The sequence below is a fragment of the Escherichia sp. 93.0816 genome, assembly GCF_013368855.2.
Lineage (GTDB): Bacteria > Pseudomonadota > Gammaproteobacteria > Enterobacterales > Enterobacteriaceae > Escherichia > Escherichia ruysiae.
On sequence record NZ_JABWNC020000010.1, the window covers coordinates 1 to 115,343 of the forward strand.

97 protein-coding genes (1 of these 97 running past the window's edge) are annotated in these 115,343 nt (G+C 51.4%); 66 read left to right on the forward strand and 31 right to left on the reverse strand.

Annotation, left to right across the window (positions count from 1 at the left end; translation table 11 throughout):
• Nucleotides 1-408 precede the first annotated feature (408 nt).
• Nucleotides 409-1,707 (forward strand): alpha-ketoglutarate permease, encoded by a 1,299-nt coding sequence (gene kgtP, locus HEM79_RS12325; RefSeq protein ID WP_176241447.1) that lies wholly within the window; start codon nt 409-411, stop codon nt 1,705-1,707.
• Here kgtP and HEM79_RS12330 read toward each other — a convergent pair.
• The 5 genes from HEM79_RS12330 to trxC form a co-directional block, all read right to left on the reverse strand.
• Nucleotides 1,704-2,027 (reverse strand): YfiM family lipoprotein, encoded by a 324-nt coding sequence (locus HEM79_RS12330; protein ID WP_176241446.1) that lies wholly within the window; start codon nt 2,025-2,027, stop codon nt 1,704-1,706. The genes kgtP and HEM79_RS12330 overlap by 4 nt on opposite strands.
• A 45-nt stretch (nt 2,028-2,072) precedes the next feature.
• Nucleotides 2,073-3,428 carry a CDP-diacylglycerol--serine O-phosphatidyltransferase gene (gene pssA / locus HEM79_RS12335; RefSeq protein WP_021551249.1) on the reverse strand — a complete coding sequence of 452 codons (1,356 nt, stop codon included), beginning with the start codon at nt 3,426-3,428 and terminating at the stop codon, nt 2,073-2,075.
• Nucleotides 3,429-3,541: 113 nt separating this feature from the next.
• On the reverse strand, nt 3,542-6,202 hold the full coding sequence (gene patZ / locus HEM79_RS12340; RefSeq protein ID WP_176241445.1) for a peptidyl-lysine N-acetyltransferase PatZ: 2,661 nt from the start codon (nt 6,200-6,202) through the stop codon (nt 3,542-3,544).
• A 31-nt stretch (nt 6,203-6,233) separates the two neighbouring features.
• A complete protein-coding gene (gene tapT / locus HEM79_RS12345; protein WP_176241444.1) occupies nt 6,234-6,932 on the reverse strand; it encodes a tRNA-uridine aminocarboxypropyltransferase in 699 nt (232 codons plus the stop codon).
• Between the two features lie 70 nt (nt 6,933-7,002).
• The gene (trxC, locus tag HEM79_RS12350; RefSeq protein WP_001098726.1) at nt 7,003-7,422 is read right to left on the reverse strand and encodes a thioredoxin TrxC; all 420 of its coding nucleotides are present in this window, start codon (nt 7,420-7,422) and stop codon (nt 7,003-7,005) included.
• Between the two features lie 206 nt (nt 7,423-7,628).
• Here trxC and HEM79_RS12355 point away from each other — a divergent pair, with 206 nt between their 5' ends.
• Nucleotides 7,629-8,666 carry a tRNA/rRNA methyltransferase gene (locus tag HEM79_RS12355; protein WP_000997406.1) on the forward strand — a complete coding sequence of 346 codons (1,038 nt, stop codon included), beginning with the start codon at nt 7,629-7,631 and terminating at the stop codon, nt 8,664-8,666.
• A gap of 47 nt (nt 8,667-8,713) precedes the next feature.
• Here the strand turns inward: HEM79_RS12355 and ung are convergent, their stop codons facing one another.
• The gene (gene ung / locus HEM79_RS12360) at nt 8,714-9,403 is read right to left on the reverse strand and encodes a uracil-DNA glycosylase (RefSeq protein ID WP_176241443.1); all 690 of its coding nucleotides are present in this window, start codon (nt 9,401-9,403) and stop codon (nt 8,714-8,716) included.
• A gap of 303 nt (nt 9,404-9,706) precedes the next feature.
• Between ung and grcA the strand changes: the two genes are divergently transcribed.
• Nucleotides 9,707-10,090 carry an autonomous glycyl radical cofactor GrcA gene (gene grcA, locus HEM79_RS12365; protein WP_000627804.1) on the forward strand — a complete coding sequence of 128 codons (384 nt, stop codon included), beginning with the start codon at nt 9,707-9,709 and terminating at the stop codon, nt 10,088-10,090.
• A gap of 60 nt (nt 10,091-10,150) precedes the next feature.
• On the opposite strand, the gene eamB is transcribed toward grcA, so the two are convergent.
• Nucleotides 10,151-10,738 carry a cysteine/O-acetylserine transporter gene (gene eamB / locus HEM79_RS12370; protein WP_176241442.1) on the reverse strand — a complete coding sequence of 196 codons (588 nt, stop codon included), beginning with the start codon at nt 10,736-10,738 and terminating at the stop codon, nt 10,151-10,153.
• Between the two features lie 102 nt (nt 10,739-10,840).
• On the opposite strand from eamB, the gene HEM79_RS12375 reads away from it, so the two are divergent.
• On the forward strand, nt 10,841-11,722 hold the full coding sequence (locus HEM79_RS12375; RefSeq protein WP_176241441.1) for a LysR family transcriptional regulator: 882 nt from the start codon (nt 10,841-10,843) through the stop codon (nt 11,720-11,722).
• Between the two features lie 30 nt (nt 11,723-11,752).
• On the opposite strand, the gene srmB is transcribed toward HEM79_RS12375, so the two are convergent.
• Nucleotides 11,753-13,087 carry an ATP-dependent RNA helicase SrmB gene (gene srmB, locus HEM79_RS12380; RefSeq protein ID WP_000219187.1) on the reverse strand — a complete coding sequence of 445 codons (1,335 nt, stop codon included), beginning with the start codon at nt 13,085-13,087 and terminating at the stop codon, nt 11,753-11,755.
• 131 nt (nt 13,088-13,218) lie between these two features.
• Between srmB and trmN the strand changes: the two genes are divergently transcribed.
• Nucleotides 13,219-13,956, forward strand: coding sequence for a tRNA(1)(Val) (adenine(37)-N(6))-methyltransferase TrmN (gene trmN / locus HEM79_RS12385; protein WP_176241440.1), 738 nt, complete (start codon nt 13,219-13,221; stop codon nt 13,954-13,956).
• On the opposite strand, the gene nadB is transcribed toward trmN, so the two are convergent.
• Nucleotides 13,941-15,563 (reverse strand): L-aspartate oxidase, encoded by a 1,623-nt coding sequence (nadB, locus tag HEM79_RS12390; protein ID WP_176241439.1) that lies wholly within the window; start codon nt 15,561-15,563, stop codon nt 13,941-13,943. The two genes, trmN and nadB, sit on opposite strands and share 16 nt — an antisense overlap.
• 255 nt (nt 15,564-15,818) lie before the next feature.
• On the opposite strand from nadB, the gene rseD reads away from it, so the two are divergent.
• The 13 genes from rseD (at nt 15,819) to shoB (ending at nt 26,006) form a co-directional block, all read left to right on the forward strand.
• The gene (gene rseD / locus HEM79_RS12395; RefSeq protein ID WP_032147913.1) at nt 15,819-15,974 is read left to right on the forward strand and encodes a rpoE leader peptide RseD; all 156 of its coding nucleotides are present in this window, start codon (nt 15,819-15,821) and stop codon (nt 15,972-15,974) included.
• Complete coding sequence (rpoE, locus tag HEM79_RS12400; protein WP_001295364.1) at nt 15,971-16,546, forward strand: RNA polymerase sigma factor RpoE; 576 nt, start codon at nt 15,971-15,973, stop codon at nt 16,544-16,546. The genes rseD and rpoE overlap by 4 nt, the downstream gene beginning before the upstream one ends.
• Nucleotides 16,547-16,578: 32 nt before the next feature.
• The gene (rseA, locus tag HEM79_RS12405) at nt 16,579-17,229 is read left to right on the forward strand and encodes an anti-sigma-E factor RseA (protein ID WP_001168448.1); all 651 of its coding nucleotides are present in this window, start codon (nt 16,579-16,581) and stop codon (nt 17,227-17,229) included.
• A complete protein-coding gene (rseB, locus tag HEM79_RS12410) occupies nt 17,229-18,185 on the forward strand; it encodes a sigma-E factor regulatory protein RseB (protein ID WP_000812043.1) in 957 nt (318 codons plus the stop codon). Before rseA ends, rseB begins: the two co-directional genes overlap by 1 nt.
• Nucleotides 18,182-18,661: a SoxR-reducing system protein RseC gene (rseC, locus tag HEM79_RS12415; protein WP_000589062.1), complete on the forward strand. Its 480-nt coding sequence runs from the start codon at nt 18,182-18,184 to the stop codon at nt 18,659-18,661. The genes rseB and rseC overlap by 4 nt, the downstream gene beginning before the upstream one ends.
• Before the next feature lie 197 nt (nt 18,662-18,858).
• A complete protein-coding gene (gene lepA, locus HEM79_RS12420; RefSeq protein ID WP_000790174.1) occupies nt 18,859-20,658 on the forward strand; it encodes a translation elongation factor 4 in 1,800 nt (599 codons plus the stop codon).
• Nucleotides 20,659-20,673: 15 nt separating this feature from the next.
• Nucleotides 20,674-21,648, forward strand: coding sequence for a signal peptidase I (gene lepB, locus HEM79_RS12425; protein WP_176241438.1), 975 nt, complete (start codon nt 20,674-20,676; stop codon nt 21,646-21,648).
• A gap of 272 nt (nt 21,649-21,920) precedes the next feature.
• Nucleotides 21,921-22,601 (forward strand): ribonuclease III, encoded by a 681-nt coding sequence (gene rnc / locus HEM79_RS12430; RefSeq protein WP_001068343.1) that lies wholly within the window; start codon nt 21,921-21,923, stop codon nt 22,599-22,601.
• On the forward strand, nt 22,598-23,503 hold the full coding sequence (gene era, locus HEM79_RS12435) for a GTPase Era (RefSeq protein ID WP_000020738.1): 906 nt from the start codon (nt 22,598-22,600) through the stop codon (nt 23,501-23,503). Before rnc ends, era begins: the two co-directional genes overlap by 4 nt.
• Nucleotides 23,504-23,634: 131 nt before the next feature.
• On the forward strand, nt 23,635-24,363 hold the full coding sequence (gene recO, locus HEM79_RS12440; protein ID WP_024191157.1) for a DNA repair protein RecO: 729 nt from the start codon (nt 23,635-23,637) through the stop codon (nt 24,361-24,363).
• Nucleotides 24,364-24,374: 11 nt separating this feature from the next.
• Complete coding sequence (gene pdxJ / locus HEM79_RS12445; RefSeq protein WP_002431672.1) at nt 24,375-25,106, forward strand: pyridoxine 5'-phosphate synthase; 732 nt, start codon at nt 24,375-24,377, stop codon at nt 25,104-25,106.
• Complete coding sequence (acpS, locus tag HEM79_RS12450) at nt 25,106-25,486, forward strand: holo-ACP synthase (RefSeq protein WP_176241437.1); 381 nt, start codon at nt 25,106-25,108, stop codon at nt 25,484-25,486. The genes pdxJ and acpS overlap by 1 nt, the downstream gene beginning before the upstream one ends.
• Before the next feature lie 439 nt (nt 25,487-25,925).
• Nucleotides 25,926-26,006 carry a type I toxin-antitoxin system toxin ShoB gene (shoB, locus tag HEM79_RS12455; RefSeq protein ID WP_000128779.1) on the forward strand — a complete coding sequence of 27 codons (81 nt, stop codon included), beginning with the start codon at nt 25,926-25,928 and terminating at the stop codon, nt 26,004-26,006.
• Between the two features lie 190 nt (nt 26,007-26,196).
• Here shoB and yfhL read toward each other — a convergent pair whose 3' ends face one another.
• On the reverse strand, nt 26,197-26,457 hold the full coding sequence (yfhL, locus tag HEM79_RS12460; RefSeq protein WP_001196294.1) for a 4Fe-4S dicluster ferredoxin YfhL: 261 nt from the start codon (nt 26,455-26,457) through the stop codon (nt 26,197-26,199).
• 55 nt (nt 26,458-26,512) lie between these two features.
• Nucleotides 26,513-27,361: a MurR/RpiR family transcriptional regulator gene (locus tag HEM79_RS12465; RefSeq protein ID WP_001013777.1), complete on the reverse strand. Its 849-nt coding sequence runs from the start codon at nt 27,359-27,361 to the stop codon at nt 26,513-26,515.
• A 208-nt stretch (nt 27,362-27,569) separates the two neighbouring features.
• On the opposite strand from HEM79_RS12465, the gene yfhb reads away from it, so the two are divergent.
• A complete protein-coding gene (gene yfhb / locus HEM79_RS12470) occupies nt 27,570-28,205 on the forward strand; it encodes a phosphatidylglycerophosphatase C (protein WP_176241436.1) in 636 nt (211 codons plus the stop codon).
• Between the two features lie 57 nt (nt 28,206-28,262).
• Nucleotides 28,263-28,766 (forward strand): tRNA adenosine(34) deaminase TadA, encoded by a 504-nt coding sequence (gene tadA / locus HEM79_RS12475; protein WP_016158802.1) that lies wholly within the window; start codon nt 28,263-28,265, stop codon nt 28,764-28,766.
• On the opposite strand, the gene mltF is transcribed toward tadA, so the two are convergent.
• Nucleotides 28,763-30,319 carry a membrane-bound lytic murein transglycosylase MltF gene (mltF, locus tag HEM79_RS12480; RefSeq protein WP_000734182.1) on the reverse strand — a complete coding sequence of 519 codons (1,557 nt, stop codon included), beginning with the start codon at nt 30,317-30,319 and terminating at the stop codon, nt 28,763-28,765. The two genes, tadA and mltF, sit on opposite strands and share 4 nt — an antisense overlap.
• Nucleotides 30,320-30,576: 257 nt before the next feature.
• Between mltF and purL the strand changes: the two genes are divergently transcribed.
• The 5 genes from purL to glnB all read left to right on the forward strand — a co-directional run bounded on the left by purL (nt 30,577) and on the right by glnB (nt 39,127).
• Entirely contained in the window at nt 30,577-34,464 is a 3,888-nt protein-coding gene (purL, locus tag HEM79_RS12485; RefSeq protein WP_176241435.1) for a phosphoribosylformylglycinamidine synthase, read from the forward strand.
• 634 nt (nt 34,465-35,098) lie between these two features.
• Complete coding sequence (qseE, locus tag HEM79_RS12490; protein WP_176241434.1) at nt 35,099-36,526, forward strand: two component system sensor histidine kinase QseE/GlrK; 1,428 nt, start codon at nt 35,099-35,101, stop codon at nt 36,524-36,526.
• Nucleotides 36,527-36,690: 164 nt separating this feature from the next.
• A complete protein-coding gene (qseG, locus tag HEM79_RS12495; RefSeq protein WP_176241433.1) occupies nt 36,691-37,404 on the forward strand; it encodes a two-component system QseEF-associated lipoprotein QseG in 714 nt (237 codons plus the stop codon).
• Nucleotides 37,394-38,728, forward strand: a complete 1,335-nt coding sequence (glrR, locus tag HEM79_RS12500) for a two-component system response regulator GlrR (protein WP_000018523.1) — start codon at nt 37,394-37,396, stop codon at nt 38,726-38,728. The genes qseG and glrR overlap by 11 nt, the downstream gene beginning before the upstream one ends.
• A gap of 60 nt (nt 38,729-38,788) precedes the next feature.
• The gene (gene glnB, locus HEM79_RS12505) at nt 38,789-39,127 is read left to right on the forward strand and encodes a nitrogen regulatory protein P-II (protein WP_000717694.1); all 339 of its coding nucleotides are present in this window, start codon (nt 38,789-38,791) and stop codon (nt 39,125-39,127) included.
• Nucleotides 39,128-39,170: 43 nt separating this feature from the next.
• On the opposite strand, the gene hmpA is transcribed toward glnB, so the two are convergent.
• Complete coding sequence (gene hmpA, locus HEM79_RS12510; RefSeq protein ID WP_176241432.1) at nt 39,171-40,361, reverse strand: NO-inducible flavohemoprotein; 1,191 nt, start codon at nt 40,359-40,361, stop codon at nt 39,171-39,173.
• A 327-nt stretch (nt 40,362-40,688) separates the two neighbouring features.
• Between hmpA and glyA the strand changes: the two genes are divergently transcribed.
• Nucleotides 40,689-41,942 carry a serine hydroxymethyltransferase gene (glyA, locus tag HEM79_RS12515; RefSeq protein ID WP_000919151.1) on the forward strand — a complete coding sequence of 418 codons (1,254 nt, stop codon included), beginning with the start codon at nt 40,689-40,691 and terminating at the stop codon, nt 41,940-41,942.
• Between the two features lie 63 nt (nt 41,943-42,005).
• Here glyA and HEM79_RS12520 read toward each other — a convergent pair whose 3' ends face one another.
• Complete coding sequence (locus HEM79_RS12520; protein ID WP_176241431.1) at nt 42,006-43,199, reverse strand: ROK family protein; 1,194 nt, start codon at nt 43,197-43,199, stop codon at nt 42,006-42,008.
• A gap of 117 nt (nt 43,200-43,316) precedes the next feature.
• Between HEM79_RS12520 and HEM79_RS12525 the strand changes: the two genes are divergently transcribed.
• From HEM79_RS12525 to HEM79_RS12550, 6 genes are all read left to right on the forward strand, one after another.
• Nucleotides 43,317-46,598: a tetratricopeptide repeat protein gene (locus tag HEM79_RS12525; protein ID WP_176241430.1), complete on the forward strand. Its 3,282-nt coding sequence runs from the start codon at nt 43,317-43,319 to the stop codon at nt 46,596-46,598.
• Nucleotides 46,599-46,694: 96 nt separating this feature from the next.
• Nucleotides 46,695-47,678 (forward strand): substrate-binding domain-containing protein, encoded by a 984-nt coding sequence (locus tag HEM79_RS12530; protein WP_176241429.1) that lies wholly within the window; start codon nt 46,695-46,697, stop codon nt 47,676-47,678.
• Between the two features lie 22 nt (nt 47,679-47,700).
• Nucleotides 47,701-49,212, forward strand: coding sequence for a sugar ABC transporter ATP-binding protein (locus HEM79_RS12535; protein WP_000493498.1), 1,512 nt, complete (start codon nt 47,701-47,703; stop codon nt 49,210-49,212).
• A 24-nt stretch (nt 49,213-49,236) separates the two neighbouring features.
• Nucleotides 49,237-50,235: an ABC transporter permease gene (locus HEM79_RS12540; protein ID WP_001276673.1), complete on the forward strand. Its 999-nt coding sequence runs from the start codon at nt 49,237-49,239 to the stop codon at nt 50,233-50,235.
• Between the two features lie 32 nt (nt 50,236-50,267).
• The gene (locus HEM79_RS12545; RefSeq protein WP_176241428.1) at nt 50,268-51,362 is read left to right on the forward strand and encodes a zinc-dependent alcohol dehydrogenase family protein; all 1,095 of its coding nucleotides are present in this window, start codon (nt 50,268-50,270) and stop codon (nt 51,360-51,362) included.
• A gap of 11 nt (nt 51,363-51,373) precedes the next feature.
• Complete coding sequence (locus tag HEM79_RS12550; protein WP_176241427.1) at nt 51,374-52,246, forward strand: aldose 1-epimerase; 873 nt, start codon at nt 51,374-51,376, stop codon at nt 52,244-52,246.
• 115 nt (nt 52,247-52,361) lie between these two features.
• On the opposite strand, the gene HEM79_RS12555 is transcribed toward HEM79_RS12550, so the two are convergent.
• A complete protein-coding gene (locus HEM79_RS12555; RefSeq protein WP_021551228.1) occupies nt 52,362-52,784 on the reverse strand; it encodes a DoxX family protein in 423 nt (140 codons plus the stop codon).
• Between the two features lie 256 nt (nt 52,785-53,040).
• On the opposite strand from HEM79_RS12555, the gene HEM79_RS12560 reads away from it, so the two are divergent.
• Entirely contained in the window at nt 53,041-54,180 is a 1,140-nt protein-coding gene (locus HEM79_RS12560; protein WP_176241426.1) for a 3-phenylpropionate MFS transporter, read from the forward strand.
• On the opposite strand, the gene csiE is transcribed toward HEM79_RS12560, so the two are convergent.
• The 3 genes from csiE to suhB form a co-directional block, all read right to left on the reverse strand.
• Entirely contained in the window at nt 54,181-55,455 is a 1,275-nt protein-coding gene (gene csiE / locus HEM79_RS12565) for a stationary phase inducible protein CsiE (protein WP_176241425.1), read from the reverse strand. It abuts the gene before it with no gap.
• Nucleotides 55,456-55,629: 174 nt separating this feature from the next.
• The gene (locus tag HEM79_RS12570) at nt 55,630-56,490 is read right to left on the reverse strand and encodes an alpha/beta hydrolase (RefSeq protein WP_176241424.1); all 861 of its coding nucleotides are present in this window, start codon (nt 56,488-56,490) and stop codon (nt 55,630-55,632) included.
• A gap of 144 nt (nt 56,491-56,634) precedes the next feature.
• Nucleotides 56,635-57,438, reverse strand: a complete 804-nt coding sequence (gene suhB / locus HEM79_RS12575; protein WP_000553455.1) for an inositol-1-monophosphatase — start codon at nt 57,436-57,438, stop codon at nt 56,635-56,637.
• Nucleotides 57,439-57,556: 118 nt separating this feature from the next.
• Between suhB and trmJ the strand changes: the two genes are divergently transcribed.
• From trmJ to sseB, 11 genes are all read left to right on the forward strand, one after another.
• Nucleotides 57,557-58,297 (forward strand): tRNA (cytosine(32)/uridine(32)-2'-O)-methyltransferase TrmJ, encoded by a 741-nt coding sequence (trmJ, locus tag HEM79_RS12580; RefSeq protein WP_000940019.1) that lies wholly within the window; start codon nt 57,557-57,559, stop codon nt 58,295-58,297.
• Between the two features lie 268 nt (nt 58,298-58,565).
• The gene (gene iscR, locus HEM79_RS12585) at nt 58,566-59,054 is read left to right on the forward strand and encodes a Fe-S cluster assembly transcriptional regulator IscR (protein WP_001241355.1); all 489 of its coding nucleotides are present in this window, start codon (nt 58,566-58,568) and stop codon (nt 59,052-59,054) included.
• Between the two features lie 115 nt (nt 59,055-59,169).
• Nucleotides 59,170-60,384, forward strand: coding sequence for a cysteine desulfurase (gene iscS, locus HEM79_RS12590; protein WP_001316526.1), 1,215 nt, complete (start codon nt 59,170-59,172; stop codon nt 60,382-60,384).
• A gap of 27 nt (nt 60,385-60,411) precedes the next feature.
• A complete protein-coding gene (iscU, locus tag HEM79_RS12595) occupies nt 60,412-60,798 on the forward strand; it encodes a Fe-S cluster assembly scaffold IscU (RefSeq protein WP_000331707.1) in 387 nt (128 codons plus the stop codon).
• A 16-nt stretch (nt 60,799-60,814) separates the two neighbouring features.
• Nucleotides 60,815-61,138: an iron-sulfur cluster assembly protein IscA gene (gene iscA, locus HEM79_RS12600; protein ID WP_000028953.1), complete on the forward strand. Its 324-nt coding sequence runs from the start codon at nt 60,815-60,817 to the stop codon at nt 61,136-61,138.
• Nucleotides 61,139-61,233: 95 nt separating this feature from the next.
• Nucleotides 61,234-61,749: a co-chaperone HscB gene (gene hscB, locus HEM79_RS12605; RefSeq protein ID WP_000384413.1), complete on the forward strand. Its 516-nt coding sequence runs from the start codon at nt 61,234-61,236 to the stop codon at nt 61,747-61,749.
• A gap of 16 nt (nt 61,750-61,765) precedes the next feature.
• Nucleotides 61,766-63,616, forward strand: coding sequence for a Fe-S protein assembly chaperone HscA (gene hscA, locus HEM79_RS12610; protein WP_001196619.1), 1,851 nt, complete (start codon nt 61,766-61,768; stop codon nt 63,614-63,616).
• A 1-nt stretch (nt 63,617) separates the two neighbouring features.
• Nucleotides 63,618-63,953, forward strand: a complete 336-nt coding sequence (fdx, locus tag HEM79_RS12615) for an ISC system 2Fe-2S type ferredoxin (RefSeq protein ID WP_001124469.1) — start codon at nt 63,618-63,620, stop codon at nt 63,951-63,953.
• 11 nt (nt 63,954-63,964) lie between these two features.
• On the forward strand, nt 63,965-64,165 hold the full coding sequence (gene iscX / locus HEM79_RS12620) for a Fe-S cluster assembly protein IscX (protein WP_000523616.1): 201 nt from the start codon (nt 63,965-63,967) through the stop codon (nt 64,163-64,165).
• Nucleotides 64,166-64,223: 58 nt separating this feature from the next.
• The gene (gene pepB, locus HEM79_RS12625; RefSeq protein ID WP_021551224.1) at nt 64,224-65,507 is read left to right on the forward strand and encodes an aminopeptidase PepB; all 1,284 of its coding nucleotides are present in this window, start codon (nt 64,224-64,226) and stop codon (nt 65,505-65,507) included.
• Nucleotides 65,508-65,649: 142 nt separating this feature from the next.
• Entirely contained in the window at nt 65,650-66,426 is a 777-nt protein-coding gene (sseB, locus tag HEM79_RS12630; RefSeq protein ID WP_176241423.1) for an enhanced serine sensitivity protein SseB, read from the forward strand.
• A 31-nt stretch (nt 66,427-66,457) separates the two neighbouring features.
• On the opposite strand, the gene timP is transcribed toward sseB, so the two are convergent.
• Together timP and sseA are read right to left on the reverse strand one after the other, a co-directional pair.
• Nucleotides 66,458-66,583 carry a small toxic inner membrane protein TimP gene (gene timP, locus HEM79_RS22645; RefSeq protein WP_286178580.1) on the reverse strand — a complete coding sequence of 42 codons (126 nt, stop codon included), beginning with the start codon at nt 66,581-66,583 and terminating at the stop codon, nt 66,458-66,460.
• A 342-nt stretch (nt 66,584-66,925) separates the two neighbouring features.
• Entirely contained in the window at nt 66,926-67,771 is an 846-nt protein-coding gene (gene sseA / locus HEM79_RS12635) for a 3-mercaptopyruvate sulfurtransferase (RefSeq protein WP_000108603.1), read from the reverse strand.
• Between the two features lie 205 nt (nt 67,772-67,976).
• On the opposite strand from sseA, the gene yfhM reads away from it, so the two are divergent.
• From yfhM to HEM79_RS12705, 14 genes are all read left to right on the forward strand, one after another.
• Nucleotides 67,977-72,938 carry an alpha2-macroglobulin gene (yfhM, locus tag HEM79_RS12640; RefSeq protein ID WP_176241422.1) on the forward strand — a complete coding sequence of 1,654 codons (4,962 nt, stop codon included), beginning with the start codon at nt 67,977-67,979 and terminating at the stop codon, nt 72,936-72,938.
• Nucleotides 72,939-75,251 carry a peptidoglycan glycosyltransferase PbpC gene (gene pbpC / locus HEM79_RS12645; RefSeq protein WP_176241421.1) on the forward strand — a complete coding sequence of 771 codons (2,313 nt, stop codon included), beginning with the start codon at nt 72,939-72,941 and terminating at the stop codon, nt 75,249-75,251.
• Nucleotides 75,252-75,399: 148 nt separating this feature from the next.
• Nucleotides 75,400-75,831, forward strand: coding sequence for a nucleoside-diphosphate kinase (ndk, locus tag HEM79_RS12650; protein ID WP_000963837.1), 432 nt, complete (start codon nt 75,400-75,402; stop codon nt 75,829-75,831).
• A gap of 149 nt (nt 75,832-75,980) precedes the next feature.
• Nucleotides 75,981-77,135: a bifunctional tRNA (adenosine(37)-C2)-methyltransferase TrmG/ribosomal RNA large subunit methyltransferase RlmN gene (locus HEM79_RS12655; RefSeq protein ID WP_000003311.1), complete on the forward strand. Its 1,155-nt coding sequence runs from the start codon at nt 75,981-75,983 to the stop codon at nt 77,133-77,135.
• A gap of 284 nt (nt 77,136-77,419) precedes the next feature.
• On the forward strand, nt 77,420-78,430 hold the full coding sequence (gene rodZ, locus HEM79_RS12660) for a cytoskeleton protein RodZ (RefSeq protein WP_021551220.1): 1,011 nt from the start codon (nt 77,420-77,422) through the stop codon (nt 78,428-78,430).
• Between the two features lie 26 nt (nt 78,431-78,456).
• A complete protein-coding gene (gene ispG, locus HEM79_RS12665; RefSeq protein ID WP_000551807.1) occupies nt 78,457-79,575 on the forward strand; it encodes a flavodoxin-dependent (E)-4-hydroxy-3-methylbut-2-enyl-diphosphate synthase in 1,119 nt (372 codons plus the stop codon).
• Nucleotides 79,576-79,685: 110 nt separating this feature from the next.
• Complete coding sequence (gene hisS, locus HEM79_RS12670) at nt 79,686-80,960, forward strand: histidine--tRNA ligase (RefSeq protein ID WP_176241420.1); 1,275 nt, start codon at nt 79,686-79,688, stop codon at nt 80,958-80,960.
• Nucleotides 80,961-80,977: 17 nt separating this feature from the next.
• Nucleotides 80,978-81,598, forward strand: a complete 621-nt coding sequence (gene yfgM / locus HEM79_RS12675; RefSeq protein WP_000409213.1) for an ancillary SecYEG translocon subunit YfgM — start codon at nt 80,978-80,980, stop codon at nt 81,596-81,598.
• Between the two features lie 10 nt (nt 81,599-81,608).
• Nucleotides 81,609-82,787: an outer membrane protein assembly factor BamB gene (gene bamB, locus HEM79_RS12680; RefSeq protein WP_001177079.1), complete on the forward strand. Its 1,179-nt coding sequence runs from the start codon at nt 81,609-81,611 to the stop codon at nt 82,785-82,787.
• 117 nt (nt 82,788-82,904) lie between these two features.
• A complete protein-coding gene (gene der / locus HEM79_RS12685; protein ID WP_064526988.1) occupies nt 82,905-84,380 on the forward strand; it encodes a ribosome biogenesis GTPase Der in 1,476 nt (491 codons plus the stop codon).
• Between the two features lie 62 nt (nt 84,381-84,442).
• Nucleotides 84,443-84,658, forward strand: coding sequence for a zinc ribbon domain-containing protein (locus tag HEM79_RS12690; RefSeq protein ID WP_000422360.1), 216 nt, complete (start codon nt 84,443-84,445; stop codon nt 84,656-84,658).
• A 211-nt stretch (nt 84,659-84,869) separates the two neighbouring features.
• Entirely contained in the window at nt 84,870-87,050 is a 2,181-nt protein-coding gene (sinH, locus tag HEM79_RS12695) for an intimin-like inverse autotransporter SinH (RefSeq protein WP_176241419.1), read from the forward strand.
• Nucleotides 87,051-87,105: 55 nt separating this feature from the next.
• Nucleotides 87,106-88,071 (forward strand): SinI family autotransporter-associated protein, encoded by a 966-nt coding sequence (locus HEM79_RS12700; RefSeq protein WP_000683615.1) that lies wholly within the window; start codon nt 87,106-87,108, stop codon nt 88,069-88,071.
• 115 nt (nt 88,072-88,186) lie between these two features.
• Complete coding sequence (locus tag HEM79_RS12705) at nt 88,187-94,627, forward strand: adhesion domain-containing protein (protein WP_176241418.1); 6,441 nt, start codon at nt 88,187-88,189, stop codon at nt 94,625-94,627.
• Nucleotides 94,628-94,686: 59 nt separating this feature from the next.
• Here the strand turns inward: HEM79_RS12705 and xseA are convergent, their stop codons facing one another.
• Entirely contained in the window at nt 94,687-96,054 is a 1,368-nt protein-coding gene (xseA, locus tag HEM79_RS12710) for an exodeoxyribonuclease VII large subunit (RefSeq protein WP_176241417.1), read from the reverse strand.
• Nucleotides 96,055-96,215: 161 nt separating this feature from the next.
• On the opposite strand from xseA, the gene guaB reads away from it, so the two are divergent.
• Together guaB and guaA are read left to right on the forward strand one after the other, a co-directional pair.
• Entirely contained in the window at nt 96,216-97,682 is a 1,467-nt protein-coding gene (gene guaB / locus HEM79_RS12715) for an IMP dehydrogenase (RefSeq protein ID WP_001299507.1), read from the forward strand.
• A 68-nt stretch (nt 97,683-97,750) separates the two neighbouring features.
• Complete coding sequence (gene guaA / locus HEM79_RS12720) at nt 97,751-99,328, forward strand: glutamine-hydrolyzing GMP synthase (protein ID WP_000138265.1); 1,578 nt, start codon at nt 97,751-97,753, stop codon at nt 99,326-99,328.
• An 88-nt stretch (nt 99,329-99,416) separates the two neighbouring features.
• On the opposite strand, the gene HEM79_RS12725 is transcribed toward guaA, so the two are convergent.
• The 4 genes from HEM79_RS12725 to HEM79_RS12740 all read right to left on the reverse strand — a co-directional run bounded on the left by HEM79_RS12725 (nt 99,417) and on the right by HEM79_RS12740 (nt 101,716).
• Nucleotides 99,417-100,043, reverse strand: a complete 627-nt coding sequence (locus tag HEM79_RS12725; protein ID WP_176241416.1) for an SMI1/KNR4 family protein — start codon at nt 100,041-100,043, stop codon at nt 99,417-99,419.
• A gap of 99 nt (nt 100,044-100,142) precedes the next feature.
• Nucleotides 100,143-100,682 (reverse strand): DUF5384 family protein, encoded by a 540-nt coding sequence (locus HEM79_RS12730; protein ID WP_000756784.1) that lies wholly within the window; start codon nt 100,680-100,682, stop codon nt 100,143-100,145.
• Between the two features lie 15 nt (nt 100,683-100,697).
• Nucleotides 100,698-101,216, reverse strand: coding sequence for an outer membrane lipoprotein (locus tag HEM79_RS12735; RefSeq protein ID WP_010344568.1), 519 nt, complete (start codon nt 101,214-101,216; stop codon nt 100,698-100,700).
• Nucleotides 101,217-101,524: 308 nt separating this feature from the next.
• The gene (locus HEM79_RS12740; RefSeq protein WP_000075999.1) at nt 101,525-101,716 is read right to left on the reverse strand and encodes a YfgG family protein; all 192 of its coding nucleotides are present in this window, start codon (nt 101,714-101,716) and stop codon (nt 101,525-101,527) included.
• A gap of 17 nt (nt 101,717-101,733) precedes the next feature.
• Between HEM79_RS12740 and HEM79_RS12745 the strand changes: the two genes are divergently transcribed.
• Nucleotides 101,734-101,886, forward strand: coding sequence for a hypothetical protein (locus tag HEM79_RS12745; RefSeq protein ID WP_176242444.1), 153 nt, complete (start codon nt 101,734-101,736; stop codon nt 101,884-101,886).
• Between the two features lie 181 nt (nt 101,887-102,067).
• Nucleotides 102,068-104,311: a bifunctional diguanylate cyclase/phosphodiesterase gene (locus HEM79_RS12750; RefSeq protein ID WP_176242442.1), complete on the forward strand. Its 2,244-nt coding sequence runs from the start codon at nt 102,068-102,070 to the stop codon at nt 104,309-104,311.
• A 44-nt stretch (nt 104,312-104,355) separates the two neighbouring features.
• Here the strand turns inward: HEM79_RS12750 and ppx are convergent, their stop codons facing one another.
• The 4 genes from ppx to purM all read right to left on the reverse strand — a co-directional run bounded on the left by ppx (nt 104,356) and on the right by purM (nt 109,815).
• A complete protein-coding gene (gene ppx, locus HEM79_RS12755; protein WP_021551212.1) occupies nt 104,356-105,897 on the reverse strand; it encodes an exopolyphosphatase in 1,542 nt (513 codons plus the stop codon).
• A 4-nt stretch (nt 105,898-105,901) separates the two neighbouring features.
• The gene (ppk1, locus tag HEM79_RS12760; RefSeq protein ID WP_010344570.1) at nt 105,902-107,968 is read right to left on the reverse strand and encodes a polyphosphate kinase 1; all 2,067 of its coding nucleotides are present in this window, start codon (nt 107,966-107,968) and stop codon (nt 105,902-105,904) included.
• A 171-nt stretch (nt 107,969-108,139) separates the two neighbouring features.
• Nucleotides 108,140-108,778, reverse strand: coding sequence for a phosphoribosylglycinamide formyltransferase (gene purN, locus HEM79_RS12765; protein ID WP_001028604.1), 639 nt, complete (start codon nt 108,776-108,778; stop codon nt 108,140-108,142).
• Nucleotides 108,778-109,815 carry a phosphoribosylformylglycinamidine cyclo-ligase gene (gene purM / locus HEM79_RS12770; RefSeq protein ID WP_021551211.1) on the reverse strand — a complete coding sequence of 346 codons (1,038 nt, stop codon included), beginning with the start codon at nt 109,813-109,815 and terminating at the stop codon, nt 108,778-108,780. The genes purN and purM overlap by 1 nt, the downstream gene beginning before the upstream one ends.
• 325 nt (nt 109,816-110,140) lie before the next feature.
• Here purM and upp point away from each other — a divergent pair, with 325 nt between their 5' ends.
• The 3 genes from upp to HEM79_RS12785 all read left to right on the forward strand — a co-directional run bounded on the left by upp (nt 110,141) and on the right by HEM79_RS12785 (nt 112,938).
• A complete protein-coding gene (upp, locus tag HEM79_RS12775) occupies nt 110,141-110,767 on the forward strand; it encodes a uracil phosphoribosyltransferase (protein WP_001295473.1) in 627 nt (208 codons plus the stop codon).
• Nucleotides 110,768-110,852: 85 nt separating this feature from the next.
• The gene (uraA, locus tag HEM79_RS12780) at nt 110,853-112,142 is read left to right on the forward strand and encodes a uracil permease (RefSeq protein ID WP_176242440.1); all 1,290 of its coding nucleotides are present in this window, start codon (nt 110,853-110,855) and stop codon (nt 112,140-112,142) included.
• A gap of 94 nt (nt 112,143-112,236) precedes the next feature.
• Complete coding sequence (locus HEM79_RS12785) at nt 112,237-112,938, forward strand: DnaA inactivator Hda (protein ID WP_071599018.1); 702 nt, start codon at nt 112,237-112,239, stop codon at nt 112,936-112,938.
• Nucleotides 112,939-113,075: 137 nt separating this feature from the next.
• Here the strand turns inward: HEM79_RS12785 and arsC are convergent, their stop codons facing one another.
• Both arsC and bepA read right to left on the reverse strand, forming a co-directional pair.
• The gene (gene arsC, locus HEM79_RS12790; RefSeq protein ID WP_000166460.1) at nt 113,076-113,435 is read right to left on the reverse strand and encodes an arsenate reductase (glutaredoxin); all 360 of its coding nucleotides are present in this window, start codon (nt 113,433-113,435) and stop codon (nt 113,076-113,078) included.
• Between the two features lie 20 nt (nt 113,436-113,455).
• Nucleotides 113,456-114,919 carry a beta-barrel assembly-enhancing protease gene (bepA, locus tag HEM79_RS12795; RefSeq protein ID WP_176242438.1) on the reverse strand — a complete coding sequence of 488 codons (1,464 nt, stop codon included), beginning with the start codon at nt 114,917-114,919 and terminating at the stop codon, nt 113,456-113,458.
• A gap of 212 nt (nt 114,920-115,131) precedes the next feature.
• Here bepA and HEM79_RS12800 point away from each other — a divergent pair, with 212 nt between their 5' ends.
• Nucleotides 115,132-115,343, forward strand: the 5' end (the start) of a protein-coding gene (locus tag HEM79_RS12800; protein ID WP_176242436.1) for an AI-2E family transporter. The gene runs 850 nt beyond the window's last position; 212 of the gene's 1,062 nt are visible here — the first part of the coding sequence; the start codon lies at nt 115,132-115,134; its stop codon lies beyond the right edge, outside the window.

Sequence of the window (115,343 nt, forward strand, 5' to 3'; positions counted from 1 at the left end):
CCGTAGCGCCGATGGTAGTGTGGGGTCTCCCCATGCGAGAGTAGGGAACTGCCAGGCATCAGATAAAGCGAAAGGCCATCCGGAAGGATGGCCTTTTTGCGTTACTGCAGAAAGAATGCCGGATGCGACGCTGGCGCGTCTTATCCTTCCTACGAAAGATCACGTGGCGTAGGGAAGAGCCGTGTATGCCAGATTCAGCAACGAATACAGTTGCATCAATTTACCCACTTCCATACGTTCTCCTTACCAGAAATCTTTTCTGAAGCTCCTCAATAACCGTTCCCCTGCTAACTAAATTAACTGTTAAGGTTGCATAATCATATGCAACAAATGTATAACATTTGCATTACTAAAAAATAAACAACAGCAACCGACAAAGCATCGGATTATGGCAGGAGAAATAGTGGCATGGCAGAAAGCACTGTAACAGCAGATGGCAAACTGACAAGTAGTGATACTCGTCGCCGCATCTGGGCAATTGTAGGGGCCTCTTCAGGCAACCTGGTCGAATGGTTTGATTTCTACGTCTACTCGTTTTGTTCCCTCTACTTCGCCCACATCTTCTTCCCTTCTGGTAACACGACCACTCAACTACTGCAAACAGCCGGTGTTTTTGCAGCAGGATTCTTGATGCGCCCAATAGGCGGCTGGTTATTTGGTCGAATTGCCGATAAGCATGGTCGCAAAAAATCGATGCTGTTATCGGTGTGTATGATGTGTTTCGGCTCACTGGTTATCGCCTGTTTGCCTGGTTATGAAACAATCGGTACGTGGGCTCCGGCATTATTGCTTCTCGCGCGTTTATTCCAGGGATTATCTGTAGGTGGAGAATATGGCACCAGCGCCACCTATATGAGTGAAGTCGCAGTAGAAGGTCGTAAAGGTTTTTATGCCTCATTTCAGTATGTCACGTTGATCGGCGGACAACTGTTGGCACTACTTGTTGTAGTGGTTTTACAACACACCATGGAAGACGCTGCACTCAGAGAGTGGGGATGGCGCATTCCCTTTGCGTTAGGAGCGGTGTTAGCCGTTGTGGCGTTGTGGTTACGCCGTCAATTGGATGAAGCTTCACAACAAGAAACACGAGCTTTAAAAGAAGCTGGATCTCTGAAAGGATTATGGCGCAATCGCCGTGCATTCATCATGGTTCTCGGTTTTACCGCTGCGGGCTCCCTTTGTTTCTATACCTTCACCACTTACATGCAGAAGTATCTGGTGAATACTGCGGGAATGCACGCCAACGTAGCAAGCGGCATTATGACAGCCGCACTGTTTGTATTTATGCTCATCCAGCCGCTCATTGGTGCACTGTCGGATAAGATTGGCCGTCGAACTTCAATGCTATGTTTCGGTTCTCTGGCAGCCATTTTTACCGTTCCCATTCTCTCAGCATTGCAGAACGTTTCCTCTCCTTATACCGCTTTTGGTCTGGTGATGTGTGCCCTGCTGATCGTGAGTTTTTATACTTCAATCAGCGGGATACTGAAGGCAGAGATGTTCCCGGCACAGGTTCGCGCATTAGGCGTTGGTCTGTCATATGCGGTCGCCAATGCTATATTTGGTGGTTCGGCGGAGTACGTAGCGTTGTCGCTGAAATCAATAGGAATGGAAACAGCCTTCTTCTGGTATGTGACATTGATGGCCGTGGTGGCGTTTCTGGTTTCTTTGATGCTGCATCGCAAAGGGAAGGGAATGCGTCTTTAGTGATGCGTCAGTTGCCAGATGGTATAGCCGGTAGTTGCACCTGCGACATCCCAGGCCAAATCCTTCCAGCTCCAGCCGCTCCCTTCGGGGCGGCTGTCCCAAAGCTCTTTTGACGCGCCCAGCCCAACAGAGAACATCAGCCCGAAAGTGGCACTGCGATCGCGACTCATCCCCTGATGCTGTGCATATTCATTTCCGGCTGCGGAAAGCATCGCCGAGGCGATAAAGTGTTGAGCTTTATCCTGCCCGCTCCAGCTATCGTTAGCCATATGGCTGCATCCAGAAAGTAACAATAGCGAACAGACAAAAAGAATACGCAAAACGTGGCCTCCAAAAAACAAACCCCGTACAGGACGGGGTTATGATTACAGGATGCGGCTAATTAATCGGTCGATGCGGATACGGCGCAAACGGCGGATAAGTTTGCGAACCTTCACCGGATAATCGGCAATACTTTGCAGATCGCGGTAGTGCTTAACGATGGTAGTATGCTCGCGGATCAGCTCTAGTTCTTTCTCACGCTGTGGCGCAAGTTCCAGTTGCGGATCGTGGATCAAAATGGCATTTTCCAGATCCAGACGCCAGGCGCGTGGGTTCAGGTTATTACCGGTTACCAGCATCCACTTATCATCAACCCACATACCTTTCAGATGATAGGTGTTGTCGTCATCTTTCCATAACCGAACCACTAACTGGTCAGTATTGACGTAATACTGCAAACGGCTCAGGAAGCGACGCAGATTGATCTCATAGAGATAAGGCAGTGCGCCAATTATCTTGAAAGGTTCATCTTCCGGAATGTAGAAGTCATTCGCGGTTTTATCACCAACAATAATTTCGACCTTTTTCCCTTCGCGCAGCAACTGGATGATATTGCGCACAAGGATTGCTGGCAGGTTGAAGTATGGCGTACAGATGGTTAGTTTCTGCTCGGCACAAGGCATAAGATGGAAAATGGTCTTGTTCAACAGACTCGATTTCCCCAGACCAACCAACGGCGTTACGGAAAGCTGATCGTTATCGGCATCGCCCTGGAAATGATAAGCGGCATCACGCAGCTCCTGGCGGAACAGGCGAATGTCGTTCTTGATTTCCGGACTTTTTGGGCGATTAACATCATCCAGACGGTTAACGCCGCGACCATTCATAATATTCTGTGTAACCCATTCAAACATAATGTCTGACATCTTACGGTTACGGATCAGATGATAACGGTCGTAGCGATATTTATCGTGCTGATGCAGGTAAACATCGTTCAGGCTGGCACCGCTATAAAGTACACTATCGTCGATGATAAAGCCTTTAAAGTGCAGAACGCCCAGAGCTTCACGGGTATTGATCGGAACACCATAAACCGGAACATCTATGCCCGGATTTTCCTGCGCCATGCGGCAGTACCAGTCAGCGTTAGTGTTAGATGCCGCAGCGCCAATGCGTCCACGTTGTGCACGATGCCAGTCGACCAGCACCCGCACATCCAGTTCCGGACGTTGCCGTTTAGCCTCATACAACGCGTTCAGAATGCCTTTGCCACCGTCATCCTGTTCGAGATACAGGGCAACAATGCAAATGCGCTGCTTCGCGCTGGCTATTTTTTCCAGCAGCGTCTCCCGGAAGTCGGCGGGAGCGTAAAAGAAATCGACATCATCAACTGATTGAGAAATCTTGGGTAGTTGGGCAAGGTGTTGTTGATGTTTATTACGCTTAAATTTTGACAACATCACAGTGCATTTCTTCTCTGTTCATTGAAGGGTCCTCTGTGCAATGCAGACGACATAAGCGGGCAATAATAACACCAGTCCCGATTAAGTGGTCAACATTTCCAGTACCTTACTCATGATTCCTCGCGCTGGGCAAGATTTAGCGTAAGCCCAACGATCCCCTCTTCGAGCTGGATATCAACGTTAAACCCGAGCTTGCGGGCCAGCGCCACCATGCCACGATTGTTTGGCATCGTAATACCATTCAGACGTTGCAGTCCGTGATCTCGCGTATAGGTAATCAACTTTTCCATTAAGCGGCGGCCTAAGCCTAATCCTTTGAGATCCGATCTAACCAGTACGGCAAATTCGGCATCGATGTTATCAGGGTCAGAGATCGCTCGTGTGACGCCAAGGATCTCTTCTGTTTGATCAATACGTCGTACCGCCACAAAAGCCATTTCTCGATCGTAGTCGATCTGCGTCATGTTGGCTAAATCTTCATGGGTAAATTCGTTGATCTCGCTAAAGTAGCGGTAATAAAGATCTTCTTTGGTGACTCGCGAAATGAATTGCTGAAGCTGTGGCTCATCTTCCGGCAAAATCGGGCGGAACAAGCAGCGTTCGCTATTTTTCAATTCTACCCACTCTTCCAGCTGATGCGGATACGGACGCACAGCAAGGCGACTCTCGTTATCGCCTTCAAACGGCGCGATATCCAGCGTGACATCCAGCGCGGTAAATTCATTGCCGGAAGCCAGCAAAGGATGAATATCTAACCGCTGAATCTCAGGGCAATCGACAATCAGGTTGGAAACCTGCACCAGGAGCTGACTCAAGCCTGCAACATCCAATGGGCGTAGCGCACTGCGCGCACGAATCTTTTTACTTTTGATCCCCTGAATAACCAGATAGCGGGCCAGGTTCATGTTCAGCGGTGGCAACGCCACGACGGCTTGGTCTTCAGGACGCCATTCCACACCGCCTTCACCAAGCATGATCAACGGCCCGAAAACCGGATCGTGCTCGACGACTACGCGCAACTCCTGAGCGCCTGCACGGTTAGCCATACTTTGCACCAGCAGACCGTGGATCCGCGCCTGCGGCCAGGCCATTTTTACCCGATCGAAAATAGCGTTCGCGGCTTGCTGGACTTCACTAGCCGTACGCAAATAGAGCATCACGCCCTGAACTTCTGATTTATGCGGAATGTCCGGCGAACGCAATTTTAGCGCCACCGGATAACCAATCTGTTCGGCAATATGTACAGCTTCGGTGCTGTCAGTGGCAATCCAGGTGGGAAGCGTGTTCATCCCGTACGCTTGCAGGATGGGCTGAACTTCATGGGTATCGAGCGATGTTGCCCCTTCGGCAATGGCTTGCTGTAGCAGAATATGCGCTTCTGCGGTATTAGAGGTCAGATTGCTGGGCAGCGCCGGCGTTTCGCGTAGTTGCTTCTGATTACGCCGGTACTCCACCATATGCATAAAAGCAGTGATGGTTCCTTCCGGCGTTCGATAGGTCGGCAGCCCGGCTTCGCTGAATAAACGTCGTGCCTCTTGCGAGGAGTGCTCGCCACACCAGTTCGTCAGCAGAGACACATACTTGCTGCGGGGATGATGTTTTACCGCTTCAATTAATGCATGCGCACTTTCTGTTGCGGGCGCTGCGGCGCTGGGCGAATGAATAACCATTAGTGCATCAAAATCCTGGCTGTGGAGCAGAATATCCAGCGTTTTAACATAATGCTCGCTGCTGGCGTCATCGCGCAGATCGAGCGGGTTAGAGATAGCGACATGTTCTGGCAGCGTATCGCGCAGTTTCTGGCAGATCTCTTCACTGAGCGTTGCCAGTTTGCCATTGCGCGACCATAAGGCATCCAGCGCCAGCGCGGCAGGTGCGGCACCGTTGCTGATTATCATCAGCCGGTCGCCACGTAGCGGGCGCATATGGCTAAGGGTTTCTACCGCCGAAAATAGTTCGTGAGTGTCCTGCACTCGTAATAAACCTGCGCGCTGAATAGCCGCATCCCACGCCGGGTCCATTCCTGCCGTGGTGTTCAACAGACGTTGGGCCGCCGGGCTACGTCCGCTTTTAATCACCAGAATCGGTTTATTGCGAGAGGCGCTACGGGCAGCCGAAACAAAGCGTCGTGCATCGCTTAACTGTTCGAGGTAGAGCAGGATGGCACTGGTTTTACTGTCGCGCGCCAGATAATCGAGCAATTCGTCAACGTCGATATCCAGGCTGTCGCCGAGAGCAATAAAATACGAAAAGCCCATCTCACGCTGTTGCGCCCAGTCGAGGATGGTGTTGGAGACGGCAGCCGACTGCGAAATAAACGCCAGCTTGCCGCGTTTAATCGGCACGGGCGAAAAGCTGGCATTTAAACCTTGCCAGGGAGCCAGTAATCCCAGACTGTTTGGCCCGAGCAGACGCATGTTATGGCGCAGGGCGCAGGCGCGGAGATCTTCGTGTTGCGATGCTGGTGCAGAAAGAATAATGCAGGTTTTACAGCCTTTCTCGCCGAGCTCTTCCAGAAGAGCAAGATTGCGGCTGGCATTGGTACACAAAACCGCAAGGTCGGGTGTAAAGGGCAAGCTGGCAATATCCGGCCAGGCCAACACACCCAACACCGCTTTCCAGGCTGGCGTCACCGGGAGTACCGGCCCGTTAAAGCCTCCCGCCAGCAGGTTACGCATCATCAGGTAACCTGCGCGATTGGGTTTCATTGATGCGCCAATTACCGCTATCGATTTTGGTCGCAGTAGTGCTTCCAGTCCTCGCTGACTCATACCGGTCTCCCGCAGAAGTGACCGAATGATTTTAAACGCTTTCTAACTGTTCTGCTGTGATGCTACCCAGATGTTGCGTTTTTCCTGCCAGATAGCGCGTTTTAAAACGAGTGAAATGCTCGCCTAAGCCCGTTGCTGCTTCGGTATCGCCCGCCATATCTAAAAGTGCGATGGCTACTTCGGCAGTACAATATTGGCCTTCGGCCTGGGCTTCACGCAGGCGATAGGCAGAAAGCCGGGAAAGATCGACGGAAATAACCGGGAAATTATCCAGATACGGACTTTTACGAAACATCTTGCGAGCTTCCGGCCAGGTGCCATCGAGCATGATAAACAGCGGCGGCTTACCGGAAGGCGGCGAGAAGATGACTTCCCGTTGCTCGCCGGCATACGAGGCGGGAAAAACCACCATTGGTTGGTAATCCGGGTTTTGTACCAGCTCCAGCAAATCTTGCGATGGTTCAGTGCGCGACCATTGAAACGCGACAGTATCCGGCAAGATATCAGCAATTAAACGTCCGGTATTGCTGGGCTTCATTGGCTCGGTATCGAACATCAGCAAACAAAAACGGCTTTTTGCTTCAGTTGGGGTGATTGTCGAACAGAGGCAAAGTTTCTCTGGCAAAAGGCAGCGTTGGCAACGACGAACGCGATTACCACGGGCAAGAAAAGGACGCGTTGCGCGTGCAATACGTTCGGCGCGTAACTGGAGAACAGCGTTTTCGGTCATGAGAGAGGGCGTCGAAAAACCGCCATTGTCGCAGAGGAGAAAACGGGGCACAAGATGCGCCCCGGTAAGATTAAAGAGATTCGTTCAACCAGCTATCGAACGGTGCTTTCGGCACTGCGCCGTTAAGCATGTCAACAACCTGACCATTTTTGAAAATCATAATCGTCGGAATGCTACGAATACCAAAGCGGCTGCTTAATTCACGTTCAGCTTCGGTATTCACTTTTACAAAACGCACTTTACCGCTACGCTCTTGCGCAACATCTTCAAAAATCGGCGCGAAGTTACGGCAGGGGCCGCACCACGGTGCCCAGAAGTCGATCACTACAGGCAGATCGTCTTTCAGCAATTTGTCGAGTGTTTCACCGGTCGCATTAATCACCTCTCCGTCAAACAGGTCGTGACCGCAGCGTCCGCATTTTGCCGCATCTTCGATCCGATCGTCGGGAATGCGATTGATGGCCTGACAATGGGTACAAACGGTATTCATAACTAACCTCGGGATGAGTAAGGAGACTTATCGGCAATGACGCCGGTATGTTTCTAATATGTTACATATTATCAAAGGCAATGTTCCAGACAACAATCTGTTTTATTCAATAGATATGATAGTCGCAGGCTTTGGTACGAAATCATGGCGAACCGCGCGCACTTCGGGTAATCTGCGCGCTTCGCGCAGCGCTGGTGGAGAAAAGCATGAACGATGAAATGAAAGGTAAAAGCGGCAAGGTCAAAGTGATGTATGTCCGCAGTGATGATGATTCTGATAAACGTACCCACAACCCGCGTACCGGGAAAGGGGGCGGGCGTCCAGGAAAATCTCGTGCTGACGGTGGCCGTCGCCCCGCCCGCGATGACAAACAGAGTCAGCCCCGTGACCGCAAGTGGGAAGATTCGCCGTGGCGCACGGTTTCCCGCGCGCCGGGTGATGAGACGCCGGAAAAGGCCGATCACGGTGGCATCAGTGGTAAAAGTTTTATTGATCCGGAAGTGTTGCGTCGTCAGCGTGCGGAAGAAACCCGTGTCTACGGCGAAAATGCATGTCAGGCACTGTTCCAGAGCCGTCCGGAAGCGATTGTTCGCGCCTGGTTTATCCAGAGCGTAACGCCACGTTTTAAAGAAGCATTGCGCTGGATGGCGGCAAACCGCAAAGCGTACCATGTGGTGGATGAAGCGGAACTGACAAAAGCATCAGGCACGGAACATCACGGTGGCGTTTGCTTCCTGATCAAAAAGCGTAACGGTACAACCGTGCAGCAGTGGGTAAGCCAGGCTGGCGCGCAGGATTGCGTTCTGGCACTGGAAAACGAATCTAACCCGCATAACCTGGGTGGCATGATGCGTAGCTGCGCGCACTTTGGCGTGAAAGGCGTTGTGGTGCAGGATGCGGCGTTGCTGGAATCGGGTGCGGCAATCCGTACCGCAGAAGGCGGCGCAGAGCACGTTCAGCCGATTACCGGCGACAACATTGTTAATGTGCTGGATGATTTCCGTCAGGCGGGTTACACCGTAGTGACCACTTCCAGCGAGCAGGGGAAACCGCTGTTCAAAACCAGTCTGCCAGAGAAAATGGTGCTGGTGCTGGGTCAGGAATATGAAGGGTTACCGGATGCCGCACGCGATCCGAACGATTTGCGCGTGAAGATTGATGGTACTGGCAACGTTGCCGGGCTGAATATCTCTGTCGCAACTGGCGTGCTGCTTGGCGAATGGTGGCGTCAGAACAAAGCCTGATAAATCAGCCGGATGGCAACGATGTCATCCGGCATTTTCCCGCAAATTTACTCACTCTCTGCCGGTAACACTGGCATCCAGTCAATCGGTTTTTCGCCACGTTGTTCCAGCCACTGATTTGCCAGCACAAAATGGTTGCAGCCAAAGAATCCACGATGCGCCGAAAGCGGCGACGGATGCGGCGCTTTCAGCACGTGATGGCGTTGCTTATCTATTATCGCCCCTTTCTTTTGCGCATGTGATCCCCACAACAAAAACACCACGCCTTCACGATGCTGATTAATCAGGCTGATGACTTTATCAGTAAACGTTTCCCAGCCGAGGCTGGCGTGGGAATGTGCCTGGCCTGCGCGTACCGTCAATACGGTGTTGAGCAGGAGAACCCCCTGACGTGCCCAGCTTTCAAGATAGCCATGTGTCGGGCGAGTAAAGCCTGGAAGGGTATTTTCCAGCTCTTTGTACATATTCAGTAGAGAAGGCGGTATAGAAATGCCTGGGCGAACGGAAAATGCCAGACCGTGCGCTTGTCCGGGGCCGTGGTAAGGATCCTGACCGAGGATCACCACTTTGACATCGCCCAGTTCAGTAAAGCGAAAGGCGTTAAAAACATCTTTTTGTGGTGGGTAGATGGTTATCCCGGACTGCCGCTCGCTGGCAACGGTCTGGAGGGTGTTAAGAAAATAGGGTTGCTGCTTTTCTTCAGCCAGCACGTCATGCCAGGTTAATTGGTTAGTCATCTCGCTCTCCTGCGGATCTTCAATCCGCCTAGCTTAACTGCTTCTTTCTACAGAACAAAATCAAGCTCATTTTTTAGCCATAAACGAGTGCAAAAAAGTGTAAATTGGTAAAATTTCACGCTCGCATAAGTTGATGTAAAACAATAAAATCCATTTCCGACCACATTTGATGTGTGGTTTTTATTGATTTAAATCAAAGAATCAAGGGTGTTTGAGGAGTATATATACACTCAAGCAACAATGGTTTTACCAATTGGCCGCGACAGGCTAATCAAATCAAATAATTTGCCGGGGAGGCATCACATGATTACAGGTATCCAGATTACTAAAGCCGCTAATGACGATCTGCTGAACTCTTTCTGGCTGCTGGACAGCGAAAAAGGCGAAGCGCGTTGCATCGTTGCGAAAGCAGGTTTTGCAGAAGACGAAGTGGTTGCAGTAAGCAAACTGGGTGACATTGAATACCGTGAAGTTCCTGTAGAAGTTAAACCAGAAGTTCGCGTTGAAGGTGGTCAGCACCTGAACGTAAACGTTCTGCGTCGTGAAACTCTGGAAGATGCAGTTAAGCATCCGGAAAAATATCCGCAGTTGACTATCCGTGTATCCGGTTATGCAGTTCGCTTCAACTCTCTGACTCCGGAACAGCAGCGCGACGTTATCGCTCGTACCTTTACTGAAAGCCTGTAAGGCTTAAGTAGCAAGTTATTAAGCGGAAGAGGGTAATCTCTTCCGCTTTTCTTTTGTCTTTCAATAGAAAATACGTACCGCACAATAGACCAGCAACAGCGCCAGAACGATATTCAACTGGCGACCATAGTGGCGAAACAATCGCTGAAACAGATGCCCCGCCAGCGCCCAACAGACATTGCCGAACGTCCCAATCATCGCCAGCAAAACGCTGACGCCAACTACCCAGCTTAACGCCTGCGTTTGCGGCAGGACAAACGTCGACAGTGCCGTAATGCCGTACAAAATGATTTTGACGTTCACAAACTGTAGCGCAAAGCTCGCCCAAAAGCTGATCGGTTTTGCCTGAAGTCCGTCTTCTTTTGTTGGACTGGTAGCGATTTTCCACGCCAGCCAGACAATATATGCCGCCCCCGCCCAACTCAACAGATGCACTGCTGCCGGGTCGATAACAGCCAATGAAAATGAAATTCCCGCACACAGCAGCATGACAATCAAAAATCCCAGACTCATCCCCGCCAGTACGCGGGTACTCTGACGAAACCCATGCGACGTGGCTGAACTCAGAGCAAGAATATTGTTCGGTCCAGGCGTGAGGGCAGTAATCAGGGTGTAGGTCCAGAAAGCACTTAATGGGGTCGGTGTCACTTGTTATCTCCTTTGTTTTGATAGACAGTACCCGACATGAAACATTTAAAAAAATGAATGTTTTTACATTCTAAATTCGACAATATCGATAGGTTTGGGTTTATGGATCTGCGCCGTTTTATTACGCTTAAAACCGTGGTGGAAGAGGGTTCCTTTTTGCGAGCTTCGCAAAAATTGTGCTGCACACAATCGACGGTTACTTTTCATATTCAGCAGCTTGAACAGGAGTTCTCGGTACAGTTGTTTGAGAAAATTGGTCGACGGATGTGCCTTACCCGCGAAGGAAAAAAGCTGCTGCCGCACATTTATGAACTCACCAGAGTGATGGATACGCTACGCGAGGCTGCCAAAAAAGAGTCGGATCCGGATGGGGAGCTGCGCGTTGTTTCGGGCGAAACGTTGCTCTCTTACCGAATGCCGCAGGTGTTGCAGCGTTTTCGGCAACGCGCACCAAAAGTGCGTTTATCGTTGCAGTCGCTGAACTGTTACGTGATCCGTGATGCGCTACTGAATGATGAGGCCGATGTCGGGGTTTTTTATCGCGTAGGGAATGATGATGCTCTGAACCGACGAGAGTTGGGTGAACAATCACTGGTGTTGGTGGCTTCACCGCAAATTACAGATGTCGATTTTACTGAGCCGGGAAGACATAACGCCTGTAGCTTTATTATTAACGAACCGCAATGCGTCTTCCGCCAGATATTTGAAAGCACGCTGCGTCAGCGACGGATTACGGTGGAACACACCATTGAGCTTATAAGCATTGAAAGTATCAAGCGATGTGTTGCGGCAAACATTGGAGTCAGCTACTTACCGCGATTTGCGGTAGCAAAAGAGCTGGAGTGCGGAGAATTAATTGAATTGCCCTTCGGCGAACCGTCGCAGACCATTACGGCAATGTGCGCTCACCATGCCGGAAAAGCGGTTAGCCCGGCGATGCACACTTTTATTCAGTGTGTTGAAGAGTGTTTTTTGCCGGAATAAAAAAAGCCGGGCTTAAACCCGGCATTATGATTACTCTTCTGTCGTTTGCGGCGGCACGCCCGTTCCGCTTGGTTTGCGGCGCTTACCAATATTTTTGGTATCGCGATGGCGTTTTTTCACCCGTGGCTTCTCTTTCTCTTTAGCCTTTTTCTTCTCGGCGCGTTTTGCCAACACTTTTTTCGATGGCTTGCCGGTCTGTTTCTCGCTTGGTGCACGGGTCTTCGGTCGTAACTCATCAATTACGCGTGCTTTAATCGGCTCTTCAATATAACGACCGACCTTACCCAGCAGCAGATGGTCATGAGCTTCAACCAGCGAGATAGCGATACCTTTACGACCAGCGCGAGCGGTACGCCCGATACGGTGCAAATAAGTATCGCCACTGCGCGGCATATCGAAGTTAAAGACGTGGCTGACATCCGGAATGTCGATACCGCGTGCGGCAACATCGGTTGCAACCAGCACGTTAACACGACCTTCGGTCAGGCGTTTGATCGCTTCGTTACGCTTGCCTTGTACCATCTCACCTTCGAGATAGCAGTTGTTGATGCCCGCTTCGCGCAGCCAGTTTGCCAGCTCATGCACACGCTCACGCTTACGCACAAACACAATTGAGCGGGTCGCTTCTGGTTGTTTTAACAGATGCACCAGCAACGCGGTTTTATGCTCAAGGTCATCGGCACGGTAATACCACTGATGAATTTTTTTGCGCTCACGAGTGGACGGATTCGCAGAAACCTCCACTGGATCTTCCAGCAGACGCTCGGCAAAGTCCTGAATGGCATCGCCTTCCAGCGTTGCTGAGAAGAGCAGGGTTTGTTTACGCCAGCGAGTTTCGCCAGCAATATGTTCGATATCCTGGGCGAAGCCCATATCCAGCATACGGTCTGCTTCGTCGAGGATCAGTGTTTCAACCGCGCGGCAATCGAAGTTCTCTTCTTTTATATACTGCAGCAGACGTCCGGTCGTGGCGACCACGATGTCCTGATTTTCGCTGAACACTTCTGCGTGGTTCATATAGGCTACGCCGCCGGTGATGGTGGCGATATCCAGATGCGTATGTTTCGCCAGTTCGCGGGCATGATCGGCCACCTGCATCGCCAGCTCGCGAGTTGGGGTGAGGATCAAAATACGTGGCGGACCGGATTTCTTACGCGGGAAATCGAGCAGGTGCTGCAACGCTGGCAGCAGATACGCCGCCGTTTTACCGGTGCCTGTCGGCGCAGAACCGAGTACATCACGGCCATCGAGCGCAGGCGGAATGGCGGCAGCCTGAATGGCGGTCGGGCGAGTGAAACCTTTATCCTGGAGGGCTTCCAGCAGGCTTTCGTCGAGTTCAAGTTCGGAAAAAGTCGTTACAGTCATGTTCTACCTCTGTGTGGGGCGCTGATTATAGACGTTACGGCTGCAATCTTCATCTGTTTGTATGGATATCGCTTCTCAGGTATTGTTCTTACCCGGTGCTATCGCCGTTTTTCCAGCAAGGTTTTATTTTCATGTCACAGTCTACATCCGTGCTTCGTCGTAATGGATTTACTTTTAAACAGTTTTTTGTCGCACACGATCGCTGTGCAATGAAAGTGGGAACGGATGGAATTTTGCTGGGCGCATGGGCTCCTGTGGCTGGGGTAAAACGCTGCCTTGATATCGGCAGCGGTAGCGGCTTATTGGCTTTGATGCTGGCGCAGCGCACCGATGACGGCGTGATAATCGATGCGGTTGAAATTGAAAACGAAGCGGCTGCCCAGGCGCAGGAAAATATCGCGCAGTCCCCGTGGGCAGAGCGGATTAACGTCCATACGGCAGATATTCAGCAGTGGATTACCCAGCAGACTGCGCGTTTTGACTTAATTATCAGTAACCCGCCCTATTATGAGCAGGGAGTAGAGTGCGCAACACCACAGCGGGAGCAGGCGCGCTATACCACTACGCTTGATCACCAGGCGTTGCTCACTTGTGCGGCAGAATGCATTACCGAAGAGGGATTTTTCTGCGTGGTGCTGCCAGAACAGATCGGTAATGGTTTTACTGAACTGGCGTTAAATATGGGCTGGCATTTACGTTTACGGACGGATGTGGCGGAAAACGAAGCGCGACTGCCGCATCGGGTGCTGCTGGCATTCTCCCCACAGGCGGGGGAGTGTTTTAGCGATCGCTTAGTGATTCGTGGGCCAGACCAGAACTATTCCGAAGCGTATACGGCGCTGACCCAGGCTTTTTATCTATTTATGTAATGATTGCCGGGGGTGAGAATCGACGGACCGGAATGCGTGAGTAGCTCCGGGTAATCCAGCGTGTAATGCAAGCCCCGACTCTCTTTGCGCATTATCGCGCAGCGAACAATCAACTCGGCAACCTGCACCAGATTACGCAGCTCCAGTAAATTATTCGACACACGGAAGTGAGCATAATATTCATCTATCTCCTGCTGCAGCATATTGATCCGCCGCAGGGCGCGCTCCAGGCGCTTTGTTGTGCGTACAATGCCCACGTAATCCCACATAAACAGGCGTAACTCATGCCAGTTATGTTGAATCACCACCAGTTCATCAGGATTCTCAACGCGGCTTTCATCCCACGGTGGTAACGTACTGACGCCGTGGGCGTAAGGCATACGTCTGGTGATATCTTCTGCCGCCGACCAGCCATAGACCAGACACTCCAGCAATGAATTCGAGGCCATGCGGTTAGCGCCGTGTAAGCCGGTATAACTCACCTCGCCAATGGCATACAAGCCCTCGACGTCCGTACGCCCATGATCATCAACCATTACACCACCGCAGGTATAGTGTGCAGCAGGCACAATCGGTACCGGTTCTTGTGTGAGATCAATCCCCAGCCCGAGCAGCTTTTCATAAATCATCGGGAAATGCTGACGAATAAAATCCGCAGGTTTATGGCTGATATCGAGGAACATACAATCCGCGCCGAGGCGTTTCATTTCATGGTCAATGGCGCGGGCGACAATATCGCGCGGGGCCAGTTCGCCGCGCTCATCAAAATCGGGCATAAATCGTGTACCGTCCGGGCGTTTCAAATAAGCGCCTTCGCCACGTAAGGCTTCCGTTAACAGGAAGTTTCGAGCCTGTGGATGATACAGTGCGGTAGGGTGGAACTGATTAAATTCAAGATTAGCAACCCGGCAACCCGCGCGCCAGGCCATGGCAATACCATCACCAGAGGAAATATCCGGATTGGTGGTATACTGATAAACTTTCGATGCGCCTCCGGTTGCCAGCACTACCGCTTTTGCGTGGCAGGTTTCTACCGCTTCTTTATTGCGATTCCACACCCATGCGCCAACAACCCGTCGCGTACCCGGCAGACCAATTTTGTCAGAAATAATCAGATCGACGGCGTTGCTGCGTTCCAGCACGCGAATATTCGGATGATTCTGCGCCTTGCTCACCAGTGTGGTTTCTACTTCTTTACCAGTGGCGTCGGCAGCATGAAGAATACGACGGTGACTATGTCCACCTTCACGGGTCAGATGGTAGCTCTCTTCGCCATTTGGCCGAACGTGGGTATCAAACAACACCCCCTGGTCGATCAACCATTGCACGCAAGAACGCGCATTGCTGGCAACAAATTCAACTGCATGGCGATCGCAAATTCCGGCACCAGCAATTAAGGTATCTTCCACATGTGAATCGATGCTGTCAGTTTCATCAAACACGGCGGCAATTCCGCCCTGGGCGTAAAACGTCGAGCCTTCTGTAACTGGACCTTTACTTAGAACGATGACTTGATGCTTATCCGCCAGACGTAGCGCCAGTGAAAGCCCGGCGGCACCGCTACCAATAATCAACACATCACAAGAATGTTCAGGGAAAATATTCATTTTGATTGTTTAATTTACTAAACACTGTTCGGCCAGCATAGCATCATGTTGTACAATTAAACACCTGTTATTTTGATGTTTGTTGCATGGGCTAAACATGTTGATTCAGGGAGACGGGAAAAAGAGAAGTTGATCGTCGGCGGAGGATTAGGTGGTGAAATAAAAAGGCCGTTGGGTTACTCTTCAGGCAGTTAAATGGGCATTTCTACACAGATAATGCGTTATTCAGATTCTGTAGACTTATAATGATAGATAATGATCCGTCTACAGCATGACAAACAAAAACAGATGCGTTACGGAACTTTACAAAAACGAGACACTCTAACCCTTTGCTTGCTCAAATTGCAGCTAATGGAGTGGCGTTTCGATAGCGCGTGGAAATTTGGTTTGGGGAGATTTTACCTCGGATGAGCGAGCAGTTAACGGACCAGGTCCTGGTTGAGCGGGTCCAGAAGGGAGATCAGAAAGCCTTTAACTTACTGGTAGTGCGCTATCAGCATAAGGTGGCGAGTCTGGTTTCCCGCTATGTGCCGTCGGGTGATGTTCCCGATGTGGTACAAGAAGCTTTTATTAAAGCCTATCGTGCGCTGGATTCGTTCCGGGGAGATAGTGCTTTTTATACATGGCTGTATCGGATTGCTGTTAATACGGCAAAAAATTACCTGGTTGCTCAGGGGCGTCGTCCACCTTCCAGTGATGTGGATGCCATTGAAGCTGAAAACTTCGAAAGTGGCGGCGCGCTAAAAGAAATTTCGAACCCTGAGAACTTAATGTTGTCAGAAGAACTGAGACAGATAGTTTTCCGAACTATTGAGTCCCTCCCGGAAGATTTACGCATGGCAATAACCTTGCGGGAGCTGGATGGCCTGAGCTATGAAGAGATAGCCGCTATCATGGATTGTCCGGTGGGTACGGTGCGTTCACGTATCTTCCGAGCGAGGGAAGCTATTGATAATAAAGTTCAACCGCTTATCAGGCGTTGACGATAGCGGGATACTGGATAAGGGTATTAGGCATGCAGAAAGAACAACTTTCCGCTTTAATGGATGGCGAAACGCTGGATAGTGAGCTGCTTAACGAACTGGCTCACAACCCGGAAATGCAGAAAACCTGGGAAAACTATCACTTAATCCGTGACTCTATGCGGGGTGATACTCCCGAGGTGCTTCATTTCGATATCTCTTCCCGCGTGATGGCTGCCATTGAAGAAGAGCCAGTACGTCAACCGACGACATTGATCCCAGAGGCTCAGCCTGCACCGCATCAATGGCAGAAAATGCCATTTTGGCAGAAAGTACGTCCATGGGCGGCACAGCTTACCCAAATGGGCGTAGCGGCGTGTGTATCGCTTGCAGTTATCGTTGGCGTCCAGCACTATAATGGACAATCTGAAACGTCCCAGCAGCCCGAAACTCCGGTATTTAATACTCTGCCGATGATGGGTAAAGCCAGTCCGGTAAGTCTGGGAGTGCCTTCTGAAGCGACCGCGAATAATGGTCAACAGCAGCAGGTACAGGAGCAGCGTCGTCGCATTAATGCCATGTTGCAGGATTACGAACTGCAACGTCGACTTCACTCCGAACAGCTTCAGTTTGAGCAGGCACAAACACAGCAAGCCGCTGTACAGGTGCCAGGAATTCAAACTTTAGGAACGCAATCGCAGTAATGAAGCAACTTTGGTTTGCCATGTCATTAGTGACAGGTAGCCTGTTATTCTCTGCTAACGCCTCGGCCACCCCTGCGTCCGGGGCGTTATTACAGCAGATGAACCTGGCTAGTCAGTCACTGAATTACGAGCTGTCATTCATCAGCATCAATAAACAAGGTGTTGAGTCCCTGCGTTATCGACATGCACGCCTCGATAACCGTCCTCTTGCACAGTTGTTGCAAATGGATGGGCCGCGTCGGGAAGTGGTACAGCGCGGCAATGAAATCAGCTATTTTGAACCGGGCCTTGAACCGTTCACACTTAATGGCGATTACATTGTTGATTCTCTGCCATCGCTCATCTATACCGATTTCAAACGCCTTTCTCCTTACTACGACTTTATCTCCGTGGGGCGCACGCGTATTGCCGACCGCTTATGTGAGGTAATCCGCGTAGTCGCCCGTGATGGCACACGCTACAGCTACATCGTATGGATGGATACCGAATCGAAATTACCGATGCGGGTAGATCTCCTTGATCGCGATGGTGAAACGCTGGAACAATTTCGCGTGATTGCTTTCAACGTCAATCAGGATATCAGCAGCAGTATGCAGACGCTGGCGAAGGCGAACTTGCCACCGCTGCTTTCTGTACCAGTGGGGGAAAAAGCCAAATTTAACTGGGCTCCAACCTGGTTGCCACAGGGGTTTAGCGAAGTTTCCAGCAGTCGGCGTCCGCTACCGACGATGGACAACATGCCTATCGAATCACGTCTCTATTCCGACGGATTATTCAGCTTTTCGGTAAACGTTAACCGTGCTACGCCATCGAGCACCGACCAGATGTTGCGTACCGGACGCAGAACCGTCAGTACCAGCGTACGTGATAACGCCGAAATCACCATTGTTGGTGAACTGCCACCGCAAACGGCGAAGCGCATTGCCGAGAATATTAAGTTTGGGGCAGGGCAATGATTAAAGAGTGGGCTACTGTAGTCTCCTGGAAAAACGGGCAGGCGCTGGTCAGTTGTGATGTCAAAGCCTCATGCAGCAGCTGCGCTTCCCGTGCTGGTTGCGGTAGCCGCGTGTTGAATAAACTTGGCCCGCAAACCACACATACCATCGTCGTACCCTGTGATGAACCGTTAGTGCCGGGGCAAAAAGTGGAATTAGGAATCGCCGAAGGCAGCCTGCTCAGCTCCGCATTACTGGTTTATATGTCGCCGCTAGTGGGATTATTCCTCATCGCTTCGTTATTTCAGCTACTCTTTGCTTCAGATATTGCAGCATTATGCGGTGCGATTCTCGGCGGCGTTGGCGGATTCCTCATTGCGCGTGGATACTCACGTAAGTTTGCTGCCCGGGCAGAATGGCAACCTGTCATCTTAAGCGTGGCATTGCCACCTGGCCTTGTGCGATTTGAAACATCTTCGGAAGACGCGAGCCAGTGATTTCACTGGCTTTGTTGTATTTTGCATAACAAATGCGAGGACGTTTCCAGATACCACAATCCATACGGTATGAACATTTCCTCGCCTCAATGTTGTAGTGTAGAATGCGGCGTTTCTATTAATACAGACGTTAAGCTCAGAACAGCGACTTCTAAAAGCCTGGTTAACCGGGCATTAAGGCACAATAATCATACTTTATGAAGAATATACGTAACTTTTCGATCATAGCTCACATTGACCACGGTAAATCGACGCTGTCTGACCGTATTATCCAGATCTGCGGTGGCCTGTCTGACCGTGAAATGGAGGCACAGGTTCTCGATTCCATGGATCTTGAGCGTGAGCGTGGCATAACTATCAAAGCGCAGAGCGTGACGCTGGACTATAAAGCGTCCGATGGCGAAACCTATCAACTTAACTTTATCGACACCCCGGGTCACGTAGACTTCTCCTATGAAGTATCGCGTTCGCTGGCCGCTTGTGAAGGTGCATTGCTGGTGGTTGACGCCGGGCAGGGCGTAGAAGCGCAAACCCTGGCAAACTGCTACACCGCAATGGAAATGGATCTCGAGGTAGTGCCGGTACTGAACAAGATTGACCTGCCGGCAGCCGATCCTGAACGAGTTGCGGAAGAAATTGAAGATATCGTTGGTATCGACGCCACCGACGCAGTGCGTTGCTCGGCGAAAACCGGCGTTGGTGTGCAGGATGTTCTTGAACGTCTGGTGCGCGACATCCCACCGCCGGAAGGCGATCCGGAAGGCCCGTTGCAGGCTCTGATTATCGACTCCTGGTTCGACAACTACCTGGGCGTTGTTTCTCTTATCCGTATTAAAAACGGCACCCTGCGTAAGGGCGACAAAGTGAAAGTCATGAGTACCGGGCAGACTTATAACGCCGACCGTCTGGGTATTTTCACGCCGAAGCAAGTTGACCGTACAGAGCTGAAATGTGGCGAAGTAGGCTGGTTGGTATGTGCGATTAAAGATATCCACGGCGCACCAGTCGGTGACACCTTAACTTTAGCTCGTAATCCGGCAGAAAAGGCGCTGCCAGGATTTAAGAAAGTTAAACCGCAGGTTTACGCCGGTCTGTTCCCGGTAAGTTCCGACGACTATGAAGCCTTCCGCGATGCGCTGGGTAAATTGAGTCTCAACGATGCCTCTTTGTTCTACGAGCCGGAAAGTTCTACAGCACTGGGCTTTGGTTTCCGCTGCGGCTTCCTCGGCCTGCTGCACATGGAGATTATTCAGGAACGTCTGGAACGTGAGTACGATCTTGACCTGATTACTACCGCTCCGACAGTAGTGTATGAAGTAGAAACTACGGGGAAAGAAGTTATCTACGTCGACAGCCCGTCTAAGCTGCCAGCGGTGAATAATATCTATGAACTGCGCGAGCCGATAGCAGAGTGTCACATGCTGCTGCCGCAGGCGTATCTTGGTAACGTCATTACGTTGTGCGTAGAAAAACGCGGCGTACAGACCAACATGGTTTATCACGGGAACCAGGTGGCACTGACGTATGAGATCCCGATGGCGGAAGTGGTACTCGACTTCTTCGATCGCCTGAAATCTACCTCGCGTGGTTATGCGTCTTTGGATTACAACTTCAAACGCTTCCAGGCGTCCGACATGGTGCGTGTTGACGTTTTAATCAACGGTGAACGTGTTGATGCGCTGGCGTTGATCACCCACCGTGATAATTCGCAAAACCGTGGTCGCGAGCTGGTGGAGAAGATGAAAGATCTGATCCCCCGCCAGCAGTTTGATATCGCTATTCAGGCTGCGATTGGAACGCACATCATTGCGCGTTCCACCGTGAAACAGCTGCGTAAAAACGTACTGGCTAAATGTTATGGCGGTGATATCAGCCGTAAGAAAAAGCTGCTGCAGAAGCAGAAAGAAGGTAAGAAACGCATGAAGCAGATCGGTAACGTCGAACTGCCGCAGGAAGCGTTCCTCGCCATTCTGCACGTCGGCAAAGACAACAAATAACCATTAGGAGTTGGCATGGCGAATATGTTTGCCCTGATTCTGGTGATTGCCACACTGGTGACGGGCATTTTGTGGTGCGTGGATAAATTCTTTTTCGCACCTAAACGGCGGGAACGTCAGGCAGTGGCGCAAGCGGCTGCCGGGGACTCACTGGATAAAGCAACGCTGAAAAAAGTTGCGCCGAAGCCTGGTTGGCTGGAAACCGGCGCTTCTGTATTTCCGGTGCTGGCTATCGTATTGATTGTGCGTTCGTTTATTTATGAACCGTTCCAGATCCCGTCAGGTTCGATGATGCCGACTCTGTTAATCGGTGACTTTATTCTGGTAGAGAAGTTTGCTTACGGCATTAAAGACCCTATCTACCAGAAAACGCTGATCGAAACCGGTCATCCGAAACGTGGCGATATTGTGGTCTTTAAATACCCGGAAGATCCAAAGCTTGATTACATCAAGCGTGCGGTGGGATTACCGGGCGATAAAGTCACTTACGATCCGGTAGCGAAAGAGGTGACTATTCAACCGGGATGCAGTTCCGGTCAGGCGTGCGAAAACGCGTTGCCGGTCACCTATTCCAACGTGGAGCCGAGCGATTTCGTACAGACCTTCTCACGTCGTAACGGCGGGGAAGCAACCAGCGGATTCTTTGAGGTGCCGAAAAACGAAACTAAAGAAAACGGTATTCGTCTTTCTGAACGTAAAGAGACACTGGGCGATGTAACGCATCGTATCCTGACCGTGCCGATTGCGCAGGATCAGGTGGGGATGTATTACCAACAACCAGGACAACAACTGGCAACCTGGATTGTTCCGCCAGGGCAATACTTCATGATGGGTGATAACCGCGATAACAGCGCGGACAGCCGTTACTGGGGCTTTGTGCCGGAAGCGAATCTGGTCGGTCGGGCAACGGCTATCTGGATGAGTTTCGATAAGCAAGAAGGTGAATGGCCGACAGGCGTGCGCTTAAGTCGCATTGGTGGCATTCACTAATTGCTGTTATCCGTTCACGTTGTCGCCGTTATGGCGACAACGTGAATTATTTATGAGATAAATCTCCCGTGGCTAACGACATCCCCCGTCGTTGTGTATAGAATATTCCCCCGAAGTTTAAGGTTGGCACCTCCAGGTCGCCACGGCACACGAAACAGCGTTGGTCCCCATATACAGGTCAACTGAAACTGCTGCAAAGCTGTTAGCAGAACCCTGCATATCAGGTCTGTTTCGTGTGCTGAATTGTTGACGCATTTATTTATTGGTATCGCATGAACCCCATCGTAATTAATCGGCTTCAACGGAAGCTGGGCTACACTTTTAATCATCAGGAGCTGTTGCAGCAGGCATTAACCCATCGTAGTGCCAGCAGCAAACATAACGAGCGTTTAGAATTTTTAGGCGACTCTATTTTGAGCTACGTTATCGCCAATGCGCTGTATCACCGTTTCCCTCGTGTGGATGAAGGGGATATGAGCCGGATGCGCGCCACGCTGGTCCGTGGCAATACGCTGGCAGAACTGGCACGTGAATTTGAGTTAGGTGAGTGCTTACGTTTAGGGCCGGGTGAACTTAAAAGCGGTGGATTTCGTCGCGAGTCGATTCTTGCTGACACCGTCGAAGCATTAATTGGCGGCGTATTCCTCGACAGCGATATTCAGACCGTCGAGAAATTAATCCTTAACTGGTATCAAACCCGTCTGGACGAAATTAGCCCAGGCGATAAACAAAAAGATCCGAAAACGCGCTTGCAAGAATATTTGCAGGGGCGCCATCTGCCTCTGCCAACTTATCTGGTAGTTCAGGTACGTGGCGAAGCGCACGATCAGGAATTTACTATCCACTGCCAGGTTAGCGGCCTGAGCGAACCGGTGGTTGGCACAGGTTCAAGCCGCCGTAAGGCTGAACAGGCTGCCGCCGAACAGGCGTTGAAAAAACTGGAGCTGGAATGAGCATCGATAAAAGTTACTGCGGATTTATTGCCATCGTCGGACGCCCGAACGTTGGCAAATCCACACTGCTGAACAAACTGTTGGGGCAGAAAATCTCCATCACTTCCCGCAAAGCGCAGACAACCCGTCACCGCATTGTGGGTATCCATACTGAAGGCGCGTATCAGGCGATCTACGTCGATACCCCAGGTCTGCATATGGAAGAAAAACGCGCCATTAACCGCCTGATGAACAAAGCGGCGAGCAGCTCCATTGGCGACGTTGAGCTGGTGATTTTTGTCGTTGAAGGCACCCGTTGGACGCCGGACGATGAAATGGTGCTCAACAAGCTGCGTGATGGCAAAGCTCCGGTGATCCTCGCGGTGAACAAAGTGGACAACGTGCAGGAAAAAGCCGATCTTCTGCCGCATCTGCAGTTCCTGGCAAGCCAGATGAATTTCCTCGATATTGTGCCGATTTCTGCCGAAACCGGGCTGAATGTGGACACTATTGCGGCAATCGTGCGTAAACATCTGCCGGAAGCGACGCATCACTTCCCGGAAGATTACATTACCGATCGCTCGCAGCGATTTATGGCCTCTGAAATCATCCGTGAAAAGCTGATGCGTTTCCTCGGTGCAGAACTGCCGTACTCCGTGACCGTGGAGATCGAACGTTTTGTCACCAATGAGCGCGGCGGCTATGACATCAACGGTTTGATTCTCGTTGAGCGCGAAGGGCAGAAGAAGATGGTGATTGGCAACAAAGGGGCCAAGATCAAAACCATCGGGATTGAAGCGCGTAAAGACATGCAGGAAATGTTCGAAGCGCCTGTCCACCTTGAGCTGTGGGTGAAAGTGAAATCCGGCTGGGCCGACGACGAACGTGCGCTGCGTAGTCTCGGTTACGTTGACGATCTCTAATTAGCACACTCTATGACTTTCGAGGTGCAGGAAGGCGGCAAGACCGTGAATCCCTGGTCACTTACTAAAGTAAGTGATCAGGGGGGACAGTTGCAGCCAGGGCACCTGCAACTTGAAAGGCGACGAGTATGATGGAAGGCTGGCAGCGCGCATTTGTCCTGCATAGTCGCCCGTGGAGCGAAACCAGCCTGATGCTGGACGTCTTTACGGAGGAATCGGGACGCGTGCGTCTGGTTGCCAAAGGCGCACGCTCTAAACGCTCTACTCTGAAAGGTGCACTACAGCCTTTCACGCCTCTCTTACTACGCTTCGGCGGTCGCGGTGAAGTCAAAACGCTGCGCAGTGCCGAAGCTGTCTCGCTGGCGCTGCCATTAAGTGGTGTTACGCTTTACAGCGGTCTGTACATCAACGAACTTCTCTCCCGCGTTCTGGAATACGAGACGCGCTTCTCGGAACTCTTTTTCGATTACTTGCACTGCATTCAGTCTCTGGCAGGTGCCACTGGTACGCCAGAACCGGCGCTGCGCCGCTTTGAGCTGGCGCTGCTCGGGCATCTGGGTTATGGGGTCAACTTTACCCATTGCGCAGGTAGCGGTGAGCCGGTAGATGACACCATGACGTATCGTTATCGCGAAGAAAAAGGATTTATCGCCAGTGTAGTTATCGACAATAAAACTTTCACCGGGAGGCAGTTGAAAGCGTTACACGCGCGGGAATTTCCTGACGCCGACACATTGCGAGCAGCGAAACGCTTTACCCGCATGGCGCTTAAGCCTTATCTTGGCGGTAAACCTTTAAAAAGCAGGGAACTGTTCCGGCAGTTTATGCCTAAGCGAACGGTGAAAACACATAATGACTGATGAGGATTGTCATGGCTGAATTACTGTTAGGCGTCAACATTGACCATATCGCAACGCTGCGTAATGCGCGTGGTACTGCTTACCCGGATCCGGTACAGGCGGCGTTTATTGCCGAGCAGGCGGGTGCTGATGGCATTACCGTGCATTTGCGCGAAGATCGTCGCCACATTACCGACCGCGATGTGCGAATCCTGCGTCAGACGCTGGATACCCGCATGAATCTGGAAATGGCGGTGACTGAAGAGATGTTGGCGATTGCCGTTGAGACGAAGCCGCATTTTTGCTGCCTGGTGCCGGAAAAGCGTCAGGAAGTGACAACCGAAGGCGGCCTGGACGTTGCGGGTCAGCGTGACAAAATGCGCGATGCTTGTAAACGTCTGGCAGATGCCGGGATTCAGGTTTCTCTGTTTATTGACGCCGATGAAGAACAAATTAAAGCTGCCGCTGAGGTTGGCGCACCGTTTATCGAGATCCACACCGGTTGTTATGCCGATGCCAAAACTGATGCCGAACAGGCGCAAGAGCTGGCGCGTATTGCCAAAGCTGCGGCCTTCGCCGCAAGCCTCGGTCTGAAAGTTAATGCCGGTCACGGCCTGACCTATCACAACGTGAAAGCCATTGCTGCCATCCCTGAGATGCACGAACTGAATATCGGACATGCCATTATCGGTCGTGCGGTGATGACCGGACTGAAAGATGCGGTGGCAGAAATGAAGCGTCTGATGCTGGAAGCGCGTGGCTAATGGCAATATTAGGTTTAGGCACGGATATCGTGGAGATCGCCCGTATTGAAGCGGTGATCGCCCGATCCGGTGATCGGCTGGCACGACGCGTATTAAGCGATAATGAATGGGAAATCTGGAAAACGCACCATCAGCCGGTGCGTTTTCTGGCGAAGCGTTTTGCCGTGAAAGAAGCGGCGGCAAAAGCGTTTGGTACTGGGATCCGCAATGGCCTGGCATTTAATCAGTTTGAAGTGTTCAACGATGAACTTGGTAAACCACGGCTGCGGCTATGGGGCGAGGCATTAAAACTGGCAGAAAAGCTGGGCGTTGCAAATATGCATGTGACGCTGGCCGATGAGCGCCACTATGCTTGTGCCACGGTAATAATTGAAAGTTAAAACTCTTTCTCGAACACCTAAATAATACCGTTCTTTTAAAAAGTAAAACCCCCGAACTGGTAAGGAATGGGGGTTTTACTTTACAACTTTAAAATTTTGCAGCACACGATTCCAACGAAAATGATTATGGATCAATTTATCTGACCTGTACAAGCAACTTGCAATCTCTGACATAAAATATTCGAGCCGGGACGAAGAATTTAATATTGATGAGAAGATTAACGTGACCGCTTTTTCATAAGTACAGTAGAATCGGCGTCGTTATTGGAGATTTTGCTGTGTTCTACACCATACCACTGAATTCCCCCATTGAAACGAGTGGTGTCGTCAAAGCTCTGGTGTGGAGTGCAGCACTCGATTCCAATAACTCGCACGTTCAGTTTTGGGGAGATGTAAGGGCTAATCTGAACGGCTGCATTCCTTGTTTAAGGAAAAACGAATGACTGATTGTCGATACCTTATTAAACGGGTTATTAAAGTCGTCATTGCTGTTTTACAGCTGATCCTTCTGTTCTTGTAACATCAGGAAACGTACTTAAGGCGCGTCGGATTAACCAGCCAGACGCGCCTTTAATAATAATTAAGTGTCTGCGCAGATATTATCGAAATTCATTTAATGAATGTTTTTATTAATGACATCATAAAAATAAATATAATAATTTCGTTTTTACACGAGTGAATAAGCAATATTCTGCTCCAGAGGAAAAATACTAAATCTTATCCGCATGATGCATCAGCACAAACTTGTCCCACAACTGTTCTTCTGTTTCAACATGCGCCGGATCTTTCACAATAGTATTGGGGATCGGGCACACTTTCTGGCAGGTTGGCGTCTCGTAATGACCTACGCATTCGGTACACTTGTCGCTGTTAATCTCGTAGATATGTTCACCCATCGAAATCGCCTCATTCGGGCATTCGGGTTCACACATATCACAATTGATGCATTTTTTAGTGATTAACAGCGCCATAAGGAAACTCTCAAAACAACACAAACCGGGCGGGCATTATACGCGCATTCTTTACTCAAACCAGTTTTTTCACCAGCGCCTCACTATGACGAATACGTTCTGGTGCCAGTTCCAGATCCTGCTGGATCAGCGCAATGAACAGCAAATCCGTTAACATTCCCTGAGCATGACATGCGGAGATCGAAGCACTGTTTGTCGCTTGTTCTTCGGCAATGGTATACAGGCAATGAGAAGCGCGCTGTTGCAGGGCATTGGGGGTGAAACCGGTGATTGCCAGCACTTTTCCACCCACTCGCAGCATTTCATCTGCTGCCAGGTTTAACTCGCGCCGTACACCTGTGTATGAGATGGCTAATAACAAATCGTCCGGTGACGAAGCTTGCACTGTAGCAAGCAACGCGTGCATATCACGCTCAGCGGCAGCATTAAAACCTATCTTCATCAGCTTCCAGGCAAAATTCTGCGCCACCAGACCGGAAGCGCCGATACCAGTCAGAATAACCCGTCGCGCAGAACGAAGCATCGACACGCATTCATGTAGCTTCTCCTCACTATTGACGTTCAGTGTTGCGTACATGGCAGCCGTGTTTTCTTTAATCAGCTTTTCGCCAACCAGCCGTAACGGATCATCACCGCGAATTTGGTTATGAATGGGTACGGAGGGCGATTCCGGTTGGCTTGCCAGAGCTTCGCTTAACGCCAATTTAAGTGCCGGAAAACCTTTATAGCCAAGTTTTTGCGCGAACTTCACTACGCTGGACTGACTGACTCCGGCTTCGTTGGCCAGTTGTTGGGAACTAAGGTGGCGGGCAGTGTCCGGTTGTAGCAGGAGATAGTCCGCCAGCTTTTTATCACTCTGGGCAAGCCCCTGGTAACGCTGACGGATACGAAGTAAGCCGTTCATATCTTTCCTCGCGATGAATTAATGGCGACAACAGGCAATATGAGACACAAGCAAGAGAATATTATATTCCGTCAAAGTTAATTGCCATGAATTAAAAATTCCAGTCAACCATTATGCGATAGATTGTTGCCGGAAAAGTGATGATCTATCTGTTAGGCTATCTGGTAGTGAAAATTAATCAGGATGTATCAGTCCAGAGGGGTATGGTTTGGCAACTCACGAGCGTCGTGTGGTGTTTTTTGACTTAGATGGAACATTGCATCAACAGGATATGTTCGGCAGTTTTCTGCGCTACTTACTGCGCCGACAGCCGCTGAATGCGTTACTTGTTCTGCCGCTGTTGCCGGTCATTGTCATTGCATTATTAATCAAAGGGCGAGCGGCACGTTGGCCGATGAGTCTGCTGCTGTGGGGCTGTACCTTTGGTCATAGCGAAGCACGTTTACAGGCGTTACAAGCCGATTTCGTGCATTGGTTTCGCGACAATGTTACGGCGTTCCCGCTAGTGCAGGAACGCCTGACCAGCTATTTGCTAAGCTCCGATGCTGACATTTGGTTGATTACCGGTTCCCCTCAGGCTTTGGTCGAAGCGGTTTATTTCGATACGCCATGGCTGCCACGCGTTAATCTTATCGCCAGTCAGATCCAGCGCGGCTATAGCGGCTGGGTGCTGACTATGCGCTGTCTTGGCCATGAAAAGGTCGCGCAACTGGAACGCAAAATCGGCACACCGCTGCGGCTGTACAGTGGCTATAGCGACAGTAATCAGGACAATCCGCTACTCTATTTTTGTCAGCATCGCTGGCGGGTAACGCCTCGCGGTGAACTCCAGCAACTGGAATAGAGTAAAGCATAGCGTCCGTGTATAATGCGCCGCGCTTTTATAACCGGAGTTTTCTTTTTGTCTGAAGTCGAATTTAGCCACGAATACTGGATGCGTCATGCGCTGACGCTGGCGAAACGTGCCTGGGACGAGCGAGAAGTGCCGGTCGGCGCGGTATTAGTGCATAACAATCGCGTAATCGGCGAAGGATGGAATCGTCCGATAGGACGCCATGATCCTACTGCACATGCAGAAATCATGGCGCTGCGGCAAGGAGGGCTGGTGATGCAGAATTATCGCCTGATCGACGCCACGTTGTATGTCACGCTGGAGCCATGCGTGATGTGCGCCGGAGCGATGATCCACAGCCGTATTGGTCGCGTAGTCTTTGGCGCGCGTGATGCGAAAACTGGCGCTGCCGGATCATTAATGGATGTATTGCACCATCCCGGTATGAATCATCGAGTGGAAATTACGGAAGGAATACTGGCGGATGAGTGCGCGGCGCTACTCAGCGATTTTTTCCGAATGCGCCGCCAGGAAATCAAAGCGCAGAAAAAAGCGCAACCCGCTACAGATTAATTTTGCTTCTCTTCACTCCCTTTCCTGGAAAACAGTAGAGAAGGGGAGTGCGTCAGATAATTAGATGACGACTGCGAAAGAAACGAGAGAAAGGGAAATTTTCCCTTACCCAATTCAGCGGGTGATACCGCCGGATAATCCTGCGCCAGCTGCATCGCCGCTTCTGTAGCCTGCTTCTCTTTCTCTTGCAGATAACCCACCAGGCTAATCTGATACTTACGAATATTTTCGACATAAGCATAGGCTTCATGCCCACGCGCATACCCGTAAGTCAGCTTGCTGTAATAGGGTTTCTGGCTAAGTAAAGGCAGACGCTGTTTGACATCGGCCCAACTGTCAGGATTGCCTTTGGTTTTTGCTGTCAGGGCGCGGGCGTCCAGCATATGTGCATAGCCCATATTATAGGCGGCGAGCGCAAACCAGATCCGCTCATTTTCTGGCACGCTCTCTGGCACTTTACTCATCATATTCTGCAAGTAACGCGCGCCACCGCTGATGCTTTGTTCGGCATCAGTGCGGTCAGTAATGCCCAGGCTTTGCGCGGTATTTTTGGTTAACATCATCATGCCGCGTACACCGGTCGGCGAAGTGGCCTGCGCATCCCAGTGCGATTCCTGATAAGCAATAGCGGCCAGCAAACGCCAGTCAATTTCTTCGGCGTATTTCTCAAACAGAGGCTTTAACTGCGGCAGTACCGCATCAACGGCGCGTAAAAATGTGCGTGTATCAACGTAATCAAAATCATCGCCATGTCCGAGATATTTCTCTTCAATACGCGCCAGTGTGCCGTCTTCATTCATTTCATTGAAGAAATCGAGCAGAGCCGCAGAAAGCGTATTATCGTTATCTAATTGACTAAACCAGGTCACCGGTTGTTCATCGGTGATATCCAGTGCCACAGCAAGTTCCGGGTGAACGCGCTGAAACAGGCTGATAGCGACAGAATCGGCAATGGTGTAATCGAGCTTACCTTCGATAACATCTTCCATTAACTCCACAGATCCTTTTCTGTCGTCCACTTTCCAGCTTAATTCCGGGAACTTAGTCTCTTTCAGTTTTTGCAGATCGTTAATGACAACATGCCCTGGAGCGACGGACAACTGTTCTGCCGTCAGATTGCCCAGCGTCCGTGGTCGATACTGACCCACTTTATAGACCAGTTGTTGTGAAACGGAATAATAGGTTGGGCCAGGCTGATAATTTTTAACCCTTTCGCTGTTATAGACCAGTCCCGCTGCCAGCAGATCGGCATCTCCGTTATCGAGATCGTCAAACAACTGGCTGATGTTCTGCCGTACGGTGACTTTCAGTTTTACGCCGAGGTAATCGGCAAACTGTTTTGCCAGTTCGTAATCCAGGCCAAAAGGTTTACCGTTGATTTCGTTATATGTCAGGGGAGTATGAATAGTGCTCACACGCAACTCTCCCCGCGCTTGTATGGCGGCGATACGATTGTCGGCTTTACCAAACCAGGGAATGGATGGCCAAAGAGCGACCGCGAGAAGCAGTGCCAGAATGCCGATGAACAGATAATTAATCTTTAATTTTTTCAATTAGTTAATTCTCTGTGTCGTGCGCGTCCCAGCCTGAAAGATCGTAATGCTAAAGAAAGGTTTAATCATAAATGAGCGGCATTTTGCGTAAACTTGCGCCAGTTGGCAACTTATTACAGAGATTGGCGGCACGCGTTGCTAATTCATGATGGTGATTTTATTTCCACGCAAACGGTTTCGTCAGCGCATCAGATTCTTTATAATGACGCCCGTTTCCCCCCCTTGGGTACACCGAAAGCTTAGAAGACGAGATACTTATGATGGAAATTCTGCGTGGTTCGCCTGCATTGTCGGCATTCCGAATCAACAAACTGCTGGCACGTTTTCAGGCTGCCAGGCTCCCGGTTCACAACATTTACGCCGAGTATGTCCATTTTGCTGACCTCAATGCGCCGTTAAACGATGATGAGCACGCACAGCTTGAACGCCTGCTGAAATATGGCCCGGCACTCGCCAGCCACGCCCCGCAAGGCAAACTCCTGCTGGTGACCCCGCGTCCTGGCACCATCTCTCCCTGGTCTTCGAAAGCGACCGATATCGCCCATAACTGCGGGCTGCAACAGGTAAACCGCCTTGAGCGCGGCGTTGCTTACTATGTAGAAGCCGGTACGCTGACTAATGAACAATGGCAGCAGGTTACCGCTGAACTGCACGACCGCATGATGGAAACGGTCTTTTTCGCTTTAGATGATGCAGAGCAGCTGTTTGCTCATCATCAACCGACTCCGGTTACCAGCGTTGATTTGTTGGGGCAGGGGCGTCAGGCGCTGATCGACGCTAACCAGCGCCTCGGTCTGGCACTGGCGGAAGATGAAATTGACTATCTGCAGGATGCTTTCACGAAGCTTGGTCGTAACCCGAACGACATAGAGCTTTATATGTTCGCCCAGGCGAACTCTGAGCACTGCCGTCATAAGATTTTTAACGCCGACTGGATTATCGACGGTGAACAGCAACCGAAATCTCTGTTCAAGATGATCAAAAACACCTTCGAAACCACGCCGGATCACGTTCTTTCTGCTTATAAAGATAACGCCGCCGTGATGGAAGGTTCTGAAGTGGGCCGCTACTTTGCTGACCACGAAACAGGTCGCTACGACTATCATCAGGAACCGGCGCACATACTGATGAAAGTAGAAACCCACAACCACCCGACGGCGATTTCTCCGTGGCCGGGCGCAGCGACCGGTTCCGGCGGCGAAATCCGTGATGAAGGCGCAACCGGACGCGGCGCGAAGCCGAAAGCCGGTTTGGTCGGTTTCTCCGTATCCAACCTGCGTATTCCAGGCTTCGAACAGCCGTGGGAAGAAGATTTCGGTAAGCCTGAGCGCATTGTCACCGCGCTGGACATCATGACCGAAGGCCCGCTTGGCGGCGCGGCGTTTAACAACGAATTTGGTCGTCCGGCGCTGAACGGCTATTTCCGTACTTATGAAGAAAAAGTGAACAGCCACAACGGCGAAGAGCTGCGCGGTTATCACAAACCGATCATGCTGGCGGGCGGGATCGGCAACATCCGCGCCGATCACGTACAAAAAGGCGAGATCAACGTTGGCGCGAAGCTGGTCGTTCTCGGCGGCCCGGCAATGAACATCGGTCTTGGCGGCGGCGCGGCGTCTTCTATGGCTTCCGGTCAGTCTGATGCCGACCTCGATTTCGCCTCTGTGCAGCGCGACAACCCGGAGATGGAACGTCGTTGCCAGGAAGTGATCGACCGCTGCTGGCAGTTGGGGGATGCCAACCCGATTCTGTTTATCCACGACGTCGGCGCGGGCGGCCTTTCTAACGCCATGCCGGAGCTGGTGAGCGACGGCGGACGCGGCGGTAAATTTGAACTGCGCGATATCCTGAGCGATGAACCGGGCATGAGCCCGCTGGAAATCTGGTGTAACGAATCCCAGGAACGTTATGTACTGGCGGTTGCTGCCGATCAGTTACCGCTGTTTGACGAACTGTGTAAACGTGAACGTGCGCCATACGCGGTGATTGGTGAAGCGACCGAAGAACTGCATCTTTCTCTGCACGATCGTCATTTTGATAATCAGCCAATCGATCTGCCGCTGGACGTGCTGCTTGGCAAAACGCCGAAGATGACCCGCGATGTACAAACGCTGAAAGCGAAGGGCGATGCGCTGGCCCGTGAAGGGATCACCATTGCTGACGCGGTGAAACGCGTGCTGCATCTGCCGACCGTGGCAGAGAAAACCTTCCTGGTGACCATCGGTGACCGCAGCGTAACTGGCATGGTAGCGCGCGATCAGATGGTGGGGCCGTGGCAGGTGCCGGTCGCTAACTGCGCGGTCACTACCGCCAGCCTCGACAGCTACTACGGTGAAGCGATGGCGATTGGCGAACGTGCGCCGGTTGCGCTGCTGGATTTTGCCGCCTCTGCCCGTCTGGCAGTTGGTGAAGCGTTAACTAACATTGCCGCAACACAGATTGGCGATATCAAACGCATTAAACTTTCCGCCAACTGGATGGCGGCAGCAGGTCATCCTGGCGAAGATGCGGGTCTGTATGAAGCAGTAAAAGCGGTGGGTGAAGAGCTTTGTCCGGCGCTCGGCCTGACGATCCCGGTGGGTAAAGATTCTATGTCGATGAAAACCCGCTGGCAGGAAGGTAACGAAGAACGCGAAATGACGTCGCCGCTTTCGCTGGTCATTTCTGCATTTGCCCGCGTGGAAGATGTACGTCACACCATCACGCCGCAGCTTTCTACCGAAGATAACGCACTGCTGCTGATTGATTTGGGCAAAGGCAATAACGCGCTGGGCGCAACGGCGCTGGCGCAGGTTTATCGTCAGCTTGGCGACAAACCGGCAGATGTACGTGACGTCGCGCAACTGAAAGGCTTCTATGACGCGATTCAGGCGCTGGTTGCACAGCGTAAGCTGCTCGCGTACCACGACCGTTCTGATGGCGGTCTGTTGGTAACGCTGGCGGAAATGGCCTTTGCTGGTCATTGTGGCATTGATGCGGATATCGCCTCTCTGGGTGACGATCGCCTGGCGGCGTTGTTTAACGAAGAACTGGGTGCGGTGATTCAGGTTCGTGCCGCTGACCGTGAAGCGGTCGAGTCCGTACTGGCACAGCATGGGCTTGCGGATTGCGTCCATTATGTAGGGCAGGCGGTTTCCGGTGACCGTTTTGTGATTACCGCCAACGGGCAGACTGTATTCAGCGAAAGCCGCACCACGTTGCGTGTCTGGTGGGCAGAAACCACCTGGCAGATGCAGCGCCTGCGTGACAACCCGGAGTGTGCCGACCAGGAACACCAGGCGAAATCTAACGATGCCGATCCGGGTCTGAATGTGAAATTGTCGTTCGATATCAACGAAGATGTGGCGGCACCATTTATTGCCACTGGCGCGCGCCCGAAAGTTGCCGTGCTGCGTGAGCAGGGCGTGAACTCGCATGTGGAAATGGCGGCAGCTTTTCACCGTGCAGGCTTCGATGCAATCGACGTACATATGAGCGACCTGCTGGCTGGACGCACTGGCCTGGAGGATTTCCACGCCCTGGTAGCGTGCGGTGGTTTCTCCTACGGCGACGTATTGGGCGCCGGTGAAGGCTGGGCGAAATCAATCCTGTTCAATAATCGTGTACGCGATGAGTTTGCAACCTTCTTCCACCGTCCGCAAACGCTGGCATTGGGGGTATGTAACGGTTGCCAGATGATGTCCAACCTGCGCGAACTGATCCCGGGTAGCGAGTTGTGGCCACGTTTTGTGCGTAACACCTCGGATCGCTTTGAAGCGCGTTTCAGCCTGGTTGAAGTGACCCAAAGCCCGTCGCTGCTGTTGCAGGGAATGGTGGGTTCACAGATGCCGATTGCCGTTTCTCACGGTGAAGGGCGTGTGGAAGTGCGCGATGCGGCTCATCTGGCAGCACTGGAAAGCAAAGGGCTGGTGGCGCTGCGCTATGTCGATAACTTCGGCAAAGTCACCGAAACTTACCCGGCTAACCCGAACGGTTCCCCGAACGGTATTACGGCGGTCACGACTGAAAGCGGTCGTGTCACCATTATGATGCCGCACCCGGAGCGTGTTTTCCGTACTGTCAGCAATTCATGGCATCCGGAAAACTGGGGCGAGGATGGGCCATGGATGCGTATTTTCCGCAATGCGCGTAAGCAGCTGGGTTAAGATATCGGGCAATATGCGCATCGCCTGATGCGCTATGCTTGTCTGGTTGGCTCGGATGTTTCCTGCAATGTATTGAATTTGCAATATTTTGTAGGCCGCATCCGGCATTACACATAACCACTTAGCTAGCAATTATAAGCTCCCACCACCGGGAGCTTTTTTGTGTCTGTAAATCACGACAATGTGTGATTTACCGTGTCGCTTATAGGTGACACTTAACTTGTTGATTTAATTTAAAACAAACAATTTCATCTTTGGATGTCTCTTTTAAACGACACAGTGGCTGATTTATAGCCAAACAGTGGAGTAGCCATTAATCCATCAAAGCTACATTTATCAGTACGTTATCAAACTATTTTATTTATTGGCACAGTTACTGCATAATAATAAGCAGTGGCTCATTCACCGACTTATGTCAGCCCCTTCGGGACGTGCTACATAAAATTAGAATGACGCACAACAAGGTGCCTGCCGTCCAACTTCTGATATCAGCTTAGCTATATCAACCATCGGGCGAAACGTCGAGTTAGGCACCGCCTTATTCCACAACAAAGCCGGGTAATTCCCGGCTTTGTTGTATCTGAACGTCCCCTCGGTTAGCATCAGTCTATTCGCGTCTGACGAGAGTAACGCCTTGAAACGCTGGCCCGTTTTTCCCCGCTCATTACGACAGCTGGTAATGCTGGCATTCTTGCTTATTTTGCTCCCTTTGCTGGTGCTGGCATGGCAAGCCTGGCAAAGCCTGAATGCACTTAGCGATCAGGCGGCGCTGGTCAATCGCACGACGCTTATCGATGCCCGGCGCAGTGAAGCGATGACCAACGCGGCGCTGGAAATGGAGCGTAGCTACCGTCAGTATTGTGTGCTGGATGATTCCACTCTGGCGAAGGTGTATCAAAGCCAGCGCAAGCGTTACAGTGAAATGCTTGATGCCCACGCAGGCGTGTTGCCGGACGATAAACTCTATCAGGCATTGCGTCAGGATTTGAACAATCTGGCTCAGCTTCAGTGTAACAACAGCGGCCCTGATACCGCCGCCGCCGCACGTCTGGAAGCCTTCGCCAATGCCAATACCGAAATGGTACAAGCCACTCGCACTGTGGTGTTCTCTCGCGGGCAGCAGTTACAACGCGAAATCGCCGAACGTGGGCAATATTTTGGCTGGCAGTCGCTGGTGCTATTTCTGGTGAGCCTGGTGATGGTGCTGCTTTTCACGCGGATGATTATCGGTCCGGTGAAAAATATTGAACGGATGATCAACCGTCTGGGGGAAGGGCGTTTTCTGGGCAATAGCGTTTCGTTCAGTGGCCCGAGTGAGTTACGTTCGGTTGGGCAGCGTATTCTTTGGTTAAGCGAGCGCCTGTCATGGCTGGAATCCCAGCGGCACCAGTTCTTACGTCATTTATCTCATGAATTAAAAACGCCGCTGGCGAGTATGCGCGAAGGCACGGAATTACTGGCTGACCAGGTTGTCGGACCGCTTACGCCAGAGCAAAAAGAGGTGGTGAGCATTCTTGATAGCAGTAGCCGCAATTTGCAAAAACTGATCGAACAACTGCTTGATTACAACCGTAAACAGGCTGACGGCGCGGTGGAACTGGAGAACGTAGAGCTTGCACCGCTGGTGGAGATGGTGGTTTCCGCTCACAGCTTGCCAGCTCGGGCTAAAATGATGCATACCGACGTCGATCTCAAAGCAACAGCTTGCCTGGCGGAGCCAATGCTGCTGATGAGCGTGCTGGATAATCTTTACTCCAATGCGGTGCACTACGGGGCTGAATCCGGTAACATTTGCCTTCGCAGCAGTTTACATGGTGCGCGGGTTTATATTGATGTCATCAATACAGGCACGCCCATTCCGCAAGAAGAACGCGCCATGATCTTCGAACCCTTTTTTCAGGGAAGCCACCAGCGAAAAGGGGCGGTGAAGGGCAGTGGTCTGGGATTAAGCATTGCCAGGGATTGTATTCGCCGTATGCAGGGGGAACTGTATCTGGTCGACGAAAGCGGGCAAGACGTTTGTTTCCGCATTGAATTACCGTCGTCGAAAAACACGAAATAATGTTAAGAGCCTATCCCATCAGGCTATTTTATTTGCCAGTTTGGCTCCGGGCAGTGCTCGAAATCATCACGTACTATGTGTACGCTCCGGTTTCTCCGCGCTGTCCGTGTCCAAACTGCCTGCAACAATTACGCCCACTGGGATAGGCTCTAAGTCTGGTGAATATGCGACACATTTTTCAACGATTATTGCCCCGACGGCTGTGGCTGGCAGGGTTGCCTTGTCTGGCGTTGCTGGGTTGTGTGCAGAGTCACGATAAGCCAGCCATAGATACGTCAGCACAAGAAAAAATTCCGGTTTATCAACTGGCTGATTATCTTTCTACCGAATGTAGCGACATCTGGGCGCTACAAGGTAAATCAACCGAAACTAATCCGCTTTACTGGCTACGGGCGATGGATTGTGCCAACCGTTTAATGCCAGCGCAGTCGCGCCAGCAAGCCCGTAAGTATGGTGATGGTAGCTGGCAAAATACCTTTAAACAGGGGATTTTGCTCGCCGACGCTAAAATTACGCCGTATGAGCGTCGCCAGATGGTCGCGCGCATAGACGCGTTAAGTACTGAGATCCCGGCGCAGGTTCGCCCGCTGTATCAACTCTGGCGCGACGATCAGGCGTTACAATTGCAACTGGCACAAGAGCGCCAACGCTACAGTAAACTCCAGCAGTCCAGCGACAGCGAACTGGATACCTTGCGCCAGCAGCATCACGTTCTACAGCAGCAACTGGAACTCACCACCCGCAAGCTGGAAAATCTGACCGATATTGAACGTCAGCTATCGACCCGCAAACCGGCCGGAAATTTCGCGCCGGACACGCCGCACGAGAGCGAAACGCCCGCACCATCTACCAGTGAGGTCACCCCTGATGAGCCATAAACCTGCGCATTTATTATTGGTAGATGATGATCCCGGATTGCTGAAACTACTTGGCCTGCGTCTGACCAGCGAAGGCTACAGCGTGGTCACGGCAGAAAGTGGTGCAGAAGGATTACGGGTACTGAATCGCGAAAAAGTAGATTTAGTCATCAGCGACCTGCGGATGGATGAAATGGACGGTATGCAGCTGTTTGCTGAAATCCAGAAAGTGCAGCCGGGTATGCCAGTAATCATTCTTACCGCGCATGGTTCCATTCCTGATGCCGTTGCCGCGACACAGCAGGGCGTGTTCAGTTTCCTCACCAAACCGGTTGATAAAGACGCGTTGTATCAGGCAATTGACGATGCGCTGGAGCAATCCGCGCCAGCCACAGACGAACGCTGGAGTGAGGCGATTGTTACCCGCAGTCCACTGATGTTGCGTTTGCTGGAACAGGCGCGACTGGTGGCGCAATCAGATGTTAGCGTGCTGATTAACGGCCAGAGTGGCACCGGGAAAGAGATTTTCGCCCAGGCTATCCACAACGCAAGCCCGCGCAACAGCAAACCATTTATTGCTATTAACTGTGGCGCATTGCCCGAGCAGTTGCTGGAGTCAGAACTGTTTGGTCATGCGCGAGGTGCGTTTACTGGCGCTGTCAGCAATCGCGAAGGTTTATTCCAGGCGGCGGAAGGCGGTACGCTATTTCTCGATGAGATTGGCGATATGCCCGCACCGTTGCAGGTCAAACTGCTGCGCGTGTTGCAGGAGCGTAAAGTGCGCCCGCTGGGCAGCAACCGCGATATTGATATCGACGTGCGGATTATCTCTGCCACTCACCGCGACCTGCCAAAAGCGATGGCGCGCGGGGAGTTTCGCGAAGATCTCTATTACCGCCTCAACGTTGTCAGCCTGAAAATTCCGGCACTGGCGGAGCGCACGGAAGATATTCCACTGCTGGCAAATCACTTGTTGCGCCAGGCAGCAGAGCGACATAAACCCTTTGTTCGCGCGTTCTCCACCGATGCAATGAAACGCCTGATGACCGCCACCTGGCCAGGTAATGTTCGCCAGTTGGTCAACGTGATTGAACAGTGCGTGGCGCTGACCTCATCCCCGGTAATTAGTGATGCGCTGGTGGAGCAGGCGCTGGAGGGCGAAAACACCGCGTTGCCAACCTTTGTTGAGGCGCGTAATCAGTTTGAACTCAACTACTTGCGCAAGCTGCTGCAAATCACCAAAGGCAACGTCACCCACGCGGCGAGAATGGCGGGGCGCAACCGGACAGAATTTTATAAACTGCTTTCCCGACACGAGCTGGATGCAAACGATTTCAAGGAATGAATTGGCGTAATGTGTTACGTTTAGCAGATCAGAAGACAGGCGACCTTTTCAAGGAATAGCATGAAAAAGATTGATGCGATTATTAAACCCTTCAAGCTGGACGATGTCCGCGAAGCACTGGCTGAAGTCGGCATTACCGGCATGACGGTCACCGAGGTGAAAGGTTTTGGCCGCCAGAAAGGCCATACCGAGTTGTATCGCGGCGCGGAGTATATGGTGGATTTTCTGCCGAAGGTGAAAATTGAGATTGTCGTACCGGACGACATTGTCGATACCTGTGTCGATACCATTATTCGCACGGCGCAAACCGGCAAGATCGGTGACGGTAAAATCTTCGTCTTTGACGTGGCACGGGTCATTCGTATCCGTACCGGTGAAGAGGACGACGCGGCAATTTAAACCGCGTCAGGGTTGCCGGATGTTTCCATCCGGCAATATCAAATCACAGCACCTTATGCGGGCCAAAGCATTCGTAATGAATGTTTTCCTGCTTCACGCCCAGATCCACTAACTGTTTCGCGGCAAACTGCATGAAGCCCACCGGACCGCAGAGATAGAACTGCATGGCCGGATCGCTGAACGCACCTTCCAGTTTGCTCAAATCCATCAGACCTTCGCTATCAAACTGACCTTTAGCGCGATCGGCTTCGCTCGGCTGACGATACCAGGTGTGCGCGGTAAAGCGCGGCAGTGACTGCCCCAGTTCCTTAACTTCATCAGCAAAGGCGTGAACATCGCCATTTTCTGCCGCATGGAACCAGTTCACTTGTGCTGTGTGGCCTGCTTTTGCCAGTGTGTCGAGCATTGCCAGCATTGGCGTCTGGCCGACACCAGCAGAGATTAACGTCACCGGCGTGTCATCGGCCACAGCCATAAAGAAATCACCTGCCGGAGCGACCAGTTTCACGACATCGCCAACATTGGCGTGATTGTGCAGCCAGTTGGATACCTGCCCACCCTCTTCGCGTTTCACCGCAATACGATAGCCTTTGCCATCCGGTTTGCGAGTTAAAGAGTACTGACGAATTTCCTGATGCGGGAAACCTTCCGGCTTCAGCCAGACGCCGAGATATTGCCCCGGACGGTATTCTGCCACTGCGCCACCGTCGACTGGTTCCAGTTCGAAGCTGGTGATAAGCGCACTGCGCGGCGTTTTAGCCACAATGCGGAAATCGCGAGTACCTTCCCAGCCACCGGTTTTGCTGGCGTTTTCGTTATAGATTTCTGCCTCGCGATTGATAAATACATTTGCCAGCACGCCATAGGCTTTCCCCCACGCGTCCAGCACTTCCTGACCCGGGCTGAACATTTCGTCCAGCGTCGCCAACAGGTGTTCACCAACGATGTTGTACTGTTCCGGTTTGATCTGGAAACTGGTGTGTTTCTGTGCGATTTTTTCTACCGCTGGCAGCAGCGCAGGCAGGTTTTCAATATTACTGGCGTAGGCGGCAATGGCGTTAAACAGGGCTTCACGTTGATCGCCATTACGCTGGTTACTCATGTTAAAAATTTCTTTGAGTTCTGGGTTATGAGTAAACATACGGTCGTAGAAATGGGCGGTTAACTTTGGCCCCGTTTCCACCAGTAAAGGGATGGTGGCTTTTACTGTAGCGATGGTTTGAGCGTCAAGCATATGGTCTTCCTTTTTTTGCATCTTAATTGATGTATTTCAAATGCATCTTATAAAAAATAGCCCTGCAATGTAAATGGTTCTTTGGTGTTTTTCATCAAGAATGTGATGAAGTGAAAAATTTGCATCACAAACCTGAAAAGAAATCCGTTTCCGGTTGCAAGCTCTTTATTCTCCAAAGCCTTGCGCAGCCTGAAGGTAATCGTTTGCGTAAATTCCTTTGTCAAGACCTGTTATCGCAGAATGATTCGGTTATACTGTTCGCCGTTGTCCATCAGGACCGCCTATAAAGGCCAAAAATTTTATTGTTAGCTGAGTCAGGAGATGCGGATGTTAAAGCGTGAAATGAACATTGCCGATTATGATGCCGAACTGTGGCAGGCTATGGAGCAGGAAAAAGTACGTCAGGAAGAGCACATCGAACTGATCGCCTCCGAAAACTACACCAGCCCGCGCGTAATGCAGGCGCAGGGGTCTCAGCTGACCAATAAATATGCTGAAGGTTATCCGGGCAAACGCTACTACGGCGGTTGCGAGTATGTTGATATCGTCGAACAACTGGCGATCGATCGTGCGAAAGAACTGTTCGGCGCTGACTACGCTAACGTCCAGCCGCACTCCGGCTCCCAGGCTAACTTTGCGGTCTACACCGCGCTGCTGGAACCAGGTGATACCGTTCTGGGGATGAACCTGGCGCATGGCGGTCACCTGACTCACGGTTCTCCGGTTAACTTCTCCGGTAAACTGTACAACATCGTTCCTTACGGTATCGATGCTACCGGTCATATCGACTACGCCGATCTGGAAAAACAAGCCAAAGAACACAAACCGAAAATGATTATCGGTGGCTTCTCTGCATATTCCGGTGTGGTTGACTGGGCGAAAATGCGTGAAATCGCTGACAGCATCGGTGCTTACCTGTTCGTTGATATGGCGCACGTTGCGGGCCTGGTTGCTGCTGGCGTCTACCCGAACCCGGTTCCTCATGCTCACGTTGTTACTACTACCACTCACAAAACCCTGGCGGGTCCGCGCGGCGGTCTGATCCTGGCGAAAGGTGGTAGCGAAGAGCTGTACAAAAAACTGAACTCTGCCGTTTTCCCTGGTGGTCAGGGCGGTCCGTTGATGCACGTAATCGCCGGTAAAGCGGTTGCTCTGAAAGAAGCGATGGAGCCAGAGTTTAAAATTTACCAGCAGCAGGTCGCGAAAAACGCCAAAGCGATGGTAGAAGTGTTCCTGGAGCGTGGTTACAAAGTGGTTTCCGGCGGTACTGATAACCACCTGTTCCTGGTTGATCTGGTTGATAAAAACCTGACCGGTAAAGAAGCAGACGCCGCTCTGGGCCGTGCTAACATCACCGTCAACAAAAACAGCGTACCGAACGATCCGAAGAGCCCGTTTGTGACTTCCGGTATTCGCGTGGGTACTCCGGCGATTACGCGTCGCGGCTTCAAAGAAGCCGAAGCGAAAGAACTGGCTGGCTGGATGTGTGACGTGCTGGACAGCATCAATGATGAAGCGGTTATCGAGCGCATCAAAGGTAAAGTTCTCGACATCTGCGCACGCTACCCGGTTTACGCATAAGCGAAACGGTTAATCTGTTGAAAAAAGGCTTCCTCCGGGAAGCCTTTTTACCTTATCGCGCCATCAAATCTGGCGTAACTGTGCTTCAACATACAAATAGCCTATCCCCAGCACCTGTTGTGCGCGGCTTAATTGCCCAAAGCCAATTTGCGTCGCTTTCACGCTCGGCCCTTCATCGCGGTCGAACGGGTTAAATCCCGTCTGGCGAATTATGGTATTAAGCCAGTTCTCACCAAAGGCACAACTGCGACCGTACAACCAAATCTGATTAATATTGAGGATGTTGAGGAAGTTATACAGACTCAAACCAATGGCGTTGGCACTGCGGTCAACCCAACTGGTGATCCATGGTTCTCCACTCTGCCAGGCAGCGATTAATTGCGCGGTAGTCAGTTTTTCAGGATCAAGCTGAGTATTGCCAGGTTGTGATTTTAGCCATACCCGCGCCTGCTTTTTTAATGCGCTTAACGAGGCGACGGTTTCCAGGCAGCCGTAACGTCCGCAGTCGCAGGCGACGCCATCCGGATTAACGATGGTGTGACCAATCTGTCCGCTGCCATATAAACAGCCGCGATAAATTTGCTCATTAATCACGAACGACGAGCCAATGCCGTAATCAACATTGATCACGCAGAAATCCCGTTCCTGCGAATTATTTTGCCATTTCTCCGCCAGCGCCAGCATTACGCAGTCATTATCGACCATCACCCGAATGCCCAGCTTCTCTTCCAGCAGATACTTCACCTCAACTGGCGTTGTCCACGGCGCTTGCGGCATGGTTTGCGACACGCCGGTCACCGGATCAACCTGACCGTGGATTGCCAGCGCCAGGTTGATGGTACGGTTCGGCCACAATTTACGGTGGCGATGCCAGCATTTTTCGATTTCGGACAGCAGCGCCTGCGGTGTCGGTGCATCAATCTGTAAATACTCAAATTCACCTTTCGGACTTAAACAAGCATTAGCAACCTGACACTCAATACTGGTGGGCGTCACGTTCAGACACAGCGTCCAGTCACCTTCCGGCGCAATCAGCCATGTACCGCTACTATGCCCGCGCGTCTGGCTTTCATCATCGATATTAACCACCCGTTTTTCGCTTTCCAGCTCCTGCAAAATATTACTGACCGCCGGAATCGAAATTTGCGCCAGCCGGGCCAGCGTTGATTTATTGGCGCGCTTTTGCCGGTACAGCAGTTCCAGAATCACGCATTTGTTATGGTGGCGGATCTGTTGATTGTTAATACAGGCTCTCATCTTCACTAAACCTTGTTTAGTTAATTGCGTGATTATTCCGCGAAAACATTGCCAGATTGTTCAATACACTGCCACAAATCTTTTAATTCAGTATGTCTTGTTAATATTGAGGGCACCATGACTCCAGTAAAAGTGTGGCAAGAGCGCGTTGAGATCCCGACCTATGAAACCGGGCCGCAGGATATACATCCCATGTTCCTGGAAAATCGCGTTTATCAGGGATCGTCCGGCGCAGTTTATCCCTACGGCGTGACGGATACGCTGAGCGAGCAGAGAATCCTGAAATCCTGGCAGGCGGTGTGGCTGGAAAACGACTACATCAAAGTGATGATCCTGCCGGAGCTGGGCGGTCGGGTGCATCGCGCGTGGGATAAAGTGAAACAGCGCGATTTTGTCTATCACAATGAAGTCATTAAACCGGCGCTGGTCGGGCTGCTGGGGCCGTGGATCTCCGGCGGGATTGAGTTTAACTGGCCGCAACACCATCGCCCGACCACCTTTATGCCCGTCGATTTCACCATTGAAGCCCATGAAGACGGTGCACAGACCGTGTGGGTTGGTGAGACGGAGCCGATGCACGGTCTACAGGTGATGACAGGCTTCACGCTGCGCCCTGACCGTGCCGCACTGGAGATTGCCAGCCGCGTCTATAACGGCAACGCCACGCCGCGTCATTTTTTATGGTGGGCCAACCCGGCAGTGAAAGGTGGGGAAGGGCATCAGAGCGTTTTTCCGCCCGATGTGACTGCGGTGTTTGATCACGGCAAACGCGCAGTTTCCGCTTTCCCCATCGCCACCGGCACCTATTACAAAGTGGACTACTCCGCCGGCGTGGACATTTCTCGCTATAAAAATGTGCCTGTTCCAACCTCATATATGGCCGAAAAATCGCAGTACGATTTTGTCGGCGCGTGGTGTCACGATGAAGATGGCGGTTTGCTGCACGTTGCCAACCACCATATTGCGCCAGGTAAAAAACAGTGGAGTTGGGGACACAGTGAATTTGGCCAGGCGTGGGATAAGAGTCTGACCGACAATAACGGCCCGTATATCGAGCTGATGACCGGCATTTTTGCTGATAACCAGCCCGATTTTACCTGGCTTGATGCTTACGAAGAGAAGCGTTTCGAGCAGTATTTCCTGCCTTACCATTCTCTGGGCATGGTGCAAAACGCCTCCCGCGATGCGGTGATTAAATTACAGCGTAGCGAGCGGGGGATTGAGTGGGGGCTGTATGCCATCTCTCCGTTGAACGGATACCGCCTGGCGATCCGCGAAATCGGCAAATGCAACGCGTTGCTCGATGATGCCGTGGCCCTGACACCAGCGACCGCCATCCAGGGCGTGTTGCACGGTATCAATCCTGACAGACTAACCATTGAACTCTCCGATGCCGACGGCAATATTGTACTGAGTTATCAGGAACATCAGCCGCAGGAGTTGCCGTTGCCGGACGTCGCCAAAGCGCCACTGGCAGCACAAGACATTGCCAGTACAGATGAAGCCTGGTTTATCGGTCAGCATCTGGAGCAATATCATCACGCTAGTCGTTCACCGTTCGATTACTACCTGCGCGGCGTGGCGCTGGACCCGCTGGATTATCGCTGTAACCTGGCGCTGGCGATGCTGGAATATAACCGCGCAGATTTCCCGCAAGCGGTGGCTTATGCCAGTCAGGCGCTGAAACGCGCACATGCGCTGAACAAAAACCCGCAGTGCGGACAGGCGAGTTTGATTCGCGCCAGTGCGTATGAGCGTCAGGGGCAATATCAACAAGCTGAAGAGGATTTCTGGCGTGCGGTCTGGAGCGGCAACAGTAAAGCAGGCGGCTATTATGGTCTGGCACGGCTGGCGGCGCGTAATGATAACTTCGACGCTGGTCTGGATTTTTGCCAACAAAGTCTGCGCGCCTGCCCAACCAATCAGCAAGTGCTGTGCCTGCATAATCTGCTGCTGGTGTTAAGCGGTCGTCAGGACAACGCGCGTTTGCAGCGCGAGAAACTGCTGCGCGATTATCCGCTGAACGCCACCCTGTGGTGGCTGAACTGGTTCGATGGTCGTACCGAGTCAGCCCTCACGCAGTGGCGTGGTCTGTGTCAGGGGCGTGACGTTAACGCCCTGATGACCGCCGGGCAACTGATTAACTGGGGAATGCCCGCCCTGGCGGCAGAGATGCTGAATGCACTGGACTGCCAGCGAACGCTGCCGCTTTATCTGCAAGCCAGTTTGTTGCCGAAAGCTGAGCGCGGCGAATTGATTGCGAAAGCTATTGACGTGTTCCCGCAGTTTGTTCGTTTCCCGAATACGCTGGAAGAATTCGCGGCACTGGAGAGTATTGAAGAGTGCTGGTTCGCCCGTCATTTACTGGCCTGTTTCCATTACAACAAGCGCAGTTATGGCAAAGCGATAGCGTTATGGCAACGTTGTGTAGAGATGACGCCGGAGTTTGCCGATGGCTGGCGCGGGTTGGCGATCCATGCGTGGAATAAGCAGCATGATTATGAACTGGCTGCCCGTTATCTTGATAATGCTTATCAACTTGCGCCGCAGGATGCACGTCTGCTTTTCGAACGGGATTTGCTGGATAAGTTAACCGGAGCTGCACCGGAGAAACGACTGGCGCGTCTGGAAAATAATCTGGCAATTGCCCTGAAACGCGACGACATGACCGCAGAACTGCTCAATTTGTGGCATCTCACCGGTCAGGCAAACAAAGCGGCAGATATTCTCGCCACGCGCAAATTCCACCCGTGGGAAGGCGGAGAAGGGAAGGTCACCAGCCAGTTTATCCTCAATCAGTTGTTACGCGCCTGGGAGCACCTTGATGCCAGACAGCCGCAGCAGGCCGGCAAACTGCTTCATGCCGCGCTGCATTACCCGGAGAATTTGAGCGAAGGCCGTTTACCGGGGCAGACTGATAATGACATCTGGTTCTGGCAGGCAGTATGCGCCAAAGCGCAGGGTGATGACGCTGAGGCGACGCGTTGTTTACGCCTGGCGGCGACCGGCGATCGCACCATTAACATTCACAGTTATTACAACGATCAGCCAGTTGATTATCTCTTCTGGCAAGGGATGGCGCTGCGACTGCTGGGCGAACAACAAACCGCACAACAACTGTTCACTGAAATGAAACAGTGGGCACAAGAGATGGCGAAAACCAGTATCGAAGCGGATTTCTTTGCCGTCTCGCAACCCGACTTGTTGTCGCTGTATGGCGATTTACAACAGCAGCATAAAGAAAAATGCCTGATGGTGGCGATGCTGGCGGCAGCGGGATTAGGGGAGATTGCGCAATATGAATCTGCTCGCGCTGAATTGACGGCGATTAATCCGGCCTGGCCAAAAGCCGCATTATTCACCACCGTGATGCCTTTTATTTTTAACTACGTTCACTAAACCCTATTAACTGTAATCTTTGAGCGGCACGCGCTGCCGCTCATCACTAAATAATTAGAATAAGCCGTTGTTAATAAAAACCCTACAGGAGGCACTATGCCTAAAAAAAGCAGAATAACCCGTAATCTATTATTAATGGCTACGCTATTAGGTAGCGCACTATTTGCCAAGGCTGCGGAAAAAGAAATGACCATTGGCGCAATATATCTTGATACTCAGGGATATTATGCTGGTGTGCGTCAGGGTGTTCAGGATGCGGCAAAAGATTCCTCAGTACAGGTTCAGTTAATAGAAACTAATGCGCAGGGCGATATTTCGAAAGAAAGTACTTTTGTTGATACGCTCGTGGCGCGTAATGTCGATGCCATTATTTTATCTGCTGTTTCTGAAAATGGCAGCAGCCGCACCGTTCGTCGCGCCAGTGAAGCGGGTATTCCGGTGATTTGCTACAACACCTGTATTAATCAGAAGGGCGTCGATAAATATGTCTCGGCGTATCTGGTCGGCGATCCGCTAGAATTTGGTAAAAAACTGGGTAACGCTGCTGCCGATTATTTTATTGCCAACAAAATTGCTCAACCGAAAATTGCCGTTATCAATTGCGAAGCCTTTGAAGTTTGTGTGCAGCGTCGAAAAGGATTTGAAGAAATATTAAAAGCTCGCGTTCCCGGTGCGCAAATTGTCGCTAATCAGGAAGGGACTGTTTTAGATAAAGCGATTTCCGTTGGTGAAAAACTGATTATCTCCACGCCGGATCTCAACGCCATTATGGGGGAATCTGGCGGTGCGACACTCGGCGCGGTAAAAGCGGTACGCAATCAAAATCAGGCCGGAAAAATTGCTGTTTTCGGTTCGGATATGACGACTGAAATTGCTCAGGAACTGGAAAACAACCAGGTGCTGAAAGCGGTGGTGGATATTTCCGGTAAGAAAATGGGCAATGCTGTTTTTGCGCAAACATTGAAGGTTATCAATAAACAAGCCGACGGTGACAAAGTGATTCAGGTGCCTATCGATCTCTATACCAAAACGGAAGACGGTAAACAGTGGCTGGCAACGCACGTTGATGGTCTGCCCTAATAGCTGATTCGCAGAGGTTCCTATGTTCACGGCAACAGAGGCAGTCCCGGTAGCAAAAGTGGTGGCAGGAAATAAGCGTTACCCCGGCGTCGTTGCGTTGGATAACGTTAACTTCACGCTCAATAAAGGCGAAGTTCGCGCGTTGTTAGGTAAAAACGGCGCGGGCAAATCGACCCTCATTCGAATGCTTACCGGCAGCGAACGTCCGGACAGCGGTGATATCTGGATTGGCGAGACGCGACTGGAAGGTGACGAAGCTACGCTGACTCGCCGTGCCGCTGAACTGGGGGTACGTGCGGTTTATCAGGAATTAAGTCTGGTGGAAGGGCTGACGGTGGCGGAAAACCTCTGCCTCGGTCAATGGCCCCGTCGCAACGGCATGATTGATTACCCGCAAATGGTGCAGGATGCCCAACGTTGCTTACAGGCGCTGGGTGTTGATGTTAGCCCTGAACAACTTGTTTCAACGCTAAGCCCGGCGCAAAAGCAACTGGTGGAAATTGCGCGGGTGATGAAGGGCGAGCCGCGCGTGGTCATTCTTGATGAACCCACCAGTTCGCTTGCCAGTGCGGAAGTTGAACTGGTGATCAGCGCAGTGAAAAAGATGTCGGCACTTGGCGTAGCGGTGATTTATGTCAGCCACCGGATGGAAGAAATCCGCCGTATCGCTTCCTGTGCCACCGTCATGCGCGATGGTCAGGTGGCGGGTGATGTGATGCTCGAAAATACCTCCACGCGTCATATTGTGTCGCTGATGCTCGGGCGCGATCACGTTGATATTGCGCCGGTTGTCGCTCAGAACATTGCAGATCAGGCCGTGCTGGAAGTCCGCGCGTTACGCCACAGACCCAAACTTACGGAGATCAGTTTTTCCCTGCGTCGTGGCGAAGTGCTTGGTATTGCTGGCCTGCTGGGTGCAGGGCGTAGTGAATTGCTGAAAGCGATTGTTGGGCTGGAAGCGTATGAGCAGGGTGAGATTGTTATCAACGGCGAGAAAATCGCCCGCCCCGATTACGGCGACATGCTGAAACGCGGGATTGGTTATACCCCAGAAAATCGCAAAGAAGCGGGGATCATTCCCTGGCTGGGCGTTGACGAAAATACAGTGCTGACCAATCGGCAAAAAATCAGCGCCAACGGCGTGCTGCAATGGTCCACCATCCGCCGCCTGACCGAAGAGGTGATGCAGCGGATGACGGTCAAGGCCGCCAGTAGCGAAACGCCTATTGGCACGCTTTCTGGCGGCAATCAGCAAAAAGTGGTGATCGGTCGTTGGGTCTATGCCGCCAGCCAGATTTTGTTGCTCGACGAGCCAACGCGCGGCGTCGATATCGAAGCCAAGCAGCAGATTTACCGTATTGTCCGCGAGCTGGCTGCCGAAGGAAAAAGCGTGGTGTTTATCTCCAGTGAAGTGGAGGAGTTGCCGCTGGTGTGCGACCGCATCCTGTTATTACAGCATGGTACGTTCTCGCAGGAGTTTCACTCGCCGGTCAATGTGGACGAGCTGATGTCCGCCATTCTGTCTGTGCACTGATGAATTTTACCGAGGAACCTGAAGATGTCTGCTTCGTCATTACCATTGCCGCAGGGCAAGAGCGTCTCGCTCAAACAATTTGTCAGTCGCCATATTAATGAGATCGGTTTGCTGGTGGTGATTGCCATTCTTTATCTGGTCTTCTCCCTGAACGCGCCTGGCTTTATCTCATTGAATAACCAAATGAACGTGCTGCGTGATGCCGCCACCATTGGGATCGCCGCCTGGGCGATGACGCTGATTATTATCTCCGGTGAAATTGATGTCAGTGTTGGGCCAATGGTGGCTTTTGTCTCGGTGTGCCTGGCATTTTTGCTGCAATTTGAGGTTCCGCTGGCGGTGGCGTGTCTACTGGTGTTGCTGTTAGGCGCGCTGATGGGAACGCTCGCCGGGGTGCTGCGCGGTGTGTTTAACGTACCAAGTTTCGTTGCCACGCTGGGGCTGTGGAGCGCCCTGCGCGGAATGGGCTTGTTTATGACGAACGCCCTGCCAGTGCCGATTGACGAAAACGAGGTGCTGGACTGGCTGGGCGGGCAATTTCTCGGCGTACCGGTATCCGCGCTGATCATGATGGTGTTGTTTGCGCTGTTTGTGTTCATTAGCCGCAAAACCGCTTTTGGGCGTTCGGTGTTTGCTGTTGGCGGTAATGCCACGGCAGCGCAGTTGTGCGGTATTAACGTTCGTCGGGTGCGCATTCTTATCTTTACTCTTTCGGGAGTATTAGCAGCAGTCACCGGGATTTTGCTGGCGGCTCGCCTCGGTTCCGGTAACGCAGGTGCCGCAAACGGGCTGGAGTTTGATGTCATTGCTGCGGTCGTGGTCGGCGGTACGGCGCTTTCCGGCGGTCGTGGCTCGCTGTTCGGTACGTTGCTTGGCGTACTGGTGATTACGCTAATCGGTAACGGTCTGGTGTTGCTCGGGATTAACTCCTTTTTCCAGCAGGTGGTGCGCGGCGTCATCATCGTGGTGGCGGTGCTGGCGAATATCTTGCTGACCCAGCGAAGCACTAAAGCGAAACGCTAAACCTTAACGCCCCTGGCGCGGGTGCGGCAGGGATGAAAATTAATCGTATTGTTAATGAGGGACTTATGAAAACGATGCTGGCAGCTTATTTACCAGGAAATTCGACCGTTGATCTGCGGGAAGTTGCGGTGCCGACGCCGGGGATTAACCAGGTACTGATCAAAATGAAATCCTCCGGAATTTGCGGAAGCGATGTCCACTATATCTACCACCAGCACCGCGCCACGGCGGCGGCACCCGATAAACCGTTATACCAGGGATTTATCAACGGTCATGAACCGTGCGGGCAGATTGTAGCGATGGGGCAAGGCTGCCGCCATTTTAAAGAGGGCGATCGCGTGCTGGTGTATCACATTTCTGGCTGTGGTTTTTGCCCGAACTGCCGTCGCGGTTTTCCTATCTCTTGTACTGGCGAAGGAAAAGCCGCTTACGGCTGGCAACGCGACGGTGGTCATGCCGAATATCTGTTGGCGGAAGAAAAAGACCTTATTCTCCTGCCGGATGCGCTGAGCTACGAAGATGGTGCGTTTATCAGTTGCGGCGTTGGCACGGCGTATGAAGGGATTTTGCGCGGCGAAGTCTCCGGCAGCGATAACGTGCTGGTGGTCGGTCTGGGGCCGGTCGGGATGATGGCGATGATGCTGGCGAAAGGTCGCGGTGCGAAACGGATCATCGGCGTTGATATGCTGCCGGAACGTCTGGCGATGGCGAAACAGTTAGGCGTGATGGATCACGGTTATTTAGCAACCACCGAAGGTCTGCCGCAGATAATCGCCGAACTCACCCACGGCGGCGCAGATGTTGCGCTCGATTGTTCCGGTAATGCCGCAGGGCGCTTGCTGGCATTGCAATCCACCGCCGACTGGGGGCGCGTGGTTTACATCGGAGAAACCGGAAAAGTGGAGTTCGAGGTCAGCGCCGATCTGATGCATCATCAACGGCGGATTATTGGCTCCTGGGTGACCAGTTTATTCCATATGGAAAAATGCGCCCACGATTTGACCGACTGGAAACTGTGGCCGCGTAACGCCATTACCCACCGCTTCTCACTGGAACAGGCCGGTGATGCTTATGCGCTGATGGCAAGCGGCAAATGCGGCAAAGTCGTGATTAACTTCCCGGATTAAGGAGTTAGCGAATGACCATCTATACCTTATCTCACGGGGCGCTAAAGCTGGACGTTTCTGACCAGGGAGGTGTCATAGAAGGTTTCTGGCGCGATACGACGCCACTGCTACGTCCCGGTAAAAAAAGCGGTGTGGCAACTGATGCCTCTTGTTTTCCGCTGGTGCCGTTTGCAAACCGGGTGAGCGGCAATCGTTTTGTCTGGCAGGGGCGTGAGTATCAACTGCAACCGAATGTTGAATGGGATGCGCACTATCTGCACGGCGACGGCTGGCTGGGGCAGTGGCAATGTGTCTCGCGCAGCGAAGATAGCTTGTGTCTGGTGTATGAACATCGCAGCGGTATTTATCACTATCGGGCAAGTCAGGCGTTTCATTTGACGGCGGATACGCTGACGGTCACGCTCTCTGTCACCAATCAAGGGGCAGAATCGTTGCCGTTTGGTACGGGCTGGCATCCTTATTTTCCGTTGTCGCCGCAAACGCGGATTCAGGCACAGGCGAGCGGTTATTGGCTGGAGCGAGAACAGTGGCTGGCGGGCGAGTTTTGCGCGCAGTTACCGCCTGAGCTGGACTTCAACCAGTTCGCGCCGCTGCCGCGCCAGTGGGTGAATAATGGTTTTGCCGGCTGGAATGGTCAGGCACGCATTGAGCAGCCGCAGGGGGGTTATGCCATCACTATGGAAACGACGCCGCCCGCACCGTGCTATTTCATCTTTGTCTCCGACCCCGCGTTTGATAAAGGATATGCGTTTGATTTCTTCTGTCTGGAACCGATGAGCCATGCGCCGGATGACCATCATCGCCCGGAAGGTGGTGACCTCATTGCACTTGCGCCGGGGGAGTCAACAACCTCAGAGATGTCGTTGCGGGTTGAGTTGCTGTAATTTATAGAATGCCGGATGCGGGTAATTTCAATTTTGTAGCAATCGGTGCACCATGCCTGATGCGACGCTTATCGCGTCTTATCAGGCCTTGTATTCGCCGCATCCGGCATCTTTCCTAACGTCGATCGAGAGAAATTGCCCCCGGCCCGGTAATTGCCAGCAGCAGGAATGCGCCAGCAATACTGACATTCTTCCAGAAATTAATCATATTTGGCCCGACCGCATCCCCGGTCATATCCCAGTAATGGTGACCAATCACCGCTGTACCCAGCGTGTAGAAAATAAACAGCACCGCCAGCGGACGGGTGAAAAAGCCAAGCACGATTAATATCGCAGCGGGCACTTCCATAACTACCGCAATAATGGCTGCCAGCATCGGCATAGGTGCACCCAGCGAGGCCATATATTGTACCGTACCGTCAAAGCCCATCATTTTGGGAAAACCAAAAATAATGAAAATTAAGATGACGGCAATACGAGCAATTAATAACAACACGGGGCGGGCTGCGCCAAAATCAAAATAACGTAGTGTGTTCATAACCAATCCCTTTGCAAGATAATGTGATTTAAACGTAATACACACACTCGCACCTCGCCACGCCTCAGCAGATGAGAAATTTGGTAATTATCCAGGTCAACATCCAGCACATTTTCTGTAGGTGATATTTTGTTAGTGGTATTAACGATAATTTTTTCCAGAATGGTGTACTGGAAGTGGCCCTGATTTTCTTATTTTTCAACTTGCAACAACATTCGATTAACTTCAGACTAACGCCTCCTGACGGGAGGGACTCATGGTTTTGCAATCCACGCGCTGGCTGGCGCTCGGTTATTTCACATACTTTTTTAGCTACGGTATTTTTCTACCTTTCTGGAGCGTCTGGCTTAAGGGGATTGGCTTAACGCCAGAAACTATCGGCCTGTTGTTGGGGGCAGGGCTGGTTGCCCGTTTTCTCGGCAGTTTGATAATTGCGCCCCGCGTCAGCGATCCTTCTCGCCTGATTTCTGCACTTCGTGTACTGGCGTTGTTGACACTGCTGTTCGCCATCGCCTTCTGGGCTGGCGCGCATGTGGCATGGCTGATGCTTGTGATGGTCGGTTTTAACCTCTTTTTCTCACCGCTGGTGCCGTTAACTGACGCGCTGGCGAATACCTGGCAAAAGCAGTTCCCGCTTGATTACGGCAAAGTGCGACTTTGGGGCTCAGTGGCGTTTGTCATTGGTTCGGCGCTGACGGGCAAACTGGTCAGCGTGTTTGATTATCGGGTGATCCTCGCGCTGTTGACGTTGGGCGTGGCATCCATGCTACTTGGTTTTCTGATTCGCCCGACCATTCAACCGCAGGGGGAGAGCCGCCAGCAGGAGAGCACGGGGTGGCCGGCCTGGCTGGCGCTGGTTCGCCAGAACTGGCGCTTTCTGGCCTGCGTTTGTCTATTGCAGGGGGCGCACGCGGCATATTACGGTTTTAGCGCCATATACTGGCAGGCGGCGGGTTACTCGGCTTCGGCGGTGGGCTATTTATGGTCGCTTGGTGTAGTGGCGGAAGTCATTATCTTTGCGCTGAGTAACAAACTTTTCCGTCGCTGTAGCGCCCGCGATATGTTGCTGATCTCGGCGATTTGCGGGGTAGTACGTTGGGGCATTATGGGGGCAACCACTGAGCTACCGTGGTTGATAGTGGTGCAAATTCTGCATTGCGGCACCTTTACCGTGTGCCACCTGGCCGCCATGCGCTACATTGCTGCTCGTCAGGGAAGCGAGGTTATCCGTTTACAGGCGGTTTATTCTGCCGTCGCGATGGGCGGCAGTATCGCTATCATGACCGTCTTCGCCGGTTTCCTGTATCAATATCTCGGACATGGCGTGTTTTGGGTGATGGCGCTGGTGGCGCTTCCGGCAATGTTTTTGCGCCCGAAAGTGGTTCCCTCATGCTGACTATTCCAGCATTTTACGGATCTGCTCCTGTTGGTGTGCGGTCAGGAGCTGATTCGTATGAATCAGCGGCGGCGAAAAGAGCGGTAAAGGGATGGTATAAGGTGTAATAATCAGCACCGTGTTTCTCGGGGCGCCATTTCGTAAAAATGTCTTCACCGATATATGTTTAATATTGAGTGGCAATAGTGTAAGTTCGCGCAATTGCTGCTCAATATTCGCTTCTCTTTCACTGTCATTGCCCGTCAGCAAAATAATCTTTTTTTCGTTAATTTCATTTGCTTGCATCAGCCATGCGCCGAAAATCACCGCCACCAGGCCACTTTCCTCATCAGAAAAACGGACATTGTATTCACTTTCAAACCCGGCCAGCGCCGCGCGAGTTGTACGAACCAGGCGTGGGTAAAGTCGGCTGAACTCTTCTGGCAAGGTGTTATCAATACCGATGGTAAACAAACTGCGGCGTAATGCCTGAGCGAGATGAGTATAAAGCTGATCGCATAACCCCTGTTCATCATAGAAACGAACATTTCCCTGCTCACGAAAACGTTGTACCAAACGAACAATGGCCAGACGTAATTGCCGATCGCGCTGATGAGCATCCTGCAGCGGATTGGGAACTTGCAACATGGAAAAGAGCAACGCCATAAACAAAGGCTCATCTGGTGGTACAGGCTGGCGTGCCCGCCGTTGCCAGTGGCGACCAATTTCCTGTGCTACCTGAAACTCAAGACAGGACTCAGCCCATCGACGTTGCAGCGGGTTAAATTGTGGCGAGATCCCGGCATGATGTTGTAGCAGGCAATATTGCAGATACAGGCACAGAAAATGAACATCACGTGCTTCAAAGCATTTTTGCAACCGTCGTGCACAGAGATTAACTAAAGCTTGCAGGTTGGTATCGTCGTAAAAGTTGCGAGCAATCCCCCGGCGCTTCAGTTCTTCCTTTAAGGCTGGGATGAAACGGCTGGTGATGAATGATGGACATAAACGGAAACCGCGTCGTAGCCAGTGAAATAAACATAAACGTTGGTTAAGTACTGTACCTTCAACCCGGTAGCTACCGTCATAACCAGTAGTGAGCGTGAGCTGGTGATAGCGGAGGATTTCCCGTCCTGTTTCGCTGATATCGCGAACCGCAATATTATCATCCACACCATTAAGCTCGCTGAGAGTGGCCGTGGTGGCGGTCAACCCCGGCTGAAATAGTGTCAGCAAGATCTGGCAGCGGCGCTGGGGAGCAGAAAGGACAGATGGTGGAGCAAGTGTAGACATCATCTGTAGATCTCCCATAAGCATAATTGATAAGAATAGCTAAAGTTTGCTTAGGGAAATGGGGAATGGAATGCTAATTATCAGAAATGCTGGCAGACATCACAGAATTTTTATCGATATAAACGGATATGACCAGTTTAATACCATGTCTTAATGTGATTTATTGCTGTTTTATTCTTAGGGGGAATTCCCGGGATTCAACGCACTGAGGATAAAATCCACCATCTGCTCACGATAAACATCACCATGACGATCGGAAAAGGCATCAATGTGTTCGCCGTCAGGGATCAGAATCAGGCGTTTTGGCTCTTTCGCCAGAGCATATAACTTTTCACTGTGCTGCCACGGGATAACGTGATCGGCTTTACCGTGAATCAGTAAAAGCGGGATCGGGCTGACGCTGGCGATGTAATTTTCGCCGCTATAACTCTCATCAAGTAAGTAGCCACTGCCGGGGATCATCTGGTTGGCGATGGTCGCATAAGAGGCAAATGTGGAGTCGAGGATCACCGCACGTATGCCCTCACTACCTCCCTGACCAATAACATCAAGAATATTCGCCCCTCCAATACTCTGCCCGAACAGCACCAGCCGTTGTGGGTTTACATCACTGCGATGGCGCACCACGCTGATGGCGCTTAGCGTATCGTCCAGTAATCCAGCCTGGGACGGCGTGCCTTTTGATTTACCAAACCCGCGATAGTCAAACATAAAAACATTGAAATTGCGCTCGGGTAACCAACTGACCAACGGCCAGTGGGCGGACATGTTTCCGGCATTGCCGTGAGCATGAATGATGGTTGCGATGGCGTTGTCAGCGGAACCCGTCGAAGAGGGGATAAACCAGCCTTGCAGACGAGTACCGTCTTTAGCCGTAAATTCGACGGATTCTGCAGACCAGGGTTCGGGACCGTAAATTTTGTCGTCAGGGTAATAGAAGAAGTTGATGGCAACGCGCGGTACTAAATAAATACAGAAGGCAACAACAAAGAGGATAAACAGAATTTTGAGAACGCGTTTGTTCACTGGCAGTGCCATAACCTTTCCTTGCGACTTCTTTATAATCCATTAATCGGGGAAAGATGGTGGGAGAGCGGCGAAAGAAAGTAAAGCGGTGAGGAAGTATTTCGGAATAGCGCCTGAAAGGCGAGGGCGGGTGAGTGATATCACCCGCCAGAGTCATTAACGCTTCAGAGCGTCGCTTAACTCGTCACGCATATTTGACAGCATGGCTTTCACTACGCGTGGGTTACCGGCAACGATGTTACCGGTCAGCATGTAGTTATGACCACCGGTGAAATCGCTGACGATACCGCCTGCTTCACGAACCAGCAGTTCGCCTGCGGCGAAGTCCCACGGGCGCAGACCAATTTCGAAGAAACCGTCAACGCGACCAGCGGCTACGTAAGCCAGATCCAGCGCCGCAGAACCGGTACGACGGAAGTCAGCGCATTCGCTAAACAGTTTGCCAACGATATTGATGTAGGTGGTTGCGTACTGTTTCGCTTTGAAAGGGAAACCGGTCGCCAGAATAGTACCGTCGAGATCGCGAGCGGTGCTGCCGCGCAGACGATAGCCGTTTAACTGTGCGCCCTGACCGCGAGTCGCGGTGAACAGTTCGTTACGCATAGGATCGTAAACCACAGCAACTTCGGTGCGGCCTTTGATACGAACAGCGATAGATACCGCGAAGTGCGGCAGACGTTTGATAAAGTTGGTAGTGCCATCCAGTGGATCGATAACCCATTGAACATCCTGATCAGTACCTTCAAGTTCACCGCTTTCTTCGGTGATGATGGTGTGCTGCGGGTAAGATTTACGAATCGTGTCGATAATCACCGCTTCGGCAGCTTTATCTACGTTGGTCACGAAATCGTTGCTGCCTTTCTGGCTCGCTTCTACAGCGTCCGGGGTTTCATAGTTTTTGGCAATTAAATTACCCGCCTTGCGCGCTGCGCGCACGGCGATGTTCAGCATCGGATGCATCGGTCTCTCTCACTGGATGTTAAAGAACGGGAAAACGGCGCAGAGTATAGCAGCGAGATCGGCATCTGTCTTCGTTTTATGATAAGATGCGCGAATAATCTTTAGACGAAGAAAGACAATGCTGCAAAATATTCGAATTGTGCTGGTGGAGACGTCACACACCGGCAATATGGGTTCTGTTGCCCGTGCCATGAAAACAATGGGATTAACCAATCTGTGGTTGGTTAATCCACTGGTGAAACCTGACTCTCAGGCCATTGCGCTGGCGGCGGGAGCCAGCGATGTGATTGGTAATGCTCACATCGTCGATACGCTCGACGAAGCGTTAGCCGGTTGTAGCCTGGTGGTTGGCACCAGCGCACGTTCCCGCACGCTGCCGTGGCCGATGCTCGATCCGCGCGAATGTGGTCTGAAAAGCGTCGCTGAGGCGGCAAATACGCCGGTGGCGCTGGTTTTTGGTCGCGAGCGTGTCGGCTTGACCAATGAAGAGTTGCAGAAATGCCATTATCATGTCGCGATTGCCGCAAACCCGGAATACAGCTCGCTGAACCTGGCGATGGCGGTTCAGGTTATTGCGTATGAAGTGCGCATGGCCTGGCTGGCGACTCAGGAAAACGGCGAGCAGGTTGAGCATGAAGAGACACCGTATCCGCTGGTCGATGATCTTGAGCGTTTTTACGGTCATCTGGAGCAAACGCTGCTGGCAACCGGCTTTATTCGTGAAAACCATCCGGGACAGGTGATGAATAAATTGCGCCGTCTGTTTACCCGTGCGCGCCCGGAAAGTCAGGAGTTGAATATCCTGCGCGGGATTCTGGCTTCTATTGAGCAGCAGAATAAAGGTAACAAGGCGGAATAATAGTGATTGCTGATGCGACACTTAACGCGTCTTATCAGGCCTGGAAGTGTACAGAACCCCAGGTCGGATAAGGCGTTCACGCCGCATCCGATAACTGGTACAAACGCCACGATAAAAAATGGCACTGAAGGTTAAATACCTGACTAAATCAGTCAAGTAAATAGTTGACCAAATTACTCGGGAATGTCAGACTTGACCCTGCTATGCAATACCCCCACTTTTACAATAAAAAACCCCGGGCAGGGGCGAGTTTGAGGTGAAGTAAGACATGAGACTGACATCTAAAGGGCGCTATGCCGTGACCGCAATGCTGGACGTTGCGCTCAACTCCGAAGCAGGCCCGGTACCGTTGGCTGATATTTCCGAACGTCAGGGAATTTCCCTTTCCTATCTGGAACAACTGTTTTCCCGTCTGCGTAAAAATGGTCTGGTTTCCAGCGTACGTGGACCAGGCGGTGGTTATCTGTTAGGCAAAGATGCCAGCAGCATCGCCGTTGGCGAAGTGATTAGCGCCGTTGATGAATCTGTAGATGCTACCCGTTGTCAGGGTAAAGGCGGCTGCCAGGGCGGCGATAAATGCCTGACCCACGCGCTGTGGCGTGATTTGAGCGACCGTCTCACCGGTTTTCTCAACAACATTACTTTAGGCGAACTGGTTAATAACCAGGAAGTGCTGGATGTGTCTGGTCGTCAGCATACTCACGACGCGCCACGCAGTCGCACACAAGACGCGATCGACGTTAAGTTACGCGCATAAAAGATAAAAAGTATTCAGAATCAGGCCGGGGCGTATTGCGCTCCGTAAACACGGTCGTACATCCAGCCGGTAGCCTGATTCCTTGCATTGAGTGATGTACGGAGTTTATAGAGCAATGAAATTACCGATTTATCTCGACTACTCCGCAACCACGCCGGTGGACCCGCGTGTTGCCGAGAAAATGATGCAGTTTATGACGATGGACGGAACCTTTGGTAACCCTGCCTCCCGTTCTCACCGTTTCGGCTGGCAGGCTGAAGAAGCCGTAGATATCGCCCGTAATCAGATTGCCGAGCTGGTCGGCGCTGACCCGCGTGAAATCGTCTTTACCTCTGGTGCAACCGAATCTGACAACCTGGCGATCAAAGGTGCAGCCAACTTTTATCAGAAAAAAGGCAAGCACATCATCACCAGCAAAACCGAACACAAAGCGGTACTGGACACCTGTCGTCAGCTGGAGCGCGAAGGTTTTGAAGTCACTTACCTGGCACCGCAGCGTAACGGCATTATCGACCTGAAAGAACTCGAAGCGGCGATGCGTGACGACACCATCCTCGTTTCCATCATGCACGTAAATAACGAAATCGGCGTGGTGCAGGATATCGCGGCTATCGGCGAAATGTGCCGTGCTCGTGGCATTATCTATCACGTTGATGCAACCCAGAGCGTGGGCAAACTGCCTATCGACCTGAGCCAGTTGAAAGTTGACCTGATGTCTTTCTCCGGCCACAAAATCTATGGCCCGAAAGGTATCGGTGCGCTGTATGTGCGTCGTAAACCGCGCGTACGCATTGAAGCTCAAATGCACGGCGGCGGTCACGAGCGCGGTATGCGTTCCGGTACTCTGCCTGTTCACCAGATCGTCGGTATGGGCGAAGCCTATCGCATCGCAAAAGAAGAGATGGCGACCGAGATGGAACGTCTGCGCGGTCTGCGTAACCGTCTGTGGAACGGCATCAAAGATATCGAAGAAGTTTACCTGAACGGTGACCTGGAACACGGTGCGCCGAACATTCTCAACGTCAGCTTTAACTACGTTGAAGGTGAGTCGCTGATTATGGCGCTGAAAGACCTCGCGGTTTCTTCAGGTTCCGCCTGTACGTCGGCAAGCCTCGAACCGTCCTACGTGCTGCGCGCGCTGGGGCTGAACGACGAGCTGGCACATAGCTCTATCCGTTTCTCTTTAGGTCGTTTTACTACTGAAGAAGAGATCGACTACACCATCGAGTTAGTTCGTAAATCCATCGGTCGTCTGCGTGACCTTTCTCCGCTGTGGGAAATGTACAAGCAGGGCGTGGATCTGAACAGCATCGAATGGGCTCATCATTAATCGGTATCGGAATCAGGAGAATTTATAATGGCTTACAGCGAAAAAGTTATCGACCATTACGAGAATCCGCGTAACGTGGGTTCTTTTGACAACAACGACGAGAACGTGGGCAGCGGCATGGTGGGTGCACCGGCCTGTGGCGACGTGATGAAGTTGCAGATTAAAGTCAACGATGAAGGTATCATTGAAGACGCGCGTTTTAAAACTTACGGCTGCGGTTCCGCTATCGCTTCCAGCTCCCTGGTGACCGAATGGGTGAAAGGGAAATCTCTGGACGAAGCACAGGCGATCAAAAACACCGATATTGCTGAAGAACTTGAACTGCCGCCGGTGAAAATTCACTGTTCTATTCTGGCAGAAGACGCGATCAAAGCCGCCATTGCGGACTATAAAAGCAAACGTGAAGCAAAATAAGAGTTGAGGTTTGGTTATGTCGATTACACTGAGCGACAGTGCAGCAGCGCGAGTAAATACCTTTCTGGCTAACCGTGGTAAAGGGTTTGGCCTGCGTCTGGGCGTGAGAACCTCCGGGTGTTCAGGTATGGCTTATGTACTGGAATTTGTTGACGAACCGACGCCGGAAGACATCGTGTTTGAAGACAAAGGCGTGAAAGTCGTGGTCGATGGAAAAAGCCTGCAATTTCTGGACGGTACGCAACTGGACTTCGTAAAAGAAGGCCTGAACGAAGGGTTTAAATTCACCAACCCGAACGTCAAAGATGAGTGTGGTTGCGGCGAAAGCTTCCACGTTTGATGCGCATACCGATAACCCCACCGTGGTCGCCTGCGCGTGGGGTTTGTTTTACCTGATTCGCCGTTATCGCGGCGGATCGCAGCCCTGAGAATGTTATGGATTACTTCACCCTCTTTGGCTTGCCTGCTCGTTATCAACTCGATACCCAGGCACTGAGCCTGCGTTTTCAGGATCTACAACGTCAGTATCATCCTGATAAATTCGCCAGCGGAAGCCAGGCGGAACAACTCGCCGCCGTACAGCAATCCGCAACCATTAACCAGGCATGGCAAACGCTGCGTCATCCATTGATGCGGGCAGAATACCTGCTTTCGTTGCACGGTTTTGATCTCGCCAGCGAGCAGCATACTGTTCGTGATACCGCGTTCCTGATGGAACAGCTGGAGCTGCGCGAAGAACTGGACGAGATCGAACAGGCGAAAGATGAAGCGCGGCTGGAAAGCTTTATCAAACGCGTTAAAAAGATGTTTGATACCCGTCACCAGTTGATGGTTGAACAGTTAGACAACGAGACGTGGGACGCGGCGGCGGATACCGTGCGTAAGCTGCGTTTTCTCGATAAACTGCGAAGCAGTGCCGAACAACTCGAAGAAAAACTGCTCGATTTTTAATTTCTGGAAGCTAAACATGGCCTTATTACAAATTAGTGAACCTGGTTTGAGTGCTGCGCCGCATCAGCGTCGTCTGGCGGCCGGTATCGACCTGGGCACAACCAACTCGCTGGTGGCGACAGTACGCAGCGGTCAGGCCGAAACGTTAGCCGACCATGAAGGCCGTCACCTGCTGCCGTCTGTTGTTCACTATCAACAGCAAGGGCATTCGGTGGGTTATGACGCACGTACTAACGCTGCGCTTGATACCGCCAACACCATTAGTTCTGTTAAACGCCTGATGGGGCGCTCGCTGGCTGATATCCAACAACGCTATCCGCATCTGCCTTATCAATTCCAGGCCAGCGAAAACGGCCTGCCAATGATTGAAACGGCGGCGGGGCTGCTGAACCCGGTGCGCGTTTCTGCGGACATCCTCAAAGCACTGGCGGCCCGGGCAACTGAAGCTCTGGCCGGCGAGCTGGATGGTGTGGTTATCACCGTTCCGGCGTACTTTGACGATGCCCAGCGTCAGGGCACCAAAGATGCGGCGCGCCTGGCTGGCCTGCACGTCCTGCGCTTGCTCAACGAACCGACCGCTGCGGCTATCGCCTACGGGCTGGATTCCGGTCAGGAAGGCGTGATTGCCGTTTATGACCTTGGTGGCGGGACTTTTGATATATCCATTCTGCGCTTAAGTCGCGGCGTGTTTGAAGTGCTGGCGACCGGCGGTGATTCCGCGCTCGGCGGCGATGATTTCGACCATCTGCTGGCGGATTACATTCGCGAGCAGGCGGGCATTCCTGACCGTAGCGATAACCGTGTTCAGCGTGAACTGCTGGATGCCGCCATTGCAGCCAAAATCGCGCTGAGCGATGCGGACTCTGTGACCGTTAACGTCGCGGGCTGGCAGGGCGAAATCAGCCGTGAACAATTCAACGAACTGATCGCACCGTTGGTAAAACGTACCTTGTTGGCCTGTCGTCGTGCGTTGAAAGACGCGGGCGTAGAGGCTGATGAAGTCCTGGAAGTGGTGATGGTTGGCGGTTCTACCCGTGTGCCGCTGGTGCGTGAACGGGTGGGCGAATTTTTCGGTCGTCCGCCGCTGACCTCTATCGACCCGGATAAAGTCGTGGCTATTGGTGCGGCGATTCAGGCGGATATTCTGGTGGGTAACAAGCCGGACAGTGAAATGCTGCTGCTTGATGTGATCCCGCTGTCGCTGGGCCTCGAAACCATGGGCGGCCTGGTGGAGAAAGTGATCCCGCGTAATACCACGATTCCGGTGGCTCGTGCCCAGGATTTCACCACTTTCAAAGATGGCCAGACAGCGATGTCTATCCATGTTATGCAGGGTGAGCGTGAACTGGTGCAGGACTGCCGTTCGCTGGCGCGTTTTGCGCTGCGTGGTATCCCGGCGTTACCAGCTGGCGGCGCGCATATTCGCGTGACTTTCCAGGTCGATGCCGACGGTCTTTTGAGCGTGACGGCGATGGAAAAATCGACCGGCGTTGAGGCGTCTATTCAGGTCAAACCTTCTTATGGTCTGACCGACAGCGAAATCGCCTCAATGATTAAAGACTCAATGAGCTATGCCGAGCAGGACGTAAAGGCTCGTATGCTGGCAGAACAAAAAGTAGAAGCAGCGCGCGTACTGGAAAGCCTGAACGGTGCGCTGGCTGCTGATGCCGCGCTGTTAAGCGCCGCAGAGCGTCAGGTTATCGACGATGCTGCCGCTCATCTGAGTGAAGTGGCGCAGGGCGATGACGTTGATGCCATCGAACAAGCGATTAAAAACGTAGACAAACAAACCCAGGATTTCGCCGCTCGCCGCATGGACCAGTCGGTTCGTCGTGCGCTGAAAGGCCATTCCGTGGACGAGGTTTAATATGCCAAAGATTGTTATTTTGCCTCATCAGGATCTCTGCCCTGATGGCGCTGTTCTGGAAGCTAATAGCGGTGAAACCATTCTTGATGCTGCGTTGCGTAACGGTATCGAGATTGAACACGCCTGTGAAAAATCATGTGCCTGCACCACCTGCCACTGCATCGTGCGTGAAGGTTTTGACTCGCTGCCGGAAAGCTCAGAGCAGGAAGACGACATGCTGGACAAAGCCTGGGGGCTGGAGCCGGAAAGCCGTTTAAGCTGCCAGGCGCGCGTCACTGACGAAGATTTAGTGGTCGAAATTCCGCGTTACACTATCAACCATGCGCGTGAGCATTAACAGAGGTTAGTATGGGACTTAAGTGGACCGATAGCCGCGAAATTGGCGAAGCACTGTACGATGCGTATCCCGATCTCGACCCGAAAACGGTTCGATTCACCGATATGCATCAGTGGATTTGCGATCTGGAAGATTTCGACGACGACCCGCAGGCATCTAACGAAAAAATCCTCGAAGCGATTTTGTTAGTCTGGCTGGACGAAGCTGAGTGAATAAACGGGCTGCCTGGGGGTGGCCCGTTTTGCTGTTAAACAAATAAGGATAACTAAAATGACAGAAGCGATGAAAATTACCCTCTCGACCCAGCCTGCCGACGCGCGCTGGGGAGAAAAAGCGACTTACAGCATTAATAATGATGGCATTACCCTGCATTTGAACGGGGCGGACGATCTGGGGCTGATCCAGCGTGCGGCGCGCAAGATTGACGGTCTGGGTATCAAACATGTTCAGTTAAGCGGTGAAGGCTGGGATGCTGATCGTTGCTGGGCATTCTGGCAAGGTTACAAAGCCCCGAAAGGCACGCGTAAAGTGGAGTGGCCGGATCTGGACGATGCTCAACGCCAGGAGCTGGATAACCGCCTGATGATCATCGACTGGGTGCGTGACACCATCAACGCACCGGCGGAAGAACTGGGGCCATCGCAACTGGCACAGCGTGCTGTTGATCTGATCAGTAACGTCGCGGGCGATCGTGTGACTTACCGGATCACCAAAGGCGAAGACCTGCGTGAGCAAGGCTATATGGGGCTGCACACCGTCGGGCGCGGTTCAGAACGTTCTCCAGTATTGCTGTCGCTGGATTACAACCCAACTGGCGATAAAGAAGCGCCGGTGTACGCGTGCCTGGTAGGCAAAGGCATCACCTTTGATTCCGGCGGCTACAGCATCAAACAGACCGCGTTTATGGATTCAATGAAGTCCGATATGGGCGGTGCGGCAACGGTTACTGGGGCGCTGGCATTTGCCATCACTCGCGGTCTGAACAAGCGCGTGAAGCTGTTCCTCTGCTGTGCGGATAACCTGATCAGCGGCAACGCGTTCAAGCTGGGCGATATCATCACCTATCGCAACGGTAAAAAAGTCGAAGTGATGAACACCGATGCGGAAGGGCGCCTGGTGCTGGCAGATGGCCTGATTGACGCCAGTGCGCAGAAACCAGAACTGATTATTGATGCCGCGACCCTCACCGGGGCGGCGAAAACCGCGCTGGGTAATGATTATCACGCGCTGTTTAGTTTTGACGATGCGCTGGCAGGGCGTTTGCTGGCGAGTGCCGCGCAGGAGAACGAACCATTCTGGCGTCTGCCGCTGGCAGAGTTCCACCGCAGCCAGTTGCCGTCAAACTTTGCTGAACTCAATAATACCGGTAGCGCGGCGTATCCGGCAGGTGCAAGCACGGCGGCGGGCTTCCTGTCGCACTTTGTTGAGAACTATCAGCAAGGCTGGTTGCATATAGATTGTTCGGCGACTTACCGTAAAGCGCCGGTTGAACAGTGGTCTGCGGGCGCAACGGGACTGGGTGTGCGCACGATTGCTAATCTGTTAACGGCGTAATCGTTTATACCGGATGCGGCATAAACGCCTTATCTAGCCTACAAAGTATTGCAAATTCAACAAATTGCGATTCCCTTGTAGGCCTGATAAGCGTAGCGCATCAGGCACTTCCGCCCCGAACGTTGAATGAATTGTGGTTCTTATGTCCGAAACAAAAAACGAACTTGAAGACCTGCTGGAAAAAGCAGCAACCGAACCGGCTCATCGTCCGGCTTTTTTCCGTACTCTATTGGAATCCACCGTCTGGGTGCCAGGTACAGCGGCGCAGGGCGAGGCTGTGGTTGAAGATAGCGCGCTTGATTTACAGCATTGGGAAAAAGAAGACGGCACCAGCGTCATTCCTTTTTTCACCTCGTTAGAAGCACTTCAACAGGCGGTTGACGGCGAACAGGCATTTGTCGTAATGCCCGTTCGCACGCTGTTTGAGATGACCCTTGGTGAAACACTCTTCCTTAATGCCAAACTGTCTACCGGTAAAGAATTTATGCCGCGTGAAATCAGTTTGCTGATCGGTGAAGAGGGTAATCCGCTGAGCAGTCAGGAAGTACTGGAAGGCGGCGAATCGCTGATATTATCGGAAGTCGCAGAGCCGCCAGCACAAATGATTGATTCACTCACTACCTTATTTAAAACTATTAAGCCGGTGAAACGTGCTTTTATTTGTTCAATTAAAGAGAGCGAAGAGGCACAGCCTAATCTGCTTATTGGCATTGAAGCCGATGGTGATATCGAAGAAATTATTCAGGCGGCGGGAAGTGTAGCGACCGATACATTACCTGGCGATGAACCTATTGATATTTGCCAGGTGAAAAAAGGGGAAAAAGGAATTAGCCACTTTATTACCGAACATATTGCGCCATTCTATGAACGTCGCTGGGGTGGCTTTTTGCGTGATTTTAAACAGAATCGGATAATCTAAAATATGCCGCCCAAAAGGGCGGCATTCGGGCTTACTTGCTGCTCTGAAGGATGTTAGCCACCAGTAAATAATTACCAGAGAGACTCCGGTTATTATTTACTTCGGAAAACAGCGCACCAGAAACAATAAGTACGATACAAAAGCACCGTATCTTCATTGTGCGGTCCATGCGAAGACCGCATCACGACAGCACCACTGGCGATATTGCCGCGATAGCAAGCACTGTGGGGTACCTGCATTTACGGTCATGGAACATCCTTTCCTAAAGCCAGCGCCCGTTTGCGAGACGGCGAAAAGGGCCGTCAAGAATAATACTCTCATGTTTGAATAATTACTCTATTTATTATCTTGACATAGCCAGGCATAAAAGAGAGTATTTCAACACTGTGGGGTGCCTGCGTTGCTCCGGCAACACAAGTCAACCAGCTGGAAAGGCCGCGAACCAGACCAGCAACAAAAAACCGCCAAATTCGGCGGTTTTTTGTTGCCTGTAAAAAGCTTATTTCACTGGTTCGACCGGTAAATCTGCTCGCGCGCCCCATTCACTCCATGCGCCGTCGTACAGTTTCACGTTTGGCACATCCAGCGTAGCAAGTGCCAGCAACACAACGGCGGCCGTTACACCAGAGCCACAGCTGACAATAATCGGTTTGTCATAGCTGATACCGTAACCAAAAAATATCGCATCGAGTTCATCTGTCGTTTTCAGTTCACCTTCACGCACCAGTTCTGTCCACGGAACATTCAGCGCACCAGGAATATGCCCGCGACGTAAACCAGGGCGAGGTTCATCAATTTCAGCGTTAAAACGCGCAGCCGGACGGGCATCAATAATTTGTGCCGTTTTTTCATGGCTTGCCAGCAATACATCGGTTACTTTCACCACGGCTTCCGGGTTAAAGGCGGTGTTAAACTCTCCTTCTGGCAGTTCCACTTCGCCTTCTTCTAACAGTAGGTCATCACGCTGCCAGCCTGCCAGTCCACCGCCAAGAATCGACACTTTCTCTACGCCAAAGGTGCGCAGCATCCACCATGCTCGCGGGGCTGAGAAAAGATTACCTTCGTCATAGACAATCAGATGTTTGTCCTGATTAACGCCCAGTTCACGCATCGCTACGGCGAACGTTTCCGGGCGCGGCAGCATGTGCGGAAGCGGGGAGGTGTGATCGGAAAGAGCTTCGATATCGAAAAATACTGCGCCGGGGATATGCCCATTGAGATACTCCTGGGCAACGTTACGATCTTCCTGTCCGGGCGGTGCCATGCGGGCATCAATAATCTGAATTTCAGGATCATCAATATGTTCGGCGAGCCAGTCGGCTCCTACAAACCATGTCGTGGACATAGGCATCTCCATTTTTGCCGGGGTAGGCTAAATTGTCGGACGTTTAGTGAAAAGCGACAAGCAAAAGAGGCTGATTTGGCTGCCTGAGCCACATTTATCACCAAAATTCAGATTCTGTGGACGTGATACTGAATTACATAACGCTAATTCTCACGCATAATAATTATTCGACGTTGCTAACGGGCCATTGTGGCAGGGATGATAAATGAAAAAGTTACGCATAGCCGCCTGCATGTTAATGCTGGCGCTGGCAGGGTGCGACAACAACGATAACGCGCCAACAGCGGTGAAAAAAGATACCCCTTCTGAAGCTGCTAAAGGTACATCTTCAGAAAACGCGAGTTCAGCAAAACTCTCTGCGCCGGAGAGGCAAAAGCTGGCACAACAGAGTGCCGGTAAGGCACTGACATTGCTTGATCTCTCTGAGGTTCAACTCGATGGTGCAGCCACGCTGGTGCTGACTTTCTCCATCCCCCTCGACCCGGATCAGGATTTCTCGCGTGTTATTCATGTCGTCGATAAAAAGAGCGGTAAAGTGGATGGTGCCTGGGAGCTGTCAGATAATCTTAAAGAGTTGCGTTTACGCCACCTCGAACCTAAACGTGATTTGATCGTGACTATTGGGCAGGAAATGAAGGCGCTCAATAACGCAACCTTAAGTAAAGATTACGAAAAAACGATCACCACCCGCGATATTCAACCCAGCGTCGGTTTTGCCAGCCGTGGTTCGCTGCTGCCTGGAAAAGTCGTTGAAGGACTGCCGGTAATGGCGCTCAACGTTAACAATGTCGATGTTAACTTCTTCCGTGTTAAACCCGAATCTCTGCCAGCATTCATTAGCCAATGGGAATACCGCAATTCGCTGGCGAACTGGCAATCTGACAAATTGCTGCAGATGGCGGATCTAGTCTACACCGGACGTTTTGATCTCAATCCCGCGCGTAATACCCGTGAAAAATTATTGCTACCGCTGGGTGATATCAAACCGCTTCAGCAGGCGGGCGTGTATCTGGCTGTGATGAATCAGGCTGGACGTTACGATTACAGTAATCCCGCGACTCTGTTTACATTAAGTGATATCGGCGTATCGGCTCACCGTTATCACAATCGTCTGGATATCTTTACCCAAAGCCTGGAAAACGGTGCGGCTCAGCAAGGAATTGAAGTCTCGTTATTAAATGAGAAAGGGCAGACTCTGACTCAGGCGACCAGTGATGCACAGGGTCATGTACAGCTGGAAAACGATAAAAACGCGGCATTACTGCTGGCACGTAAAGATGGTCAGACAACGCTGCTCGATTTAAAACTTCCGGCGCTGGACTTAGCGGAATTTAACATTGCTGGTGCACCGGGTTATAGCAAACAGTTCTTTATGTTTGGCCCGCGCGATCTTTATCGCCCGGGTGAAACAGTCATCCTCAATGGCTTACTGCGTGATGCAGACGGTAAAGCATTGCCCGATCAACCCATCAAGTTAGACGTGATTAAACCTGACGGGCAGGTACTGCGTAGTGTCGTTAGTCAGCCGGAGAATGGCCTCTATCACTTTACCTGGCAACTGGATAGCAGTGCGGCAACCGGCATGTGGCATATTCGCGCTGACACTGGCGATAACCAGTATCGGATGTGGGATTTCCACGTCGAAGATTTTATGCCAGAGCGCATGGCGTTGAACCTGACCGGCGAGAAAATCCCGTTAACGCCGAAAGATGAGGTGAAATTCTCCGTGGTGGGTTACTACCTGTACGGTGCGCCTGCTAACGGTAATACTTTGCAGGGGCAGCTTTTCCTGCGCCCTCTGCGTGAAGCGGTTTCTGCATTACCCGGTTTCGAATTTGGCGATATAGCTGCCGAAAACCTTTCCCGCACGCTGGATGAAGTTCAGTTGACGCTGGATGATAAAGGGCGCGGCGAGGTTTCTACAGAAAGCCAGTGGAAGGAAACGCATTCCCCATTGCAGGTTATTCTCCAGGGCAGTTTGCTGGAATCTGGCGGTCGCCCGGTGACGCGCCGTGCCGAACAGGCTATCTGGCCTGCCGATGCGCTCCCGGGGATCCGCCCGCAGTTCGCCTTGAAATCGGTTTACGATTACCGTACTGACACGACTGTAAAACAACCCATTGTTGATGAAGGCAGCAATGCCGCTTTTGATATCGTTTATAGCGATGCGCAGGGCGTGAAAAAAGCCGTTTCGGGCTTGCAGGTGCGTCTGATTCGCGAACGTCGAGATTACTACTGGAACTGGTCAGAAGATGAAGGCTGGCAGTCACAGTTTGATCAAAAAGATCTGATCGAAAATGAACAAACGCTGGATCTTCAAGCGGATGAAACTGGTAAGGTAAGTTTTCCGGTAGAGTGGGGCGCTTATCGTCTGGAAGTCAAAGCGCCGAATGACGCGGTTAGTAGCGTGCGTTTCTGGGCTGGCTATAGCTGGCAGGACAACAGCGACGGTAGCGGTGCGGTACGTCCGGATCGCGTCACGATGAAACTGGATAAAGCCAGTTATCGTCCTGGCGATACCATTAAGTTGCACATTGCCGCGCCAACGGCGGGTAAAGGCTACGCGATGGTCGAGTCCAGTGAAGGGCCGCTGTGGTGGCAAGAGATTGATGTTCCGGCACAAGGGCTGGATCTGACGATTCCGGTCGATAAAACCTGGAATCGGCACGACCTCTATTTAAGTACGCTGGTGGTGCGTCCTGGCGATAAATCTCGCTCTGCGACGCCAAAACGCGCGGTTGGCGTGTTGCATTTGCCGCTTGGCGATGAAAACCGTCGTCTCGATCTGGCGCTGGAAACACCGGCAAAAATGCGCCCCAATCAGCCATTAACTGTGAAAATCAAAGCCAGCAATAAAAATGGTGATATGCCAAAACAGGTGAATGTGCTGGTGTCTGCCGTTGATAGCGGTGTGCTGAATATTACTGATTACGTTACGCCAGATCCGTGGCAGGCGTTCTTCGGTCAGAAACGCTATGGCGCAGACATATACGATATTTACGGTCAGGTCATTGAAGGACAGGGACGCCTGGCAGCACTGCGTTTTGGTGGCGATGGTGATGAACTGAAACGAGGTGGTAAGCCACCGGTCAATCACGTCAATATTGTCGCGCAACAGGCACAGCCGGTAACGCTCAACGAACAGGGCGAAGGTACGGTTACACTGCCGATTGGCGATTTTAACGGTGAATTGCGCGTCATGGCGCAAGCCTGGACGGCAGATGACTTCGGCAGCAACGAAAGCAAAGTGATTGTTGCTGCACCCGTGATAGCCGAACTGAACATGCCGCGCTTTATGGCGAGTGGCGACACTTCGCGTCTGACGCTGGATATCACTAATCTTACTGATAAACCGCAAAAACTGAACGTTGCCCTGACTGCCAGCGGTTTGGTTGAACTGGTAAGCGATTCACCCGCATCTGTTGAATTAGCGCCAGGCGTGCGAACCACGCTGTTTATCCCGGTGCGAGCATTGCCGGGTTATGGCGATGGTGAAATTCAGGCGACTATCAGTGGCCTGAATTTGCCAGGAGAAACCGTTGCCGATCAGCATAAGCAGTGGAAAATTGGCGTCCGTCCGGCATTCCCGGCACAAACAGTCAATTATGGTACGGTGTTGCAGCCTGGTGAAACATGGGCGATTCCGGCTGGCGGACTGCAAAACTTCTCGCCTGTTACACTGGAAGGGCAATTGTTGTTGAGCGGCAAGCCACCGCTGAACATCGCACGTTATATCAAAGAGTTAAAAGCATATCCGTACGGCTGTCTGGAGCAAACCACTAGCGGCCTGTTCCCGTCGCTCTATACCAATGCAGCCCAGCTACAGACGTTGGGCATCAAAGGCGACAGTGATGATAAACGCCGTGCGGCAGTTGATATTGGTATTTCCCGCTTGCTGCAAATGCAACGCGATAATGGCGGTTTTGCGCTATGGGATAAATACAGCGACGAAGAGTACTGGCTGACGGCCTATGTGATGGATTTCCTGGTTCGCGCAGGTGAGCAGGGTTACAGCGTGCCGACAGAAGCCATTAACCGGGGGAATGAGCGTCTGCTGCGCTATTTACAAGATCCGGGCATGATGTCGATCCCGTATGCCGATAATCTCAAAGCCAGTAAATTCGCCGTACAGTCTTACGCTGCGCTGGTACTGGCTCGTCAGCAAAAGGCACCGCTGGGTGCACTGCGTGAAATCTGGGAGCGTCGTGCAGATGCCGCTTCTGGTTTACCGCTACTGCAACTTGGCATTGCGCTGAAAACCATGGGTGATGCGACGCGGAGTGTAGACGCAATTGCGCTGGCGCTGAAAACGCCGCGTAATAATGATGAGCGGATATGGCTTGGCGATTACGGTAGCCCACTGCGCGACAACGCGTTGATGCTTTCCTTACTGGAAGAGAACAAACTGTTGCCAGATGAGCAGAACACCTTGCTGAATACACTTTCGCAGCAGGCGTTTGGTGAACGCTGGCTATCAACTCAGGAAAGTAATGCGTTGTTCCTGGCTGCCCGTTCGATTCAGGATTTACCGGGTAAATGGCAGGCACAAACCTCTTTCTCCGCCGAGCCGCTGACTGGCGAGAAAGCGCAAAACAGCAATCTGAATAGCGATCAACTGGCAACTTTGCAGGTAACTAACAGTGGCACCCAGCCGTTATGGCTGCGTGTGGATGCCAGCGGTTATCCGCAATCCGCACCTTTACCTGTGAGTAATGTGCTGCAAATCGAGCGTCATATTCTTGGTACTGACGGTAAGAGCAAATCGCTGGATTCGTTACGTAGCGGCGATCTGGTACTGGTCTGGTTGCAGGTAAAAGCCAATAACAGCGTGCCAGATGCGCTGGTAGTTGATTTGCTGCCAGCGGGTCTGGAACTGGAAAACCAGAACCTGGCTAACGGCAGCGCCAGTCTGGAGCAAAGTGGTAGCGAAGTGCAAAACCTGCTTAATCAAATGCAGCAGGCGAGCATTAAGCACATTGAGTTTCGTGACGATCGCTTTGTGGCGGCGGTTGCCGTTGATGAATACCAGCCGGTTACGCTGGTATATCTGGCGCGGGCGGTGACGCCGGGAACGTATCAGGTGCCGCAGCCGATGGTGGAATCGATGTATGTTCCTCAATGGCGGGCGACCGGCGCGGCTGAAGATCTGCTGATTGTCAGACCGTAAATGCTTCGTCTGTTAAGTAAACGCGGCTGCTGGATAACGCTGGCAGCTGCGCCCTTTATTATCATTCTGGCGGCGTGGGGAGCAGATAAACTCTGGCCTCTGCCGCTGCATGAAGTCAATCCCGCACGTGTGGTCGTGGCGCAGGATGGAACGCCGCTCTGGCGCTTCGCCGATGCTGACGGTATTTGGCGTTATCCAGTGACTATCGAAGATGTTTCTCCGCGTTACCTTGAGGCACTGATCAATTATGAAGATCGCTGGTTCTGGAAGCATCCGGGCGTAAACCCGTTCTCGGTGATGCGCGCCGCCTGGCAAGATCTCACTTCTGGTCGGGTTATCTCCGGCGGCAGCACGCTCACCATGCAGGTTGCTCGTCTGCTTGATCCTCACCCCAAAACGTTTGGCGGTAAAATTCGCCAGCTCTGGCGCGCGTTGCAGCTGGAGTGGCATCTGTCTAAACGTGACATTCTGACCCTGTATCTTAATCGCGCCCCGTTTGGTGGCACGTTGCAGGGGATTGGTGCGGCAAGCTGGGCTTATCTTGGAAAATCGCCCGCGAATTTAAGCTATTCCGAGGCAGCAATGCTGGCAGTGTTACCGCAAGCACCCAGCCGTCTTCGTCCGGATCGCTGGCCGGAGCGTGCCGAGGCTGCGCGTAATAAAGTGCTCGAACGGATGGCGGTGCAAGGAGTGTGGTCCCGCGAGCAGGTAAAAGAGTCAAGCGAAGAACCCGTCTGGCTGGCGCCCCGACAAATGCCGCAACTGGCACCGCTGTTTTCACGGATGATGCTCAGTAAAAGTAAAAGCGACAAAATTGTTACTACGCTGGATGCCGGTTTTCAGCGGCGTCTGGAAGAACTGGCGCAAAATTGGAAAGGACGATTGCCACCGCGCAGTTCACTCGCGATGATCGTGATTGATCATACCGATATGCGTGTTCGCGGCTGGGTGGGATCGGTCGATCTCAACGATGATTCACGCTTTGGTCATGTTGATATGGTCAATGCGATCCGATCGCCAGGATCGGTGCTCAAACCCTTTGTTTATGGTCTGGCGCTGGATGAGGGATTGATCCATCCGGCATCGCTGTTGCAAGACGTCCCACGACGCACCGGTGATTACCGGCCTGGAAACTTTGACAGCGGTTTTCATGGCCCGATCAGCATGAGTGAGGCGCTGGTACGCTCGCTGAACTTACCTGCTGTGCAGGTGCTGGAAGCCTATGGCCCGAAACGGTTTGCGGCAAAATTACGCAATGTTGGGTTGCCGTTGTATCTGCCCAATGGTGCTGTGCCGAATCTTTCGCTCATTCTCGGCGGTGCTGGCGCAAAACTGGAGGATATGGCGGCAGCGTACACCGCTTTTGCCCGCCACGGTAAGGCAGGCAAATTGCGCTTACAGCCTGACGATCCGCTGCTTGAACGCCCCTTAATGTCGCCGGGTTCTGCGTGGATCATCCGCCGGATCATGGCTGATGAAGCGCAGCCCTTGCCGGACGGTGCCTTGCCGCGCGTCGTCCCCCTGGCGTGGAAAACGGGCACCAGCTACGGCTATCGTGATGCCTGGGCGATAGGTGTAAACGCTCGCTATGTGATTGGCATCTGGACTGGCAGACCGGACGGCACGCCCGTTGTCGGTCAGTTTGGGTTTGCCAGTGCCGTACCGTTGTTGAATCAGGTTAATAATATTTTGTTGTCGCGCAGTGCAAATCTGCCGGAAGATCCGCGCCCGAACTCAGTCACTCGTGGCGTTATCTGCTGGCCTGGCGGGCAGTCTTTACCAGAAGGTGACAGTAACTGTCGCCGTCGTCTGGCAACCTGGTTATTGGATGGAAGCCAGCCGCCAACCCTGTTACTGCCAGAGCAAGAAGGGATTAATGGCATCCGTTTTCCCATCTGGCTGGATGAAAATGGCAAACGCGTCGCCGCCGATTGCCCACAGGCGCGACAAGAAATGATGAATGTCTGGCCACTACCGCTGGAACCCTGGTTGCCTGCATCAGAACGCCGTGCCGCACGCTTGCCAGCCGCCTCGACAATTTGCCCACCGTACGGTCACGACGCTCAGCTCCCGCTGCAATTGACTGGCGTTCGTGATGGCACCATTATCAAGCGTTTACCTGGTGCGGCGGAAGCGACTTTGCCGGTGCAATCCAACGGTGGTGCCGGAGAACGCTGGTGGTTTCTGAATGGCGAACCGTTAGCTGAACGCGGGCGTAGTGTGACTCTGCATTTAACGGAAAAAGGTGATTATCAATTGCTGGTAATGGATGAAGTGGGGCAGGTAGCGACAGTGAAATTTGTTATGCAATAGTCTGTTTCCACCATGTTTGTTGCTTAAACTAGGTTTATTTTAAAAAAATGTTACCTTCATCAATAGTCAACGGCTCTGTTGCTCATTATAATCCGCGCCATCTCGTACGCTGGTACAGACAACAACAGAATAATTTACAGAGGTAAAAATGGCTATTGAACGTACTTTTTCCATCATCAAACCGAACGCGGTAGCAAAAAACGTCATTGGTAATATCTTTGCGCGCTTTGAAGCTGCAGGGTTCAAAATTGTCGGCACCAAAATGCTGCACCTGACCGTTGAGCAGGCTCGTGGCTTTTATGCTGAACACGATGGGAAACCGTTCTTTGATGGTCTGGTTGAGTTCATGACCTCTGGTCCGATCGTCGTTTCCGTGCTGGAAGGTGAAAATGCCGTTCAGCGTCACCGCGATCTGCTGGGCGCGACCAACCCGGCGAACGCTCTGGCGGGAACTCTGCGCGCAGACTACGCAGACAGCCTGACCGAAAACGGCACCCACGGTTCTGATTCCGTAGAATCTGCCGCTCGCGAAATTGCCTACTTCTTCGGCGAAGGCGAAGTGTGCCCGCGCACCCGTTAATAATTTCGTAAATGCCGCGTGCAAACGTGGCATCCGTGCGCCAGAATTTGTACAATGCAGCGCCCCCGGACGAGCAGCCGCTCACCGGGGCGTTTCTTTTTTCAACCCTCCAGGGGCCATAACGTGTAATAACGAGGCCGGAATAGCATATGTCTGAACAATTAGTCACACCTGAAAACGTCACCACGAAAGATGGAAAAATTAACCTGCTGGATCTCAACCGTCAGCAGATGCGGGAGTTTTTTAAAGATTTAGGTGAAAAACCCTTCCGCGCCGATCAGGTGATGAAGTGGATGTATCACTATTGCTGCGACAACTTTGATGAGATGACCGACATCAACAAAGTGTTGCGTGGCAAACTGAAAGAGGTGGCGGAAATCCGCGCACCGGAAGTGGTTGAAGAACAGCGTTCATCCGACGGCACCATCAAATGGGCGATTGCTGTTGGCGATCAGCGTGTCGAAACGGTGTATATCCCGGAAGACGACCGCGCCACGCTTTGTGTCTCCTCGCAGGTAGGTTGTGCGCTGGAGTGTAAATTCTGTTCCACTGCCCAGCAGGGTTTTAACCGTAATCTGCGGGTGTCGGAAATTATCGGTCAGGTGTGGCGTGCGGCGAAAATCGTCGGCGCAGCAAAAATCACCGGTCAGCGTCCGATCACTAACGTAGTGATGATGGGCATGGGCGAGCCGTTGCTCAACCTGAACAACGTCGTTCCGGCGATGGAAATCATGCTCGATGATTTCGGTTTTGGTCTGTCTAAACGTCGCGTGACGCTTTCCACTTCCGGTGTGGTTCCGGCGCTGGATAAACTGGGCGATATGATTGACGTTGCGCTGGCAATTTCCCTGCACGCGCCGAACGACGAAATTCGTGACGAAATTGTACCAATCAACAAAAAGTACAATATCGAAACGTTCCTTGCTGCAGTGCGCCGTTATCTGGAGAAATCCAATGCTAATCAGGGGCGCGTCACTATCGAGTACGTGATGCTTGACCACGTTAACGATGGCACTGAACACGCGCACCAACTGGCGGAGCTGCTGAAAGATACACCGTGTAAGATTAACCTGATCCCATGGAACCCGTTCCCGGGCGCGCCGTATGGTCGTAGTTCGAACAGCCGTATCGACCGCTTCTCAAAAGTGCTGATGAGCTACGGTTTCACCACCATTGTGCGTAAAACTCGTGGTGATGATATCGATGCCGCCTGTGGTCAGTTAGCGGGAGATGTCATCGACCGTACTAAACGTACTCTGCGTAAACGGATGCAGGGTGAAGCCATCGATATTAAAACGGTCTGATAGTTATTACGCCATGGTTACTTTATGTACCGTGGCGTAATGTTTTATGAATGTAGCATTAAGTTGCAATTGTCTGATCAATATTAACGGTGCGTTTTTGCTGACTTTAAGGCAGTATGTAACGATGCAACAGTAAGTTAGCTTTGATTCATGTGGGCTTTGTCACGAGCACACAGACAGTCTTATACTGTATGATAAAGGTTAACTTTACGGATGTTTCGCGGTGTGGGTGGGCGTGATGGTTCACCGGCATCCCAATTCTCTTTTAAACGTACCTGCAGCGAATGAATACTGAAGCCACGCACGACCAAAATGAAGCACTTACCACCGGCGCTCGCTTGCGTAATGCCCGTGAACAACTTGGACTTAGCCAGCAAGCCGTTGCCGAACGACTTTGTTTGAAGGTTTCCACGGTACGCGATATTGAAGAAGATAAGGCACCCGCCGATCTTGCTTCAACATTCTTGCGCGGGTATATCCGCTCTTATGCGCGTCTGGTCCATATTCCGGAAGAAGAACTGCTGCCGGGACTGGAAAAGCAGGCTCCACTGCGAGCCGCAAAAGTTGCGCCAATGCAGAGTTTTTCCCTCGGCAAACGCCGCAAAAAACGCGATGGCTGGTTGATGACTTTCACCTGGCTGGTGCTGTTTGTGGTGATTGGCCTGAGCGGCGCCTGGTGGTGGCAGGATCACAAAGCCCAGCAGGAAGAAATTAGCACCATGGCTGATCAATCCACTGCGGAGCTGAATAATAACCAGAGCCAGAGTGTACCGTTAGATACGTCTGCTACCGAAACCCAGACGACTACATCGCCTGCGGCTGTAGATACCACTGCCACGAACACGCAAACGCCAGCCGTGACGACGCCAGCCCCCGCTGTAGCGCCACAGCAAGACGCGGTTGTTCCTCCTTCACAGGCAAATGTTGATATCGCGGCTACTACTACACCAGCGGCGCCAGTTGCAACAACAACGCCAGATGGCGCTGCGCCGTTGCCAATTGATCAGGCTGGCGTGACCACTCCAGCGGCTGATCCTAATGCGCTGGTGATGAACTTTACTGCTGATTGCTGGCTGGAAGTCACCGATTCTACTGGCAAAAAACTGTTCAGTGGGATGCAGCGTAAAGGCGGTAATTTGAATTTAAGCGGTCAGGCACCGTATAAACTGAAAATTGGTGCACCAGCCGCAGTACAGATCCAGTATCAAGGGAAACCTGTCGATCTGAGTCGTTTTATCAGAACTAACCAGGTTGCGCGTCTGACCCTCAATGCCGAACAATCACCGGCGCAGTAACAGACGGGTAACGCGGGAGATTTTTCATGCATAACCAGGCTCCAATTCAACGTAGAAAATCAACACGTATTTACGTTGGGAATGTGCCGATTGGCGATGGTGCTCCCATCGCCGTACAGTCCATGACCAATACGCGTACGACAGACGTCGAAGCAACGGTCAATCAAATTAAGGCGCTGGAACGTGTCGGCGCTGATATCGTTCGCGTCTCTGTACCGACGATGGATGCGGCAGAAGCGTTCAAGCTCATCAAGCAGCAGGTTAACGTGCCGCTGGTGGCCGATATCCACTTCGACTATCGCATTGCACTGAAAGTAGCGGAATACGGCGTTGACTGTCTGCGCATTAACCCTGGCAATATTGGTAATGAAGAACGCATTCGCATGGTGGTTGACTGTGCGCGCGATAAAAACATTCCGATTCGTATTGGTGTTAACGCCGGATCGCTGGAAAAAGATCTGCAAGAAAAGTATGGCGAACCGACGCCGCAGGCGTTGCTGGAATCTGCCATGCGCCATGTTGATCATCTCGATCGTCTGAACTTTGATCAGTTCAAGGTCAGTGTGAAAGCATCTGACGTTTTCCTCGCGGTTGAGTCTTATCGTCTGCTGGCAAAACAGATCGATCAGCCGTTGCACCTGGGGATCACCGAAGCCGGTGGCGCACGCAGCGGGGCGGTGAAATCGGCCATTGGTTTAGGTCTGCTGTTGTCGGAAGGCATTGGCGACACGCTGCGCGTCTCGCTGGCGGCTGATCCGGTCGAAGAGATCAAAGTCGGTTTTGATATTTTGAAATCGCTGCGTATTCGTTCGCGCGGCATCAACTTCATCGCCTGCCCGACCTGCTCACGTCAGGAATTTGACGTTATCGGTACGGTTAACGCGCTGGAGCAACGTCTGGAAGATATCATCACCCCGATGGACGTTTCGATTATTGGCTGCGTGGTGAATGGCCCAGGCGAGGCGCTGGTTTCTACGCTTGGCGTTACGGGCGGCAACAAGAAAAGCGGCCTCTATGAAGATGGCGTGCGCAAAGACCGTCTGGACAATAACGACATGATCGATCAGCTGGAAGCACGCATTCGTGCGAAAGCCAGCCAACTGGACGAAGCGCGTCGAATTGACGTTCAGCAGGTTGAAAAATAATAACGTGATGGGAAGCGCCTCGCTTCCCGTGTATGATTGAACCCGCATGGCTCCCGAAATATTGAGGGAAGCGTTGAGGGTTCATTTTTATATTCAGAAAGAGAATAAACGTGGCAAAAAACATTCAAGCCATTCGCGGCATGAACGATTACCTGCCTGGCGAAACAGCCATCTGGCAGCGCATTGAAGGCACACTGAAAAACGTGCTCGGCAGCTACGGTTACAGTGAAATCCGCTTGCCGATTGTAGAGCAGACCCCGCTATTCAAACGTGCGATTGGTGAAGTCACCGACGTGGTTGAAAAAGAGATGTACACCTTTGAGGATCGCAATGGCGACAGCCTGACTCTGCGTCCTGAAGGGACGGCGGGCTGTGTACGCGCCGGCATCGAGCATGGTCTTCTGTACAATCAGGAACAGCGTCTGTGGTATATCGGGCCAATGTTCCGTCACGAGCGTCCGCAGAAAGGACGTTATCGTCAGTTCCATCAGTTGGGCTGCGAAGTTTTCGGTCTGCAAGGCCCGGATATCGATGCCGAACTGATTATGCTCACCGCCCGCTGGTGGCGTGCGCTGGGTATCTCTGAGCACGTTACTCTCGAACTGAACTCTATTGGTTCGCTGGAAGCTCGCGCCAATTACCGCGATGCGCTGGTTGCGTTCCTTGAACAGCATAAAGAAAAGCTGGACGAAGACTGTAAACGTCGTATGTACACCAACCCGTTGCGCGTGCTGGATTCTAAAAATCCGGAAGTGCAGGCGTTACTCAACGACGCTCCGGCGTTGGGCGATTATCTGGATGAAGAGTCTCGCGAGCATTTTGCCGGTCTGTGCAAACTGCTTGAGAGCGCAGGCATTGCCTATACCGTAAACCAGCGTCTGGTGCGTGGTCTGGATTACTACAACCGTACCGTTTTCGAGTGGGTGACTAACAGCCTCGGTTCTCAGGGCACAGTGTGCGCAGGCGGTCGTTATGACGGTCTGGTGGAACAACTGGGCGGTCGCGCCACACCGGCAGTCGGTTTTGCGATGGGCCTGGAACGTCTGGTGTTGTTAGTTCAGGCAGTTAACCCGGAATTTAAAGCCGATCCCGTTGTCGATATATACCTGGTGGCTTCGGGTACTGATACACAATCTGCGGCTATGGCATTAGCTGAGCGTCTGCGTGATGAATTACCTGGCGTGAAACTGATGACCAACCACGGCGGCGGCAACTTTAAGAAACAGTTTGCCCGCGCTGATAAATGGGGTGCCTGCGTTGCTGTGGTGCTGGGTGAGTCTGAAGTGGCTAATGGCACGGCAGTAGTGAAGGATTTGCGCTCTGGTGAGCAAACGGCAGTTGCGCAGGATAGCGTAGCCGCGCATTTGCACACGTTACTGGGTTAAGGAAGGAGAAGGACAGCGTGGAAATTTACGAGAACGAAAACGACCAGGTTGAAGCGGTTAAACGCTTTTTTGCTGAAAATGGCAAAGCACTGGCTGTTGGGGTGATTTTAGGCGTTGGCGCACTGATTGGCTGGCGCTACTGGAACAGCCATCAGGTTGAGTCCGCACGCTCCGCTTCTCTTGCCTATCAAAATGCGGTTACCGCAGTTAGCGAAGGCAAACCGGACAGCATCCCAGCGGCAGAAAAATTTGCTGCTGAAAATAAAAATACTTACGGCGCGCTGGCTTCTTTGGAACTTGCGCAGCAATTTGTTGACAAAAATGAACTAGAGAAAGCCGCCGCTCAATTGCAACAAGGGTTGGCGGACACGAGCGATGAAAATCTCAAAGCCGTGATAAATCTGCGTCTTGCCCGAGTTCAGGTGCAGCTCAAGCAGACTGATGCTGCGCTGAAAACCCTTGATACCATAAAAGGTGAAGGGTGGGCTGCCATTGTTGCCGACTTGCGTGGTGAAGCATTACTGAGCAAAGGTGATAAGCAAGGTGCGCGTAGTGCATGGGAAGCAGGCGTGAAAAGCGATGTGACCCCGGCACTGAGTGAAATGATGCAGATGAAAATTAATAATTTGTCCATCTGAGAGGGACCCGATGCAATTGCGTAAATTACTGCTGCCAGGAGTGCTTTCCGTTACCCTTTTAAGCGGCTGTTCGCTGTTTAACAGTGAAGAAGATGTGGTCAAGATGTCCCCATTGCCGACCGTTGAAAACCAGTTTACGCCGACCACGGCGTGGAGCACTTCCGTTGGTAGCGGCATTGGTAACTTCTACTCTAATCTTCATCCGGCACTGGCGGATAACGTTGTCTATGCAGCCGATCGCGCTGGTTTGGTAAAGGCGATGAATGCGGATGACGGTAAAGAAATCTGGTCTGTCAGCCTGGCTGAGAAAGATGGCTGGTTATCTAAAGAGCCGGCATTACTTTCTGGCGGTGTGACCGTCGCAGGTGGCCATGTCTATATTGGCAGCGAAAAAGCGCAGGTTTACGCGCTGAACACCAGCGATGGTACTGTGGCATGGCAAACCAAAGTAGCGGGTGAAGCACTTTCTCGCCCGGTGGTCAGCGACGGTCTGGTGTTAATTCACACCAGCAACGGTCAGCTGCAGGCGCTGAACGAAGCTGACGGCGCTGTTAAATGGACTGTTAACCTTGATATGCCTTCGCTTTCTCTGCGTGGCGAGTCTGCGCCAGCAACTGCATTTGGTGCGGCAGTCGTCGGTGGCGATAATGGTCGCGTCAGTGCTGTGTTGATGCAGCAGGGACAGATGATTTGGCAGCAGCGTATCTCCCAGGCGACCGGTTCAACCGAAATTGACCGTCTGAGCGATGTTGATACTACGCCAGTGGTTGTGAACGGTGTTGTTTTCGCGCTGGCCTATAATGGTAACCTGACGGCGCTTGATTTGCGCAGTGGTCAGATTATGTGGAAACGCGAACTGGGTTCGGTGAATGATTTCATTGTCGACGGTAACCGTATCTATCTGGTTGATCAAAATGACCGGGTAATGGCGTTGACCATCGATGGTGGCGTGACGCTGTGGACACAAAGCGATCTGCTGCACCGCCTGCTGACTTCTCCGGTGCTGTATAATGGCAACCTGGTGGTGGGTGATAGCGAAGGTTATCTGCACTGGATTAATGTGGAAGATGGACGTTTCGTTGCCCAACAAAAAGTTGATAGCTCCGGTTTCCAGACTGACCCGGTTGCCGCTGATGGCAAACTGCTGATCCAGGCAAAAGACGGGACCGTGTACTCCATTACACGTTAATCGTCTCTGTCGTTCACTTTGAAAACGGCTCCTGGACAGGAGCCGTTTTCCTGTTTTTAACAACGACGCGAAAATAGCGTGCGTTGTCTGATGATTTATAAAAATGAGGCTTTAAACATGGTACCTGTGGTCGCGCTTGTCGGGCGCCCTAACGTAGGAAAATCCACGTTATTTAACCGTCTAACTCGCACCCGAGATGCGCTGGTTGCGGATTTCCCGGGTCTGACTCGTGACCGTAAGTACGGTCGTGCGGAAATTGAAGGCCGCGAGTTTATCTGTATTGATACCGGCGGGATTGATGGTACAGAAGACGGTGTAGAAACTCGCATGGCGGAACAGTCGCTGCTGGCGATTGAAGAGGCGGATGTGGTGCTGTTTATGGTGGATGCGCGCGCGGGTCTGATGCCTGCGGATGAAGCCATTGCTAAACATCTGCGTTCCCGCGAAAAGCCAACCTTCCTGGTGGCGAACAAAACCGATGGACTGGATCCGGATCAAGCAATCGTTGATTTTTATTCACTTGGTTTAGGTGAAATTTACCCAATTGCCGCTTCGCATGGTCGTGGCGTATTAAGTCTGCTGGAGCACGTGCTGCTGCCGTGGATGGAAGATATCGCGCCGCAAGAAGAAGTCGACGAAGACGCTGAATACTGGGCGCAATTTGAAGCGCAAGAGAACGGCGAGGAAGAAGAAGAGGAAGACGACTTCGATCCGCAAAGTCTGCCGATCAAACTGGCGATTGTTGGTCGTCCAAACGTCGGTAAGTCTACACTCACTAACCGTATCCTGGGTGAAGAGCGCGTCGTGGTTTACGACATGCCAGGCACGACGCGTGACAGTATCTACATTCCGATGGAACGTGATGGACGTGAGTATGTACTCATTGATACTGCGGGCGTGCGTAAACGCGGAAAAATTACCGATGCGGTAGAGAAGTTCTCGGTAATCAAAACATTGCAGGCGATTGAAGATGCCAATGTTGTGATGTTGGTGATTGACGCACGCGAAGGTATTTCCGATCAGGATCTCTCCCTGCTGGGCTTTATTCTCAATAGTGGGCGCTCACTTGTGATTGTGGTGAACAAGTGGGACGGCCTGAGCCAGGAAGTGAAAGAGCAGGTGAAAGAGACGCTGGACTTCCGTCTGGGCTTTATCGACTTCGCTCGTGTGCATTTTATCTCTGCATTGCACGGTAGCGGTGTTGGTAACCTGTTTGAATCAGTACGTGAAGCATATGACAGCTCTACCCGTCGCGTGGGGACATCTATGCTAACGCGTATCATGACCATGGCTGTTGAAGATCACCAGCCGCCGCTGGTTCGCGGGCGTCGTGTGAAGCTGAAATATGCCCACGCTGGTGGTTACAACCCGCCGATTGTGGTGATTCACGGCAACCAGGTGAAAGACCTGCCTGACTCGTACAAACGTTACCTGATGAATTACTTCCGCAAATCTCTGGACGTGATGGGTACGCCGATTCGTATTCAGTTCAAGGAAGGGGAAAACCCGTATGCGAACAAGCGTAACACTCTGACGCCGACCCAGATGCGTAAACGTAAGCGTCTGATGAAGCACATTAAGAAAAGTAAGTAATTACTTATTGGGTTTCTCTTGCCATCCAGGAAGGGAAACCCAACCAATCGCGAGGAAGAAATATGGAACTCAACTGCCCAGTCTGCCAAAGCCCTCTCGAACGCAATGGCGAGACGGCCCACTGCACAACTTGCGATAAAGATTTCACTGTTCAGGCGCTTTGCCCTGACTGTCATCAGCCGTTACAGGTATTAAAAGCCTGTGGCGCGGTGGATTATTTCTGCCAGAATGGACACGGTTTAATTTCTAAAAAACGCGTTGAATTTACCACTGCTTAATATCACGGGGATATATGTTTTTCTTTTATATATTCCCGGTGTAAATATTATGATTCAATTTCTATTAGTTTAACACGTAATTAGAGTGAACAAACTCCCATTAATATAATTTTAAGAATATATTTAGCATTTCTGGTGTGCAATCTCTGAACTATCTGGAATACAATGCCGAAGCTAATTTCAGATTATAAAATCGTTACAGGGAAAAGGCATGTTGCGATGGATACGCTACTTTATGCTAATTTTTATCTCTGGTGCTGCTTATGCGGCACCAGAGATAAATGTTGAGCAAAGCGAATCACCATTGCCTGATCTGGCAAGCGATGCTGCTCAACAAGAAGAACAAAATAACAAAGGTAAATCCTTTAAAGAGCGTGGTGCCAACTACGTTACCGAATCTGCCCAGCAAGGCTTTGAGAACCTGACCCCAGAAGCTCTGGAATCCCAGGCCAGAAGCTACCTGCAAGGGCAAATTACCTCATCTGCGCAGTCTTATATTGAAGGCGCGCTTTCTCCATACGGTAAAGTCCGCTCAAATCTTTCTATCGGTCAGGATGGCGACCTGGACGGTAGTTCAATCGACTATTTTGTTCCTTTATATGACAATCAAAAAAGTGTTTATTTCAGCCAGTTATCAGCCCAACGTAAAGAAGATCGCACGATAGGTAATATAGGTTTGGGGGTGAGACATAATTTTGATAAATGGCTTTTAGGTGGAAATATATTTTACGATTATGATTTTACCCGAGGACATCGCCGTTTAGGGTTAGGGACTGAAGCCTGGACGGATTATTTAAAACTTTCTGGTAACTATTACCATCCACTTTCTGACTGGAAAGACTCAAAAGATTTCGACTTCTATTTAGAACGACCTGCGCGTGGTTGGGATGTTCGTGCGGAAGCCTGGCTACCTTCTTATCCACAGTTGGGGGGCAAAGTTGTTTTCGAGCAATATTATGGTGACGAAGTTGCGCTGTTCGGCACTGATAATTTAGAGAAAGATCCGTATGCGGTGACGCTTGGAGTTAACTATCAACCAGTTCCGTTATTGTCAGTCGGGACGGAATATAAAGCAGGCACTGGAGATAACAGTGATCTTAGTATTAACGCTACTGTTAACTATCAGTTCGGTGTACCACTTAAAGATCAACTGAATAGCGATAATGTCAAAGCAGCCCACTCGCTGATGGGTAGCCGACATGACTTTGTTGAGCGTAATAATTTTATTGTTCTGGAATATAAAGAAAAAGACCCTCTCGACGTTACGCTCTGGCTAAAGGCTGATTCCACTAACGAACATCCGGAATGTGTTATCAAGGACACCCCAGAAGCTGCGGTGGGGCTGGAAAAATGTAAGTGGACCATTAATGCGCTGATCAACCATCACTATAAAATTGTCGCCGCCTCCTGGCAGGCGAAAAACAATGCCGCCCGCACGCTAGTGATGCCTGTGGTGAAAGCCAACACCATCACCGAGGGTAACAATAATCACTGGAATCTGGTGCTGCCTGCCTGGCAATACAGCTCTGATCAAGCCGAACAAGAAAAGCTCAACACCTGGCGAGTGCGTCTGGCGCTGGAAGATGAAAAGGGTCATCGGCAAAACTCCGGTGTGGTGGAAATTACCGTACAGCAGGACCGTAAAATTGAGCTGATCGTTAATAATATTTCTGACGTACCCGAAGAGAACAACCACAGCCATGAAGCCAGCGCCCAGGCTGATGGTGTCGATGGTGTGGTGATGGATCTCGATATAACCGACAGCTTTGGTGATGACACGGATCGTAACGGTGATCCGCTTCCAGACAATGGTCTGAGTCCACAACTTTATGATGCACAAGACAAAAAAGTCACGCTCGCCAATAAGCCCTGCTCAACCGATAACCCCTGTGTCTTTATCGCGAAGCAAGATAAAGAGAAAGGAACCGTCACACTCTCCAGTACGTTACCCGGCACTTTCCGTTGGAAAGCAAAAGCTGCTCCGTATGACGACAGCAACTATGTGGATGTGACATTCCTTGGTGCGGGGGGGAATGATGTTAATGCGTTTATCTACCGTGTATCTGCGACTAACCCCGTCAATCTTATCGACAATGAGAAAGAGCATTTACCTGTGGATAACGCCTACCGTTTTGTCTTATGGCGTGACGCCAATAAAGATGGTGTTTTCCAGCAGTCGGAAAAACTGACGGAAGAAGAGATGGCGCAATACGACTACCAGTGGGAATTTACCGGGCACAGCGTTAATGGCTACACCGGTGCGCAATCGAATACCAGTAATGAAGATATTGTCATCCCTGCCACCAACGAGGAGGCCGTGCAGAAGTTCGGTGCTCAAAAAGAAGATGGCGTGCAGGGATATGGATTACGTGTGGTTTACAGCAAGCACTAGATCGGCGTAATGGCCGATCGGCCAGCCGCTGGAAATTAATCAAGGAGAGAGTTGAATGAAACATTATCTAAAGCGACCGATGACCAAAGTCGCGCTGGCACTGGCTCTGGCAGGGTACTGCGCAGTACCTGCCGCCATGGCAGAAGGGCAGGGCAATCTAAGAGCTGGCCAGTGGCAATCAGAGACGCAATCAACCGGAACGATTCAGGGTACAGTGCCGTGGATAACCCGTAGCGCGACAGAAATCACCGACGCCGATAAATCTCATGTGTCCATAACCGTTGATCGCGGTGGTCGTACTGCATCTACGGATGGCGAAAAGCAATTTCATGTTGGCGATAAGTTAACGGCAAACTGGGCCATTGGCGATACCCAGGGCGATCTTGATGACAACAACACCGCGACAAAAGCGACGTTGCAATGGATGAGCTTTAGTGACCAGGCGGGAGGCGATCCGAAGGAGATCGGTACTGCTGGCAGTGACACTTACACCATTGCCGCAGCAGATGCTGACCGCTATATCGGTTTGAAAATTACCCCAACCACGACAACCGGCGACCCTAACGTCGCAGAACAACTGGTGCTGTTGGATCTCTCTACTAACGCAGGCGGTGGTTCTGACAGCGATGATATTCCTGAAGGGCCAGTATTTGATGACGCAGTTAAAGTTGTCATTCACGAGAAGGATGTCAATACCAACCTGCTGGGCAAAGATACCAAACTTAAAACTAATACCACCTATCAGGTCATGCTGTGGAAAGATAAAAACAGCAACGGTTCCTACGATACGGGTGAAGAGGTTACCAGCCAGTACAACTACCGCTGGCGCTTTACCGGCACCAGTCTGCAGTTGCGGACGGCGGGGGGGATTGTCAACCCGAGCTACAACAACAGCGACCTGGTTATCCCGGTTACCAATGCCGAAGCGAAGACTGCGTTCGACTACAGCGAAGGCGGCCTCACAATTGGCGCAGATGGTGTTCAGGGCTACGGTTTGTCCATCGACTACCAGAGAAAATAATCGTCACCGGCACCATTCCCCAGGGGAATGGTGCTTTTCCGCGCACTTTGCTTAACCTGCGTTAAGCAAAGTGGGTTGAGGTGAAAAAGTAACTTTAAACGGGCAGGTTTCAATTATGGGCGGGGCTTTGAAACTGATAAAAGCGATAACGGCGGTTTTACTGCTCTCCCTTTCTTTTCAGGTAGCGGCAGTGTTAAAAGGTGGCCAGTGGCAACAAACGGGTATCTCGACCGACGCAATCAATGGCACAGTGCCTGGGGCAGAGAGCGCCAGTATACCCGTTTATCAGGGCAGCACCCTGCTTGAACCGACAGAACCTCACGATGTTCAGGCTTTTGCAAAACCCAGTGAATTTAGCGTAGATGATACGGCTACGCAGATGATCTTACAGAACCCTCTGGATACTGAAGGGGACGTTTTCGCCACGCCACCACTGCTGCGTTGGGAAAATCAAAATCCACCTTCTGTTTCTCTGGTGTGGGCTGAGGCCGCCACGCCGGATACGCCGTTAGATCCACAGCCGCGCCCAGACAGGTCATTTTGTGCCCAGGATCTGGCTGGACATTCTCTGGTTGCCTGGCCGCGAATTGACCAACAACAAACGATACCTTTACTTTATCTCTTTACCTTAACGGGCGTACCTAATCAGGGGTCAGTGCCGTTGGTTGATAATAAAGTGATGCTGAACATCGCGGCTGCACAGGGTGATCTGGTTACCATTACCGCTAACGGATATGACGATACGCTGAAAGCGGCAAAAACGACCGTGGATGGTTCAATTACGCTAACGGTGACGACGAAAGACTGTCAGGGCAATCTGGCAGGAAATATTCCTTTTATTATCAAACGTCGGGATGCAGAAAACCGCCAGGGCGTGGTGAATAACATCGGTCCGGTAAAACTGGGGAGTACGGAACTTACCACCACGGCAACGGAATATCACGGCACGACGGATCAAAATGGTACGGCGACGGTAACGGTGGCGCAACCGAACGGGCAAGGCGTAAAAACGCCACTGGTCGTAAGCCTGCCTGGCATTAGCCAAACCAGCGAAACGGCGGTCATTTTTAGCGTTCTCACCAGCCCGGACGTACCACAGGCAAAAATGTGGGGCCATATGGCGGATACGCTCAAGGCTCGGGATTATACCTTCAGCCGTCCGAAACTGGCGGCTGAAGTCGATAATGAAGCAGGCAGTGTCGACGATCATAATGAAACCTGGTCAACCTTCACTTGGAGTGGCGCAGATAATCACTGCGATATTTTGCCTGGTATGCGCCAGTTTGGCGCGATGGCGACGGTGGTTCCTACATCAATTCAGGAAGTCGCTGGCTGGCCGATGCAGGGAGATTATTACTGGTCATCCCTCGCGGGCATGACCGGGCAGCATCATGCGGCAGATGTGTCTAACCGTAGCGAAGCGCAAAAACCGGACGATACAAAACTTATTGTTAGCTGTGTGGATAAAGAGGCACCGGACGTTGAACCAAAACTGGTTCTCACACCTGCAAGCTATGACTCCACGGTACAGGCGATGAAGGTTAAGGTGGGTGAAGATGCCTCTATGCGACTGACAATCACCGATAGCAAAAATAATGGTCAGCCGCTGGCTTACTACTATTTCTCGCTGCATCTGGATGATGGCATCAACCGAAAGAATCAATCCGACGACGCATGGGAAGCGCATCCGGTGCAAATAACGGGAGGAGCCAATTTTCACCAGGTTGATGCACATACTTATGAAGGAATAACAGATGTTAACGGTCAGGCCTCATTGAGGTTGAGTCAGCCCGATGGCGCTGGCGTTAAAACCCATATTACGGCGAGAATGCGTAGTGACTTCACTGCGTCTGATGCGAAAGATGTCATTTTCACAGTAGTAACCAGTCCGGACAGCGATAAGGCCAGAATGTGGGGGCATATGCTCGGGATTATCGAATCTGGTAGCGTCTTTAAACGCCCGCTGCTGGCGGATGAAACTGCTCATGAACTGGGTTCTATGCGGGAAAATAACGAAGACTGGGCACTGTTTGACCAAAATGGCTCTATGCAGGCGGAATGTAAAACGGGACATATTCCGCGCCAGAGTTCGCTGGAAAGTCTGTACAACGCTTATCCTGCTAATGTTATAGGCACAAAATACGGTTGGCCAACGGCAAAACAAGATTACTTAAGCGCGGTGGAGCAGGCGACGCACTCATCGGTCAGCTTCAAAACGGGGTTGGTGGATAGTTATTCTGGCTTTAAACAAAACTACCTTTCCTGTTCAGGTAATGAAATGGTCGCGCAGGTGGCGGTCACGACCGATCATGATGTGGCTATTGGAAGCCGGGCGCAGGCTAAAGTCGGTGAAAAAATTGTCATGACAGTGCGAACCTATAACGCATTAAATGACGCGGCGGTGCCGTTTACAAATTTCACCATCACTAAAGGCATGGGGTATAACCGCCCAGGGCAGGTTACCGGGTTTGATGATCCAACCAGCGGCGCGATAGAGATGAACGGTACTTTCTACGGTACTTCTCAGCCCACAACTGTCTATTCCGGTACAACCGATGCTCGAGGTATAGCAACGGTGGACATTGAGCAGCCGCAAGGCGTTGGGCTAGGGACTCCTCTGGATATCACGCCGACCAACTCTTATGTTCCCAATACCGTTAACTACAACGTGATTTTTACTACCCCCACCAGCCCGGATGTAGCCAGCGCGCAAATGTGGGGTCACATGGACGAATCCATTACTGTGGATTCTATAACTTTTAAGCGACCGAAATTATTCTCTGAAGTGAGCGCAGGAAACCGTTCACTAGTGGAAAATAACGAAACCTGGGTACGTGTGGCGCAGTCTGATATCGAAAATATCGCGGCTGGCGGTTGCGAGAAAAATAAAGTGCCACGCCAGTCACAGCTTACCGCTCTGTACAACGCCAACAGTAACAATACGATTCAAACCGTTCATGGCTGGCCCACCTTGCGTGAACAATACTGGAGCGGCACGCCGATGGATAAAGTTCCGCACCTTGCCTCCGTCTGGTTGAATAACGGGAACGTACAGAATGCTGCCGATGACTCGATTTATATGAGTTGTCTGAAAGATGCTAACCCTCCCGCAAGCATCATTACACTGGAAGTGGTGGATCAGGCGCAGTGGAATAGTTCGCTTAATGCGGCAAAGCTGAAAAAGGGCGAGACGTTACAGGTGAAGGTGACGGTCAAAGACGTTGCCGGTAACCCGATGGCAGATATGCCATTTACCCTGAAACGTGGCGATGGATATACCCGTTCTGGTGAACGTCATACGGCAGGTAGCGGTGATGGGATTGTTTCATCGGTGGTGGTTGATGCGGGTCTGCCTGATGAGATGGTGCTCAACGATACAGCGACAGCATATGTGGCACTAACCGGTAGCGACGGAAGTAAAATTCTCAATATTACGCGCCCGGATACCCACGGCACGAAAACGGCGCTCACCGCCGCGCTCTATTCCGATCCGACAAAAAAGGCTGCAATGGATACCATTTTCACCGTGGTTACCAGTCCGGATACCGATAAAGCGAATATGTGGGGCCACATGCCGGAAACGTTGAGTGCAGGTGGACTGACATTTAAACGGCCGATTCTGTTTACGGAACTAACCGGTAGCCCTGCCGCCAAACGTAAGTCTGGTGTAGAGGATAACGAAAGCTGGGCGCTGTTTACCGAAAATCAGGCGACGAAGGCCAGTAATGGCGGCTGTGGCGCGGATTATGTTCCGACTCAGGACGCGTTACTCACACTTGCCAGTGAATGGCGGGGACATGCGGTAGATGGCTGGCCTGTCTTGCTAAAAAAAGGTTACGACTCCAGCACACCGGAAAAAGACAGTATCGAGGATCGTAAATATAAAAGCGTACAATTGAGCGACGGAACCAGCTACAGTCTGGCATCCACGGAGTTGGGGTATCTGACCTGCCAGACAACGGCAAATCCGAAGGTGGGCACGATTGAATTAAGTTCGGCGCAGACGGCTAAATATGACGGTAATGATGCGGTTAAAGTCAGAACAGACTACAGCAATACCGGGGATCAAATCACCATGACGGTGACCACTCGCGACGCCCAGGGAAATCCTAAAGGCTATGTGCCGTTTACGTTGAACCATGGTTTTACCGTGCCCCGTATCTCTAATGCTACGAATAATCGGCTTATCACCACTCAGGGTCGGTTGATTTATGTACAGGACAGTTACAATAACTCCAACGGCTATTTTGACGACAACAATAAGTATTACAGCATGACCGGCGCTGACGGTACGGTAACGTTTATTCTGCGTCAGATCTACAAGGGGGACGGGACGCGCATCCCGCTAACGGCGCAAATTGATGATGGCAGCGGAAGAACATCGAATACCCTGAGCGCGATTTTTACCGTGATTACCAGCCCGGATACGCCAAAAGCTAACTTCTGGGGTCATATGCCGGAGACCTTAACGGCTAAAAACGGCAAAGTCTTCCATCGCCCACAGTTAAAAGATGAAGTCGGTTCTTCCAATGGGCTTATTGTTAACAATGAATATTGGCAGCGACTGACTATCAATAATGCGCTGAGTGGTATGCAGGGAGGTTGTAAAGATAAACTGCCGTCTATTGGCGATCTGCAATCGTTATATGAGGCATACCCTTCAGGAACGATTGAAACGGCACAGGGCTGGCCGCTTGACAAGTCAACAGCGCCAAAGCCGTACTTCTGGTCACGAAGCGTAGTCACCAGTCCAGGCACAGCGAGGATCAGTTATCAGTACATTAATCTCAAGTCGGGAACGACTGGGCAGGCAGCTTCAGATGCTACAGATCTCAACTTCCAGACCTGCCTGGAGAGTGCGGAGTCGGTAGGCAAAATTACCCTGACCACTGCGGCGGAAAACTGGGATAGTTCGTTGCCGGCCGGAAAAGCGCATAAAGGCTCACCGCTGCCGCTGACGATTACGGTGACCCGACCAGATGGCTCTCCTGCGGCATTTGAGTCGGTGGGGATTTTGCGTGCCGCCAGTTACAATCGTTCGGGCACTTCGCTCAGCGAAACGGTAACGACGGATGATTTGGTGGCTGATACGTTCAACCCAGCACAAACCATACAAAGCGCCAGCATGAATGGTCGAAGTAATACCAGTTATCTGGTTATTCAGACCGATGCTCAGGGTAAAGCGACGTTGAATCTTCACCAGGATAGCTCGACCGGTCTTAGAACACCGATAACCGCATCAGCACTTGGCAGTAGCCCTATGCTAACCGACTCGCTGGACGCAATTTTCACGGTTCTCACCAGCCCGGACGTTAGCGTAGCCAACATGTGGGGGCATATGGCGGAAACGGTGACGGCGGCAGATGGCACCGTTTTTGTGCGGCCTAAAATAAAGGCTGAGTTAACGAACACCTCAGGCGTTCACGTTAAGGATTTAAATAGTGAAAGTTGGCTTGTGCCTACAGTTCAGGAAAGGGAACGTAGCGGCACGGCGGCGTGTGAGGCCGCGCGCTGGCCGACCAACGAGCAACTTATATCGCTGTATAACCGTCATCCCAATGGAACATTGATGGCTGATACCGGCTGGCCGGTGGAGTCATCGGGGTATGCCTGGTGGGCAGTGGACTCAACGTGTGATACCAGTGGAGTCAACAGATGCGCGACTGTCGATTTGTATAATGGCCAGGCTGAGGCGGCGAACAGAAGCCGCGCATTGCAGGCCTGCTTGCTGAACCCTAACGTTTCGGTGTCTGTGGTAACACTTACCTCACCAGCGTTTGATTCTTCTACTCAGGCTGCGAAAGTGAAGAAAGGGGAATCTATGTCTGTGACTGTCACCGTGAGAGACAGCTCCGGGAACCCAGTGTCAAACGTGGCCTTTAGCCTGAAACGCGGTGATGCAGCGCCGCGCAACCCAGGTGCGACTTTATATGGCGATGTGGCGGCAATGGATGATCTGACCGTTCAGCCGCCAACTGGCGCGACGGTCATAATGACTGATAGTGGTAATTCACTCCAGGGAACCACCGGTTCCGACGGTACAGCGACATTTATGATTAAACAGGATAATACGCCTGGATATAAAACGCCGCTGACGGTGACGCTGACCGATAACACCAGCATCACCGCGACGATGGACACTATTTTCACTGTTATCACCAGCCCGAACGTCTCCTCGGCTCATTTCTGGGGACATATGGCGGATACGGTCATGGTGAATGGTAAATCACTGCATCGGCCCTTGTTGACGACGGAATTACCCACCGGGAAAAGCCCTGTTTCTTCGCCGATAATGAACTACGAAAATTGGGCTACTGCGCATGTGGCTGATGCACGACAATGGGATATTGAAGAGCAGTGCGGCAATTTAGCTAACGCGCCGACATATAACGATTTAGCAGTGCTTCATTCTGGTTTTAGTTCGCTGGGATGGCCTTCTTCGCCGAGTTTTCCATATTTATCAGCCGGGGAGTGTGGAATGGATGAAGGGACAGGGGGGCAGGATTGTAGTATTTCCGTGATGAATAAAGCAGGCCTTGCCACTTGCTTCCAGTAAGTTTTCGTCGCGGTAATAATACCGGGTGTGTGCTGGCTGCATCACATCCGGTCGGGGATTTAGGCTTTCTTACGCGGTTTGCGTGTCTTCGTCACGTCGCTCACTTCACTGACTACCACGCCATCACCTAACCGTGTGGTCAACGTATCGCCCGTTTTCACCTGCTTAACTTGCTTCAGCACTGTCCCATCGGCGGCGCTGGTGACGCTATAGCCACGCGCCAGCGTGGACAGCGGACTCACGGCTTCCAGATGTGTCACTGCATTACCAAAGCGTTCACGCGTGGCACTAAGCTGTGCTCGCAGAGTTTCCGCTAGGCGATATTCCAGTTGTTGAATGCGAGTTTGCGCGCGATGAATGCGTGGTTGAGGATTTTGCTGATTCAGACGTTGTTCAAGCCGTTGCTGTTGCTGACCTGCCCGCTTCAACTGGTTTTCCAGCGCAAAGCTCATCCGCTTTTGCAGTCGCTCCAGCATGGTTTGCTGCCGCGCCAGACGTAACTGCGGATGTTGCTGCTGTAAACGGTGATGAATCTGCGTAAAGCGCCGGGTACGGTTGGCGAGATAATAATCCATCGCCATCTCCAGCCGCTGGCGGGCAGATTGCACCTGGCGCAGTAACTCCTGTTGATTGCGGCTCACCACTTCGGCGGCGGCAGAGGGCGTTGGTGCGCGCAGATCGGCAACAAAGTCAGCAATCGTCACATCGGTTTCATGACCGACGGCGCTGACAATCGGAATTCGGCTGGCAAAAATCGCCCTCGCCACGCGCTCATCGTTAAAACTCCACAAATCTTCCAGCGAACCGCCGCCGCGACCGACGATCAAGACGTCGCACTCGTTACGCAGGTTCGCCAGTTCAATCGCGCGAACGATTTGCCCCGGCGCATCATCGCCCTGTACGGCGGTAGGGTAAATAATCACCGGCAGTGAAGGATCTCGACGTTTTAACACATGCAAAATATCGTGCAGCGCCGCGCCGGTTTTGGATGTAATCACACCGACACAGTGCGCGGGGGAGGGGAGCGGTTTTTTTAGTTGCTGATCGAACAAACCTTCAGCCTGCAACTTCGCTTTTAGCTGTTCGTATTTCTGTTGCAACAAGCCTTCACCGGCTGGCTGCATACTCTCGACGATAATCTGATAATCACCGCGCGGCTCATACAGCGTAATGTTGGCGCGAACCAGAACCTGTTGCCCGTGCTGTGGGCGAAAGGTAACCCGGCGGTTGCTGTTGCGGAACATCGCGCAGCGAACCTGGGCGGTATCGTCTTTGAGCGTAAAGTACCAGTGACCGGAGGCCGGTTGTGTGAAGTTCGAGATTTCACCGCTGATCCACACTTGTCCCATCTCCTGCTCAAGCAGCAGACGAACCGTTTGATTCAGGCGGCTAACGGTAAAAATTGCAGGGGATTGAGACGGTAACATGTGAGCGAGATCAAATTCTAAATCAGCAGGTTATTCAATCGATAGTAACCCGCCTTCTGGGGATAGCAAGCATTTTTTGCAAAAAGGGGTAGATGCAATCGGTTACGCTCTGTATAATGCCACGGCAATATTTATTAACCACTCTGGTCGAGATATTGCCCATGCTACGTATCGCTAAAGAAGCTCTCACATTTGACGACGTTCTCCTCGTTCCTGCTCACTCTACCGTTCTGCCGAATACTGCTGACCTCAGCACCCAGCTGACGAAAACTATTCGTCTGAATATCCCTATGCTCTCCGCAGCAATGGATACCGTAACGGAAGCGCGCCTGGCTATTGCTCTGGCTCAGGAAGGCGGTATCGGCTTTATCCACAAAAACATGTCTATTGAACGCCAGGCTGAAGAAGTTCGCCGTGTGAAAAAACACGAATCTGGCGTGGTGACTGACCCACAGACGGTTCTGCCAACCACGACGCTGCGCGAAGTGAAAGAACTGACTGAACGTAATGGCTTTGCGGGCTACCCGGTCGTTACCGAAGAAAACGAACTGGTCGGCATCATCACCGGTCGTGACGTGCGTTTTGTGACCGACCTGAACCAGCCAGTTAGCGTTTACATGACGCCGAAAGAGCGTCTGGTGACTGTGCGTGAAGGCGAAGCCCGCGAAGTTGTGCTGGCAAAAATGCACGAAAAACGCGTTGAGAAGGCGCTGGTGGTTGATGACGAATTCCACCTGATCGGCATGATCACCGTGAAAGATTTCCAGAAAGCGGAACGTAAACCGAACGCGTGTAAAGACGAACAAGGCCGTCTGCGTGTTGGTGCAGCGGTTGGCGCGGGTGCTGGAAACGAAGAGCGTGTTGATGCACTGGTTGCCGCAGGCGTTGACGTTCTGCTGATCGACTCCTCTCACGGGCACTCTGAAGGCGTTCTGCAGCGTATCCGTGAAACTCGCGCTAAATATCCGGATCTGCAAATCATCGGTGGTAACGTAGCAACGGCTGCTGGTGCCCGCGCACTGGCAGAAGCAGGTTGCAGCGCAGTTAAAGTCGGTATCGGCCCTGGCTCTATTTGTACGACTCGTATCGTTACTGGTGTAGGTGTTCCGCAGATCACTGCCGTTGCTGACGCAGTAGAAGCCCTGGAAGGCACCGGTATTCCGGTTATCGCTGACGGTGGTATTCGTTTCTCCGGCGATATTGCGAAAGCTATCGCTGCTGGTGCAAGCGCGGTGATGGTAGGTTCCATGCTGGCAGGTACTGAAGAATCTCCGGGTGAAATCGAACTCTACCAGGGGCGTTCTTACAAATCTTACCGTGGGATGGGCTCTCTGGGCGCAATGTCCAAAGGTTCTTCTGACCGTTACTTCCAGAGCGACAACGCCGCTGACAAACTGGTGCCGGAAGGTATCGAAGGTCGCGTAGCGTACAAAGGCCGCCTGAAAGAGATCATTCACCAGCAGATGGGCGGCCTGCGCTCCTGTATGGGGCTGACCGGCTGTGGTACTATCGACGAACTGCGTACTAAAGCGGAGTTTGTACGTATCAGCGGTGCGGGCATCCAGGAAAGCCACGTTCACGACGTGACCATTACTAAAGAGTCCCCGAACTACCGTCTGGGCTCCTGATTCTCTTCGCCCGACTTCATGTCGGGCGATTTATATTATCTGTTTCACTTGCCTCGGAATAAGCGTCAATGACGGAAAACATTCATAAGCATCGCATCCTCATTCTGGACTTCGGTTCTCAGTACACTCAACTGGTTGCGCGCCGCGTGCGTGAACTGGGTGTTTACTGCGAACTGTGGGCGTGGGATGTGACAGAAGCACAAATTCGTGACTTCAATCCAAGCGGCATTATTCTTTCCGGCGGCCCGGAAAGTACTACCGAAGAAAATAGCCCGCGTGCGCCGCAGTATGTCTTTGAAGCAGGCGTACCGGTATTCGGCGTTTGCTATGGTATGCAGACCATGGCGATGCAGTTGGGTGGTCACGTTGAAGCCTCTAACGAACGTGAATTTGGTTATGCGCAGGTTGAAGTACAAACTGATAGCGCGCTGATTCATGGTATCGAAGATGCATTAAGCGCAGATGGCAAACCGCTGCTTGACGTGTGGATGAGCCACGGTGATAAGGTAACTGCAATTCCTCAAGATTTCGTTACCGTAGCCAGCACCGAAAGCTGCCCGTTTGCCATTATGGCTAACGAAGAAAAACGCTTCTACGGTGTGCAGTTCCACCCGGAAGTGACTCACACCCGTCAGGGTATGCGTATGCTGGAGCGTTTTGTGCGTGATATCTGCCAGTGTGAAGCCCTGTGGACTCCGGCAAAAATTATCGACGACGCGGTAGCCCGCATCCGCGAGCAGGTGGGCGACGATAAAGTGATCCTTGGCCTCTCTGGTGGCGTGGACTCTTCCGTAACCGCAATGCTTCTGCACCGTGCAATTGGTAAAAACCTGACCTGCGTATTTGTCGACAACGGCCTGCTGCGTCTCAACGAAGCAGAGCAGGTTCTGGATATGTTTGGCGATCGCTTCGGCCTGAACATTGTTCACGTTCCGGCAGAAGACCGCTTCCTGTCAGCACTGGCTGGCGAAAACGATCCAGAAGCAAAACGTAAAATCATCGGTCGCGTCTTCGTTGAAGTATTCGATGAAGAAGCACTGAAACTGGAAGACGTGAAGTGGCTGGCGCAGGGAACTATCTATCCTGACGTTATTGAATCTGCCGCGTCTGCGACCGGTAAAGCGCACGTTATCAAGTCTCACCACAACGTGGGTGGCCTGCCGAAAGAGATGAAGATGGGCCTGGTTGAACCGCTGAAAGAGCTGTTCAAAGACGAAGTGCGTAAGATTGGTCTGGAGCTGGGTCTGCCGTATGACATGCTGTATCGCCATCCGTTCCCGGGACCAGGCCTTGGTGTGCGCGTGCTGGGCGAAGTGAAGAAAGAGTACTGCGACCTGCTGCGCCGTGCGGATGCCATCTTCATTGAAGAGCTGCGTAAAGCAGATCTGTACGACAAAGTCAGCCAGGCGTTCACCGTCTTCCTGCCAGTACGTTCCGTTGGCGTAATGGGCGATGGTCGTAAGTATGATTGGGTTGTTTCTCTGCGTGCTGTCGAAACCATCGACTTTATGACCGCACACTGGGCGCACCTGCCGTACGATTTCCTCGGCCGCGTTTCCAATCGAATTATCAATGAAGTGAACGGCATTTCCCGCGTGGTGTATGACATCAGCGGCAAGCCGCCAGCGACTATTGAGTGGGAATGATTTCCCTATAATTGATTAATGATCATGGCACAAGGATAAGTGCCATTATTAAATATTCTTCACATCTGAATTAAGATACTACTCTGTCTTAATACATCCATTTTTCCACCAACGCATCACCTAATTTCTCGCGTAACATTTCTTCATTATCTTCCTCACCATGCACTGTGAGCAGACATTTAAACATGATCAGGTCGAGATACTGACCAACATCACTGAACATTTGTGTCAGCATCGGTGGACAGTCGTGATCAAAATACCAGACTTCGCCTGTTACCCGGTGAAAACACCACAAATTTCCATTCCCCAAATAGTCGCCAAAAGCGATAAGTTGGTCGACAAGATTCCTCAGTTCATCACTATCAGGAAGATCTTCCAGAAGATCTGTAATCCCTGGGTACGCGTCGATTAATGGTTCAATTGCCACATAAGAGGTTGGTTGTACACTGCAAAGCGTTTCCGCTAGTTCAAGAGTGCCAATGTGTTCATGATACGTGCGAAGTAATGGAGGGATTGCACAACCCAAGCGTTGTTCGAGTGAATCAATTTCACTGGCGGGAACAGGGGAAATGGGCGAGAGTCGGTTCCACTCTGCACTCCAGGCAAGGGCACAGGCGCGCCACCAGCCTATGCGTGCTTTAAGATCAGTAAATTCGGGCCAAACCAGAGGAGGTATATCATTGTCAAATTGTGGAGTTGTAGCATTTGTATCCATGTCATACCCTGCTCTAAATGAAGGAGAGTTAGAAACGTATATTGCAATAAAAAAGCCCATAATCCTTACAAATCATAGGCTTGAAGTTACTGACATCAATTAATTAAACCAACTGTCCGATTTATTCTCTTCTGCTTTACCCACGCTCTTCATCAAATCGCGGCCGCCTTCAGTCATATTCCTGTTAGCGTCAGCTTCAGATTGCACAACATCGGTTTGCGCGGCTTTGTGCTTCAGTTCCTGATCGATAAATTCGTTCTCACGCTTAACGCGGGCTTCTTCTTTTGCCAGCGCCAGTTTTTGCTTCTGAATCTCTAAGCTGCGCAGCTCATCTTCATAACTTTGATCGCGCTTTTTATCCGCAGTGGCCTCGGCGTCCCGTTTATCCTGGCGAGCTTTTTTATCCGCTGCTGCTGCTGCCGCTCTTTTATTTGCTGCAGCCTGCGCATTTGCACGCCGTTGCTTCTCTTGCTGGATTTCCCTGTTGCGCTCCGCTACCCATTCGTCATGCTGCCTTTGCTCTTCATTTTTACCTTGTTGTTCCGCTTCTGCGACAGCAGAGAGTTGATCCTGTAATGAAGAGGCGAAAGTTGAACTACTTAAGGCGGCTAAGATGGCGCAAAGTAAAACCTTCTTCATGAATCCTCCTGATTATTAGCTTTTTTCAGGACATTTTGTATTTGGCTGAATACGCGTTTCGTTATACGTAGTGGTAATAACAACGGCTAAACCCGTCGTGAACTGGCATTCTTTACCCACCTGGGTGGAGGTATACACTTTGGTGCCTTCTTTGTATGTTAAAGAAACACCTTCCACTAATGTTTTGTCATTCACCATAGAACCAGCCGCCGCACCTACGGCTCCGCCGCCAACTGCCCCTGCCGTCGTTCCGGAGTTACTGCCGGAGCCGACGTTATGGCCGATAACGCCGCCAGCGACGGCCCCAATAAGTGCGCCGAAGGCTTGTGCGTTCCGTTTATTTTGTGAGTTGTCTACGGCAACTTTGGCGGGAAGAATGGAAATAATATTAACGGTTTTGGTTTCTTGTTTTGTATTCAGTTGATCGGTTTGATAAACATCGGCGGCATGATCGTCAGCATTTGACTGGCATCCTGCCAGGGTGAATGACGCTAAAATTGCCACAGGCAGAAGACATTTTTTAAATTTCATCACTATTCCTTGTTATACACATTACGAAAAATAAGATATTTAAGATCATCAAAAGAGGAAAGTAAATGTATTGTGTACAAACTAATAGATTAAATTTATTAAAATTCACGCGAGAAATAAATTATTAAAGAAATATAATTTAAATAAATGTATTAATTAGAGCTTATTACTTCTTAGGCAGGAACTACGACAGTCAGGGCAATGGGGGAAATTTAAGGTGAAAGAATTCCTGCCGCTTTGTTAACTACAAAGAGCAAAAACATCGGGCAGCAATGCGCCGTCTTGTTAAGTTAAAATGGAGAAGGTAACCGCTAACGTTGTACCGGGGATTCGATAGAGAGTGTGGATTGCTGCGCTTCTTTTTTGCTCTGATGATGCTGCCAGGCACCAACGGACGAATAGATAAAGCGACCAAAGAAGAAGATAAAGCTGATGAGCAGTACGATACGGGTCATGCGACTGTTAAATCGGTGTCGTTTTCGCATACTGGTTGCCTGACTCACAAAAGGTTCCTTGAAGTATGTCCCACTCTGTGGACGGTACTTACATTAAGGCACACCTGGACAAAATGGTCAATTCTTCATTATGTAAAAAAGCGTCAGTGGATACATATTCCAATGTTATGGAAGTTAATTTAATTATTTACATTAATGATGTAATAATGATGGCTTAACATGATAAACGTAATAATTCATTAATCAGGGTTGTTTTGTTTGATATATATCAATTGGAACTTTCATATGACACTTAGAATCGATACTCTCTATAGTGATGAATAATCATCCGTCAAATTCAGGTGGGATGCCTGTCTGAATACACCCCTTTCAGGATGTGGGGAATTCTGTTGAGCATCTATGAAACTGAATGCAACTTATATAAAAATACGTGATAAATGGTGGGGGCTTCCGCTGATCCTGCCTTCTTTAATCTTGCCCGTTTTCGCACAAATAAATACTTTTGCGCATATTTCCTCCGGTGAAGTCTTTCTCTTTTATCTGCCCCTGGCACTGATGATCAGCATGATGATGTTTTTTAGCTGGGCTGCATTACCGGGCATAGCATTAGGCATTTTTGTTCGTAAGTATGCGGAGCTTGGCCTGTATGAAACGCTTTCGTTAACGGCTAATTTTATTATCATTATTATTATTTGTTGGGGCGGTTACAGGGTCTTTTCTCCCCGGCGTAACAACGTTTCACATGGTGATACCCGCTTAATTTCCCAGCGAATTTTCTGGCAGATTGTTTTTCCGGCAACGTTGTTCCTGGTACTTTTCCAGTTTGCTGCGTTTGTAGGGTTACTGGCAAGCAGAGACAATCTGGTAGGGGTTATGCCCTTTAACCTCGGGACATTAATCAATTACCAGGCCTTGCTGGTAGGTAATCTTATCGGCGTCCCACTGTGCTACTTCATCATTCGGGTGGTGCGGAATCCGTTTTATTTACGTAGCTATTATTCGCAATTAAAACAGCAAGTTGACAAAAAGGTTACCAAAAAAGAATTTGCGATCTGGTTGCTTGCATTGGGGGCGTTGTTGTTGTTGCTATGTATGCCGTTAAATGAAAAAAGCACAATTTTTAGCACCAACTATACGTTATCGTTATTGCTACCGCTGATGATGTGGGGAGCAATGCGCTATGGCTATAAGTTTATATCGCTGCTCTGGGCGGTAGTGCTGATGATCAGTATTCACAGCTATCAGAACTACATTCCCCTTTATCCTGGATATACCACGCAACTGACCATAACTTCCTCCAGTTATCTGGTATTTTCTTTTATTGTCAATTATATGGCTGTTCTGGCAACCCGCCAGCGAGCGGTGGTCAGACGCATTCAGCGGCTTGCATATGTGGATCCGGTTGTTCATTTGCCAAATATTCGCGCCCTGAACCGTGCGTTGCGTGATGCTCCATGGTCCGCGCTATGTTATTTACGCATCCCTGGCATGGAAATGCTGGTAAAGAACTATGGCATCATGCTACGCATTCAATATAAACAAAAAGTTTCACACTGGCTGACGCCGTTGCTGGAACCGGGCGAAGCTGTTTATCAGCTTTCCGGTAACGACCTTGCGTTGCGACTGAATACAGAATCATACCAGGAGCGCATTACCACGCTGGATAATCATCTGAAGCAGTTTCGTTTCTTTTGGGATGGAATGCCGTTACAGCCTCAGATTGGCGTCAGTTATTGCTATGTCCGCTCACCGGTTAATCATATATACCTGCTGCTGGGAGAGCTAAATACGGTTGCTGAACTTTCTATCGTGACCAATACCCCGGAAAATATGCAGCGTCGCGGGGCAATGTATTTACAACGTGAATTGAAAGACAAGGTGGCGATGATGAATCGGCTACAACAGGCGCTCGAGCATAACGATTTTTGCCTGATGGCCCAGCCGATTACAGGGGTGCGCGGTGATGTTTATCATGAAATTCTGCTGCGCATGAAAGGAGAGAATGGCGAACTCATCAATCCTGACAATTTCTTACCGGTCGCGCATGAATTTGGCTTATCGTCCAGCATCGACATGTGGGTTATCGAGCATACACTGCAATTTATGGCGGAAAATAGAGAAAAAATGCCTGCTCGCCGATTTGCTATTAACCTGTCGCCAACTTCCGTTTGTCAGGCGAGTTTTCCTTTAGATGTCAGTAAATTTTTGAATAAATATCAAATAGAAGCGTGGCAGCTTATCTTTGAGGTAACCGAGAGTAATACCCTGACCAATGTTAAGCAGGCACAGAATACGCTGCAGCATCTTCAGGAGTTAGGATGCCAAATTGCAATTGATGATTTCGGCACTGGCTACGCCAGTTATGCGCGGCTAAAAAATGTGAATGCCAATTTATTAAAAATTGATGGCAGCTTCATACGCAATATTGTCTCGAATAGTCTGGATTACCAGATAGTGGCATCAATTTGTCATCTGGCGCGAATGAAGAAAATGCAAGTGGTTGCGGAATATGTTGAAAATGAAGAGATTCGTCAGGCGGTTCACTCTTTGGGTATTGATTACCTGCAAGGCTTTTTGATTGGTGAACCGCAGCCCTTAGTGGCGATGTTGGGTGAAAGAGAACCTGTCCGGGAAAGCGCGTAATTTATTTGGGCCAACATAACATGTTGGCCCGTTTTCATTTCATATTAAGCCGCAATTTCAGGCGTGCTTTCTTCTTCAATTTTTAACCGCCAGCCAGCCACGCCTTCCCAGTATTCTTGTTCCTTTTCCAGATCAAGCAATACCAATGCGTTCTGGCTAAACCAGTCATGCGGAAAACGCAAGGTCCAGTGGCTGTCATCGGTAATCAGCGTTAATGTTGGCGGCGTGGTAGTCGCCTGACGTTGATTGTTGAGCAATACGCCAAGGCGCAATAGCTGAATCAGTGGCAGGAACTGTTTCTTCTTAAACAAGGTAAAGCGCGGCAGATCGTCGAGCTTAATCGCTTTACGGTGATAGCGTACCAGTGTCGCCATCATCAGCTGCTGCTCCTGATTAAATCCCGGTAAGTCGCTGTTTTGTAAAATATATGCAGAATGTCGATGCAGACCACTATGGTTGATATTCAACCCGACCTCATGCAGCATAGCGGCCCATCGCAGCAATGCTTCGAGCTGTGGATGCGCCAGTTTCGGTTGCTGTTCCCGCCACTGTTCGTACATCTGCATGGTGGTATCCAGCACCCGTCGGGCCTGTTCACTGTCGATGTGATACTGGTTAGCCAGACTACTGGCGGTGCGGCTACGCACATCCTGATGGCGGAAACGTCCTTCCATTTCATACAGCACGCCTTCGCGTAACGCCCCGTCAGAAAGGCGCAGTTCACGGATGGCTAAGGCATCAAACACACCGCATAAAATCGCCAGTCCAGGAACGAAGACAGTTTTCCTTTCTTCGGAAAGACCCGGTAAACTCAGCGATGCGAAATTACGGTGCCGTAAAACTTCTTTTACCAGTTTTTCCAGACGTTCCGGGGTAATTATCCCGTCTTTCTCGCCCATTTCCATCAACACTTCATGAGCAGCTTTAATGGTGCCGGAAGCGCCCATTGCCACATTCCAGCCCTGGATACGGAATTGCCAGGTTAAGGTTTCCAGTTTTTGCGCTGCCGCCATGCGTGCGCGCTGAAAATTCTCTTTATTGATGACGCCGCCCTGGAAATAAAGCTGGGCAAAGCTGACGCAACCCATCCGGCGACTTTCCACGAGAATCGGTTCGAAATTTTCACCAATCACCAGTTCTGTTGAGCCGCCACCAATATCAATAACCAGTTTGCGGCCCTTTTCCGGCTGGGTATGCTCCACGCCCATAAAAATCAGACGCGCTTCTTCGTTGCCGGAAATAATTTCAATCGGGTAGGGAATAACCTTTTCTGCTCGCTTCAGAAAGTCAGTGGCATTCAGCGCCTGACGTAGCGTATGGGTTCCGACAATACAGACGCTGGAAGGAGAAAACCCCTGCAGGCGTTCGGCAAACAGCGACAGGCAGTTTAAGCCACGCGTCATCGCTTCTTCACTCAACATATTATCTGGCCCCAGACCGTCTGCCAGATGCACCCGTTGTTTCAGGCGGCCAATAATCTGCATTGCGCCATCCACCACACGGGCAATGACCATGTGGAAACTGTTTGAACCAAGATCGACCGCAGCAAACTCCTGCGGACGAGGGGATTTGTCGTGTATTGGCATAGGGTTATTCAGATTGTTCGAGTGATTTGATGTAGTCGTAGATCGCCAATTGCGCCCGTACTTTGCGGCGGTTACCACGGGGGACGTAGCGATTACTGAGTTCTTTATCGATATAACGCGCTTTGACTGTATCGCTGAACAGAATTTCGATGATGTCCAGCACCCGCTGCTTCAGTCGGGGATCGAGCAGCGGTGTAGCCACTTCAATACGATAATCAATATTGCGTGTCATCCAGTCGGCGGAAGAAAGGTAAACTTTTTTATCGCCGCCGTTTTCAAAAATATAAACCCGATCATGTTCAAGGTAACGATCGACAATACTAATAGCACGAATATTGTCGCTTATGCCTTCCAGATTGGGGATCAACGAACACATACCGCGAACCAGGAGATTCACCGGCACGCCGGAACTGGAGGCCGCATACAGACGATCGACCAGACCTTTATCGACCAGGTTATTCAGTTTCAGGGTAATACCGCAAGGCAGCCCTTGTTGAGCGTTGGCTATCTCACGGTCAACCATTTCATACAGCAAACGACGGGAGTTTTGCGGCGACACCATTAAATAATCGAAAGTTACCGGACGGTATGGATTTTCAATAAAGTTGAACACCCGGCGTACTTCGTTGGTGATGCGCGCATCGGCGGTCAGCAGCGAGTAGTCGGTATAAAGACGCGCGGTTTTTTCATTAAAGTTCCCGGTTCCGATATGCGCGTAACGCACAACCTCACCGTTTTCTTTACGCGAAATCAGGAACAATTTGGCGTGAATTTTCAGCCCCGGCGCAGAGAAAATCACGTGTACGCCCGCTTCAGTCAGCCGTTTTGCCCAGTGAATGTTGGCTTCTTCGTCGAAACGCGCCTGTAACTCAACCACCACGGTGACTTTCTTACCGTTGTGAGCGGCGTGGATCATCGAGTCGATGATGCGCGAATCTTTCGCTACGCGGTAAATATTAATTTTAATCGCCAGTACGCTTGGGTCGAACGAGGCCTGGCGTAGCAGTTCCAGCACATGTTCAAAAGTGTGATAAGGATAATAGAGCAGCACATCGTGTTCGCGAATGGCATCAAAACCGTTACGGAACTGGGCTTTATCAAACCAAATGTGGCGTAAACGCGGCAGTGGTTTATTCACCAGATTGGCTTTGCCGACATTGGGGAAATTAATAAAGTCTTTAAAATTATGATAACGGCCACCGGGTACGATGGAGTCGTAGCGGGAAATAGTCAGTTTTTCGCGCAACACCTCAACCAGCGCACTGGGCATATCGCGCTGATAAACAAAACGCACCGGCTCTGCGGTTAAACGCTGCTTCAGACTGGAAGACATCAGCTCCATCAGGCTGGCTTCCATCTCGTGCACTAAATCGTATTCGGCATCGCGGGTCATCTTCATTGAATAGGCATTCAGCGCGTCATAATCAAAGAAGCCTTTGAAAATATCATCAAGGCAGTAACGCAGAATGTTATCCAGAAGAATCATGGGTTTGCGTCGGCGCGGTGCTTCCGGCGGCAAATTAACAAAGCGCGGCACTTTATCTGAGGGGATCTCCAGCAGCGCATAACGAATGGTATCGCCACGGATAATTTCTACCGCCAGATAGGTGTAATCATCTTTCAGAAATTGCACTAAGTCAGTGTCAGGGTTGATTAAAATCGGCGTAATGTGCTGACGCAGATACTGCTTAAAATAATGACGCAGCCAGTTTTGTTGATTGACGGAGAGCTGGCGTTCATTAATCAGGAAAATCTGGTTGCGCGCCATCTCCAGCAACAGTTCGTTGTAGAGGCCGTCGAATTCCTGATCGGCTTTCAGCACGCGGGACTGAATTTTACCCAGCAAATGACGGGAATGAGAATTGGAACCTTGTTCTTCGCTAATAATGATGCGTCGCTTCAGTTCAGCGAAGCGGACTTTATAGAACTCATCAAGGTTATTGGAATAGATCCCCAGGAAACGCATCCTTTCAATCAGCGGGTTAGATTTGTCCGCCGCTTCCTGAAGCACGCGTTCATTGAACGATAACCAACTGAGCTCTTTTTCGATGTATAGCTTTTCCTGACCCATTACCACTTTTACTCCGTTTTATTCACGGGACACTGCCTGGATATTATGGCGAGCAATATTGGCAGATGTCCAACTATGCCAGAAAAGGGAGAAAAAAACTGCTGGAGCCTGCGATTTACAGGTGAATTGAAAAACGCCAACGGCAGGGCTGGCGCTTTAACTACGAGGGAATTACTCGTCGGCAGCGTAGCCCTGCGGCGGCAGACGCTGACCATCCAGCCACGCGGCGTTTTCGTGCATCTTCAGACGACCATCGGCAAACCAGCTAATCACCAGCGGATAAATGGCGTGCTCCTGGGTTTGTACGCGGGCGGTGATGTCATCTTCCGTATCACCGGCAAATACCGGGACTTTCGCCTGTAAAATAACCGGACCACCGTCCAGTTCATCGGTGACGAAATGCACCGATGTACCGTGTTCCTCATCGCCATTTTCCAGCGCCTGCCGATGGGTGTGCAAACCGGGATATTTTGGCAGCAGGGAAGGGTGAATGTTCAGCAAACGCCCGGCATAATGGGAGACAAACGCCGGGCTGAGAATGCGCATAAAACCGGCCAGTACAACCACGTCGGGAGCGTACATATCGATCTCGTGAATCAACTCCCGGTCATAGGCTTCACGACTGTCAAACGCGCTGGCGATGAGCGTATGCGTTGCAATACCGGCTTTGCGGGCGCGTTCAAGGCCGAACGCGTCGGCCTTATTGCTGAAAACTGCCCGTAGGGTGCCTTTAATTTTGTTGGTTTTGCAGGCGTCAATAATTGCCTGCAAATTACTTCCGTTGCCGGAAATAAGCACCACAATATTCATTATTCGATAACCACGCGTTGTTCGGAATCAGAGGCTTTGATGATACCGATTTTCCACGCGTTTTCACCGTTGGCATTAAGCAGAGTGAGAGCTTTGTCCACTTCCGGAGCAGGCAGGGCGATAATCATCCCGACGCCGCAGTTGAAGGTGCGATACATTTCATGGCGCTCGACATTACCTGCCCTTTGCAGCCAGTTGAACACTTCCGGCCACTGCCAGGAGGATTCATCAATGACTGCCTGGGTGTTTTCCGGCAATACGCGCGGAATGTTTTCCCAGAAGCCGCCGCCGGTCAGGTGCGCAATAGCGTGCACGTCGACTTTTTCGATCAACTCCAGTACTGACTTCACGTAAATGCGGGTCGGTGCCAGCAGATGATCGGCTAATGGTTTGCCGTCGAGTTCGGTGATTTGTGGATCACAACCGCTGACTTCGAGAATTTTGCGCACCAGTGAATAGCCGTTCGAGTGCGGGCCGCTGGAGCCGAGCGCAATCAGCACATCACCGTCGCTAACTTTAGAACCGTCGATGATTTCTGATTTTTCTACCACGCCAACGCAGAAACCAGCAACGTCATAATCTTCACCGTGATACATCCCCGGCATTTCTGCCGTTTCGCCACCCACCAGCGAACACCCGGATTGCAGACAACCTTCGGCGATGCCGCTGATCACTGATGAAGCAGTATCAACATCCAGCTTTCCGGTTGCGTAATAGTCGAGGAAAAACAGCGGTTCAGCGCCTTGCACCACCAGGTCATTAACGCACATGGCGACCAGATCGATACCAATGGTGTCGTGACGTTTTAAGTCCATCGCCAGACGCAGTTTAGTGCCCACGCCGTCAGTGCCGGAAACCAGCACGGGTTCACGATATTTTTGCGGCAACGCACACAGCGCACCGAAGCCGCCCAGACCGCCCATCACTTCCGGGCGACGCGTTTTCTTCACTACGCCTTTGATTCTTCCAACCAGAGCATTACCCGCGTCAATATCAACACCGGCATCTTTGTAGCTAAGAGAGGTTTTATCGGTCACTGCTTGGGTCCCCACGCGTTACTTGCGGTAGAAAAATAAAAATTCGGCGCAATTCTAACAGGGAAAGCAAACGTTTGCGAGACTGCTTTACACAACCTTTTTTAACCTCTTTTTACCGAGAGAGTGACAAGAAAATGTGTACATAGAGGGGATGAATGATTTTCTGCCAGGATAATTACCGTTATTAACTGTTTGATTACAAAATAACTTTATCTAAAATTTTTATGGTTTTGACTAAAATCAACGAAAATAATATTGCCGCCTTAAAGAAAGGAGGTATAATCCGTCGATTTTTTTTGTGGCTGCCCCTCAAAGGAGAAAGAGTATGAAGATCGTGGAAGTCAAACACCCACTCGTCAAACACAAGCTGGGACTGATGCGTGAGCAAGATATCAGCACCAAGCGCTTTCGCGAACTCGCTTCCGAAGTGGGTAGCCTGCTGACTTACGAAGCGACCGCTGACCTCGAAACTGAAAAAGTAACCATCGAGGGCTGGAACGGCCCGGTGGAAATCGACCAGATTAAAGGTAAGAAAATTACCGTGGTGCCAATTCTGCGCGCCGGTCTGGGGATGATGGACGGCGTGCTGGAAAACGTTCCGAGCGCGCGCATCAGCGTAGTTGGCATGTACCGTAATGAAGAAACGCTGGAACCAGTGCCGTACTTCCAGAAACTGGTTTCTAACATCGATGAGCGTATGGCGCTGATCGTTGACCCAATGCTGGCAACTGGTGGTTCCGTTATCGCGACTATCGACCTGCTGAAAAAAGCGGGCTGCAGCAGCATTAAAGTGCTGGTGCTGGTGGCTGCGCCAGAAGGTATCGCTGCGCTGGAAAAAGCGCACCCGGACGTCGAGCTGTATACCGCATCAATTGACCAGGGACTGAACGAGCACGGATACATTATTCCGGGCCTTGGCGATGCCGGTGATAAAATCTTTGGTACAAAATAAAGAATAAAAATAATTAAAGCCGACTTTAAGAGTCGGCTTTTTTTTGAGTAAAGCGCCTATAACACATAATACAGAGGAATATACTATGACGCGCCGTGCTATCGGGGTGAGTGAAAGACCGCCACTTTTACAGACAATCCCGCTTAGTTTGCAACATTTGTTCGCCATGTTTGGTGCAACCGTCCTGGTGCCCGTCTTATTTCATATTAACCCGGCGACCGTACTGTTATTTAACGGTATCGGTACGCTGCTGTATCTCTTTATTTGTAAAGGTAAAATCCCGGCTTATCTCGGCTCCAGCTTTGCCTTTATTTCTCCAGTATTGTTACTGTTGCCGTTGGGTTATGAAGTCGCGTTGGGCGGCTTTATTATGTGCGGCGTGCTGTTCTGCCTGGTCTCTTTCATCGTGAAGAAAGCGGGAACCGGCTGGCTGGACGTGCTGTTTCCCCCTGCGGCGATGGGCGCAATCGTTGCCGTCATCGGTCTGGAGCTGGCGGGCGTAGCTGCTGGTATGGCGGGTTTACTCCCGGCTGAAGGGCAAACGCCAGATTCCAAAACCATCATCATTTCTATTACCACGCTGGCGGTCACGGTTTTAGGTTCCGTGCTGTTCGGTGGTTTCCTGGCCATTATCCCGATTTTAATTGGCGTGCTGGTGGGTTACGCGCTCTCTTTCGCAATGGGAATTGTCGATACCACACCGATTATTAATGCTCACTGGTTTGCTCTGCCAACTCTCTATACGCCGCGCTTCGAGTGGTTTGCCATTCTGACTATTCTGCCAGCGGCGTTAGTGGTTATTGCCGAACATGTAGGGCACCTGGTAGTAACGGCTAACATTGTCAAAAAAGATCTGCTGCGCGATCCGGGTCTGCACCGTTCGATGTTTGCTAACGGCCTGTCGACCGTGATCTCCGGCTTCTTTGGTTCCACGCCAAACACCACCTACGGGGAAAACATTGGCGTTATGGCGATCACCCGCGTTTACAGTACCTGGGTTATCGGCGGCGCGGCGATTTTCGCTATCCTGCTTTCCTGTGTTGGTAAACTGGCTGCCGCTATCCAGATGATCCCACTGCCGGTAATGGGCGGTGTTTCGCTGCTGCTTTACGGCGTGATTGGTGCTTCCGGTATTCGTGTATTGATTGAATCGAAAGTGGATTACAACAAAGCACAGAACCTGATCCTGACTTCCGTGATTTTGATCATCGGCGTCAGTGGCGCGAAGGTAAATATCGGCGCGGCGGAGCTGAAAGGCATGGCGCTGGCGACTATCGTCGGTATCGGCTTAAGCCTGATCTTCAAACTGATTAGCGTGCTGCGCCCTGAAGAAGTGGTGCTGGACGCAGAAGACGCGGATATAACAGACAAATAATGTACTGACCGGGCAGTGCTGCTGCCCGGTTCAAACATCATGGGATTCTGTGGTAAACTTCTCGCGATTTTGTGAAATCCTGGTTGAGGTATCTCTGAACACACCGGCACAGCTCTCTTTGCCACTTTATCTTCCTGACGACGAAACCTTTGCAAGTTTCTGGCCGGGGGATAACTCCTCTCTACTGGCCGCGCTGCAAAACGTGCTGCGTCAGGAACATAGCGGTTACATCTATCTCTGGGCACGCGAAGGCGCGGGGCGCAGCCATCTGCTGCACGCGGCTTGCGCGGAATTGTCGCAGCGTGGCGATGCGGTGGGCTATGTCCCGCTGGATAAACGCACCTGGTTTGTCCCGGAGGTGCTCGACGGTATGGAGCATTTGTCGCTGGTTTGCATCGACAACATTGAGTGTATTGCCGGCGATGAGTTGTGGGAGATGGCGATTTTCGATCTCTACAATCGGATTCTGGAGTCGGGTAAAACACGGTTGTTGATCACCGGCGATCGTCCACCGCGTCAGTTGAATCTGGGATTACCGGATCTCGCGTCGCGTCTTGACTGGGGGCAGATCTACAAATTGCAGCCACTTTCTGATGAAGATAAGTTGCAGGCGCTACAGTTACGCGCGCGTTTGCGTGGTTTTGAACTGCCGGAAGATGTGGGACGCTTCTTGCTGAAGCGGCTCGACAGAGAGATGCGCACGCTATTTATGACGCTGGATCAGCTGGATCATGCGTCGATTACCGCACAGCGTAAGCTGACCATTCCGTTTGTGAAAGAGATTCTGAAGCTGTAGGCAGGGTGTTTATTGTCGGATGCGGCGCGAACGCCTTATCCGATCTATGCGAAGCGCGTCCAATGCAATCACAGGCCGGACAAGACGCGGCAAGCGTCGCATCCGGCAATGTGCCTTAACTAGCGATGGGGCACATCTTAACCCACGATTTCCAGCACTTGTTCCGGTGGACGTCCAATGCGCGCTTTGCCATTGGCGACCACAATCGGGCGCTCCATCAGCTTCGGATTATCCACCATCGCCTGAATCAGCGCCTCTTCGCTAAGCGAACTGTCAGCCAGGTTCAGCTCTTTATAAAGCTCCTCTTTCTGGCGCATCAATTCACGGGCGCTATTCATCCCCAGCATTTTCAGCAAATCGCGCAGCGTTGCCGCATCGGCGGGTGTCTCAAGGTAGAGCACCACTTCTGGCTCCACGCCGTTTTCTTTCAGCAGGTTCAGCGTTTCACGGCTCTTTGAACAGCGTGGGTTATGGTAGATTTTTACCTGTTTGGTCATTGTTCTTCCTTTAATGCAAATTACATCTTGGTATAAGGCTTAAAGCGTTCCTGCAACTGGCGCAACTGGTCGATGCGCGCATCGTAACGCGCTTGTTGCAGGCTGCCTAATTTCACCTGCGAACTGGCGCTACTCAACAAGGAAATGGCCTGATCGAGTCGCCCTGCGAGTGCATAACCTTCTGCTCGCGCTGCCAGTTCCTGATCGCGGTTATTTAGCGCGGCTTCTGCCTGTGCCAGCAAATCCCAGCCATTGCTGTCATCTTTATTATTAAAAGTGTAGCGATTCAGAATATTAGCCGCTTCCTGTGGCTGCCCACCTTGCAGATAAGCGTTTGCCAGGTTGAGCTGCAACACCGGATTGGTGCGTAAATCACGGGCATTTTTCAGGCGATTGATCGCATCATTGGCTTTGTTTTGCCCAAGGTCGATATCGGTAGCCAGATCGAGATACCACGCGTTGCCGGGTTCTGCCGCCAGTAACGGTTGCAGCGCTTTCCGTGCCTCATCGTATTTATTGGCTTCCATCGCCTGTAAAGCACGACCATATTGTGCAGCCCGTTGCTGACGAACGTTACCTTTCGCCCATTCATCCAGCAAATCACTGGTGAGCTGGTTACGTCCGGAATTGTACATTCCCAGTGTGCGTGCTTTTGCCAGATAGAAATCTTCCGACGACTGCACCACCATCGGGCGCATCTGATTGGCACGGTTACGGGCATCAGCCAGGCGGCTTTCCGGTAACGGGTGAGTCAGCAGAATTTCCGGCGGACGCGAAGAGTAGCGCGCCTGATCGAGCAGTTTTTCGAGGAAGGTCGGCATCGCCTGCGGATCGAACCCCGAGCGTTGCAGCACCTGAATACCAATACGGTCTGCTTCCTGTTCATTTTGCTGGGTGAAGCTGATCATCCCCTGGCGCGTTCCCGCCAGCGTACCAGTCAGCGCCGCCATCCCCGCCTGCGGGCTGGCCATTGCCAGTAAAATAGAACCTAACGCCCCGACCCAGGTAAGCGGCGCGCTGCGTTGCTGATCTTCCATCGCTCGCGCCAGGTGACGTTGGGTGACGTGGGAGATTTCGTGCGCCATGACCGAAGCCAGTTGACTTTCGTTATCGGAATAACGGAACAGGGCAGAGTGCAGCACCACGTTGCCGCCAAAGAAAGCAAAGGCGTTAATTTCGTCGTTGTTGATCAGAAAGAAATGGAACGGCGTCTTAACGGAGTTTGCATGTGAAACCAGGCGCATCCCCAGCGAATTAATATATTGCGTTAATAGCGGGTCATTAATTAACGGCGCGCTGCCGCGTAGCTGGCGAACATAATAGTCGCCCATCTGCATTTCCTGACCAATGGAAAGCGTGCTTCCTGCGGAGGTTCCCATATCCGGCAAAGTGTCTGCGCTATCAGCAAACGCCGGGGCTACCTGACCGATGGTCATAGCAGCAATGAGGGTTGCAACCAGGTTTTTTTTCAACTGCCTGAACATAACCTCTGTCCTGTATTTCTGGAGATAGTCATTTGACCGATACTGTGAAATATCGTTCCCACCGCGCCGTCTTTGAGTGTAGCGACGAAGATTAGCCCACTCAAATGACTTTTCAGTTTCCTGAATCCGTCATAAAAAGCGAAGTCTTTTTTGTGGCATTTCGATACAATTGCGGATCGCAATCCCGCTCTTGAGGTTCAGGGAAGGTCTTTATGCTCGAAATGTTGATGCAATGGTATCGCCGCCGTTTTAGCGACCCGGAAGCGATTGCCTTGCTGGTTATTTTAGTTGCCGGATTTGGCATTATCTTTTTCTTTAGTGGCCTGCTCGCGCCGTTGCTGGTGGCTATTGTGCTGGCCTATTTGCTGGAATGGCCAACCGTGCGCCTGCAATCTGTTGGCTGTTCCCGCCGTTGGGCAACGTC

Coding starts and splice junctions, on each gene's coding strand:
- kgtP (WP_176241447.1), top strand. CDS start 409: ATGGCAGAAAGCACTGTAACAGCAGATGGCAAACTGACAAGTAGTGAT.
- pssA (WP_021551249.1), bottom strand. CDS start 3,428: ATGTTGTCAAAATTTAAGCGTAATAAACATCAACAACACCTTGCCCAA.
- patZ (WP_176241445.1), bottom strand. CDS start 6,202: ATGAGTCAGCGAGGACTGGAAGCACTACTGCGACCAAAATCGATAGCG.
- tapT (WP_176241444.1), bottom strand. CDS start 6,932: ATGACCGAAAACGCTGTTCTCCAGTTACGCGCCGAACGTATTGCACGC.
- trxC (WP_001098726.1), bottom strand. CDS start 7,422: ATGAATACCGTTTGTACCCATTGTCAGGCCATCAATCGCATTCCCGAC.
- HEM79_RS12355 (WP_000997406.1), top strand. CDS start 7,629: ATGAACGATGAAATGAAAGGTAAAAGCGGCAAGGTCAAAGTGATGTAT.
- ung (WP_176241443.1), bottom strand. CDS start 9,403: ATGACTAACCAATTAACCTGGCATGACGTGCTGGCTGAAGAAAAGCAG.
- grcA (WP_000627804.1), top strand. CDS start 9,707: ATGATTACAGGTATCCAGATTACTAAAGCCGCTAATGACGATCTGCTG.
- HEM79_RS12375 (WP_176241441.1), top strand. CDS start 10,841: ATGGATCTGCGCCGTTTTATTACGCTTAAAACCGTGGTGGAAGAGGGT.
- srmB (WP_000219187.1), bottom strand. CDS start 13,087: ATGACTGTAACGACTTTTTCCGAACTTGAACTCGACGAAAGCCTGCTG.
- trmN (WP_176241440.1), top strand. CDS start 13,219: ATGTCACAGTCTACATCCGTGCTTCGTCGTAATGGATTTACTTTTAAA.
- nadB (WP_176241439.1), bottom strand. CDS start 15,563: ATGAATATTTTCCCTGAACATTCTTGTGATGTGTTGATTATTGGTAGC.
- rseD (WP_032147913.1), top strand. CDS start 15,819: ATGATCCGTCTACAGCATGACAAACAAAAACAGATGCGTTACGGAACT.
- rpoE (WP_001295364.1), top strand. CDS start 15,971: ATGAGCGAGCAGTTAACGGACCAGGTCCTGGTTGAGCGGGTCCAGAAG.
- rseA (WP_001168448.1), top strand. CDS start 16,579: ATGCAGAAAGAACAACTTTCCGCTTTAATGGATGGCGAAACGCTGGAT.
- rseB (WP_000812043.1), top strand. CDS start 17,229: ATGAAGCAACTTTGGTTTGCCATGTCATTAGTGACAGGTAGCCTGTTA.
- rseC (WP_000589062.1), top strand. CDS start 18,182: ATGATTAAAGAGTGGGCTACTGTAGTCTCCTGGAAAAACGGGCAGGCG.
- lepA (WP_000790174.1), top strand. CDS start 18,859: ATGAAGAATATACGTAACTTTTCGATCATAGCTCACATTGACCACGGT.
- lepB (WP_176241438.1), top strand. CDS start 20,674: ATGGCGAATATGTTTGCCCTGATTCTGGTGATTGCCACACTGGTGACG.
- rnc (WP_001068343.1), top strand. CDS start 21,921: ATGAACCCCATCGTAATTAATCGGCTTCAACGGAAGCTGGGCTACACT.
- era (WP_000020738.1), top strand. CDS start 22,598: ATGAGCATCGATAAAAGTTACTGCGGATTTATTGCCATCGTCGGACGC.
- recO (WP_024191157.1), top strand. CDS start 23,635: ATGGAAGGCTGGCAGCGCGCATTTGTCCTGCATAGTCGCCCGTGGAGC.
- pdxJ (WP_002431672.1), top strand. CDS start 24,375: ATGGCTGAATTACTGTTAGGCGTCAACATTGACCATATCGCAACGCTG.
- acpS (WP_176241437.1), top strand. CDS start 25,106: ATGGCAATATTAGGTTTAGGCACGGATATCGTGGAGATCGCCCGTATT.
- shoB (WP_000128779.1), top strand. CDS start 25,926: ATGACTGATTGTCGATACCTTATTAAACGGGTTATTAAAGTCGTCATT.
- yfhL (WP_001196294.1), bottom strand. CDS start 26,457: ATGGCGCTGTTAATCACTAAAAAATGCATCAATTGTGATATGTGTGAA.
- HEM79_RS12465 (WP_001013777.1), bottom strand. CDS start 27,361: ATGAACGGCTTACTTCGTATCCGTCAGCGTTACCAGGGGCTTGCCCAG.
- purL (WP_176241435.1), top strand. CDS start 30,577: ATGATGGAAATTCTGCGTGGTTCGCCTGCATTGTCGGCATTCCGAATC.
- qseG (WP_176241433.1), top strand. CDS start 36,691: ATGCGACACATTTTTCAACGATTATTGCCCCGACGGCTGTGGCTGGCA.
- glrR (WP_000018523.1), top strand. CDS start 37,394: ATGAGCCATAAACCTGCGCATTTATTATTGGTAGATGATGATCCCGGA.
- glnB (WP_000717694.1), top strand. CDS start 38,789: ATGAAAAAGATTGATGCGATTATTAAACCCTTCAAGCTGGACGATGTC.
- hmpA (WP_176241432.1), bottom strand. CDS start 40,361: ATGCTTGACGCTCAAACCATCGCTACAGTAAAAGCCACCATCCCTTTA.
- glyA (WP_000919151.1), top strand. CDS start 40,689: ATGTTAAAGCGTGAAATGAACATTGCCGATTATGATGCCGAACTGTGG.
- HEM79_RS12520 (WP_176241431.1), bottom strand. CDS start 43,199: ATGAGAGCCTGTATTAACAATCAACAGATCCGCCACCATAACAAATGC.
- HEM79_RS12525 (WP_176241430.1), top strand. CDS start 43,317: ATGACTCCAGTAAAAGTGTGGCAAGAGCGCGTTGAGATCCCGACCTAT.
- HEM79_RS12530 (WP_176241429.1), top strand. CDS start 46,695: ATGCCTAAAAAAAGCAGAATAACCCGTAATCTATTATTAATGGCTACG.
- HEM79_RS12535 (WP_000493498.1), top strand. CDS start 47,701: ATGTTCACGGCAACAGAGGCAGTCCCGGTAGCAAAAGTGGTGGCAGGA.
- HEM79_RS12540 (WP_001276673.1), top strand. CDS start 49,237: ATGTCTGCTTCGTCATTACCATTGCCGCAGGGCAAGAGCGTCTCGCTC.
- HEM79_RS12545 (WP_176241428.1), top strand. CDS start 50,268: ATGAAAATTAATCGTATTGTTAATGAGGGACTTATGAAAACGATGCTG.
- HEM79_RS12550 (WP_176241427.1), top strand. CDS start 51,374: ATGACCATCTATACCTTATCTCACGGGGCGCTAAAGCTGGACGTTTCT.
- HEM79_RS12555 (WP_021551228.1), bottom strand. CDS start 52,784: ATGAACACACTACGTTATTTTGATTTTGGCGCAGCCCGCCCCGTGTTG.
- HEM79_RS12560 (WP_176241426.1), top strand. CDS start 53,041: ATGGTTTTGCAATCCACGCGCTGGCTGGCGCTCGGTTATTTCACATAC.
- csiE (WP_176241425.1), bottom strand. CDS start 55,455: ATGATGTCTACACTTGCTCCACCATCTGTCCTTTCTGCTCCCCAGCGC.
- HEM79_RS12570 (WP_176241424.1), bottom strand. CDS start 56,490: ATGGCACTGCCAGTGAACAAACGCGTTCTCAAAATTCTGTTTATCCTC.
- suhB (WP_000553455.1), bottom strand. CDS start 57,438: ATGCATCCGATGCTGAACATCGCCGTGCGCGCAGCGCGCAAGGCGGGT.
- trmJ (WP_000940019.1), top strand. CDS start 57,557: ATGCTGCAAAATATTCGAATTGTGCTGGTGGAGACGTCACACACCGGC.
- iscR (WP_001241355.1), top strand. CDS start 58,566: ATGAGACTGACATCTAAAGGGCGCTATGCCGTGACCGCAATGCTGGAC.
- iscS (WP_001316526.1), top strand. CDS start 59,170: ATGAAATTACCGATTTATCTCGACTACTCCGCAACCACGCCGGTGGAC.
- iscU (WP_000331707.1), top strand. CDS start 60,412: ATGGCTTACAGCGAAAAAGTTATCGACCATTACGAGAATCCGCGTAAC.
- iscA (WP_000028953.1), top strand. CDS start 60,815: ATGTCGATTACACTGAGCGACAGTGCAGCAGCGCGAGTAAATACCTTT.
- hscB (WP_000384413.1), top strand. CDS start 61,234: ATGGATTACTTCACCCTCTTTGGCTTGCCTGCTCGTTATCAACTCGAT.
- hscA (WP_001196619.1), top strand. CDS start 61,766: ATGGCCTTATTACAAATTAGTGAACCTGGTTTGAGTGCTGCGCCGCAT.
- fdx (WP_001124469.1), top strand. CDS start 63,618: ATGCCAAAGATTGTTATTTTGCCTCATCAGGATCTCTGCCCTGATGGC.
- iscX (WP_000523616.1), top strand. CDS start 63,965: ATGGGACTTAAGTGGACCGATAGCCGCGAAATTGGCGAAGCACTGTAC.
- pepB (WP_021551224.1), top strand. CDS start 64,224: ATGACAGAAGCGATGAAAATTACCCTCTCGACCCAGCCTGCCGACGCG.
- sseB (WP_176241423.1), top strand. CDS start 65,650: ATGTCCGAAACAAAAAACGAACTTGAAGACCTGCTGGAAAAAGCAGCA.
- timP (WP_286178580.1), bottom strand. CDS start 66,583: ATGAAGATACGGTGCTTTTGTATCGTACTTATTGTTTCTGGTGCGCTG.
- sseA (WP_000108603.1), bottom strand. CDS start 67,771: ATGTCCACGACATGGTTTGTAGGAGCCGACTGGCTCGCCGAACATATT.
- yfhM (WP_176241422.1), top strand. CDS start 67,977: ATGAAAAAGTTACGCATAGCCGCCTGCATGTTAATGCTGGCGCTGGCA.
- pbpC (WP_176241421.1), top strand. CDS start 72,939: ATGCTTCGTCTGTTAAGTAAACGCGGCTGCTGGATAACGCTGGCAGCT.
- ndk (WP_000963837.1), top strand. CDS start 75,400: ATGGCTATTGAACGTACTTTTTCCATCATCAAACCGAACGCGGTAGCA.
- HEM79_RS12655 (WP_000003311.1), top strand. CDS start 75,981: ATGTCTGAACAATTAGTCACACCTGAAAACGTCACCACGAAAGATGGA.
- rodZ (WP_021551220.1), top strand. CDS start 77,420: ATGAATACTGAAGCCACGCACGACCAAAATGAAGCACTTACCACCGGC.
- ispG (WP_000551807.1), top strand. CDS start 78,457: ATGCATAACCAGGCTCCAATTCAACGTAGAAAATCAACACGTATTTAC.
- bamB (WP_001177079.1), top strand. CDS start 81,609: ATGCAATTGCGTAAATTACTGCTGCCAGGAGTGCTTTCCGTTACCCTT.
- der (WP_064526988.1), top strand. CDS start 82,905: ATGGTACCTGTGGTCGCGCTTGTCGGGCGCCCTAACGTAGGAAAATCC.
- HEM79_RS12690 (WP_000422360.1), top strand. CDS start 84,443: ATGGAACTCAACTGCCCAGTCTGCCAAAGCCCTCTCGAACGCAATGGC.
- sinH (WP_176241419.1), top strand. CDS start 84,870: ATGTTGCGATGGATACGCTACTTTATGCTAATTTTTATCTCTGGTGCT.
- HEM79_RS12700 (WP_000683615.1), top strand. CDS start 87,106: ATGAAACATTATCTAAAGCGACCGATGACCAAAGTCGCGCTGGCACTG.
- HEM79_RS12705 (WP_176241418.1), top strand. CDS start 88,187: ATGGGCGGGGCTTTGAAACTGATAAAAGCGATAACGGCGGTTTTACTG.
- xseA (WP_176241417.1), bottom strand. CDS start 96,054: ATGTTACCGTCTCAATCCCCTGCAATTTTTACCGTTAGCCGCCTGAAT.
- guaB (WP_001299507.1), top strand. CDS start 96,216: ATGCTACGTATCGCTAAAGAAGCTCTCACATTTGACGACGTTCTCCTC.
- guaA (WP_000138265.1), top strand. CDS start 97,751: ATGACGGAAAACATTCATAAGCATCGCATCCTCATTCTGGACTTCGGT.
- HEM79_RS12725 (WP_176241416.1), bottom strand. CDS start 100,043: ATGGATACAAATGCTACAACTCCACAATTTGACAATGATATACCTCCT.
- HEM79_RS12730 (WP_000756784.1), bottom strand. CDS start 100,682: ATGAAGAAGGTTTTACTTTGCGCCATCTTAGCCGCCTTAAGTAGTTCA.
- HEM79_RS12745 (WP_176242444.1), top strand. CDS start 101,734: ATGTCCCACTCTGTGGACGGTACTTACATTAAGGCACACCTGGACAAA.
- HEM79_RS12750 (WP_176242442.1), top strand. CDS start 102,068: ATGAAACTGAATGCAACTTATATAAAAATACGTGATAAATGGTGGGGG.
- ppx (WP_021551212.1), bottom strand. CDS start 105,897: ATGCCAATACACGACAAATCCCCTCGTCCGCAGGAGTTTGCTGCGGTC.
- ppk1 (WP_010344570.1), bottom strand. CDS start 107,968: ATGGGTCAGGAAAAGCTATACATCGAAAAAGAGCTCAGTTGGTTATCG.
- purN (WP_001028604.1), bottom strand. CDS start 108,778: ATGAATATTGTGGTGCTTATTTCCGGCAACGGAAGTAATTTGCAGGCA.
- upp (WP_001295473.1), top strand. CDS start 110,141: ATGAAGATCGTGGAAGTCAAACACCCACTCGTCAAACACAAGCTGGGA.
- uraA (WP_176242440.1), top strand. CDS start 110,853: ATGACGCGCCGTGCTATCGGGGTGAGTGAAAGACCGCCACTTTTACAG.
- arsC (WP_000166460.1), bottom strand. CDS start 113,435: ATGACCAAACAGGTAAAAATCTACCATAACCCACGCTGTTCAAAGAGC.
- bepA (WP_176242438.1), bottom strand. CDS start 114,919: ATGTTCAGGCAGTTGAAAAAAAACCTGGTTGCAACCCTCATTGCTGCT.